A 114,678-nucleotide genomic window follows, 5' to 3' on the forward strand; every position below is an offset into this window, starting at 1 on the left:
GCGCCAGGCGGGCTGGGACGGTGCTGGCATCGGCCAGCCTGCCGATGATGATGAAAGCCACGGCCGCGTCGGTGATCGCGGGCTGGTTCCAGGCGATCGGACGCAGCCGCGCCTTGGCTTCTGCCGAGCGTACGGCAATGAAGCGCCAGTTCTGCAGGTGGAAGGAGGTTGGCGCGGACGTGCCGATACGCACCAGGTCGCGGATCTGGTCGTCGCTCAAGGTGGCGGTAGCGTCGTAGTACTTGGCGGCGCTGCGGCTCAGGATGGTTTCGATGACGGCGTTGGTTGGCAACGGCCGCGTGGACGAAGGGGACGATTGGGGTGCGGGAGTTCCGCTTTGCTGGGCCTGCGCAAAAATCTCGGCGATTGCGCCGCTAGCGGGTTCGTGAGCGGCGAGGTTGATGCAGTTCATTGGGTGGCTTCCTCATCGAGTGATTATGGAAGCCACTTTACAGGTAAGGGTGATATTTTCGAGACTGGATCGGCTCAATATGATGCGTGAAAGGATCAAGTTGCATGTGCCTGATCCCAGGCTACACGCCCTACTCGCTCGTGTGCGCCAGTCGCCGCCACTCCCCCGGCGTCATCCCCATCCTGTCGGCGAACACATGCCGGAATGCCGATACGGATTGATACCCAACGGCCTCGGCTACGGCCTCGGTGCTGATCGCTGGCTTCCTAAGCTCATTGGCGGCCAGGCTCATGCGAAGGTCCGTCAAGAAGTCGAGGGCGGCGCGACCTAACTTGTCCTGAAACTGCCGCATGAACGTGGCGCGTGACATGCCGCACAAATCGGCCAGATCGGGCAGTTTCCAGGGCCGTGCCGGATCAGCGAACATTGCCGCAATGACGGGAGCAAGACGCGGATGGCCGGCCAAGGCCGCGGTGGACGGAAGGGCCGCCTGAATATCCCCCAGGTGGCGTGACCTCACGCATCACCTACGAATTTTCCGCCGACGGCACGGGAACGCGTCTGACCTTCACGAAGGAAGGCCTGCTTGATCAGGAGGAAGCCGACAGCCACAAGCAGGGTTGGAGTGAGGCGCTCGACAAGCTCGGTGCGATCCTCGGTGAGCCGCAATGATCATCGTGTCTGGCCACATGCGGGTGAAGTCAGGTAAGCGCCAGCTTCTTGAAGGCGTCACACGCAGTAATGGAAGTGGCCCGCAAGGCGGCGAGCTGCCGCGACTTCATCGTCGCCGCCGATCCGATCGAGGACGACCGTGTCAATGTCGACGAGGTATGGGAAACCGTGAAGGCGATGCTCGCCTTCCGCGGCGACAGGCCAGATTCCGGCATGAATGATCTGATCGTGGAGGCAAACGTGGATCGTCACTCCGTGAAAAATCGCGGTCCAGCCTGGGCGGGGATCGAACAGAGAGGAGACTGTAATGATCAACAACAACAATGATCTGACGGCGGAGGTTCCCAATTCGCCCTACAGGCTTGAGGCAGCCTGGCAATGTCCCGTAGAGGGGGACGGACCCTCTGGGTATGAATGCACGCTGGAGCGTCGCTGATCATGGCGGCGCTCATTGTCTCGCGCCGTGCGCTGCTCAAGGGCGCGGTGGCGTCCCTCGCGTTTAGCGCGCTGCCCGCTCGGGCGCAGCAGACCGATCCATTCACGCCCTTCAGGTATCGCGCACCGGATGAGGCGCTCGCCGACCTGAAGCGACGGCTTGGCGCCGTGCGCTGGCCCGAAGCCGCGACCGAGCCCGGTTTTGCCCAAGGTCCATCTCTCAAGGAGCTGCAGAACCTCATCCGCCATTGGCGTGATCGCTACGATTGGCGCAAAACCGAGAGCCGCCTTAATGCCTGGCCGCAGTTCAAGACGGAGATCGACGGGCTCGGCATCCACGTCCTGCATGTGCGGTCGCCGCACGAGAACGCGCTGCCGATGATCCTCACCCACGGCTGGCCGAGTACGATCCTCCTGTTCCAGAAGGTTATCGAACCGCTGACCAATCCCACTGCGCACGGCGGAACCGCTGCGGAAGCCTTCCATGTCGTCGTCACGTCGCTGCCCGGCTTCGGCTTCTCCGACAAGCCGACGGAGCCCGGCTGGAACGCGGAACGCACAGCGCGGGCGTGGGCTGAGCTGATGCGCCGCCTCGGCTATGAGCGCTATGTCGCACAGGGTGGTGACTGGGGGGCTTTCGTCACCACCGCGCTCGCGCAGCAGAAGCCGAAGGGCCTCGAAGCAATTCATCTAAACTTCGCGCAGACCATTCCGGACAAGATCCCTGAGAAATTGGAGCCCGACCAGAAAAAAGCGGTCGAAGCATACACGAAATTCCGGGAGAGCGGCTTCGCCTACGGCATGCTGCAAGTGACCAAGCCGCAACTAGCCGGCTATCTGCTTGCCGACTCGCCCGTGGCGCAGGCCGCCTGGCTCTACGACATTTTCGACGGCGGCACCGGCGCAACAGGCAGGCCGGAAGATTTGATCCCTGTCGACGACATGCTCGACGAGATCACACTCTACTGGCTGACCAATTCGAGTGCATCGTCCGCCCGCTTCTACCGCGAGCGGCTGCGATCCTGAAAGGCCGCAACAATCCTGGCGTCGTCGACCTGCCGGTCGGAGTGAGCGTCTTCCCGCATGATTTGCCACCGGCAAGAAGCTGGGCGCCGCTCGTCTACCCGAACCTATTCTACTGGAACGAAGTCGACCGCGGCGGTCACTTCGCGCAATTCGAAGTGCCAGACTTATTTGTTGCCGAACTACGAAACTGCTTCAGTAAAGTCAGATGAGGAGACAGCCATGTCCGGACCGCTCGATGCCGTGAAGAAAGCCCTGCAAGCCTATGTAGACAAAGATCGCGAAGCCATCGAGGCCGTCATCGGCGATCCGTACAGCTTCACCAGTCCGCTCGATAATGCTCTGAGGCGCGAGACCTACTTCGCCCGCTGCTGGCCCAACAGCGAGACCTGCACCGGGGTGAAGTTCGTACAGGGCGCCGAGCAGGACAATTGGGCCTTCATCGTTTACGAGGGTAGTTCCGCTGGCAAGACCTTCCGCAATGCGGAACTGCACCGCGTGCAAAACGGCAGGATCGTCGAGACTCAGGTCTACTTCGGCTGGAATGTGCCGCATGAGGCAATGCTGGGTGGCTTCATCGAGAACAATGGCGAAGGTCACCCCTAAACAGGAGGCGAAGATGGCCGGCAAACGCGATGCGCGGCACCATGCGCAGGCGGTGTTTCTCGGCGATTGGAAATTGCCGAGGGCGCTTTGGGCCCCATTGTCCGGCCCATGAACCAGAGCACCGAGTAGAGCAGCACGCGCCGCAGGCGAGGGTGCTCACGATCTGTCGCCAGAAGTTCGCAACGAAGTCGTGGAAACATACGTCGGGTTCGAGGCGCGTTCCTTCCGGTTCGAATGGGGCCGACAGCGGACTATCCGGTCCCAGTGTGTGCCCAACGGATTGCCGCCATTCGGCAACCGACCTGCTCTCGGCCATCCTTCTGTGATCTCGTGAAGGACCCGAACAGGTCCGATTTTCCGAGCCACCATCTACGAGTCGGAAAACGAGATGGGGTAGCAGGTGCCTTCGGTTAGCGCACCAGCGGACTCTCCCAGACAAGCGTCAGCAACGCCTTGAGCTGGGTGAAACGCTTGGGGCCGAGTTCACCGCTCCACTCGCGCTCGATGTCGCGCAGTGTGGCGACGATCTTTGCGTAGGCAGCGTGTCCTCGTTGAGTAAAGCGGACAATGCGCGCGCCGCCTTCACCTGGCGCGTCGGTACGGACAATATAGCCGAAACCCTCAAGGCTCCCGAGCAATTGGTTCATGGCTTGCTTGCTGATGCCCGCCCGCTCGGCGAGCATGGCCGGGCGAGCCCCGTCCGGCCCGGGAAATTGCAGCACCGAGATATGTGGCAGGTGCAGGTCGTCGAAGCCGGCGGCGTTGAGCTCCTTAATGATCCGGCGATGGATCGCTTGGGCGGGAACGCGCAGAAGAGCGCCGATCAGCATATTCTCCGCATTGACAGGAAAACTTTGCGAAGGCGGCATCATTGACATTCCTGGTAAATGGCGTTTACTTAAAAGCAGTAAACTTAGTTTACTCGAGGAGAAGGTGCAATGCCACAGGCCGCCATGGACCCTCACGTCAATCCTGCTAATGAAACCATCGCCACCAAGGGACTCGCGGTTCGCTTTCTGCTGACCGGAGAGAATTCGAATGGCAGCGTCGCGGCTTTTGAACTCGATGTCCCGGGCGGGCAACCGCTGCCAGCCCCAGCCCACAGCCATGACGGTTACGAAGAGACGATCTACGGCGTCGACGGGGTGTTGACCTGGACGGTTGACGGCAAGGCGATCGAGGTCGGGCCCGGACAGGCGCTATGTATTCCGCGAGGTGCCGTTCATCGGTTCGATAATAACGGCAGCGGCGACGTGAAGGCGCTCTGCGTGATTACTCCGGCCGCAATCGGTCCGGAATATTTCCGCGAGACATTCGCGCTTCTTAACGCTGCGGCCGGTGGTCCGCCCGACCGGGCCAAGATGTCCGAGATTATGCGCCGCCATGGCCTCACCCCGGCAGTGCCGCCGCCGACATAGCGTTTGGCGGTTGCTGAGAAGGCGCAATTCTGCCGGGCCGCTTCTGGCGGAAACGGGGCCGCGAGCTGACCGTCAGCTTCTGGCTTTCGCAACGAAAATTGCCGACATTAAGTCTACTGGGACCATAACGGCGAATTGACCCGATCCTGACGACCAAGCGTTCGCGGCGAATGGCAATTTCGCTGGCAATAGGAGCCTTCACAGATTCCGCCGCCGATCAAAATTTCACGGAAAGATCCGCCCTGAACCCGTGGTCGCTGGTGCCGTGGCCGATCTGGCCGGAATAGGAGACGCCGAGCGAGGTCTTTTCCGAGAGGGCGAGATCAAGCCCGGCTTCGAGCACGAGCGCGTCCTCAGCGATCGGCGTCCCGGCGACGGTGAAGGCCTCACCGCCGGTGAAGGCAAAATCGGCGAGCGGCGTGACGTCGCCGAAGGCATGCCGCCAGCCGAGCATGCCGCGCGCCGTGGCCTTCATCCCACCAAGCCCGAACTCGGTCGAAGCACGCAGGCCGAGCGTGGTGAAGGTGGCGTCGGTGCTACCGCTGGCACTTGTGAGCGCGGCCGCCCCGCCATCCTCGGTAAAGCCGTAGCTATGCACGTTGACGTAGGCGAGATTGCCAAAAGGCTCCAAGGCGAAGGAGCTGCGGTCGATCCGATAGCCGAGCTCGCCGAAGACCTGAGCCGTGCCGGCGTCGTAGTCGGCGGTGAGACGGTCGGTGAAGCCGGGAAAATTGACGGAGCGCGCCGTCTCGATGGCGTGCCATGTGTAGGCCGCACCGGCCCGCAGGCCAAGCGCGCCCCACTGGCCGCCACCATAAACACCGAGATGGTAATTGTCGCTGTCGCCGGAGGACGCGCGATCATTGACATCGAACGAGCTGCGACTGTAACCGGCAAGCAGGCCCAGCCGCCAGTTTTCGGCGATCATTCCGTCTGCGCCGACAAGGAAGCCGCCGGTCGAACGGTCAAGCGAAGCGGCGTTGCCATCGCTGTCCCATGTCCCCCATGAACCGAAGGCCTGCCCCCACACCGCAAAGCGCTCCGTATCGGCCGCAGCGGGCGCTGCCCCTGGAGCACTATAGCGCGCGCTCTTGCCTTCTCGCACCAGCGCCTGTTCCTCAGGCGTCAGGGCGGAGCCATCCGGCCCATACGCCAGCACCGGCATGGAGGATCCTGCGCCATCCCCGAAGGCAGCCCGCACCCTGTTCGTTGCCGCCTCACGCACGAAGCGGCTGTCGTCCAGCATGGCGCCCTTTATCGAAGCGTGTATCTCACCAGAAAGCCGGTCGAGGGCATCCCGGGCCGTTTCCTCGTCGGGCGAGCCGACGATCGCGTCATAGATCGGATTGCCAGGCCCCTGGCTCTCGGCGCCATTGCCGACCGCACACTGGTTCGCAGAGATTGCGACATCGCAGAACGACGCGTCGTTGCGGGCAACGTCGAGATAGATGGCGGTTGGATCGTAGGCGAGCGAAAGGTCGACGAAAGGCGCGTTCTGGTCAAGTGTGCCATAGGTGCCGGTAACGCCGCCAGCGGCGGTCAGGATGGTGTAGCGGGTGCCGGGGTCGTAGCCGCCTGGCGCCTTCAGGGCAAAGACGGTGCCGCCCTCGATCCCGGCAGCACCGGTCACATCGATCAGGTCGGAACTGCCGTCCGGGTCGATTTCGGCTTCATAGGTGGACCCGGCAAGCTGGGTGTAGTCGCCGTCGACCGTAAGCGTCCCAATGGAGCTGCCTGGTGCGATGGTGCCCGCCACCGTTGTGGTTCCAACCGTGCCGTTACCTTGCAAACGGCCGTTCGCCAGAACATCGATCGTGCCACCGAGCGTTCCGTTGACCGTAAGCGTACCAGCATCGACGGTCGTGGCGCCGGCGAAGGCAGCGGAATTGCCGGTGACTTCCAGAAGGTCCGCACCCGTCTTCAGCAAGTCGCCGGCGCCCGAGATGCTGCCGGCGTAGGTTGCATTCGCACCTTGCTCAAACGTGAACGACGCGCCGGAGCCGATCGCGACATCGCCGCCGAAACGCTCGCCCGCGCTGACGAGGACGCCGGCATCGACGGACCAGTCGAGCGTACTCAGGCCGGCGAGAACCAGTGTGCCAGTGCCGTCCTTCACCATATTCCCCGAGCCGCCGATATCGCCGGCGAAAGTCGCGTTGCCATTCTGGTCGAACACCACCGCGCCGTCATTGCCGATATTGCCGCGGAACGATGCGGCATTGCCGACAAGTGTACCGGCCTCGATAAGCGTGTTCCCTTGGTAGCTGTTGGCGCCGGTGAGCTTCAGCGTGCCCGCGCCATCCTTGGTCAGGCTGCCGGAGCCGGAGATCGCACCGGTCACGGCGAGATTCGAATCGGTCTGGAAGATGCCGCCGCCAGCCTCAAGCGTGACGCTGCGTCCCGTTGCAAACGCCGCCGTATTCTGCAGTGTGCCACCGTCGAAGGCCAGCCCGCCCGAGGCGGCGCCGAGATTTGCGTCGGCTGAAACCTGCAGTGTGCCGTTCAGGATGGACGTGCCACCCGTGTAGCTGTTGGCACCGGACAGCGTCAGCGTGCCGGCGCCGGTCTTTATGAGGGAGCCGCCGCCTGCGATGACGCCGGCGGCCGTGAGGTCGGCCCCAGTCAAAAAGGTGCCGCCGCCTGCGTTCAGCGTGATGTTTCGCGCTGTCGTGAGGGCCGCCGTGTTCCGCAGCGTACCCCCGTCGAAGGTAAGCCCGCCCGATGGGGCGCCGAGATTGGTATCGGAGGAGATCGACAGCGTGCCCCGGTTGATGGTCCAGGGTGTCACCGTGCCTGTTACTCCCGTCAGCGTCCAAATGCTGGTGCCTGTCTTCGAGAACACGCCGAAGCCCTGGTACTGAGCGCCCACGCCGATCTGTGAGACGTCGAAGCTGGCATTCGCGCTGCCGCCCAATGCCAAGGTGTCGGCGCTGCTGAAGGCGACGACGTTGCCCGTGATCATCGAGCCGGCTTCAAGCGTCAGTGTGTTGGCACCGCCAGTAAAGACAATCGCGTTGGTCCCGGATGCGCCCGAGATCGAGCCCCTGTTGACAATCGTGAGATCGCTGCCGCTCACCCCGAAGCCGGCGGACCCAGCCGTACCGTCATTGGTGCCTCCGGTCCCGGCAACGCCGCCAGTACCTCCCGTGATTGTTCCGCTGTTGCTAATTGTTGCGCCACTTCCGGTGACGCCTATCCCGCCATTGCCGCCATTGCCACCCGTGGTGGGAACCGCATTGTCGTTGCCACCGCTGCCCCCATTGCCGCCGGTGATCGTCCCGAGGTTGGTGAATGTGGCTCCGGAGACAAGCGAAACGCCGGCGCCTCCATTGCCGCCATGACCGCCGAGCACCGGGATCGTTTGCGTCGAGCAGCAGCCGACGTTGTTTCCGCCGTTGCCGCCGTTGCCGCCGGAAATTGTGGAGCCGTTGGTAATTGTCGAGGCGCCCGCCGTGGAAAGTCCGATACCTCCATCGCCGCCGTTGGCGCCAAACGGATTTTGAGAAATTCCCCCGTTGCCACCGTGGCCAGCGGTGATTGAGGCGTCAACGCTGACAGACGCGCCATTTTCGACCACCACGCCATAGCCGCCGGCGCCGCCGCCTCCGCCTGCGCTACCAAGCCCGTTGCCGCCATTTCCGCCATTGCCACCAGCGATTGGGCTGGACACGCTGGAATTCGTCGTCACCATGTGGCCGTGCGCGCCACCGCCACCACCGCCGCCGTTAACGGTTAGAAAGGCGTCGGCATTCGCGCCGCTCACGCCGTTGCCGTTGTTGATCCCCAAGACGCCGCCGGTGCCGCCAGAAGCGCCATTTTGGCTGGTGCCACCGGTGCCGCCGGTCGTGCCACCACCACCGCCACCGCCGGCGCCCGTGTTCGTTTGGCCGTTCCCGCCATTCACGCCGGCAGTCGTGGCATTGCTCGCACCGCCAGGTCCACCCACGCTGTCCCCGTTGTTAAAGTTGCCACCACCCGTGCCGCCGCTTTGTGCCAGCGCTGGAGCCGAAAACGCCAGCGGGCCGACCAGCGTTGCGGTCAAGCAAACAAGCGCAGTGGAGCTTACAAGCGCGGTGCGCCAGGACAGGTTCCGAGGCATGAGCCCCTCCATGATGGCCGGCTTCGGCATTCCCGAGCCCGATGAGGCGGCCCCAAAGCCTGTCGTCCCCAAGACCCGGCGGAGGCGCGGAGGCGCGGAGGCGACCAAAAGTCGCCACCCGCGCCAGCCCGTCACCCGCGTTCGCGCACGTTAACTCAACCCAAGGCTGTCGTCCCGCAGAGGTGGCGAATGAGCTGTCTATGACGTGACAATGATGCCGCTTTTTCGGCGCCTGTTACCATAATACAACAATCTGCGCGGGTATCGTTGCAGGCCCGAATCTACGGGATAGGAGCCAGGGCGGGATGCGAACGAAATGGTGGCCGATGAACATTTATTACCGCTGTTCTTCGCGACGGATTACAGACACCCGATGCACAGTTTCCCCGCGGATCGCGACGCTCGCTGCGTCCCGCGCAAATGTGGGCGGTTGGCGCAATCTCGCCCGTGGCGTTGACACCAGTGATGTCCGCTTCTGGAGAACGGCAGGGGTCACCCGAATGACCGATTTGAGGGCGCATTGCTGCCGCATCCGCTACGAGGATGGGGAAGGACAAGCAGTGCGCTGGAATGGCGCCCAGACGCTCTGTTCACTTGCTATGCCTAGAAATGTGCATATAATGTGCGTATAAGAGAGGTCGGAGATTTGTCATGACCCACGCACAGCTCGCACAATCGAAAGTGGTTTCAGGTTTTGTCGACAGCCTGCAGGAGCCGCGCACGCCTTATATCTCGCCGAAGCGCCTGTCGCAGGCGCTGGGCGTGAAGGTGGCCAACCTGGCGCAGTTGACCGGCGTCCACCGCAACACGCTCCGTAACCCGTCATCGGAGCGACTGCAGGGTCGGATGCGCGAGATGGTGAAGGTGATTTCGGCCGCGACGGAACTCACCGGCGACGTCAAGAAGGCGATCTTTTGGTACCGCAATGAACCGATTGCCGACTATGGCCATCGCACGGCTGCCGAACTCGTCGCGGACGGCCAGGTCGAGGCGGTTCTGGCCTTTATCCGGGATCTCGAGAATGGAGCGCGTGGGTGAGGATCACCCGCGTCGGTCCAGACGAGATCTTCCATCGCTATCTGACACCCAAATGGGCATTCCTGCCCACGAGTGGCGCAGGAGCAGCGATCGACGGCGGGCGCTTCAATCGACCCGGCGTCGAAGCGCTTTACCTGCCCCGCGCGCCTCAGACGGCGTTGGAGGAATACAAGCAGGGCGCTACCATCACCCCGCCCGCCACCCTTGCCGCCTACAAGCTCACGCTTTCCGAGATCGCCGATCTTTCGCAGGGGTTCGACCCAAATGCCTGGGATAATGCCTGGAAGGAATGGGATTGTGCCTGGCGCCAGATCGCTCGCATCGACAGGAATATACCTTCATCGTGGAAGCTTGCGGACGTAGTCATTACGACGGGGCTTCGGGGTATCCTGTTTCCGTCGCTGCGCCACGCCGGTGGCACCAATCTGGTGATCTTTTCAGCCAACCTTGTCGAAGGCGACAAGGTCGCGGTCCATGATCCCGACCACCGGCTGCCGCACGATCAGTCATCGTGGCCCTGAGTTGTTAGCTGTCGTAAGCAACCGATTCCGATTGGTTCAGAGCGCCTCATCCTCAACGACGCCTGTCGTTGGCTCGCCCTCTTCGCCGTCGCCCTCCCCCCGGCCAAGACCGTTCGGTATATCCCCGGCCAGCAGCTTCTCCTTCGACAGTAGCCCTGCGCCCTCGAGCGCCTCGAAATCCGGCAGCTGGCGCAGCGTGTCGAGCCCGAACTGTGACAGGAAGTTTTTGGTCGTCACATAGGTGTACGGCGCGCCAGACTGCGGCGAGCGCGGCCCCGAGGCAATCAGCCCCTGCCCCGCAGCACGCCGATCAGGTCGCGCGACACCTCCTTGCCGAAGAAGGACGATAGCTCGCCACGGGTGATCGGCTGGAAGCACGAGTGGGCCGGCGCAAGCGCATCCGGCCCGGTGAAAAAGGTTTTGAGCGCGCGGTCTGCCTGGCGCTGGTTGAAGCGGCGGCCGATGCATGCCGGCTGGCTACCGAGCTGTCGCGCGCGCCGAAAAACTCTTGGCGGTGACGCCGAACTGCGCGCCAAGGGTGCCGGTGACGTGATTTTTTGCTCCTGAATGAAGATGCCGTCGCCGGATCGCTCGTGACAAAGAACCTGTCGCGCTTTGCGACGCGGCGCCTGTTCGAACGGCTGCAGCAACTCGATGTCGTGCGCGCTCTCTAGCCGCACCACCTTCCGGCTGCTTGGGCTCTAACGATGAGCGAGGCGGCCCGATCCGAACGCCCGCGAGGCAAGGGTGATGGCCAGCGAATGCTGGTCGACACCGAGCTTGAGCACCTGCCGCCGGAACTGCGCTGGCGTGAGTGGATTTGGACGATTAGCGTCGAGCGATGCGATTTTTATTTGATATTTTTAAATCTTACGTGCTCAGTTGACACGTTAGGGATTTCTAGCAGGCAAATCAGCTTCGGACGATCCGGGCCATATGAATTGGCCGCGAGGGGGCAATTCATGGGGCGTTTGCAGAATTCAGCTGATTGTGGGTCTCCGGCCCAAGGACGAGTATCATCCATTTCGGCCCAACTCGGAAAACTGTGCTCGCAGGCGAGCCTTCTTGCCCCACGATCCGCGCTCGGCGGCACCAGCCACGCCAGTCGGGCTGGCTCTGTCGTTGGCGCTGATAGCGCCCGCGTTCGCGGATGGCGGCAGGGGAGGCGGCACCGGAGGCAGCGGGGTAACGGGCGTGTCCGGTGGCGCGGATAGCGCGACCGGTGCCGGGGGCGACGGTAGCATCGGCATAAACGACGTGGGCATAGCGTCCGGCGGCGGCGGCGGCGCCGGCATGACGGGAGGAAGCGGTGGGGGTGGATACTTCTTTGGGTCGGTTGTCGCCGGCGGTGGCGGTGGCACCACGGCGGGCGCCAATGGCGTTGATGGTAGCAATGCCATCGACCCAGGCACCGCTGGCGGCGGCGGCGGTGGTGGTGCCCATGGCGTGGTCGTTTCGACCTCCCGCGCGCTTTCCAGCACCGGCGGAAACGGCGGAAACGGCGGAGATGGACCGCCCGGCCCCGGTGGGTCCGGCCCCGTGGGCGGTGGCGGTGGCGGCGGTGCAGGTGGCTACGGAGCGGTGGTCACCGGGAGCGGCCTGTCGCTGACCAGCAGCGGGACCGTAGCAGGAGGCAAGGGCGGCAATGGCGGCAACGGTGGCTCCGGCGGTGGCAGCCCTGGCGGCCCCATCGAGCTGAAAGCAAAATACCGTTCGAATGGGGGGCTTCAGGTTGCGGCAAATTAGGCAGAAAGGCCGCAATGAGGTCGAGAGCCGGAAATCTCGCGTCTTCACCTTAATCTCATCGATGTGCCCGTAAGCGTCTTATCCCAAGCCGAAGACTATGCCGAAGCCGCGGGATTTCCGATAAATTAAACTGTCGGGCTCGGCATAGCCGCGTTTATGCGGTCCTTGCCGCCCTTGCCGTGCTCGACACGTACCACTCCGCGACCGCTGTCGATGTCGCCGGCCTTCAGCCCGACGGTCTCCGAGGCACGCAGGCCGGCGGCGTAGGAGGGCCATCTACGATCGTGGCGCCGACAGGAGGCGGCCAGCAGCAGCGCGTCGCCGTCGCCCGCACCATCGTTCTGGAACCTCAAGTCCTGCTGTTCGACGAGCCGTTGTCGAACCTCGACGCCAAGCTGCGCCGGCGCGTGCGCGAAGAGATCCGCGATTTCCAGCAGGAGCTGAAGCTGACCGTGGCCTACGTCACCCACGACCAGGAGGACGCGCTGGCCGTCTCCGACCGCATCATCGTCATGAATGCAGGCAAGATCGCGCAGGACGGCACGCCGCGCCAACTCTACAACCAGCCGGACAACCGCTTCATCGCCGACTTCATGGGCGATGCCAACCTCATACCGGTGACCGTGGCCGACGGACGGCGAGCATGTCGAGGTCCAGGCGGGACCGGCGCGGCTGAAAGTTCGCCGCCGCGGCGGACAGCCTTGCCGGCACCGTGCTGAAATCGTCCTATCTCGGAAACCATATGGAATACCGCGTCGGCCTCGTTGATCCCGCCATGGAACTGTTTGTGTCATCGCCCGATACGACGAGGCCGATCGCCGACGGCAGCGCGGTTTCCGTAGTCGTCGAACCTGCCGACGCGGTGCTGATCGGCGGCGGCTGAGCATTCTCCCGATCGCCGGACCGCGATGCGTTTGCAGAGGCCGCCGCATCGATGCTTGACACGGCTAATGTTTCATTGAAGTATGACAATGCGCAGGGCAAATGAGCCCATGCAGCGCGAAAATTGCGTGACATATTGATGGCAAGAACGCCCACAGTGCCGACTGTTGGGCGTCTTTTTGCGTCGAGGGGGTCATGGCAAGAACGCAGTACCATATTGGCGTCCTGTTCTCGCAAAGCGGGCCTTACGGCGTGGTTTCGCGTTCCATGTTCAACGGCGCGATGCTCGCCTTCGATGAGATAAGGGCGTCTCCCGACTTTCCTTTCGACCTGGTGCCGATCGTGGCCGATCCGGCAGGTTCCTTCGGCCAGTACGCCGTTTCGAGCCAAGAGCTTCTCGGCCGGAACGGCGTGCGCCATGTCGTCGGCTGCTACACCTCGTCCAGCCGCAAGGACGTTATCCCCCTCTTCGAGAAATATGACGCGCTGCTCTGGTATCCCTCGCATTACGAGGGGTTCGAGAGTTCGTCCAACGTCGTCTACACGGGTGCGGCGCCCAACCAGCACATCATTCCGCTGATCGAGTTCCTGCTTACACATATGGGCCGGCGGGCATACTGCATCGGCTCCAACTATATCTGGGCCTGGGAGAACAACCGCATCCTGCGCGAGGGGCTGTCGGTAGCCGGTGGAACCGTCCTCGCCGAACGCTACCACGCGGTGGGCGACACAGATTTCTCCAAGACCATCGCCTCGATCCTCGACGCCAGGCCGGATTTCATCTTCAACACGCTGATCGGCACCAGCGCCTACCGCTTCTTCCAGGATTTCCGCGCCGCGTGCATTGAGCGCGGCATCGACCAGCCCGCCGAAATGCCTGCCGTCGGCTGCAGCCTTTCCGAACCCGAACTTGGCGAGATCGGCGACCGCGCGATGGATGGGCACATCAGCTCGAGCGTGTACTTTTCTTCCATAGACACGCCCGCCAACCGCCTTTTCATCGGCGCCTATCGTCGACGCTGGCAGGATGCCGCGCCATCGGCGGATGCCGAGGCTTCCTATGTCGCGGTGAAGATGCTCGCAGCCGCTATCGCCGCGGCCGGGTCGGACGACGTCCAAGCCGTGCGGCTCACGCTTCCCACGCTTTCGATAGACGCTCCTCAGGGAACGGTCAGCGTGGACGGCCCCACCAATCACGCCTTTCTGACACCACGCATCGGCCGATCCAAAGCCTCGGGCCAGTTCGAAATCCTTTGGCAGGCAAACCGTCCCGTCCAGCCCGATCCGTATCTCGTTCAGACCACCCCACGCTACGCGGTCCGCAACAGCGTTCCGAAGCTGAGGTCAATCAAATGAGCGAGCCGCGGGTCATCCAGAATTTCATCGGCTATCGCGCCACGATCGCCACGGAGCAGCCCGCGGCCATTGAACAGCTCCTGGATATGCTGGCGAAGCTTGGCATCTCTTCCGCCGCCGCCGAGATCAATGACTGCAAGATCCAGATCGATCCCAGCGACAAGGACGTGCTGTTCATCGATTCCGATCTCAACGTCACCGTCGAGACAGGAGCATCGGAGCCCAGCCGCTGCCTGCCCGTCATCGGCATCATCGGCGTCGAGGCGCCAAGCCGGCTGCGCTCGCTTATGCAACTTGGCGCGACGGCCACCCTGCGCAAGCCGGTCCATCGGGCGACCGTCTATTCGGCGCTGTTCGTCGGCATCAATGAGTTCCGCCGCCGGCGCTATCTCGCCGATCGTGTCGAGGAATACGAGCGGCGCCGGCTCCTGCGCAGGAGCCTGGTCAGGGCGGTGTTGATCGTCATGCAACGCACCGGCAGCGACCACGCTGCCGCCTACGATCATCTACGTCGTGAAAGCATGCGCTCGCGGCAAAGCATCGAGGAGTTCTGTGCATCGTTCGTCCAGGCACATGGTCCCGACTTGGATGAAGCCGAGCCGCCCATCGGGACAGGCTTACCCTACGCAAAAAAACTGTAACCGGAGGAGAAATCGATATGACTGCAAAGTGGTTACGGGCCGGGACGCTGGCATGCGCCATTGCCCTCTCGGGAGCGGCCTACGCCGCGGACCCGATCAAGATCGGCGTTCTCGAGGATCAGTCGGGCGACTTCGCCGCGGCGACCATCGGCAAGGTCCACGCCATCCAGCTCGCGACCGACGAGATCAACAAGGCGGGTGGCATTGCCGGGCGCCAGATCGAGCTGGTCATCTACGACACCCAGTCGGACAACAACAGATACCAGGAATTCATGCGCCGCGTACTGCAGCGCGACAAGGTCGATGTCGTCTTCGCGGGCTTCTCCTCGGCTTCGCGCGAAGCCTACCGCCCGATCGTCGACCAGCTTGACGGGTTGGCCTTCTACAACAACCAGTACGAAGGCGGCGTGTGCGACTCGCACATGATCGTGACCGGCGCCGTGCCGGAACAGCAGTTCTCGACTCTCATCCCCTGGATGATGGAGAAGTACGGCAAGCGCGTCTACACGATCGCGGCCGACTACAATTTCGGCCAGATCTCTGCCGAATGGGTCCGCAACATCGTCAAGGAGAATGGTGGCGAGATGGTCGGCGAGGAGTTCATCCCGCTCGGCGTCTCGCAGTTCTCGCAGACCATCCAGAACATCCAGAACGCGAAGCCTTCCTTCGTCGTGACGCTGCTGGTCGGAGCCGCGCAGGCGTCCTACTACGAACAGGCGTCATCGGCCAATCTCGGTCTGCCCATGGCGTCATCGGTCAACGTCGGCCAGGGTTACGAGCACAAGCGCTTCACCCCGCCGAGCCTCGCCAACATGTATGTGACGACGAACTACATCGAGGAAGTCGACACGCCGGCCAGCAAGGCTTTCCTGGAGAAGTTCCATGCGAAGTTCCCCAACGAGCCATACGTGAACCAGGAAGCCGCGAACTCCTACATCGCCATGAATCTCTACAAGGAGATGGTGGAGCGCGCGAACGGTTCGACCAAGCGTGACGATCTGCGCAAGGTGATCGCCCAGGGCGACGTCTGTTTCGACGGCCCGTCCGGCAAGGTCTGCCTCGATCCGAAGAGCCAGCACATGTCGCACACCATCTTTCTCGCCCATGTCAACAAGGACCACTCGATCGACTTCCCGAAAGTCTGGGAAGACATCAAGCCATACTGGCTGGGCGAAGCGGGTTGCGACCTGACGAAGTCGGACCCGATGGAACAGTACACGCCGTCCAATCCTCCGCCCAAGCAGTAGACCGACTTGCCGGGCGGGCGCATCGTCGTGCCCGCCCGGCGGCATGCCCGCCTGTTCGACCGGAGCCGCCCATGCAGTTCATGACAGCACTCGTATCGTCGGCCTACCAGTTCGGTGACGCCTTCGCTTTCCTCGTCTTGTCGGCCTGCGGGCTCGCTGTCATCTTCGGCATGATGGGCGTCATCAATCTCGCCCATGGCGAATTCATCATGTGCGGCGCCTATGTGACCGTCTTCGCGGTTCGCTGGGGCATACCGCTGCCCCTTGCGATCATCTGCGGCAGCCTGTTCGCGGGTCTGGTCGGCATCGTCATAGAACGGCTCATCGTGCGCAGGCTTTACGCCAGACCGCTCGATTCCATCCTCGCCACATGGGGCGTGAGCCTGATCGCTTCGCAGGGTACGCTCATCCTGTTCGGTCCGACCATGCGCGGCGTCGGCACGCCGCTCGGCAGCTTCACGGTGGGGAACCTGTCCTTCTCCTACTACCGGCTGGTTCTTATCGCGACCGCCCTGGCGGTTTTGCTGCTGCTCTATTTCATATTCAACAAGACCCGCTTCGGCGTGCTTGCGCGGGCGACCATCCAGGCGCCGCACATGGCCAGCGCGCTCGGCGTCGACACGAACCGCGTCTACGCCCTGACCTTCGGCATCGGCGCGGCGTTAGCCGGCCTGACCGGAGGCATCTACGCCCCCACCATGACGATGGTGCCGACGATGGGGACGACGTTCATCATGGAGGCCTTCGTGACGGTCGTGGTGGGCGGAGCCGACATCTTCATCGGAACCGCTCCGGCCGCGGCGCTACTCGCGGTCGTGAAGGCCTCATTGACGTCCTGGCAAGGCCAATTGGCCGGGCAGATCGGCCTTCTGCTGGCGGTCATCCTGGTCATCCGCCTGCTGCCCAAGGGCATCACCGGCTTGATCCTCAAGGACCGAGCGTAGGCAAGATGATGCTGTCACGGATTTTCAAACGCTTCGAGGGGCCGCAGACCATGGGCCGCGGGCCTGTGTTCTGGAGCCTGTTCGGGCTGGTTCTCGTCGCCGCCCTCGTCTATCCGCTGTCCGCCGACGGCTACGATGTCGGCAACAACATCTACTTCCTGAACTGGACGTTCATGGCGCTCGGCCTCAGCGTCATCTGGGGATATGGCGGCTCGCTGTCCTTCGGCCAGACCGCGTTCTTCGGCATCGCCGGCTACAGCTACGGCATCCTAACGGTCAACTTCGGCACCGCCTACGGTTTCGGCCTTGTTTCTGTCCTGCTCGCCGTCGCGATCGCGGCGCTGTTCGCGGCAATCCTGGGCTACTTCCTGTTCTTTGGTCGCATCAGCGGCATATTCCTCGGCATCGTGACCTTGTCGGTCACGCTCGCGCTCGAGCGCTTCATGGCGCAGACCGCCGGTCCGGAATGGAAAGTCGGATCGGCGCGGCTCAACGGCTTCAACGGCATGAGCGGCATGCCGCCGCTCACCCTGCCCTGGTTCGGCGGCGAACTGGTGCTCTTTCCCGACATCGGCCTCTACTACGTGGTTCTAGGCCTGGTCGTCGCCGTCTATCTCGGCCTGCGCGTGCTGGTCAATTCCAAGTTCGGCAACGTGCTGGTCGCCATCCGGGAAAATCCCGGACGCGCCGAAATGCTGGGCTACGACGTGCGCAGATACCAGCTTGCGGCCTTCATCCTCGGCGCTGCCCTCGCCGGGCTGAGCGGCGTGCTCTATACCAGTTGGGGCCAATACATCACGCCCTCCTCCATGGGCATCACCTCGGCGGCGCTGCCGATCATCTGGGTGGCGGTTGGCGGCCGGTCGGACCTCACGGCGACGCTCATCGGCACGCTCGTCGTCCTATCCGCCTTCCAGGCGTTGACGATCTACGGCAGCCAGTACGCGCTGGTGGTGATGGGCCTGTTGCTGGTCTGCACGGTCCTGCTGGCCCCCAAGGGCCTTGTCGCGAATGCAGGGCTGCTCCTGGCCTCCTTGTTTTCGCGCAAGGGCGGGAGCAAGTGACGATGGCGCTGCTCAGGACGGAAAAACTCAACAAACGCTTCGGCGGCCTTCATGTCACCGCCGACGTCAGCTTCTCGCTGGAGGCTGGCAAGATCCACTGCCTGATCGGGCCGAACGGCGCCGGCAAGAGCACCTTCTTCAAACTCCTTTTGGGAGAGCACCAGCCTTCGAGCGGGACGATCCTGTTCGACGGCGAGGACATCACGCACCTCAAGCCGTTCCAGCGCATCAACCGGGGCATGAGCGTGAAATTCCAGGTGCCGGGCATTTTCGGCGCGCTGAGCGCCCGCCAGAACCTCGAAATCGCCCTGCAGCACCGTGTCGGGCCAGCGACGCTCGACGAGGAAGTTGAGCGGCTGCTCGATTTCCTGCAATTGCGGCCGGTGGCGCTTCAGCTGGCGGGCAACCTCAGCCATGGCTTCAAGCAGTGGCTGGAGATCGGCATGGCCATCAGCCTCAAACCGAAGCTGCTGCTTCTGGACGAGCCAACCGCGGGGATGTCCCCCGAGGAAACCTTCATGACCGGCGAGATCGTCAAGCAGCTCAACGCCGAGGGCATGACGGTGCTTGCCGTCGAGCACGACATGGCGTTCGTTCGCCAAGTCGCCCAGCGGGTCTCCGTCCTTCATTTCGGGCGGCTGTTCGCCGAAGGCACGATCGACGAGATCGTCGCCGACGATCGGGTCGCGGCCATCTATCTGGGACAGAACCATGACTGAGGCCCTGCTCCAGATCAAAGGCCTTCGCGCCGGCTATGGCGGCAAGCCGGTCCTGCAGGGCATCGACCTCGAGATCGCCAAGGGCGAGATCGTGGCCGTCATAGGCCGCAACGGCGTCGGCAAATCGACCCTGATGAAGACCCTGATCGGGCTGGTCGACAGCATGGCGGGGACAATCCGGCTGGATTCGACCGAGCTGACGGGACTGACGCCATTCCGCAGGGCGCGGCTCGGGATAGGCTACGTCCCGCAAGGGCGAGACGTTTTCCCCCGCATGTCGGTTCGGGAAAACCTCCAGGTCGGGGTATCCATGAAGGGGCGCGTCGCGCCCGACATCTACGAGCACATCTACCAGCTCTTCCCCATCCTGAAGGAAAGATCGAAACAGCAAGCCGGCACCATGTCCGGCGGCCAGCAGCAGCAGCTCGCCATCGGACGCGTCCTCGTCGGATCGCCGCGACTTCTCCTGCTCGACGAGCCGTCCGAAGGCATCCAACCGTCGATCGTGCAGGACATGGGCCGCATCATCAAGCAACTAAACAGGAACAGCGGCATGACGATCATGTTCGTCGAGCAGAACCTCGACATGATCAAGGCCTTGGCCCAGCGCTGCTACGTGATCGACAAGGGCAGGATCGTCGCGCATGTGACGCCGCACGAACTCGAAGACCGCGACACCATCAGGAAATACCTGGCCGTCTAGGCCGGATCATAAGGAGAGAGACAAATGTCCTGGCTTGAAAACTCGATCATGGCTAGACGGGGCGTCGCCAAGGGAAAGGTCAAGACCGTCCACAACATGACGGAGGCCGACCAGGGCAAGTACCACTATGTCTACGGACCGTATGTGGAGCCGGTGCTGCGGGTCGATCCCGGCGCCGAGGTGTCGGTGGAGACCCATGACGCGTTCGAGGGCGTCATCAGGAAGGAAACGGACGTACCCAGCAAGCTTCTGAATTTCCCCTATCTCAATCCACAGAACGGACCGATCTTCGTCAACGGCGCGGAAAAGGGTGACTGCCTGGCCGTTTACATCAAGGAGGTCCGCCCCCGCGGGGAACAGCCATGCGGCACCACCTGCCTGATTACCGAATTCGGGGGGCTGGTGGGCACCGGCGATACGGCCGTGCTCAACGCACCCCTTCCCGAGCGGGTCAAGAAGCTGCATGTCGATGCCAAGAAGGGCGTGGTCTGGAACGACAAGATCACGATCCCCTACGAGCCCTTCATCGGCACGATCGGCACCTCCCCGGAGATCGAGGCGATCTCCTCTCTGCAGCCGGACTATTACGGCGGGAACATGGATCTGCCGGATGTCGCACCCGGCGCCGTCATCTACCTGCCGGTCAATGCGGCCGGCGGCCTGCTCTATCTCGGCGACTGCCACGCCAACCAGGGTGACGGCGAGCTTTGCGGCGTCGCCATCGAGCACCCGACCGTGACGACCGTGCAGATCGACCTCATCAAGGGCTGGAACTTCAAATGGGCCCGGCTCGAGAACGAGAAGTCGATCATGACGATCGGTTCCGGGCGTCCGATGGAGGACGCCGTCCGCATCGCCTATCGCGAACTGGTCCGCTGGATGGCCGCCGAATACGGCTTCACCGAGCTCGACGCCTATATGCTTCTGACACAGGTAGGCCGGGTCAGGCTGGGCAACATGGTGGACCCGAAATACACGCTGGGTGCCTCCATCCTGAAGCACTACCTGGCGTGACGATCTTTTCGAAGCCGGATCTTCGGTGCTGAACTGGCGCGGCCGGTTCATCGCCAATGTCGGTCATGTCCTGCGCACCGAAGGCAACAGAGTGCTATCGGCGTTCAGTCTGCGACCATCATTGCAAAGGATCCGAGAGCACGCCCTCGACAACAATTATATCGTTGATCGACGCGTCTTTCCGAAGGGCAATCGCCTTCCGGTATTCCAGGGATTCGTAGCAGGCGAGCGCGGTGTCGTAGTCCGGAAACTTACGGTCCCGCCCTGGCCTTCCACAACCTTCGAACGCCCTGCCCTTACAAGATATCTGCCGCCATACTTGCCGAACGGCTCGAGGACGTAGTCGAGATACTGCTTGTATTTTTCCGCGTCCTCGACATGCACGGATGCAGTCCAGTAGGCTTTCTGTTTCATCTGACTCTCTTCCGGCGACGACCGTTTCCCAGCGTAGACAACTCGGGATCAGCTTTCGGCACGTGTCCCGATCTCGGCCAGAATTTCGTCGGTCGTCACCACGTCGGCGAAGAGATGCCGCATGGAATCCAGCGAACTGTTGTGTTCCTCGTCGGTGTAGGTCGCGGTGGCGTCCGAAACGACGATCACCTTGTAGTTCTGCATCATGGCGTCGCGCGCGCTGCACTCGCAACAGATGTTGGTGGCGGTGCCGACGATCACCACGGTGTCGATCCCCCGCCCGGCCAGGAAATCCGGCAGCTCGGACGAGTTGGACCACTCGGCATGCGCCTGCGCATCGATCGTATTCAAGGTGAAGATGACTGGTGCGCCGGCGGCCCGGAAGGCCTGAGACAAGGCATTGATGTTCGGCGCGATTTCACGGGCCACGGGAATTTCGGCCGGCATGCCCGGCTCCATGTATCCGTTCTGCATGTCGATGAAGACCAGCGCGGTTCGTTGGGGATCGATCTTGTCGAAAACCCGGAACTTGCCGCGGCGGGACAATATCCGATTGCTTATCGATGGAGATTCCTGGCGCTTGTGCATGTCGATGTCTCCGGTCGTGGCGGCGCGCGAAAGGCTCTTGTTTTCGGTGCGGCTGATGTCAGGCAGCCGAAGTTTCTGGCCCGGGTCAGCGGTAAGCTTCGCCCCGGAACTTCAGCAGCAGCTCGTTGAACGGTTTCGGGCTGTCCAGCGAGGACAAGTGGCTTCCGCCGGCGATGATGCTGAGCATCTCCGCGGTCACGCGCGCCGCCGCCTGCGCCGTTGTCCAGAACCCGCTGGCAGGCAAGGCTGCCGAAGACCTTTTGGAGCTTGTCTCCTATGGCGCCGAACTCGGAGACCTGCTCGTGCGCGAGGCGGCGATGCTTCTTTCGAAACCCGTCGTCTCCTATGGCAAGGCCGCTATTGTCGGTCCTGGCGGAGACATCGAACATGCCGCAGCGATCCTCCATCCGCGCATGGGCAAGCCTATCCGGGCGTTCATTGGCGGCGGCAAGGCGCTGATCTCGTCGACACAGAAGGTCGCCACGGCGGGAAGTTCGATCGACGTGCCGCTCGGCCACAAGGACGAAGCCTGGTCATTCGACCACATCGACACAATGACGGTGGCGGTGCGCAGCGCGCCACGGGCGGACGAGATCGTGGTTGTCGTCGCCTTGTCGGATGGCGGCCGCCCCAGACCCAGGCTTAGCGACTAGGTCCAATCTACATTCAGGATTCTCAACGCGGCATTGTGCTGATTCATGGCGTTCCGAAGTCTGTGATTCGGAGCGCGATGAATGGCCAAGCGATACGAACTGACGAACGCGCAGTGGGAGCACATTGCCTCGCTGTTGCCGGGTAAAGCAGGCGATCCGGGCCGCACCGCCGCCGACAATCGCCTATTCGTCGACGGCGTTCTGTGGGTGCTGCGCTCCGGCGCCCACTGGCACGACCTGCCGGCGCGATACGGCAAATGGAAGAGCGTCCACACCCGCTTCTCGCTGGGCCAAGAAAGGTGTGTGGGAGCGCGTCTTCAAAGCCCTCGTCGATGATCCCAACAACCAATATCTCATGCTCGACACCACCCTGGTTCGTGCCCACCAGCAGGCAGCGAGCGGAAAAGGGGGGACGAGAACCAGGCTCTGGGGCGTTCCCAGGGAGGACTGACCACCAAGATCCACATGCTTGCCGATGCATTCGGCCGGCCGCTGCGCTTCATGCTCACCGGCGGGCAGGTGCACGACATCGTCACTGCCCCGATGCTTCTGGAAGGCATCCAGGGGACTGCCGTAGTCGCCGACAAAGCCTACGACAGCAACGGCTTGCGCCAGATCATCGCCGACGCCGGCATGCGCGCCATCATTCCCTCCAAGCGATCCCGCAAAGTGCAGATCCCGCACGACGCCGTCCTCTACAAAACGCGCAACCGCATCGAACGCTGCTTCAACAAGCTCAAGCACTTCAGACGCTTCGCAACGCGCTTCGATCGTCGCGTCCTGCACTTCCTTGCTTTCATCCACCTCGCCGCAGCCATGCTATGGATGCACTGAATGTCGATACAGCCTAGTTCTGGCAAGCGCCGCGCTGCGGCGTGCCGCGCGTTTGGCGCGGCGAAGACAGCCTGGCGTATTTGCGCAACCTCTATGAGGAGCGCTTCCCTGTTCCCCGTTCGATGAACCGGCCACGCCCGGGCTTGCCCAGGAACGACCCGCCATCTGCGAGGACCTCGCCGCGGCTGATCGTCATTTGCGGATATCCACGCACCGATATGCCGTCGTAGGAGCTGTAATCGATGTCGGAATGGAGCGTCTCGGCCGAGAACGTGAATTCCTTGTTCGGATCGAACACCACCACATCCGCGTCGTAGCCGGGCAGGAGCTGACCCTTTTTGGGGAGGCCGAAGATTTTCGCAGGGTTGGTGCAGCACACCTCGACCCACCTGTTGCGGCTGAGCCTGCCTGCGTTCACGCCGAAATGATGAATCAGCGCCAGACGGGCCTCGATACCCGATATCCCATGGGCGGGTTGGCCCGGGGGCCGCTTGCGCGGACCATGGTCGGTGGACACGATGTCGAGAGTGCCATCCGCGAGAGCCTGCCAAAGCGCATCTTGATGGCGCTTCTCCCGTATCGGCGGGCTGGTCTGGATGGAGAAACCGTTGGCCAGGGTTCGCTCATAGTCGTCGCTGGTGTAAACCAGATAGGCCACGCAGACCTCGCCATACACGCTCTGACCACGTGCTTTGGCGTGCCTGATCTCGCGCACGCCTTCCTCGCAGGTTTGGTGATAGAGGATCAGGCGGGCGCCGGTGTGCGCCGCGAAGGCTATCACGCGATGGACGGCCTCGCCTTCGGTCGCGGAAGGAAGTGCCGACAGATACCACTCCGTGCCGGTCTTGCCTTCCTTCGCCAGACGGGCCTTCAGCATCCTGATGATGTCGTCGTTTTCGGCGTGGACCACCGCGAGGCCGTCGCGTTCGGCGATGACTTCCATCGCGCTGAAGATGGTGGCGTCGTTCAGCCGGTAGCCGTCATAGGCCATGAACATCTTGATGGAGGTGACCCCGCGATCGAAGATGTCGTGCAATTCTCCAATTCGAGACGGGTCGGTGTCGCGTATCGTGAGGTTGAACGCATAGTCGATCACCGCCTCGCCTTCGGCCTCCTTTTGCCGGACATCCAATTCCTTGACGAGATTGACGCCGGAATAGGGCGACGCGAAATCGACGAATGTCGTCACGCCGCCGATCGCAGCGGCCCTGCTGCCGACCCCGAACGAATCCGCACCCGGCGTATAGAGCGGGGCGTAGCGCGGGTCGGTCAGATGCACATGCGCATCGATGGCTCCGGGAAGCACATAACGACCCCGCGCGTCGATTTCCCTCTGCCCGACCAACCCCTGCCCAATGGCAGCGATCTGTTCGCCGTTTATGCCCACATCGGCAAGAAACGTATCATTGGCGGTGATCACCGTGCCGTTTTTGACAACCAGATCGTAGCTCATGGAGTTTCCACCTTCAGCTTGGTGAGAATTCAGAGGGGCGCACCGCGTGATGCGACGCCGATAGGGGCACGGTCCCTGCCCTCCCAGAGATTTCGGGAGGGCGTGAACCGTCTTCCAGTCGACGGCGAGCCGGCGCTGTCTAGGCCTTCACGACTGCGTAATCCTTGGCGAAGATGAACTCCGACGGGTGCTTCTCGAAGCCCTTCACCTTCTTGTCCATCACGGTCTGCTGGTCGCGCCAGTAAGGCTGGATGATCGGGCTTTCGTCCTGCAGGATCAGCTCGATCTTCTCCATCACCTTGGAGCGCTCCTTCGGATCGAGGATGCCCTCGGCCTGGGTCAGCAGTTTGTCGAATTCGGCGTTGGAGAAATGCGACTCGTTCCATGCCACGTTCGAGCGGTAGGCCAACCCCAGCGTCATGATGCCGAGCGGCCGATGGCTCCATCCCGTGATGGAGAACGGAACCTTGGTCCATATGTCCCAATATTGGGCATTCGGCAGGGTCTTGATGTTGATCTTCACGCCGATGTCCTTGAACTGCTCGACCAGCGTCTGCGCCATGGCGACCTCATAGGCCGGTTCGGAGCGCGTGATCATGTCGTGCTCGAACCCATCCGGGAATCCGGCGTCGGCCAGAAGCTTCTTCGCTTTCTCGACGTCTCGATCGATCTTGGGCAACGGAGCATACTCCGGATGCGACGGGGCGACGTGGTGATCCTCCCCTTCCGCTCCACCGCCGAGCAGGGCCAATTGAATGATCTTGTTGCGATCCACGGCGAGCCTCATCGCCTGGCGCACGCGCTTGTCGGCGAACGGACCTTCCGGGTGCATGCGCGCGACCGTCGTCTGGGCCGACGGGACGCTGTAGACGGCAACATGCGGGAAACTCTTCATCGAGTTGATTTCGACGCGATCCGCAGTCGACAGGCCATCGACCTGTTTCGAGGCCATGGCGGCGATGCCGGCCCCGGCGCCGTCACCAAGATCGACGAAGGCGAACGTGTCGAGGTACGGGCCTCCGCCCCAATAGTCCGTCCTGGCCTTGAACTTGGCGTTCTTTCCGATGTTGTACTCGATGAGTTCGAACGGCCCGGTTCCGTTCGTGCCGACGCCGAACGCACCATTGTCGTTGGGATCGATGATCGGCATCGCGTAGTGGAAGAAATGTTCCGCCACCGCCACCTGGGGCGACTTGCAATTCAGCCTGACGGTATGATCGTCGACCTTCTCGATGGCATTGTCGGACCACAGGCGGCTCGACATCTTTGCGTTGCCCTTGTCGTCCTTCTCGCCGGTATCGTACTGTTCGACGAGGTAACCCGTCATCAGGCCCAGCATCGAAGAGCCGACCTTGGGATCGCAGACACGCTTGAGGTTCCATACGACGTCGTCGGCGGTGAAGTCCCTGCCGTCGTGCCATTTCACGCCCTTGCGAACATGCAGCGTCCAGGTTTTCAAGTCGTCGCTGACATCCCATTTCTCCAGAAGGTAAGGACGGGTGATGTTATCGCGATCGGTGAAGGTCAGAAATTCGCAAACTTGGCGGATGACGTTGGACTTCTCGTAGAAGTCGATGGTGTGGGGATCCTTGATCTCCTGGCAACGCATGCCGATCCGCAGATTTCCACCTTTCGGCATATCCTCGGCGCGAGCCTGGGACATAGGCTCGGGCAGCCCCGCCATGGCATAGGCGGCCGTCGCCGAAAGCCCAAGCAGCGTTGCCTTCCTGAGAAAGTCGCGGCGGCCGATCCGGCCGTCCTTCATCTGGTCGAGAAGCGTAGGAATATAGGGATGCGATGCTTTTTCCACGGTATTACCTCCCAGTTGCCGCAGGTCTAGATCATGCGATAACCCTTTGGCGCGCCACGATTTTCATAATCAGGCCCGCAGTCTCTTGCCATCGGGGTCGAAAGGCGGCCGGTCGAGCAACACGGCCTTATGCGGGTGGCCGAGGATCGCGACCGTGACCGCTTCGCCGGACTTGACGGAGCCCGCCTTCACGTAGCCAAGCGCCAGCGACATGCCGACATGGTAGCCATAGGCGCCGGACGTGACCTGGCCGACCGGCGTGCCGTCCGGCAGGAAGATCGGCTCGCCGCCCGTGGCATCGGCATCCTCCGCCTCGATCGAGATCATGATCAACTCGTCGCGCGCCGGCTTGGACGCCAGCGCAGCATAGGCGCCCCGATTGAGGAAATCGCCCTTGTCCATCTTGACCAGCCGGTCGAGCCTGACCTCCTGCGGCCAGTATTCGGGCGAATATTCGCGACCCCAACTGCCGTAGCCTTTCTCGACCCTGAGTGACATCAGCGCGCGCGAGCCGACCGGCCCGCCGCCTTCCTGCCGCGCGGCGTCGAGCAACGCGCTGTAAAGAGCAGTCTGGTCCTTCTCTTCGCAGTAGAGTTCCCAGCCGAGGTCTCCGGTGAAGGACACGCGCAATGCGATGACATCGACGCGTGCAACGGTGATGCGGCGCGATGCCATGAAGGGGAAGGATTCGGTCGTCAGATCGTCATTGGTAAGTCGCTGCAGCACCGCGCGCGACTTCGGTCCGGCAACATTAAAGCCGCACATCGCCTCGGTCAGCGAGCGGAACGTGGTGTCTGGAGGCAACGGCACCATCTTGAAGAAGCGCTGATGGTAGCGTTCGGCCATGCCGGAGCCGAAAATGCGATATTCGTCTTCGCCGAGCTTGGTCACCGTGAAGTCGCCGGCAATGCCGCCGCGCTTGCCGATCAGCGGCGTCAGGCAGGATTTGCCGACCTTGGCAGGGATCTTGTTGGCGAAGAGTGCGTTCAGCCAAGCCTCGGCACCCGGCCCCTTCACCTCGTATTTGGCGAAGTTGGAAACATCGATAACGCCGACGTGGTCGCGCAGCATGCGCGCCTCGCGGCCGACGGGATGCCACCAGTTCTGCCTGGTGAACCCTATCGTCTCTTCTCGAGGCTCGCCGTCGGTCGAGAACCACAGCGGATGCTCCCAGCCGAAATTCAGGCCGAAGACCGCGCCCTTATCCTTCTGCATGGCATAGGCCGGTCGCGTCCGCACCGGCCGCCCTGCCGCGCGCTCCTCATTCGGGAAATGGATCTTGAAACGGTGGCTGTACTGATCCTGCACCCGCGCCTTGACGAAGGCCTTGCTTGCCCAGTGGCCGAACCGGGCGAGATCCCAGCCGAACATGTCGAGCGTCGGCTCGCCCTCGATCATCCACTCTGCGGCGAGTTTGCCGAGTCCGCCGGATTGCGAGAATCCAGGGATGAGGCCGTTGCAGCAGAAATAGTTCCTCAACTCCGGAACGGGCCCGAACAGCGCCGCGCTATCCGGCGACCAGATCATCGGCCCGTTGATGACCTTCTTGATGCCCGCGGCGCCAACCGCCGGCACGCGTGCGATGGCGCGCATCATGTTTTCCTCGATGCGCTCCAGATCGTCGGGGAAGAGCTCATGGCCGAAATCCAGCGGCGTGCCGTCCTCCGCCCAGAATTTCATCGCCCGCTCATAGGCGCCGATCAGCAGGCCAAGGCCCTCCTGGCGGAGGTAGTATTCGCCGTCGCGGTCGGCGACCGAAGGCAGGCGCCTGCCCATATTGGCGATTTCCGGGATGGTCTCGGTCACGAAATACTGGTGCTCGGTGGGGATCAGCGGAAGTTCCAGCCCGGCCATGGCGGCGACCTCGCGTCCCCACAGGCCGGCGGCGTTGACCACCCATTGCGCGTGCACGTCGCCTTTGGTGGTGCGCACGATCCAGCTGCCGTCCGGCTGCTGCTCCGTTCCTGTCACAGGGGTAAAACGGTGGATCTCGGCGCCGCGCTGGCGCGCGCCGGCGGCATAGGCCATCGTGACGCCCGAAGGATCGACGTTGCCGCCCTCGGGTTCGTACATGATGCAGCGTATGCCATCGAAATCCACCAGCGGGTGCAGGCGCTCAGCCTCGGCCCGGTCGACCTGGTAGAAATTCATCTTGTAGCGGCGGGCCTTGGCCTCCTGCAGCCTGAGCTGATGTTCCCGCGCCTCGGTCTGGGCAAGGTAGAGCGATCCCGGCTGGAAGACGCCGCAGCCCTGCCCCGTCTCCTTCTCCAGCTCCTTGTAGAGCGCCATCGTGTAATGCTGCAGACGGCTGATGTTGGTGGAGTCGTGCAGGCCGTGGATGTTGGCCGCCGCGTGCCAAGTCGAGCCCGAGGTCAGTTCATCGCGCTCGAATAGCACGACATCGGTCCAGCCATGTTTCGCGAGATGATAAAGGATGGAGCATCCGATCAGACCGCCGCCGATCACAACAGCCTGGGCATGGGTCCGCATTTCACGTGTTCCTTTTGGCTCTAGGTCCGAGGGCAGGCAGATTTGCAATAGGCATGATGGTGACTGAGGGCTGGGCTCGGCTTACGCTCGCCGGCATGCCCTCACTTTTTCGAGTATCGGCAGTGTAGAAAGCCCGACAAATGGCTGTAAAGCCTGCCATTGGGCGCCAATCCCGGTTTCGGCTATGATTTTGGCCAAAAAAAACGAGGTCATAGCCACATTAATCTTCGTTTGTGGACAGGGGTGCCCGGTGTAGCTTCTAGTGGGGAAATGAGCAGCTGTATCAACGGCGCCACGAATGGGAGTCACCGCTATGGACATGCATCCGCGGCATGGGGACAGGCCGGTTTTCCGGCAAGCCTTTTCGCCGACCACGCATTGTCACCACGGGCCTTGGAGTTGCGCGTCCGCCAGCGAGTTCGGTTCCTTGCCGACCGAACGGCAGCGCCGAAACGCCCATCCAACCAGCGCATTGTGACAACTCGGAGGTCAAGATCTTGGATAAGGCTCCACACGCGTATATCCCGACACTCGTCGATCAGCTCAACGATGGCGCGATCAGCCGCAGGGACTTCCTGCGCAAGTCGACGCTGCTCGGTCTTTCGGCCGGAGCGGCCTATGCCATGGCCGGTCTCGTCGACCCGTCGACGCAGGCCCGCGCGCAGGATTTGCCGAAAGGCGGAAACCTGCGCATCGGCATGCGCTGCATGGAGATCAAGGACCCGCATCTGGCCGACTTCGCCGAGAAGTCGAACATCATTCGCCAGGTCTGCGAATATCTGACCTTCACCGACCGCAACAACATCACCCATCCCTATCTGCTCGAAAAGTGGGACGTCAGCGACGACCTGAAGACTTGGACGCTGCACATCCGCAAGGACGTGAAATGGCGCGACGGCAGAGCGCTGAACGCCGACGACGTGGTCTGGAACCTGAAGCGGGTCAGCGATCCGGCTGTCGGGTCCTCCGTGCTCGGCCTGTTCACCGGCTACCTGGTCGAGGAATACGACACCGGCGAAAAGGACGACAAGGGCAATCCCAAGAAATCGAGCCGGCTGTGGTCCGACAAGGCGATCGAGAAGGTCGACGACAGCACGGTGCGGCTCAACCTGTTCTCGCCGCAGATCGCGGTCGCCGAACACCTGTTCCACTATCCTATGTTCATTCTCGACCCGAAGGACAACGGCGCCTTCGGTCCGAGCGCCAATGGCACCGGAGCGTTCGAGATCGTCGAATACACGGTCGGCAAGGGCGCGAAATACAAGGCGCGAGCTGATTATTGGGGCGGCGCGCCGCATCTCGACACGTTCGAGTTCGTCGACCTCGGCGACAATCCGGGCGCCGGCATCGCGGCAATGGCCTCCAAGCAGGTTGACGGACTGTCGGAAGCCGACGCGGTCCAGATCAATTCGATGAAGGCTTTCCCCCACGTCGCGATCCATAAGGTCGAAACCACGCAGACCATCGTGTTGCGCATGCATCCCGACGTCGAGCAATTCAAGGACAAGCGCGTGCGCCAGGCCATGCGCTACGCGATCGATCGCGACAAGATCATCCAGACGGTCCTGCTCGGCGCCGGCACGTCGGCGGAAGACCACCACGTGGCGCCGTCGCATCCCGAGTACGCCGCGCTGCCGAAATGGCCGCGCGACATCGAGAAGGCAAAGAAGTTGATGGCCGACGCCGGCCAGGGCGATGGCTTCGAGATCGACGTCGTGACAAGGCCCGATCCGATCTGGGAACTGAACACGACACAGGCGATGGCCGAGCAGTTGAAGGACATCGGCATCAAAGCCAACATCAAGTCGCTGCCGAGCGCCCAGTATTGGGAAGTGTGGACCAGCGCGCCGTTCAGCCTGACGGCATGGGGGCATCGCCCGCTCGCCATCATGACGCTCGGCCTAGCCTACCGCACCAATGGAGCGTGGAACGAGTCGCATTTCTCCAATGCCGAGTTCGACAAGCTGCTCACCCAGGCCGAAGGCATCCTCGACCCGAAGGAGCGTTCCAAGGTGATGGAGAAGATCGAGCTGATCATGCAGGACGAAGGGCCGATCGTGCAGCCGTTCTGGCGCATCTTCTCGACCGTGATGGACAAGAAGGTGCAGGGTTTCGAACTCCATCCTTCGCAGTATATCTTCGCCAAGGACTACGCGGTCGTCGCCGCCTGACCAATTTGCCCGGCCGCCTTCGAGGCGACCGGTCATTCAACCCCGATTGCATCAGGAGCGGACATTCCGGCCGATGGCGAGATTCGTTGCGAGACGACTGGCGATGATGCTGCTCACCATGGTGGCGGCTTCGTTTCTTGTTTTTGCCGTCTGTGAATTCACGCCGGGCAGCGTCGCGCGTAAATCCCTCGGGCCTTTCGCGACCCAGGAACAGGTCGATTTCCTCACCAGGAAGCTGAAGGCGGATGATCCGCTGCTGGTGCGTTACGGCCGCTGGGCGGGCATACTGCTCGGCGTCATTCCGGACCCGCTTCAGGACCCCAGCACCGGGCTCAATTTCACGGACCCGCGAGGCGCCCAGTACTTCGGCAATTTCGGCTATTCGACGCTCAACAAGCTGCCCGTCAACGATGTGATCTGGGACCGGCTCGGCAATACGGCGATCCTGGCCGGACTGGCCTTCCTGTTGATCGTGCCCTTGTCGATTGTCTTCGGCATCCTGTCGGGCCTCAAGGAAGGCGGCGTGCTCGACCGGGCATTGTCGGTCATATGCATCACCTTCACCTCGATCCCCGAATTCGCTTCCGGGGTTTTCCTGGTTACCCTGTTCGTCATCCTGTGGCCGGTGCTGCCGGGCACCAGTCCGCTGGATTCCGACGGCGGCTGGTCCATTCCATCGCAACTCGTGCTGCCGGTCGCGGTGCTCGTCATCTACGACTTCGGCTATGTCGCGCGCATGATCCGAGTCTCGATGATCGGCGTGATGGAAAAACCTTTCATCCGCACCGCGGTGCTGAAGGGCATGAGCACGCGCCAAGTGGTGATGGGCCACGCCCTGCGCAACGCCATGATCACGCCTTTCACGGTGCTTCTGCTGCAGATCAACTTCCTCATCAGCGGCGTGGTGGTGACGGAACTCGTCTTCGCCTATCCCGGCTTCGGTCGGCTGCTGCTCGACGCCAGCCTGTTCGGCGACATCGCGACCATCGAAGCCGCCACGCTGATCACCGTCGCCATCGCGGTCACGACGCAGTTCCTTGGTGACCTCGGTTACATGCTGCTTGACCCACGCATAAGGTTGAAATGAACGCAGTGGCCGAACAGAGAGCGATGGACGGGACGGCTGCCAAGCCGACGGGCAGGACGCGCCTGAAATGGGCGCGGATGCTGCGCTCGCCGACCGCGATGATCGGATTATTCCTGGTGGGCTTCTGGGTACTGGCAGCGATCCTCGCGCCCGTCCTGCCGCTCTACTCGCCGACCGAACAGGACGTGATGGCGCTCGCCGACCCGACGCCTTCGGCCGCGCATTGGCTTGGCGTCGATATCCTCGGCCGCGATGAGCTGTCGCGGCTGATCTTCGGCGCACGCACCGTGCTGGTGGTGGCGCCGCTCTCCGTCGCCGTCGCCATGATAGTCGGCATCACGCTGGGAATGATCGCCGGTTATTACGGGGGCTGGATCGATGCCCTCATCAGTCGGCTGTCCGACATCATCCTCGCCTTCCCGGTGCTGGTCCTCTACGTCATACTGATCGCCAATATCGGCCCGTCCGTCTTCAACATCGTCATCGCCTCGACCGTCGCTTCGGCCCCGGGCATCGGGCGAATAACGCGAGGGCTGGTGCTCGGCCTGAAGGAGCAGGAATACATCGCTGCGGCTAGGCTGCGCGCCGAAAGCACGCTCTACATCATGCTGGTCGAGCTGCTGCCCAACTGCCGCGGCATGCTGATCGTCGATGCCTGCCTGCGCATCGGCTACACGATCATCACCATCGGCATCCTCGGCTTCCTCGGCCTCGGCCTGCCGCCGCCCAACCCCGATTGGGGCGGCATGGTCAAGGAAAGCACGACCGTGCTCAACGTCTGGCCGCTGATGTCGGTGCTGCCGTCGATTGCAATCGTCAGCCTGGTGCTCGGCTTCAACCTCCTGGCCGACGGCCTGCGGGAAGCCTGGAAGCCATGATTCCGACTGCTGACATATTGGCGCCAGCGCCGAAGGGGCAAGCCGCGGACGCCCCGCTGCTCGAGGTCCGAGACCTGCGCATCGAGTTTCGCGCCAAGGCGGAGACCGTCGTTGCCGTGCCAAGCTTGTCGTTCGAGGTCAGACCGGGCGAAAGTTATGGGCTGGTCGGCGAATCCGGCTGCGGCAAGAGCACGACCGCGATGGCCATCATGGGCTATCTCGGCGCCACCGGCCTGATCGCCGGCGGCAGCATCCGCTTCGAAGGCGAGGATCTGGTCGGCGCGCCGGCACACAGACTGCGCTCCATGCGCGGGCGGCGCATCGCCATGGTCTATCAGGATCCGATGAGCGCGCTCAATCCGGTCAAGACCATCGGCGCGCAGCTTGCCGAAGTGCCGATGCTCCATCTCGACGCCAGCCGAACCGACGCGCTCGACATGGCGGCAGCCATGCTGAAGGACGTGCGCCTGCCAGACGCCGGCGACATGCTGAAGCGGTATCCGCATCAGCTTTCCGGCGGCCAGCAGCAGCGGGTCGTGATCGCCATGGCGCTTCTGGGCAGGCCTTCGCTGCTGCTGCTCGACGAGCCGACCACCGGCCTCGACGTCACGGTGGAATCGGCGGTGATCGACCTGATTGGGGAGCTGCGCCAGCGCTACGGCACCAGCCTGCTGTTCATCTCGCACAATCTCGGCCTGATCGCCGAGAGCTGCGACCGCGTCGGCATCATGTATTCCGGCGAACTGGTCGAAGAAGCGCCGACAGGCGAGCTGTTCGGCCAACCGCGGCACCCCTACACGCAAGGGCTGATCGACTGCATTCCCGACATCGACCACGGCAAGCACAGCCGCACGCTGGCTGCCATTCCGGGTCACATCCCGCTGCCCTCGGAGCGGCCGCGCGGCTGCCTGTTCGGGCCGCGCTGCGCCGGTTTCAAGGCCGGCCTGTGCGACCAGCCCGGAATCATCCTCGAACCGGCGGGAGAGCACCATCTGGTGCGCTGCGTGCGCTGGCCTGAACTCGACCCCGGTCGCCGCGACCTGCCGACGCTGGCCGAAGAGAGAACGGCGCCGGAGGCCGCAATAGCCGTATCGGATGTCACCAAGCTCTACCACCTCAGCAACCACAGGACGCTGAAGGCCAACGAGCATGTATCTTTCGAGGCCGGCAAGGCCGAAATCGTCGCGCTGGTCGGCGAGTCCGGTTGCGGCAAGTCGACCCTTGCGCGCATCGTCACCGGCCTCGACCGCGCCACGTCGGGTGAAATCCGCATGGCCGGCGAAAACATCGCAAAGATCGAAGCAGCCTCTCGGCCTAAACAATTGCTGCAATCGATCCAGATGGTGTTCCAAAATCCGGATTCGACGCTGAATCCCTCGCACAGCGCCGGCTTCTCCATCCGCCGATCGTTGAAGAAATTCGGCATTCGCACGGGCAAGACAGCCATCGACCAGCGCATGCGCGAACTGCTCGAGATGGTGCGGCTTTCGCCGGACTTCGCGGCGCGTAAGCCAAGCCAGTTGTCGGGCGGACAGAAACAGCGCATCGCCATTGCCCGCGCCTTCGCTTCCGACCCGTCGCTGATCGTCGCCGACGAGCCGGTATCGGCGCTGGACGTCTCGGTGCAAGCGGCGGTGGTGACGCTGCTGCTCGATATCCAGCGGACCCGCCACGCGACGATGCTGTTCATCAGCCACGATCTGGCGCTGGTGCGCCATGTCGCCGACAAGGTCGTGGTCATGTACCTCGGCAAGGTGATGGAGAAAGGCACGGTCGATGAAATCTTCGGCGGCGCCACCCATCCCTACACCGAGGCACTGATTTCGGCGATCCGCAGCACGAAAGCGGAAGGCGCCGGGCGCAGGCGGATCACGCTGACCGGAGACACGCCTAGTCCCGTCAACGTTCCTGCCGGCTGCCGCTTTGCCAGCCGATGCCATCGCAAGGTGGGTCCTATTTGCGACAGCGAGCCGCCGCCGATCCGCACAATGTCCCCCACGCACGAGATCGCCTGCCATATTCCGAAGACGGATCTGGCCGCGCTCACCCTCATGGACGAGGCGCGTGGCCCTGAATGAGGACATGGTCGCTGGCCCGTCTCTGGCGTCAGGCGGAACGATCGCGCGCCATCCTGCCGATCATGGCGCTCATCTGCCTGGCCGGCATCGGCAGCTCCATGCTGACGACGGCCGTGTCACTGGCCTTGAGCGCGCCGGGCATCGCGCCCCGAAACGTGCAATTGGTGCTCACCGCCTACCCGCTCGGGTTCCTCGTCGGTTGTCTCATTGCTCGTCCACTGGTGTCGCGGGTAGGCCACGAGCGCGCCTTTTTCATCATAACCGTGATCGCGGCGATCGGCACATCAGGCTTCGTGTTCACCGATCTGCTGCCGGCATGGTTCTGCTTCCGCCTGCTCGGAGGGCTGGCCATGGCGGCCATGTTCGTCGTGTGCGAAAGCTGGATCAATCTTTATGCTGACCAGCACAATCGCGGCAGGCTGTTTTCCGTCTACATGATGACAACAGCGATCGCCGTGCTGCTCGGCCAGGTGCTTTTGGAGATCGTCGGGGCACACTCGCCCCATCTGTTCGGGGTCAGCGCGGCCACGGTATTAATGGCAGTGCTTGCACGCTTCGTCTCAAAGCCATGGCCTGCCCTGCCCGCTCCGCAGTATGAACCGTCCGTGCCGGACATCCCGGCGAAGGAAGAGCGTTACGGCGTCATCCAGTTGCTGCGGCTGGCGCCCGTTACGGTGGTCAGCGTCTTCCAGGCCGGCGTCACCAACATGAACGTTTTCGTTCTGACCCCGATCTATGGCGCCAAGATCGGGCTATCCGCCAGCGCGACCGTCGGCCTGGTGACGACCGTCAGCATCGCCGGGATGCTGGCGCAAACGCCAGTCGGATGGCTCTCGGACCGGTTCGACAGGCGTGTGATACTGCTCATCCAGGGCCTGCTTTCGGTGTCGCTCTGCGCATCAATCGCCTGGATCGGAACCAGGCCGCTGCCATTCCTCTTCCTGCTGTTCTTCCTCTATGGCGCCACGGCGCTGACCGTGTATCCGGTGGCGATCGCCTTCGCCAATTCGCGAACGCACAGCCGTCATATGGTTGCCGCTTCCGGCACGTTGCTGCTGCTCTATTCAATCAGCAATATCCTGACGCCCGGCCTGTCCGCGGCGCTCATGGAGCACACCGCCCCGCAGGCCATGCTGTTCGTGCTCGGCACCGGCGGCATTCTGGTGGCAATCGCGGCTTGCATCAACTTGCGGCAGCGCCCGGTGGGGATTGTGGTCGTGCAGCCCTCGGGAGGCGAGCCGTGACAGCCGCTGCATCCCCCCTGCCCGGCCGCCTGACCGGCAAGGTCATTCTGATCACCGGCGCCGCAAGCGGGATCGGCGCCGCGATCGCACGCCGATGCGTCGAGGAGAACGCTCGCGTCGCCTGCGCGGATCGCGACATGGCGGCAACGCAGGCGCTTGTCGCCAGTCTCGGATCGAACGCCTTGGCGGTCGGCTGCGACGTCACCGATCTGGATTCGGTCAAATCCGCGGTCGCCACTACAGGCCGGGCATTCGGTGGGCTGGACGGTCTGGTCCACAATGCCGCCGCCCCATCGACCGACGGCACGGTCGCCGATCTCGCGCTCGACAAATGGCGGCTGGAGCTGGACGTCAGCCTCACCGGCGCCTTCCTGGTCTCCAAATTCGCAGTGCCCCTGATGGCGGCCGGCGGCGGCGGCTCGATCGTCCTGATCGGCTCGCAATTCGCGCGCGTGGCCGTCGGCAAGGCGGTGGCCTATTGCGCGGCCAAGGCCGGCCTCATCCATCTCGCCAAGGCCATGGCCGTCGACCATGCCGGGCAACACATCCGCGTCAACAGCCTGTCGCCCGGCGCTGTCGCGACCGCGCGCCTGCTGCAACGCTGGCCGGACCTGAAGGCGGCCGACGAGGGTCTCGGGCCGGCGCATCTGCTCGGGCGCATTGCCCAACCTGAAGAGATCGCCGCCGCCTGCGCCTTCCTGCTTTCGTCCGATGCCTCATTCGTCACCGGCACGGACCTTCTCGTGGATGGCGGCTATGCCGTACGCTGAACCCCTTTCCGGTATTGGAGGTTGATCCGATGACCCTGCTCGTCACTGGCGGCACCGGCTTCGTCATGAGCGTCGTCGCCCGCGCCTGGCTCGACCGCGACCCGACCGCGCGGGCTGTGGTCCTGGACCGGTCTAATCTCGACGCGGCCGCCGAAAAGCATTTCGCGCCGGTGCGCGATAGGCTCACCGTCGTCAGCGCCGATATTCTCGACCCGAAGACATGGTCCGCCGCGCTGGACGGGCAGAACATCTCGGCCATCGTGCACGGTGCGACCATCACCCCGATCTCGCGCGGCAGCGCTTCGGAAGCCAAGCGGCAGCCTGAGGCCGAGGACCCGGCGCGCATCGTCGACGTCAATCTCATGGGCACGGTGCACATGCTGGACTGGGCGCGCACGCGGCCTGCCCTGAAGCGCTTCGTCTATGTCAGTTCCGGCTCCGTCTACCGGCACAACGGGCCGGACTGGAGCGGCGAGCCGCTGCCAGAGGACGGCTATGTCGCGCCGCTCACGCTCTACGGCATCTCCAAATTCGCCTCCGAAATGGTGGCCAATCGGTACGCCGACCTGTTCGGTCTGTCGGCGATCTCGGTGCGTCTCGCGTCCGTGTACGGGCCGATGGACCGCGCCACGGAGAGCCGGAATTTCCGCCATGTTCCAAACCGCGTCGCGCACATGGCATTGGCCGGCGAGACGATCAGGCCGAACAGCCTTGAACCGGTCGGTGACTACGTCACTTCCACCGATGTCGCCGCTGCCATTCTGGCGCTGATCGACGCGCCGCGCCTTAATTATCGCCACTACAATATCGGTTCCGGCGGCGGCCAGACGATCGGCGACATCATCGGGTGGACGCGCGAGCGGGTTCCAGGTTTGAAGGCCGAGGTCAGCGCCGGCGACGATGCCAATATCGTCCAGGACACGTCACTGAAAGGCGGCATGTGGGGGGCCTACGATATCGCCCGGATCATGCGCGACACCGGGTGGCGGCCGCGCCCCGGCAAGGAAGCCTTCCACGCCTATATGGATTGGATTTCCGCCAACGAGACGAATTGAGAGGGATTGCCATGGCGCCGAACGCTGCTTCACATCCGGCAAACGCCCAGCCGCGCGACTTCGTCGGCTATGGGGCGAACCCACCCTATGTGATCTGGCCGGGTGGCGCAAAGGTCGCGATCAACCTCGTGCTGAACTACGAGGAAGGCTCGGAATACAACTGGCTGGACGACGGCCGCAACGACAATTGGGGCGAGTACAACAACAACGGCACATCTCCGCACCGCGACCTCGGCACCGAGACGCATTTCGAATATGGCAGCCGGGTCGGCGTCTGGCGGCTCGCCCGGCTTTTCGACCGCTACAACGTGCCGATCACGGTTTCGGCCTGCGCGGTGGCGCTGGAGAAGAACCGCGCCGTCGCCGAATGGATGAATTCGCGCGGCCACGACCTGCTCGGGCATGGGCTGCGCTGGACCGACTATCCCGGCATGCCGCGCGAGGAAGAGGACCGGCAGTTGCACGAGGCGATCGCGCTCTACCAGAAGGTGCTTGGCCGCCGGCCGCTGGGCTGGAATTGCCGGTCGTTCCCGAGTGTCAACACACGTGACCTGCTGGTGCGAGAGGGCGGCTTTCTCTATCACTCCGACCCCTGCAACGACGAATTGCCCTATTTCGTCGACCATGGCGGCCAGCGCATCCTGGTCGTGCCCTATTCCAAGACGCTCAACGACAGCCGCTTCCTCATCGCGCCGGGCTATAGCAACCCGCGCGACTTCGCCGAGGATTGCCGCTCGGCGATCGACTACATGCTTTGGGAAGCCGACGAGACCGGCGGGCGCATGCTGAACATCTGCGTGCACGCGCGCTGGATGGGTCAGCCGAACCGGGCTGCGGGCCTGCGGGCGGTCATCGAGCATATACAGAAAACGCCTGGCGTTATCTTCATGCGCCGGGCCGACATCGCCCGCTACTGGATTGACAATCAGGACAGTTTTACCCGCAGACAGGGCCGCTAGCAGCGCGGAGACGTCATGTTTGATACGCTCATCACAGGCGCCACGATCATCAATGCCGATGGAGAAGCGCCCCGCAACGTCGCGATCCATGGCGGCAGGATCGCCGCCCTGGTCCAGCCCGGAGAATCCGCCGAGGCGCGCACCCTGATCGACGCCGCCGGCTGTTTCCTGTTGCCTGGGCTGATCGATGCGCATGCGCATCTCAGGGAACCGGGACTGACCCACAAGGAGGACTTTTCATCCGGCACGCATGCGGCCGCACTCGGCGGGGTGACGACCGTGCTCGACATGCCGACAGACGAGCCCTGGACGGCGACGGCGGATCAACTCGCCGACAAGATGGCGCTGACGACCGGAAAACTGAATGTCGATGTGGGTTTCCAGGCCGTGCTTACCAAGGATTTTGGCCTGATCGCCGCCGTGGCCGAAATGGCGCCGGTCTCGTTCGAGCTTTTCACCGCCGACGTCCCAAAGGATTTTCTGTTCCAGACGACGGATGCGGTGCTGCAAGCCCTGAAGGTGATGGTGCCTTTCGGCACGACAATCGGGGTGTCGCCCGGCGACCAATCGCTGCTCGAAGGCAGCATGGCACGTGACCATGACGGCCACATAGCGGCGTTCCTGAAGAGCAGGCCACCGGCGGCGGAGGCCAACGGCATTGCCCGCGCCGTACTGGCAGCGACCGAGACCGGCGCCCGTATCCATGTGCGTCAGATCAATTCGGCGCTCGGCGTCGAGACGTGGCACCGCCTGCGGGATCTGGCCGATGCCAGCGTCGAGACAACGCCACAAAGCCTGTTTTTCACGGCGCACGACTATGAGACCCAGGGAGCCGCGCTGAAGGGCTCGCCACCGTTGCGATCGTCGGAAGATGTCCGACGCCTGCGCGAGGCCGTTGCCTCTGGCATGATCGATGTCATCGGCACAGACCATGCGCCGCACAGCCCACGGGAAAAGGCCGCCGCCTATCCCGCATTCGCCGATATTCCAGGTGGCATGCCAGGTTTGCAGACGCTGCTGCCCGTGATGCTGAAGCTGGCAGACGAAGGCCTGATCGGCATCTCCGATATCGTGCGGATGTGCGCGGCCAACCCCGCCGACCGTTTCGGGCTGGGCAAGCGCAAAGGCCGGCTCGCCGTCGGGTTCGACGCCGATATCCTGCTTCTCGACCCCAAGCGGACTTTCACCGTGCGCAACGCGGACCAGAAATCCAAAGCGAATTATACACCGTTCGACGGCTGGAGCGTGTCGGCAACTTTGCGGCAGGTATTTCTTCGAGGCGTGGAAATCGTCCGCCACGGCATTTTGACCCGGCCGGGGCAAGGCCAAGTGGCGCGGCGGGAAGGCTAAGGCAGCGACATGGGTATTATGGAAGGCAAGGTAGCAATCGTCACCGGCGGGAGCTCCGGCATCGGCCGGGCCATCGCGCGGCGCTATGCGCAGGAAGGCGCGCGGGTCGTCGTGGCCGATGTGCGCGAAGAGCCTATCGAAGGCGGAGAGCCGACCGCTCAGGCCATCCAATCGGCAAGCGGCGAGGCGATCTTCCTGTCCGTCGACATTTCGGACAACGGCGCGGTCGAAGATATGACGCAGCAGGCAATCGGCCATTTCGGTCGGCTCGACGTGCTGGTCAACAATGCAGCCATCTACACCTCGACGACTTTGACCCAGACCACGCTAGAACAGTGGGCGAAGGTCATGGCGGTCAACGTCACCGGCTTCTTCTACTGTTCGAAGCACGCGGTATTGCAGATGCTCAGGCAGGAGCCGGTGAACGGCGTGCGCGGCCGCATCGTCAACATATCCTCGCAGCACGGCATGGTGGCTTGCCCCGGCGACTTCCCCTATTCGGTGAGCAAGGGGGCCATCGTCCAGATGACGCGCCAGATCGCTCTCGACCACGCCGAAGACCTGATCGTCTGCAACGCCGTGGCGCCCGGCAAGATCATCACCGGCAAGCCGGGCGTCGCCAACGATCCCGACGCCCTCGACTATTCGCGCCGCCGCACGCCATGGCCGCGGCTCGGCCAGCCGAACGACGTCGCCGGCGCAGCCCTGTTCCTCGCTAGCGACCTGTCCACTTACATGACCGGCGTCAATCTGATGGTCGACGGCGGCTGGATGGCGGGTTGACCGGCCATCCAGCCTGCATATCGCGAACCGATAAGTCGTGCTCGATAACGGCTACTTGTTCGGTATCTCGTAGACCTTGCCGTGCCATGGCGCAGCGTCGATCTGGTCCAAGGCCATGACGTAGAGTTCCTTCTCGTCCGGCCCGAATGCGAAGTTCGGCATCGACGGGGACGGCACCGACAGCGTGCGAAGAAGCTTGGCGTCCTTATCGACGACGATGATCTTGCCGGGTGCGTCGAGCGAGCGCGGGCTCTGGCCGATATACATCTCGCCGGCGTTGTCCATCTTGATGCCGTCCGGCCAGATATGCGGCTGGTCCGGGAACAGGTCGTCCAGCCGCAGGAAGACGCGCCTGTTGCTCAGGCTATGGTCGGCGGCGACATCGAATTCGATGATGCGGTTGTCTTCCGTTTCGACCAGATAGAGGATCTTGCCGTCGTTCGACATGACCAGGCCGTTGGCGTTGTGCAGGTCGTCGGCGACCTTCGCCACGCTGCCGTCCTTGCCGATGTAGTAGGCCGATGCGTCGATCGCAGCGCCGCCCTTGCCCGAGCCGGTGAAATAGATTCCGCCATCCTTGTCCGGCGCGAAGTCGTTGGGGCCGCTGAACGGCTTGCCGTCCTTGTCCTTGTCGTAGGCATCGAGGGTCTTGCCATCGGCCGAAATACGGCCGATCGAGTTGCTGTCGTAGCAGGTTACGACGAACTCGCCCTTGGCGGTCGGCAGGACCGCCGAGGGCCCGCAGCCGTCCATTTTCCAGAAGATTTCGTTCTTCTTGCCATCCCACACATCGACGGTGTTGCGCCCGTATTCGACGTAGAACAGCTTGTCCTGGTACCAGATCGGGCCTTCCGCGAACCAGGCGTCGTCGTTGATGACCTTGACGTCGGCGGCTTGCGCAGACGCCGTCAGGGCAAGAGCGACCGCGGTACCGAGCAGATGCAGTTTGGTCATGCCAGTCCACTCCTTCTGTTTGAAGTCGATCAGGGCTCCTGGTCGCCGATCTCAAGTCTCCGGCGCGCCACGTAGTCATCCAGTTCCTCACGGACCGCGGGGTCCAGGACGGGCTCTTCATATTCGGCCAGCGCCTGCTGCCAGAGCTGGGTCGCCCGTTCCAGTGCGTCATGGCCACCGGCTTCCTGCCAGGCGCCGTAGTTCTGCCAGTTCGACAGCATCGGTCGGTAGAAAGCGGTCTTGTAGCGCGCCATGGTGTGCTCGGAGCCGAAGAAATGGCCTCCGGTCGGCACCGACTTGATCGCCTCGAAGCCAAGGTCGTCCTCCTCGAAGGGCATCGGCCGCAGGAACTCCATCATGTTCTGCAGGATCTCGACATCGAGGATCAGCTTCTCGTAGGAGGCCGTCAGCCCGCCCTCGAGCCAGCCGGCGGCGTGATAGATCAGGTTCGCGCCGCCGAGCACCGCGCCCCAGGTCGCCATCTCGGTTTCGTAGGCGGCCTGCAGGTCGACGACGTTCGACGCATTCGCATTTGAGGTGCGGTACGGCAGATTGTAGCGGCGGGCCAACTGGCCGGCGACGACGTTGGCTTTGGCATTTTCGGGCGTGCCGAAGGCAGGCGCGCCGGAGCGCATGTCGACGTTCGAGGTGAAGGCGCCGTACATCACCGGCGTGCCGGGATTGATCAGTTGCGTCAGCGTCACGCCGAAGAGCGCTTCGGCATTCTGCTGCGCCAGGGCGGCGGCCAGCGTGACCGGGGTCATCGCGCCCATCAGCGTGAACGGCGTGATTGTCACCGGCTGGCCGTGCTCTGCCATGGCGATCAGCCCCTCCGCCATCGCCTCGTCGAACAGGCGCGGCGAATTCACGGAGATGATGGTTGTGACGCCCGGCGAAGACCTCATCTCCTCAACCGGAATGCCGCGCGTGATCGCCATCATGTTGATGCTGTCCATGGCGCGGCCACGTCCTATCGCGGAGGCGTGGAAGCCCAAATCGGAAAGCGTCAGGTTTGCGCGGTAGGTGTCGAGATGCCGGGAGTTTGCCGGCAATTCCATCGGCGCCACGACCTGGTTGCCGATGATGTGGATGGCATTGAAGTGGTGCGCGAGGCGGATGAAATTCTCGTAATCCGCGAGATTGCCTTGCCGCCGGCCGTTGATGCGATCGTGCACGTTGGGCGGGCCGGCAACGAGGCCGAACGCCAGCGAATTGCCACCGAGCCTGATCCTCTTCTCCGGATTGCGCGATGTGATCGTGAAGCTCGACGGCGCGCTCTTCAGCGCTTCGGTCACGATGCTCTCGTCGATGCGGATCGTGCTTTCCTCTCGGTCGACTATGGCTCCCGCGGCTTCGAAGATGCTCATCACCTTCTCGCCCGCCACCCGGATGCCGAGCTCGGAAAGTATCCGCATCGAGGTGCGATGCAGCTTGTCCATCTGCTCCTCGTCCAGCATCCGCATCGGCGCGTAAGGGTTCGTCACGCTCTGCCAGGGCAGTTGCGCGATGCCGCCGCCGCTGCGCCCCGCTGCTCTGGTGCGCCGTCCACCGCTTCGCCTGTCATGCGCTGTCATCGGCCTGTCCTCCTAGTAACCGCGTTTGGGATCGACGACATTGTTCAGCGGCTCGCCACGCCGGTAGCGGGCCAGATTGTCGGCGAACATGCGCACCGACTTCACATCCCAGCCGTCATAGACCGAAGAGCAATGCGGCGTGACGATCACGTTGTCGTAGCCCCATAGCGGGTGCGATTGCGGCAGCGGCTCTGTCGCAAAGACATCGAGCGCCGCGCCCTTGATCCGTCCGGCATCGAGCACCGCGAGAAGCGCCGCCTCGTCGACGACGAAGCCACGGGACACGTCGATCAGCACGACCGAAGGTTTCATCGCCGCGAAGGCTTCCTCGCCGACAAGGCCGCGGGTGCTGTCGAGCAGGGGCACGGCACACAGGATGAAATCGGCACGGCCCCAAAGTCTGGGCAGATCCGCTATGGCGTGCACTTCATCGATATTCTCAGTCGGCTTCGGATTCGCTCGCACCCCCAGCGTTGTCATGCCGAACGCCTTGGCACGGGCGGCAACCGCCTGCCCCGTCTTGCCGAGACCGAGGAGCAGCAGCGTCTTGCCCTGGATCGGCTCGACCTTGCCGCCGATCCAGTTGCCGGCCGCCTGTTCGCGTGCGAAGCCACGCAGGCCAAGCGAAAACGACAGCATCGCGCCAAAGACGTATTCCGCCATCATGTCGGCGGCAACGCCTGCCGAATTGGTGACCGTCACCCGCGCGGGATCCCACGGCCGCAGGTGATCAGTGCCGGAACCGCCAACAGAAACCCAGCGCACCGTCGGGTTCTCGACCACCGCCTTGCGTGGATAGAGTGAGCGCTGGCCAAACCTGATGCTGAAGATCACTTCGGCGCCGGTTTCCGAAATCAGGGCCGGAAGCGCCTCGTAACTTTCGCAGCCATGCACCGTGATGTCGGGATGCGTCTCGGCCAGCACGGCCAGCGGCCCGTCCAGCGAATCGGCACTGACGATGACGGTCGGGCGCGCCGACATCTCAGCCTCGCCTCGGGCCGGGAATGTGATCGGCAAGAGGCCCCAGCACATCCAGCAGGGCCTTGCCCTCCTGCACGGTTGCGTTCTCATGCGGCGCGCGCAGGTTGAGCCAGCGATGATCGCCGGAACGAACAGCGAGAGCCGCCTTCATGCCCTGGATCAGACCAGCATCCTGAACCGCCTTGCGAAACGCCTTGATGGCGATGTTGGCGGCCGTGACGTCTCGCCCCGCGCGCGCATTGTCGTAGAGCGCTCGGATCGCCTTCGCGTTGAGGTTGACCGAGGCTGATATGCAGCCCGCCGCGCCGGCATCCAGCCCCTGGGTGAGCTGGGCTTCGGAGCTTGGAAAAACCGAGATGTTCGGGACCGCGGCGATGATCGCGGCAGTGTTGTCCCAGTTTCCGCCGCTGTCCTTGTAGGCCACGACCGTGTCTGGAAAGGCTGCGTTGAGCCGGGCGGCCAGTGCCGGCGAGACCGGCACGCCGGAGTTCTGCGGGATGTGATAGAGGATCAGCTTCAGCTTCGGGTCGGCAACCCTGTCGATCAGTTCCGAATAGTAGCGCGCCTGTCCATTGTCGCCTGCCGCCGTGTAGAAGAACGAAGGCAGCACCATGACGCCGGCGCAGCCTACGTCCAGCGCATGTCTGCTAAGCTCGATCGTCTCGGGCAGCGCGGTCAGACCGGTTCCTGGCATCATCTTTTCCGCGGGGATACCAGCCTCGGCCAGCCACTCCAGCGCCTCCATGCGCTCGACCGGCGAGAGCGACAGCGCCTCGCCGGTCGTGCCGAAAGGCGAGAGATAATGCGCCCCTTGGGCGAGCACCCATTTCGCATGGCTTATCCACAGATCGCGGGCGATGCCGCCGTCTTTTTCGAAGGGCGTCAGGATCGGTGCAATGACACCTTGTACGCTGTTCATCAGTGGATCCCCCTGGTCATCGTATCGTCGGCGGCTAGCTTCGCCACCGTGGCAACTGTCCTGATGAAATACGCTGTCGATGCGATGTCGAAGAAGATGTCAAAGCCCCCCTCGCCCCGCACCAGCACAGCCTCGACATGCGCGACCCGCGTCTGCGCGATCGCGTCGGCGGCGAAACGGTCGGGCCGCAAATCCAGCGCGCAAAGCCGCGCCATCACAGGTTCCGTCAGCGGCCCCGAGAGCCGCATCCAGCTCCAGCCCTCCTCCCGCCAGGACCAGTAGCCGCGCGCGCCATCGGCGGCCTGCCAGGCGTCGGTCAATTTTGCGACTGCGTTGCCGACACCATCGTCAACCGCCAGAAAATCCTCGGCCCCCAGACGCAGCAGCCGGATGCCGCCCAGCGTGGCAACGCCATTGACGGGCGGTAGAGCCAGGCCCTGCGCTGCCAGCCAGCCGGCGCTGCCAGGCCCCTTGATGCCGAAACGCGGCCGGGCCGTCAGATCGCTCAATGTCAGCCGGCCCTTCGGCAAGGCGGATTCCGCTGCCGAGCCGTCCGGCGACAAGGGAAATGTGCGCGATCCGGGAACGGTCATCGCTACAGCTCCTGCCGAACGTTCTGCGGATCGAAGAAGGCATGCCCAACCACCGGTGCCTCGACCAGCTCACCGTCGCGGCATTTCACCGTAATCCTGCTGCCGGGTGCCGCATCGTCGATATGGACATAAGCCAGCGCGATGTGATGGCCGAGCGTCGGCGAGAAACCGAGCGAGGTGACCTGCCCCACCAAGTTGCCGCCGCGCAGCACGAGGCAGGATTCGCCCGGCACATTGCGCAATCCTTCAAAGGAAAGGCCGACCAGCCGGCGCGATTCTCCGAGATTGGCGCGCATCTCGATCGATCGCTTGCCGACGAAGAACGGCTTCTTCTTCGAAACCGCCCAGCCGAATCCGAGCTCATCGGGCGTGGTCAGCGCATCCGTGTCCTGGCCGATCAGGATATGTCCCTTCTCCAGCCGCATGATGCGCGAGGCCTCCAGCCCGTATGGGCGCAAACTATAGGGTTTGCCCGCCGCGACCAGCGCATCCCATAGCGCGACGGCGTAGCTCGACGGGCAATGCAGCTCGAAACTGACTTCTCCGGTGAAGCCGATGCGCATGCTGTGCACCGGAACGCCCGCCAGGCGACCCTGACGGCCATGTAGATAGGGAAAGGCGTCGCGCGCAAAATCGATGTCTCCCTCGAGCGCCTGCAACACGTCCCGCGCCTTGGGGCCTGTGACGTTGATGCCGGAAAACCCGGCCGTGACGTTGAGCACGTCGACCTTCAGTCGCCACTGCGCGTTCCAGAACAACATGTCGGCCTGCACCCGAGCGACCGCGCCGGTCGTCGCCGTCACGTAGAACTGGTCCTCCGCGAAGCGATAGGCGACGCCGTCGTCGATGACCGTGCCCATCTCGTTCAGCATCAGGCAGTAGCGGACGCGGCCGACCGGCTGATTGGCATGGGCCATGGTGTACATGCGATCGAGGAAGGCGCCGGCGTCCGGACCACGGATCTCCAGCTTGCCCAGCGTCGAGACGTCGAGCATGCCGACGCCGTCGCGAACGGCCGCGACCTCTTCGTGGATCAGGCGTTCGCTCCGGCTTTCCGGCCCGTAATAATAGGGTCGCCACCAGTTGCCGATCGGCTTCATGCGGGCTTCGAGCGCAAGATGCCGGGCATGCAGCGCGGTGCGACGCTCCAGCGGCTCATGATGACCTGCGAGCACGCCGAGCTTTTCCGGACCCGTCGGCGGCCGCGCCGTGGTCACGCCGACCTGGCCGACCTTGCGATCGGTGGCGTCGGCAACGATCCGCGCCGTGGCAAGGGCCGAATGCCTGCCCTGGCTCGGCCCCATGCCGACGGTGGAAAAGCGCTTCACGAGCTCGAGTTCGCGATAGCCTTCCTTTATCGCGTTCTGCAGATCCTTGACCTGCAAATCCTCGTCGAAATCGACGAAGTCGCGCCCTTTCTCGTGGCCAGTCAGCTTCTGCGCCCAGGCCACGGCTTCAGGTTCGAATTCACTGGAGGCATTGGGCAGATCGGAGTGTCCCAGCCCATGAAGCGCCTCGTGCGCTGCGCGACGGCCATCCGCCATGGCCGACGATAGTCCCGTCCTGCCGGCAACGGCGCCAGCCAGGTGGACGGCGCCGTCCGGCAGCGTCAGCGTCATGCGCGCGGTCGCTTCGTCGTAGCCGACCTTGGCGCCCGCATGACAGGGCACCTGCCACGCCGGCGCCGAGCCGGCGGCCATCACGACGAGGTCGCAGTCCATCCAGCGGCTTCCGACGCGGACCCGTCTGACATGCTTGTTGCCGCGGGTTCCGGCCGCTTCATCGATCTGGGCGCCCGTGATGATTTCCGCGCCCCTGGCCCGAAGCTCGCCAGCGCTGCTGCCTGCTCCCTGTCTCGGATCGACGACGGCCGCGAGTTCGACGCCTGCCTCGATCAAGTCGAACGCGGCATCATAGCCGTCGTCATTGCCTGCCAGCACGACGGCGCGGCGGCCGGGTTTCACCGCATAGTGCTGCATCAGCCTCTGCACGGCGCCGACGGTCATGATCCCCGGCAGGTCGTTGTTGCGGAACACCGCCGGCTGCTCGATGGCACCTGTTGCCAGGATCACCTCGTGAGCCCTGGTGCGGTAGAGCCGGTTGCCTTGGATCAGCGGCAGCCAGTTGTCCTCGTACCAGCCGTTGCAGACGGTGGCGGTCATGACGCGCAGATTGGCCAATCCCGCCGCGGCAGCCCTCAGGCTGGCGAGCACGCCCGGATCGCAGCGGCGATAGGTCAGTGAACCGCCGATTTCCGGGTTCTCGTCGCACTGGACAACGTCGGCGCCGGTTTGCGCGGCGGCGATCGCCGCCGCCAGGCCTGCCGGTCCGGCCCCAACGACCAGCAGGTCGCAGTGAAGATCGACCTTATCGAAGCTTAAATGCGGGGCGCGAGTATCGACGATCCCGAGCCCGGCCTTGCGCCGGATCATCGGCTCCCAGAAGCGAAGCCAGCTATCCTGCCTCGGCCCCATGAAGGTGCGATAGTAGAAGCCAACCGGCATGAACCGCCCAAGCCGATCCATGATGGCGTCGCGGTCATTTCGCAGCGAGCCGTTGACGTTCTGCGCCGTCACCGTCATGCCTTCCCAAATCGGCGTCAGGTCGGCGGGGACATTCGCCTCCGACGGAAGCTGCACCAAAGTGTTCGCTTCCGCGCCGGCCATGGTCATGATGCCGCGCGGTCGATGGTACTTAAATGAGCGGGAAAGCACCCACTGGTCCGAAGCGGCGAGCGCGCTTGCAATGCAATCGCCGGCAAAGCCCTCATAGGACTTGCCCTCGAAGGTAAAGCGCATCGGCTGCGTGCGATCAATGCGCGAGCCATAGGGTGCCGCAAGCCGGGTCATGCCTGATTGCCCTCGCCCGGCGCGTAGGTCCGGATGATCTCGTTGGTGACGACGTCGCGCTCCGCCAGGAAAAAGAAATTGCTCGGCACGTGCTGCCACCACTCGGTCACGACGCCCTTGCGATTGTCCGCGCGAAACAGATGTTTCGCCCAGTCGGCGTCGGCGGTCGCATCGGCATCGAGCGTCTGGCGCACCGGACCGAAAGACCGGAATTCGTCGATGTTGCGCAGGCCGTTCATGGGGCAATCAAGCTGCTTCATGGTCAATGGCTCGCCGCCGTCGCGCCCATTTCATTGAGCAGCCGGAAGGTCTCGAAGCGCTCCAGCGCGAAGGGCTTGAGCAGGTCTGGCGCCCGGCCCTTGGCGATGGTCTCGGCCATGCGTTTTCCGGCCACGGCCGTTGCCTTGAAGCCCCAGGTGCCCCATCCGCAGTCGAGCCAGAGATTGGCAAGCGGGCTGGCGCCCATGATCGGGCTGTAATCCGGCGTCATGTCGGTGATGCCCGCCCACTGCCGCAACAGCCGAACCCCTTGCAGGAAGGGGAAAAGATGCACGGCGCCCTCGGCCAGATGTTCCTTCATGCCCAGCGTCGAGCGAGTCGAATAGAGCTGGTACGGATCCGAACCACCGCCGATGACGACCTCGCCGCGCGAGGACTGCACAAGATAGGTGTGCAGCGATACCGACGAGACCAGCGTGTGCAGCCACGGCTTCAGCGGCTGCGTCACCATCGCCTGCAAAGGATAGCAGCGGATCGGCAGCTCCACCCCAGCCATCATCGCGACGTCGTAGTTCATGCCGCCAGCGGCGATGAGCACCGCGCCGCATGCGAGGCGCCCGCGGTTTGTCATCACCGCCCGGACATTGCCACTCTCGACCTCAAAGCCCTGGACCTCGGTGCGCTGGTGAATCTCCACACCGCGGCGCGAGGCCTGCGCCGCGTAGCCCCAGGCGACCGCGTCGTGGCGCGCTGTTCCGCCGTCGGCGTGCCACAGGCCGCCAAGAATCTCGAGCGCGTTGCCGCGATCCATATTCAGTTCCGGCACCAGCTTTTCGACTTCCTTTGCGTCGATGACTTCGGTGCGGGTTCCCATGTGCTTGCCCATCTCGGCGCGCAGATCGAAGGCGCGCAGCGTGGCCTCCGTATGGGCAAGCGTGAGCTGGCCGCGCTGCGAGAACATGACGTTGAAGTCGAGCTCCTGCGACATCGTCTCGAACAGCGAAACGCCTTCCTTGTAAAAGGCGATGCCTTCCTGGGTGATGTAGTTGGAGCGGATCGTCGTGGTGTTGCGCGCCGTGTTTCCGCCAGCCAGATAGCCCTTCTCGAGCACCGCGATGTCGGTGATGCCATGATATTTCGACAAATAGTGCGCGCACGCCAGGCCATGCCCGCCGCCGCCGACGATCACCACGTCATAGGACGGCTTGAGCTCGGGCGTCCGGGGAATGTCGCCGGTCACCGGATAATCGCGGCTGAACCCGTATTTGAGGAGCCTAAGCGGCATGGCCACCCAGACCGCCTGGAGGTTCGTAGATGAGCGCCGACAGGTCCGAGAACCGGCTTTCCGTGCCGGTCAGGCCGAGTATAGCATCGCGGATCGCGGCCGCCCTGGCTTCGCCCAGAACCGGCGCCGAGAACTCCATGTATTTGGCGACGATATCAGCCTCGCTGATGGGCGCTTCAGGACCGCCGCGTGCGTGGACGTCACCGGAATCCAGCAAGCGTCCGTCTGTCGTCTCGATCTGCACGTCAGCCCAGCGCCCTTCCGGGAAACGAGCGCTGTGCCTCGCCGATTCGCTGACCTCGACGCGCCCCAGCATCTCCCCAACCGCGCCGTCGCGCAGCCCCTGGCCCGAAATATGCTCCACCGCTATCCGACCGTACAGGATCATCGTGGCCACGGCGAAGGCCAAGCTGTATTGCGCCTTGGAAGTTGTGTCGGGCATGCCGTCGAACAACGTCGCCGCGTAGTGGAAGCTGTTGACGTTGACCCTGCCTATATCCTGCGGCCGCAGGCCATGCTGCAGGCATAGCGCCCGGGTCGCGTCGATCGCGGCGTGAGCCCAGCGGCAGATGGGATAGGGTTTGACGTATTGTAGCGGCATCTGCCAGAAATCGCCGAGATCGGCCCAATATCGGGCCACTTCCGGCGCCTCGACAGTGATGGCCGGAGCGCCGGAGAATCCGGCTTGCGCGAGTACCGCGGCCGACAGGCCGACCTGTGCGCCCATGCCGGAGCCGTCGTGCAGCATGGTCGGCGTCGCGATCTCACGCATCATCTGGCTGCGCGGCCCATGATATTCGGCAATGCCGAAGGCGTCGCGCAACTGGGTGTCGTTCAGCCGCAGCAGGCGGGCCGCGACAGCAGCGACGCCAAGGGAATTCCAGGCGCCCGAGGTGTGATAATCCGAAACAGTCGCGTGCAACGCGATGCCGGCGCGGCCCGCGACTTCGTAGCCGACCACGATCGCGGCGAGCGCTTCGATCCCGCTCAAATCTGGCTTCTCCTCTGCCAGCGCAAGCAGTGCTGGGATGACCGCAACCCCGATATGGCCCTTGGTTGGCGGATAGCCATCATGGCCGTCGAGATTGTCGGTCTGGGTCGCGGCGGCGAAGGCAGCACCCGCGATGCTGACCCGCCTGCCATCGAAGATCATCCTTGCGGCGTGCCGGTCCGTTCCGCAACCGTAGAGCAAAACGGCGGCATCCCGCGCAATGCGGCCGGCCTGCATCGGCCCGGCAGCTATGGCGATGCCCATCGTATCGAGGAACTGGAGTGAGGCCGCCTTCAGGACATCGGCTGGAAAGAAATTCTCCGCGGAGCGCAGCACGAACTCCGCGACACGCCCGAACACGGTGCAAGCAGGCTCGCCCCGTTCCAACCGCAGGTCCATGATGCCCACCTCTCGCCAACCGCGCGCTTCCAGATAACTACGAATAATTTGGTCTCGCGGGCCGATCACGTGATTAGTTTGGCGCCATGGTACAAAAAAAACGAGGGCAAGCGATTGCGAAACCCGTTCGCGACGGTCTAGTTTTCGGCTCGATCAGGAGCGATGCCATGAAGCCACCTCCGCCATTGAACTACATCCGCTCGTTCGAATGCTCGGCGCGACACCTGAGCTTCACCCTCGCCGCCAGCGAGCTTGGCTACACACAGGCAGCCGTCAGCAACCATGTCCGGGGGCTGGAGCATTATCTCGGCCGCCAGCTCTTCGTGCGCTATCCGCGCAGCCTGAAACTGACGGAGATGGGCGAAGCCTTCCTGCCCACCCTGCGCCAGGCGCTCGACCAGATCGACCACGCCACGGAGGCGATCGTCGCCTCGTCACGCAACCGGACTGTCGTCATCTCCTGCCCGATGAGCCTTGCCGAAAACTGGCTGGCCGGATGTATGGGCGCGTTCCGCCAGGTCCATCCCGAGATCGAGGTCGTTCTGCACGGCACGATCTGGGAGGACCTCAGCGAGCAGATCGCCGACATCACCATCTCGACCCGCCGCTTCGACGACTTGCCGCCGGGCGCCGTGCAACTGTGGAGCGACCAGCTTGCCATCCTTTGCGCGCCAAGCCTGCTGTCCGGCCCCAAGGCGCTGAAGGCGCCGAGCGATATACTCGGCGTCGACTGGATCTTCGTGCATGGACGCCAGGAATACTGGCAGTGCATGGGCGACGCGCTGCAGATCGACATTTCCGACTATGAGAAAGGCATCACCACGAATGCCTCCAACATCGCGCTGGAACTCGCGGCGATGGGCGCGGGCTGCGTCGCTACGCAATATTCGCTCGCCAGAACCTACATAGCTCGCGGTCTCTTGATCGAGCCCTTCCCGGTGCGCGCCGGCAGCCCGTGGACATACTACCTTTCGGAAAGCCAGCTCTCCAAAGGCAACGTCGTCAAGATCGTCAGAAACTGGACCCTGGAACAGGCCGCCCTGCATATGCGGGAGCGAGTTGTGTAAGGGAGTATAATGGGTCGGGCAATGCATCGGCCACCCACCCGCGACCCACACTCATAAACCCGTGAAATGCCAAATAATTCCGGACATCACACCGAATTCCACACTGCCAATTATGCGACTTTTTGAGTACGGAGCGTGAACATGGCTTGGCGTCGGCTATGGCGCTACTGTGTGCGAACGCAGCCGCCCGCGCCAGCTTCGTAAGGCCTGCCTGCCGAGAAGTTCGAGGAATCCTGTGCTGAGGTTCGGATTCAGTCAGATTTTCAGTATCCGCCCTTGATAGGAATGGTGACCAAAGTTTGAATACAAATTTTGGTCAGTACGAGCTACCAATTTGCTACTGACCAATTTTTGTATATAATCTTCGGTCAGGAACGGAAATATGCCAGACCCGACATCGGACACGCTCGACCGCATTCATGACCGGATCGCCCAAGCGGCGCCCGCCGGCGTGTGGTCACGGGCCGACTTTCTCGACATCGGCACGCCGAACGCCGTCGAGAAGGCGCTGCAGCGGCTGACCCGGCGCGGCGATATCCGCCGACCCTATCGCGGTCTCTATGACAAGCCCAGCGTCAGCAAGCTGACCGGCAAGATGGTGTTTCCGCCTCGCGCCTCGTTCGTCGACGCCATTGCCCGGCGCGACAAGCTGCGCGTACTCGTCGACGGAATGACCGCCGCGAACGATCTCGGCCTGACGACGGCGGTTCCGGCGCGCTCGACGATCCATGCCGACACTTATCCCAGGATAATCGAGATCGAAGCGAACGCTGGTGATCCAAAGGGGACGATGCCGGTCATCTACAAGCTCGACTTCAAGCGCATCTCTGCCAAGACGGCGTTCTGGGCGGGGCGGCCGGCGATGCGGGTTGTTCAGGCGCTGGCGTGGTTTCGGGACGAGCGATCGAGCCTCGAGGCAGCCGTCAACGGCATCGTCCGCTACCTGTCACGCAATCCCGATCGAGACAGGATCGCCGAGGATCTGCGCGAAAATATTCATGGGGTCCCCGCTTGGATGTATCCGCTGGTCGAGACCATCACGCGCCGAATCGCCGAGGATCAAACCGCAAGCGCGCCGGCATCGGAACCGGCGAAAGGCGATCATGCAGCAGACGTTCATTGAGATCCTGCGCTCAAGCGTCGACGAACGCCGCGCGCTCTTCGAGGCGGCCGCAGCCCATTTGGGTACCCAGGCGGGCAATGTCGAAAAGGATCTCTACGTCTGCTGGGTGCTCGACTTCCTGTTCAACCGTCGCAGCGACGATCCGATCGGGCTCTATTTCAAGGGCGGCACCAGCCTGAGCAAGGCGTATGGGCTGATCCGACGCTTCTCCGAGGACATCGACATCGGCATCTACAAGGCCGATCTACATGTCCCGCTTGAGGGCGATATCGCCGCGCTCCCCTCGGTCAACCAGCAGCAGAAGGCGCTGGCCGAGAAGGTCGACGAGGCGGCGCGGCAGTACATCTCCGGGCCTCTCCAGGAGAGGCTCACAAAGGAGATCGCTTCTGTCGAGGAAGTGGCCGAGCGGCCGGGACATTTTTCGCTCGGCTTCGGGTTTGACCTTTACCGGAACAAGGATGCGCTCGACATTCTCGTGGTAGGCTACACGAGCGTGTTCGAGTCTGCGGGCAGCTACGTCCAGGCCGCCGTCCGCATCGAGGGCGGCGCGCGTCCCGATCCCGAGCCGACTGAGGCGCGGGAAATCACGCCCTACATCGCTTCGGAGATGCCGGAACCGGCGAACCTCACCGTTCGGGACGTGACCACCGTCAAGCCGGAGCGCACCTTCTGGGAGAAGGTCCTGATCCTGCATGCCATGACGGAGATGACGGAGAAGCGTCGGCAGGACGCCAATCCCGAACGACCCGTGCCCGACCTCAACCGGTACTCGCGTCACTACTACGACGTCCATCAGATATGGACACATCCCGACTACGGTCTCGCAACGGCATCGCTGCGCGAACTCGCCGAAGCCTGCCGACAGCACAAGGAGCTTATGTTCCGCGCACCCGATCATCGCTACGACCGCGCGGTGCCCGGCAGCTATCGCCTGGTTCCGACGGAAGACATGCGCGCCAAGCTCGCCGCGGACTACGACCGGATGTCGGCGATGATCTTCGGAACACCGCCCGCTTTTACCGACGTCATGGCGAGCATCGAGGCGCTTGATAACTACCTCAACGCCCGATCTGCGGAACCATCCAACAGGCTAATACTGAACTTACCTGAGGGTGGCCCGAAACAATGAGCACCAAAGTCATCATGTCCGTATCGGCTGGGCGGCGGCTCGGGCATGCCCAGGCCTGGCTTCGTGAGCGGGGAAAGGACGAAGAGGTTTTGATCGTCGGCGCCACGCTCGCTGCGGCGGGTGAACTCGCTCGCAATGCTGCGCGAACGAATGGTGTGGCATTCGGTTGGCATCGCCATAGCTGGGCGCAGTTCGTTCGCGCCCTGCCGGGCCTTTGCTCGCTCGGCATGAACTTGTTCCGATCACTCGAGTCTCAGTGGATGCGGTGGTCACCGGCTTGATTCATCGCCTTCGGGGGGAGGGCAAACTTGGTGTCTACTAATCCGTCGCGGGCACTCCCGGCTTTCACAGCTCCATCGTCGACATGCTCAGCGAGCTCCGCCTCGTCGGCGTTAACTCCGATGCTGTTTCAACGACCGCACCAGACCTTGCTCCGATCGTTGGAGCCTACGAGGCTGAGCTCACTGAAAAGAGATATTGCGATCTCGCGCGATTGCTCGCACTCGCAGACGAAGCACTGCAAAAGCGCCTGCATCGTTTCGCAGGGATGCCCATTGCCCTGCTCGACGTTCCTCTGAGGAACAGGGGGGAGCTTCAGCTGATCAGTACGATCGCCAGCGCCGCGCCTGCGATGTTGGTCACAATACCGGCCAGCGACACTGAAAGCGCGGCCAAGCTACGCGATAGCTTGGGCGTACCTTACGACGACCTGGACGGCACGCCTGCGCAGGGGGAGAAGGCCTCAACTATTGTCAGGGCAGCTCCATATCGTCCGAACGAGCAGCGAGTGATCCGGGAATATCCCCCGCGAGCAGCTTTTCCTTCGACAGCAGCCCGGCGTCCTCGAGTGCCTCAAAATCCGGCAGGTTGCGTAGCGTGTCGAGGCCGAACTCGAGCAGGAATTCTTTGGTCGTGACATAGGTATAGGGCGCGCCTGGCGTCGGGCTGCGCGGGCCGGAAGCGATTAGGCCGGCGCCGCGCAGATGGCCGATCAGGTCGCGCGAAATCTCTTTCCCAAAAAACGACGACAGTTCTCCGCGCGTGATCGGCTGGAAATAGGCGATGCACATCAGCACCAGCACGTCCGACTGCGTGAGGTCCACGGCACGCCGACCACCGCCGACGGCTGTGCCAAAAGCACTGCGGATGGCATCGGCATAGGCCGGCCGCGTCAGGTGCTTCCAGCCGCCGGCGACGGCCACCAGATCGTAAGGGCGGCCACGCAGTTCTTCGCGAATGTCATCGATCAGCAGATCGATACTGCAGCTCTTGCCGACGACCCGGGCAAGCACCTCGCGCGTGACCGGTTCGCTCGCGGCGAAGATGGTCGCCTCGACACGGTGCATCCATTCGCGCCAGCGCGCCTCTGGCGGCAGATGATCTAGCTCCCGATCAAACAAATGGCCATTTGGCCGGCTGTCGTCTCCCGGTCCTCGCTTTCGTCGCCAAGTCGCACTCTCAGCCATGATTGTCAGAGTCCGTAGATACGGAAGGTCGGACGACCGGACAGTTCGCGCACCGCGCTGAGTTCGACCAAGCGGTCGAACAGCCGGCGCAGGCCGCGGTCGCTCATGCCAGCGATCTGTTCCGAAGCGACGACCGCGTCGTCGGACAACAGCCTTTCAATGACGAGGTCCGACGCTCGGGCGCGCAACTTCGGCGCGACCGCAAGCAGCCGGTCCGCGCGGCGCCCGAGTTCGGCGGACAAATCGATCGCGCGCAGTGCCGCACGTGCCTGTGCCGCTAGCAGACTTTTCGCAAGGTTGGCTTCATCTTCGGTGCCCGCCGCCGCAGTAGTTATAGAGCGGCGGGAGCGGCCTGGACTTGATGAGCCCAAGGCCACCTCCGCGCCCAGCAATGGCATCGCATGTGCCCAGCCCAACCGCTGCGCCAGCAGCCGGTCGACGAGCCAGCATCCGAAAGTGCGGCCGAAGCCATGTCGTTCGGCGGCCAGGAACGCGCCGGTCACCATGCCGACCATTCCGATGCTGGCGGAAAGCTGTCGAACCTCGTCTGCCAGGTCGCTGATCACCTCGTCGTCATGGGCGTGACCGAGATCTTCCAGCACTGCAGCGAGGTTTTTCTCCGTCAGAGGATCCTCGGCGGGACGGGCAGCCAGCCAACGCCAGGCCAACAGCATTCGGCCAGCGGGGCCGACGTCGTCTCCGGGCCGTGTGAGCAGAACGGCATCGCGCAGGGCCGCTTCATCCTCGACGCGGCCGGCCTGCTTTGCCGTTACCGCGGCCGCCGAAAGCGCCAGCCGCTGCCGCCAGGCGCCGGCCCATCGGTTCTGCTGGCGGACCACCGCATCGAGCGCGCCGATGGCGGCGCCTGCGGTGAGCGCGACCTCTTCAACATCTTTTCCCGCAAGGCTTTGCGCATCCGGGACGGCGCGGCGCAGCCAATGCGGCACGGCGGATACCGGGGCGGCAGTGATGCCGCTGGAGAGAGCGCTGGTGTGACGCAGGAGGGATTTGGGCCGCAGAATCATGGTTGGCAGGATGAATCGTGGCGGCGCTTTCTGCAAGCCTAAAAGCGTAGAAGCGCCGCGCCTGTCGTGGACAACAAACGAACGATAATGTTGCATTATCGCTCGTTTCGCAAAGCCGCTCAGAGATGGCCTCTCTGACCCCTTTTTTCACGGCAGACGGGCTCGTTTAGGCGTCAGATCGACGAGAAATCGCGTTCATTGAGAACGCGCATTTGTTCATTGCCAAACATTTTCTGGTGCGGCTGCTATCGCATCATGTCGCCAAGGGCAGCCTGCAGCGATGGCGATCGTTTCAATGTGGCCGCAATCCTGTCCCGCCAGCGCTTGCCGCGCGCCAGAGCGTCCTCGAGAGCCTCACGCAGGTCGTCCGGCCGATCGGTTGCGAGCACATCGACCAGGAATTCCGCCTGCAACCGGTCCTTAATGGATTTTAAGCTGTCCGGCCCATCGCGGCGGCGATCGGCAACGATGACCTTATGGATTGCGAAGCGTTCCGGTCGCGGAATTTGCACGAGCACGCCGTCGCGATAGGTAACGGCTGCCAGCATTGGCTCTGCCAGGAGATAGTTGAGATGATGCAAGGATTGGGCATGGACGCCAAGCGCCGGCAGTGGACGCAGTCCCTCCTCCTCGGCAAAAGACGGCGTCAGGAATTCGACGAGCGTCTCGTTGCGCGTTTGCTTCCAGCGCCAGGTCTTGCCGGGGTCCAGCGTCGGCGCCGGTTCGAATGAGAAATCCTTGAGAACCCGTTCAAGCGGCGCCGACACACTGTCCTTCAGGGCGATCGAGAGTCGCTCGAAGCTGGCGATATCGACGTCGTTCGTTTGAGCAGTCTGGTCAAGGGTGAAGCGAACGCCGAGCTCGCCCTCGTAGAGGCGGAAGGCCTGAGTTCCCACGACCGTCCCGCCGAGGCGGAAAACTCCGGCGGAAGCAAATGCATGCAGAAGGCTGCCGGTTGCTGCATCGACGCCAAGGAACCCTTCCGCACGTAGCAAGCGGACCCGCCGCGCGCGATTGCGTCGGCGATCGTCGCGGTCGTCGCGCAGCGCTTGGATGCGTTGCATCCGAAGGCGAAGTTCCTCGCTATCTTCCCCGATATAGGTCTTTTTGACGTCCGAACCGACGCGGTAGGTGTCGTACCAGTAGACGCGGCCGTTGCGGTCGATCCGCGTCGGCGTTCCGCGGATCTCGGCCACGACCTCGTCGCGCAGGGACGATAGCAGATCGTGGTAGGCCGAATGAGCGAGCGGTGAATGGCGTGTTATCATGATGCTCAACGAAATGGGTTATTGTTGAGCATACCGCATGTTCAACAAAAATGAAAGCTGTTGAACATCATCACCCCCCGCGATCTGTTTTTTCTGATTTTAGGGCATATTTTGGCGGTCGAAGATGACGTTCCAGCTAACCGTCCCTGACATGATATGTTGCGAATCGTAGTTGAGGATCCGCAATTGCCCGAACAAGATGACCTGCCTGATATCGTGGAGATCGTCCACGCGATGGCGCAAGATACCGCTGACGGGGCAAATGCGCGGTTGACGGCCGTCAGGAATGATCCCTCCCCTGCCCTATCGGAGTCAAATCTTGTGGACCGGCAGCGCTTACCCGGCCACCTCGAGCACCTCGCCGTTCGCGCGCGCGATTATGTCGAAGCCGCGAGTTCGGCCAACACGCGGCGCGCCTATGCGTCCGACTGGAAGCATTTTTCCAGCTGGTGCCGCCGACAAGGCGTCGAAATGTTTCCACCTGATCCGCAGGTGGTCGGCCTCTACATCACGGCTCAAGCCTCCGGCACGGCGACCGGGGACAAGAAGCCGAGCTCGGTGGCGACTATCGAGCGCCGGCTATCCTCGCTGACGTGGAATTTTGCCCAGCGCGGCCAGCCATTAGACAGAAAAGACCGGCATATCGCGACGGTGCTGGCCGGCATTCGCAACAGCCACGCAAAACCGCCTCTACAGAAGGAAGCCATTCTCCCGGAGGATCTTATTGCCATGCTGGAGACGCTCGACCGCGGCACGTTGCGTGGCCTGCGCGATCGCGCAATGCTGCTTGTCGGCTTCGCTGGCGGGCTCCGCCGTTCCGAGATCGTGGGCCTGGATGTCGGCCGCGACCAGACCGGGGACGGCCGCGGCTGGTTGGACGTCCTCGACAAAGGCATGCTGGTGATCTTGCGGGGGAAAACAGGCTGGCGCGAGGTGGAAGTCGGGCGCGGCTCGTCCGATGCCACCTGCCCGGTGGTGGCGTTGGAGACCTGGCTCAAGCTGGCGCGCATCGCACACGGTCCTATCTTTCGGCGCGTCACCTGCCAGGGCAAGGCAGTCGGCGCCGATCGGCTCAACGACCAGGAGGTAGCCCGGGTCGTTAAGCGGACGGCATTGGCGGCCGGTGTGCGGGGCGATCTGCCGGAGGGCGAACGGCCAAGGCTGTTTGCCGGCCATTCGCTACGCGCCGGTCTCGCCTCCTCGGCAGAGGTCGACGAGCGCCATGTGCAAAAGCAGCTCGGCCATGCTTCGGCAGAAATGACCCGCAAGTACCAGCGCCGCCGCGATCGGTTCCGAGTCAACCTAACCAAGGCATCAGGCCTCTAGGCAACCTCGAAAGAGGCGCTTCCCTCCCCTAGGGAACCAGTTCGGGATCAAGCGACGCAAGATGCTCCCCTCCCCTGCCGACTTAGGATCCGAACAGGTGCTGATCCCAATAGACTGGCTGGTGCACGCTTCGACGAACCCGGTATTGACCGCCTCCCACACCGGCAGCGAAGTCCAACCGATTATCGATCCCAGCCCTTCTTTTTCATACTGAGCAGCAAAGCTTCACTGATTTCGGCGCTATTGGAACCACCATCGACCGACTCACTGCCTTCTCCGACGTCGCTCCAGGACGATTTCGCGGGACCAGTACCGGCCTGTGCATCAAGCCTCGCCCGCAGCAGCGCCATGATCATCGGCCACACCGAAAACTGGCCACCACGAGCGCGCTCCGTCAGGTTTCTGAGATAGCCGCCCAAACTGTTGATCTGGTCGGTCCGCTGCAGGATTGCGGCAACGGTGATGGCGGCCTTCTCCGGCCCCATCACCCCGACCGCTTCCTGCCACGCACTTGGGCTGATCCCCATATGGGGCCGGGCGAGCTCGGCCGCCGCCACAAAGTCTCGCCAGGTCCGAATTTGGCCGCCGCGGGCCATGGTCAGAAGTTCCGGGCAGGCATCCAGCACCATCGCCAAGGGCATGTCCCGCTTGGGCAGGCTGCGCACATTGTCGTGTGGCGCGCCGCTGCTGCTCGCTTCTTTTTTGTTTCCAAAGCTGGTTTCAGTTTCATCGTTAGATATAAAATCTGGATTTGAATTCTGTATGTGGCGCTCAGAATGGGACTCATTGGCGTTCGAATCTTGTGATTTTACGAATGTTTCCAACAGCTGATGCACCTGAGCCCACAGGTCTTCCAGCTCATCGGCGATCGACTCCAGCACCTGGCGCGACGCCGTCCGCGGCAATCGCCCGACAATCGTTTCAAATTGCCTTTGGAACCGCCGCCAATCGGCCGGGACGTCCTCGTTGAGCCCGGCTTCGATCATCTTGACGATGTCGCGCCGACAGATGGTAAGACGCTCCTTGACCAGCCGGTAGGCTTTCCGTTCGGCCTGGACGGCGCCAGCCAATTGCTTGAACTCCTGCGCGCGCGCCACGATCGGCGACAGGTCGAAGCCGTAGGCCTGTTCGATCTGGCCGCCCTCTCCCTTGCGGGCGAAGCGTTTGCCGTTCGGACTGTCGCGCCTGATCACCAGGCCGCAAGTCACCAGGACCGACAAGTGTCGCCTGAGCGTCGCCGGCGACATGCCGTTGGCGCGATGGATAAGTTGCTCGTTGGAGGGGAATACGACCAGTCCGCCCTCCCCTGAAAGCTCGTCGTCACGGTGAAATGACAACAGCGCATTGAGGATCGCCAAGGCGCGATCGGTCGCGCCTATGGCGGACCTGGCCTCTCTGATGTCTCGAAACACCTGCCATTTGGGCACCGTGGTATTTCGATCTATTGCTTTTGCAGCCGCTTGGCTGGCGATCAGGCCAAGCGTCATCGGCCGCCGCCCAAACGGCGTCGTCGAAATATGCGTTACCATTTTCCCTCTGCCTCTAATCAGGCAAAAGAAATCTGCTCGCCAAAACGACGCCCAGGACACTTGACAGTGATTCGCGGATTTGCGATTCTCAGCTTGCGACAGACTTGAGAAGGGCTTCCGTGACGGTGACGTTCGGGGGCCTTTTTCTTTTGCGGTTTAGTCTCCTGTTGTCTTCCCAGATTGTGCCTCTCGGAACGCCTCGAAGAGCACCTCGAGCCTGCCGGCGATGAAGGTTCCGAAGGCCGAAGCCTCCCTGGACTTCAGGGCGAGCGTGAATACCTTGCCGTCATCGGTGATCTTTGCCTTCACGGAATTGTCTTTTGGCGCCCAGGCGCTCGCCTGTGCTCGCGGCGGCGTCGATCTTGCGGCCTTGCCGTTTGCGGCCAGCACCTCGAAAAGCTGATTGAAACGGGCATCGCTGCTGGCCTGGAGAAACTCGCCCGATTGGATATGGTCATGGGCTTTGGCGGTATTGGCTGGATGCTCCATAAGCTTGGCCAGCTGCCACCACCGATCACGGCCAATCCCCTTGGCCGCGCCGACCGCCAGGATGATGGGTTCGGCGATGTTGCTGGACACAGAACGCATCTTGGAGAACGTCGTATCGTCGAGCGCCAATGCCGACTTGACGATATCGGGGGAATATCCCTTCTCGAGCATGCGCTCACCGAAAAGCGTCCGTTCGATGAACGACAGGTTAGCTCTGGCGGCGTTTTCCTGTCCTTGGGCTACAACGTGCTCCTCGTCGCCCATTTGCTTGACAACGGCGCGCACAGGCCTGCCCAGCTCACGGGCGACCCTGACCCTTCGATGCCCGAAAACCGTTTGGTAGCGCCCAGGGAACGAGGGATGCGGCCTGACCAGGATTGGAGAATCTTGCCCGCGTTCGCGGATGGCACGCACCAGTTCGGCAAATTCTTGCTCATCGTCCCCGATGCGGTCCGCCACGAACGAATTGTCGACCAGCTCAGGATCCAGATCCACGACCGAGCTTTTCGACAGCTCCTCGAACGATTGCATGATGGAACGCGATGCGCCGCGAACCGCGTAGCCCGACACGTCCCTGGCTTGCTCGACGGAGGCGGAGGAGCCCATCACACTGCCGAATATGTCTTTACGTGCCATTCAACCGTTTCCGAAATCGGCTAGGAGCCTGATTTTGTGGACAAAACCACCCGTTTTTACTGCAGTAAAAATCATCGACATCAGCTTCTGCCCCACGCACGATGGATCAGGGACGCGATCTCGGAGTTGACGCCATCGAGCGACTCCATCGCCCGATCGTAGGTGGTGCGGGTGAAGGCCGATTTCTCCACCTCGTAGAGCGTCTGTTTGGTCAGCCCAGCGTCCGATATGGCCGTCGACTTGAGCATCGGATGCTCAAGGATCTGGCCAGCCAGCATCGACTGCATGAAGCCGACCATCTGCGCTTGGGGAATGTCCGTGGGCTCATAACGCGTGATCAAGTAGCGGAACCAGTCGAGCTGTATCTGCGCGCCCGCCCCTTTGATGGTTTTCAAGATCCCGCCCAGCATCAGCAAGAACTGGCTCATGGACATGAGATCGAGCATCTGGGGGTGCACGGTGATCAGCACGGATGTCGCAGCCGACATGGCGGTCAAGGTGAGATAGCCGAGCTGCGGCGGACAGTCGACGACGACGACGTCGTAACGGTCGTCCACCTCGCCCAGAGCCTTGGCGATGCGCAGGAAGAACTGACGCCCGGCATTGGACGTTTTGTCCTGCATGGCCAAGGGCGTGTCGTACTCATATTCCTGAAGCTCAAGATTGGCCGGGACAATGTCCAGGCCCGGGAAATTCGTGGGCACGATGACGTCGGCTATCGACCTGCGTTCCTCATCATAGCGGATTGCCTCATAAAGCGAGAGATTCCGATCAAGCTCCGGCTGGAAGCCATGCAGCGCCGACAGGGAGGCCTGCGGATCAAGATCGACGGCAAGGACGCGGTGGCCGGTAAGTGCAAGATGCTGGGCGAGGTGGGCCGCGGTCGTGGTCTTGCCGCTACCACCTTTGAAATTGACGACTGCGATGACCTGCAGCTTGTCTCCCGGCTTGCGATGGGGGACGTATTTCTTGACTTCGGTTCTGCCGTGCTGGTCGAGAAAATGACGAAGCTCCAGCATCTGCCCGGCCGTATAGCTGCGTCGGCCCGAAACCGCCTGGTCAGGCATCGGGCCCTTGCCTTCGAGATGAAGCCGTTTCAGATTGTTCTGCGAGACGCCGAGATAGTGGGCGACCTCAGCCATGGAGAACGTGCGCAGGGTTTTCGCCGCATTGGGAGGGAACTTCTCCATGCGAAGCTGATTGAGCCGGCGCGATATCTCCGCCCCATGTTCGAGGATCTTGTCGTCAAACTCGAAGCTGGGCAGCCGCATTGCGATGTTCATACTTCTGGAAACCTGAATTGGCGCTTTTTGCCGTGAAACGACCCGCCAACCGCCATTAAGCTCCGATTCGGCAGCCCCCGGCAAGAAGTTTTGGCTTAACAAGAAGTTAACGCCACCGCGAACGCCATCCGGTCAAAACGCTCGGCCGAAAGCCTAGATGATTGTTTCCGTTGCGATTTGTGCACGAATTTACTGCAGTAAATTCCGCCGGCAATAAAGGACGATCTCATGCGGATCGGAACGGCTGACACGCCGTCCACGACGTTGCAAGCCGCCGCCTGGATTACCGGAGCCAATTGCGCTCCTCCATTCTCGGCGATCTCCTCGTTGATTCACGGGATGTGCGTGAAGGCATCGGCCGACGCGTCTTGACGAGGCGTCAACGTCAAGAGGCGGGGAGGGCCAGACACTGCGGTTGCACCGGCTGGCGCAAGCTGGCCTGCGTCCGTCGATTGGATTCACCTGCTCCGCTCGCTACCGGACCCGCACAGACGGCCAGGCACCGAGGAGCGCACATTCGCGGGGCGTCGGTGTTGAGGGAACCAAAAGCACCGTCGAGCGTTGCAGCCAGCCTTGTTGTGGCTCGCAACGCCGGGGGGACCGGAAGGTTGGGGATGAAGCGCTTCCACAAGCCAGTGATAATTCAGCTCGGGCGCATTGATCGGGATCGGGTGGTGATCACCGTCGCCGATGCGGCCGGGCTGCTCCTGAGAGAATGGCCTGCGCCACAATCGGCCAAACGCCTCAGGGCGATGGAGGTTTGCCTCGAGGTGATCAACGGTCGCAAGCCGCCGAGAATGGCACGAGATGCGTTCATCGCGGCTGCCAAGGACGCCCAAGTCTTTCTCGGCGAAACCGATCAGGCCATGGCTTGAGAGTCACTGTGGAAAGCTAGATCAAGGCCACAGATGAAGTCGCGCGCTGGCCAAAAGTTGGCAAGCCGCAGAACGAGGGGAGGGGAGGTTCACCTCTGTCCCATTCGGGCGGCGCGCTAACGACCGGACCTTGAAATCGTCGAGTTGGACGCCGCAAAGCTGGCTACCGGCTCAACGCTATCGTGCGGGATGCCGACCATAATGACCTAGTCGGGCAGAAGCCTGCGCGGATCGCCGTTCGGATCAGCGGCGCGCCATTGACCACGCAACGAGGCGGTTTGGATTGCCCCTGATGACACGTTGATGGAAGTCGCTCGCAGCGCAGATGGATGACAATTTTCCAGAGCGCGCACTCCGGATAGAGACTTGTCGTTGGCCGCCTCACCCTCCCATAAGGTGGCGCAGGCCGACGATTGGCAGGTAGACGGTCCAGACCAGGCAGACCGCAATTGCTATGCGGCTGTATCGCCGGCATGGCCTATGCCAGCGGCCACAGGGCCGGAAGGATTTCGCAATTGAAAGATATCGTGGCCGCGTACAACAGACGCATGGCGATCGACGACGATAACAACCGCCTTGGGCACATCGACCTGTGCCAGGAAATCGGCGGACAAAGTGAAGAATGCGAACGGCTCGGCCGCAATTAGCTCCGACCCAGCCTGTGCAAAGTGGCACACCGACATAGGGTGATGGCTGTGCTCGACAGTCAGCAAATTATTTGCTCAATATTGCCACGCGGGGATGTGGCCGATGCGAGAATTGCCCAACAATGTCGATGCCGATGTGGTTATTGAGATTGGCCGATATTTGGATGACCACGGACGGGGAACTGCGGTATCGATGTCCCTGGCGTCATCGCCTATCCGACGGCGGGTCAAAACCAGTATGAACCGTCTCGAACTTGAACAGTTGATCATGGAGAGCGCCGCCGCGCGACAGATGGCGATGCTGCTCGATACCGCCGAACAGTGACGATCTGCTGGTCCATGCCTAAAAGAGCCGACTGATGGCAATCGCTGCGATCCGAAAACGGCACGACGTGGTGGACGCCACCCGCGACCTTCATGGCCGGAGGTTCGCACGGCGTTTACCAGCTCGGCTGATATAGCCATTGTGAACAAAATAAGAACACATTCTCCTGCCGGCGCCGCGCGGTTTGACGCGTCCACCGTTCAGCCGCAGCCAGGTCGTTGAGTGCTCGATTTCGCATACCGGCGACAAACCCTCGCCGATCGCGGTGCCGACTTCATCCTCGGCGCACGCTGACGACCGGCCCCGAGCCTTACGTCGCTGGCGACTTGCGGTCGGGCGCAGGTCCTAAGCGTCGAGCACAACCATCATGCCCCGCACCTCGGCCATTTCGAGCAGCAGATCCTGGAGACTGTCGTCCGTCGTCGCCGCGCCGATTTGGGCATGTAGCTCTTCGATGCTTTCCTTCATCGAGATGACAGGGGCGCCGGTTTTTTCGGACAGCAGCCGACCGATTGCAGCGCGGATCAGGGTATTCTGGTCAGGCATGATCCCCTTAGATGCTTGGAGAGGTCTACACTTTTCCAGTATCTAGGCTTTTTGCCCAATTTGCGAGCTTTAGCTTACGGTGCAAGTGGCTTTGCGCCGTCGGCCTATCAATTGCGCATGGCCTCGCAGTGATTGCTGACCTTTCCACGGGCCTCGATCCTAGCCACAGCAAACAGTGATGCAGAACTGATGAGCCCAGCGATAAAGGTGACGAGGGCAGAACGATGCCTTCACGCGACCTTGTTGACCCGTGAGCAACCGGGTGGTCCTCCTCGGCAGGAAATGGCCCGACCGAAGCGATCAACAAACGCCAGCGATTTTTTTGTTCTCCTGTCGGCTAGGTTGAAACGTCTGGCTTCTCTTCGCGTTCGGCTCCAAAGGAGGCGCATATGGCCGAGGACGATGGGAAGAAGAGGCCGGCAGCCAGGCCCGAGCTCGAGATTTTGGTCCGGCGATTGGCGCAGGAAACGGCTATTTCCGAAGCTGACGCTCGCCGGTTGATCGAACTGATCGGCAGCGACTGGAACTCATTGGTGCGTGAGGCTCGCTTCCTCAAATCCGGGCAGTGACTTCAAACCCGTCGCCACGAGGGTCCCATGCGGCCAAGGCTGACGGACCGAGATCGCTGCCACCGTGGCGAGGGACGGGCGGGCTTTTTCTTGTGCGGTTCCCTTAGATCTGATTAGCTGGCTTAGCAATGCTGAGGGAATGACAGCATGCCGATCTATCAGAAAGCTGAAGATGCCGGTGTGTTCGACCCGTCCGAAGTCGCGTTGCTGGGACGCGTCTTCGACAGGCTGAATATTGCGCGGCAGTCTCCACAGCAACGTGAAGCACTGGCGAGCCGGATTGTGGCGAACTACATGGCCGGATTGAGAGACGAGGAAGAACTGGTGGAGGCGTCCAGACTGCCGCTGGGACGCTAAGTCAGACGAGTTCGGCTATGGTGCTCATCGGAGCAGGCGCCTGACGAGGTTGGGCTCGGCGCCATTGTACCGTTCGCGGCCGGCACCGAGATCACGATCGGGGCAGGGGACCCACGTGGGCTCGAAGCACCCCGTTCGGCATGGCAATCTCGCAGCAGCGTGTGCGTCCTGTTCATAAAGCTCGCAGCCCCTTGACATCGTGTCTCGTTGAAAGGGGAGGGCGGGCATTCTCGAAATGGCGCAGGCCAAATCCGACACCGCGATCGTGGGGCGCAGCCGCACGTGGCCTTGAATTGCCCCAGCCATGACTCGATGACCGTAAGCTCACCCAGGCCGCAGCGGCTCGGCGTCACGATCTGGCCCTCGACGGCCGAAAGGAGAAAGCAATTGACCAGCCCCCTGAAGCAGATTTGGATATCGGAAAAGAGCCATCCTTCCATACTGGCTGCCACAGGATGACGGCCCGGAAAACGCGCTTGCTGGCCCGGCACGCCGTCAGATGCGGTTGACTATAGAAGGGCAGGCGGCCTAACCCGCCATCCGAAACGGCAAAGTGTGGCGCGAAAGGATGCGTTCGAGTTCGGCTTCGTCCTCGATGCCGGCCTGAAACAGTGCCATCAACTCACATGCTGCCTCATGGGCCATGGCGGAGTCCAGGCTGCACTGTCTCTCCGAGCAATACCGGATAAGAACCAGCTGCAGCATTGCGAGATCGTTTGGGTAAATGGCGATGTCTGATGGATGCATCTGTATCCTGTAGTCCTCTGCAGGCCAATGCGGTCATTCAGCAGCTCGAGGGAGCCGCTGACGACCTTCCATCGCACCCTGCGCTGGCTTCGTCATTTAACAATGATATACCCGCCCTGGATCTGCCGTCGCCAGCGCTGCGCGGGATCGCGTCCACTTCAAGAGCCGGGCACACCTTCGAAAGGTGAAGGGAAACAACTTGAATAGCTGACGCCTGGAAGGGCGAAGCAGATCTGCGCCAGCACAGGTCTCGATTTAAAGACAAGGCGTGTTCCGCGGGGAGCCGGCCGACGCAGCGCTTGGAAGCGTCAGCATCCGCGTCGGCCGTGACGAACCTCAGGTCCGCCGCAAAGCCACAGGACCAGCATTCATCGCAGTCGGCAACCACGTGAATGCGCAAGTTCACGAGACAGTAGCCCGGATGCCCCCTGTGTAATTCGGAAAATGGCACTCGTGAGTAATGGTCACGAGAACGCAAACTGGTGCGATAGTTCAGAAAATGGAAGCTTGTAGCGCTGGCACCGCGTCAGGCCATCATGTGAGCCTGATGCGCATCCATCGCTCCCATGTTCGGCTTCCAAGCTTGGCTTTTCACCTCGCAAAGGAGACGGCGCCTGGCTCCAGATGCTGGATGTTGACCACAAGACTCAAGAAGAACCATGCGGCCCCAAATGGCTAGTGTATCACATTGCAACTTTGCGATGGACCGGGCCAGGTCCGCCACGCCCGTCATGGCCCTCGTCACGAGCGCCCCAGGCTAATGGGGGCTCGCTTGCCCGCGCCTGGGGGCCGGGACACCAAGTGCTTCACGTGCTCCGCAGCCCAGTTCACCGGCGCTCCGGACGTAATGTTGGTCGTGAGGAGGCGCTTCGACTGGAAGACTGTCGCCCGCAACCGCTGAGCCGGAACTCCGCGCACACGCCGGTCATCCTCCACGCGGCAGGAACTATCAAGTGCGCTGCTGGTTTGGTTCCCGTGCCGAGGTAATCGGCGTAGCCACCTCCAAAGGAGAGCCCAATGACACGACTTGGCAGAACCACAGCATTCGCCGCGGCTTTCGCCATGCTGACCTCATCTGCTTTCGCTCAATCAACGAATGCTCCCGCGCCCCCAGCACCAGCGCAGGATCACTCCCCCGGAGCGAGCGGACAGAATCAAGACGCCATGCGTGAAATGATGCGCCAGATGATGGGGGAAATGCTCCAAGAGAAAATGGTGAAGGACCAAGATCATGAGAATTTACGACGCGACGAGGACCGCGACTATCGAAACGACGAGATGGGTCCACATGACGAGATGGGTCCACATGAAAAGCGGCGGATGAAGGAAGGCCGCAAAGCCGGTATGATGCACGGCGCAAGGATGCGCATCATGTTTGCGATTGTTGACACCGATGGCGACGGTGCGCTTTCGCACACGGAAGTCCAGGATTTTGTCGGGCGAATATTCAACGCCATCGACGAGAACGGCGACGATGACGTCGACATGCAGGAACTCAGGTCCTTTTTCCAGCGAGCGGGAGATCAGGACCAAAACTAAAGCCGCTGTCGGTTGTGAAGGGGTTCCAAAGTGCGGATCAGAGCGTGCCCGCGACCCTGTGAACGTCGGTCACAAGACGTTTCCAAGAGCGATGCCCTCGGGCAGACCTCGGTCCAAAGGTGGGCTTACCAGGCTGGCGACCTAGGTTTTCGGCTACCGGCTTCCGGCGCGGCTCATTGAGCCGCCGGCAAATGAGCGAGGACGGCGTCTGAGATCGTTCGCGCAAGCGTTATCCCTGCGTTGGAATATTAGCCTCCTTGATGACCTGCTGCCAAGAATCGACTTCGTTTTTAAAGAACTTGCTGAATTCGTCCGGACTGCTTCCGACCGTCTCCGTATCCTGGGCAGTGAACCAAGCCTTCACCGTCGGATCAGCAAGAGCTTTCGCAACTTCCAGGTGCAGCTTGTCGGCAATGTCATTTGACAGCCCTTTGGGGCCACCGAGCCCGGACCACGAATAGATGGCCATGTTGGGCAAACCGGCTTCCGCCATCGTGGGGACGTCAGGCATGGAGGGGACGCGATCCTTTTCCGCCGTCACCGCAAGTGGCAGGAATTGTCCGCTTTTTACATAGGACTTGGTGGTGGCGACTGCGGTCATCAGCAGTTGCACGTCATTTCGCAACGCTGCCGCCATCATCGTGCTACCACCATCGTAGGGGATGTGCTTGATGTCGACTTTCGCGGCCGCCTTGAATCGCTCGAAGTAGCACTGAATCGAGCCCCCGACCCCGCTTGATCCGTAGTTTAGCTTGCCCGGATTGGCATGCGCGTAATCGATCAGGTCCTTCAACGTCTTGATGTTCAATGACGGATTGACGACCAGAACCGTAGGCACCCGCGAAATCTGGGTGATCGGCGTGAAATCGGACAGGCTGTCGTAGGGAAGCGACCTGTACATATTGGCAGTGATCGCCATGCCGGTGTCCATGATCAGTCCGGTGTAACCGTCGGGTTTCGATTGCGCCACAAACTCGTTGCCCACGATCCCCCCCGCACCCGTGTGGTTCTCAACGACGAACGGCGTTCCGAGTTGCTGGGTCAGTTGCTTGGCTACCACGCGTCCGATGATATCTGTTCCACTTCCAGCTCCCGTCGAAACGACCAGATGAACCGGAGCGTCAGGATACTCCGACGCGAAGCTGGGGCGTGCGACCAGCGAACTGGCGACCGCGGCAGAGGCAAGCAAGAATGTCCTGCGGTCAAGACCAACTGACCCGCCGAGACCGCCCGAATTGTCCCCGATGAATTTCGACCGGTTTTTCAATTCCAACTCCCCATCAGCTTTGGTTTTTCGGCAATCCCCGATGCCCTGTGAGCCGATTGCCGGCGGGAGACGTTGCATGACAACAAGGCATTGCGTCCAGGACGATAATGTCGACACTACCACTCCATGTCAAGGCCACGAAGGCGTCTTGATGTGCCGGAAAACTGCCAAACGGCGCTATATTACCTGAAGTGGTAATCGATCTTCCGCCTTGACCGAGGCGGTAATTGTCGACACTATCTGGGTATTCACGCTCGTGGCGAAAGCGCCACGATTGAGAGTCCAGGTGATAAATGCGTGGAGCGATGACGCCGAATCCAACTAACGGTGACGGAAAAGCGCCGGTCTTCCAGGAGCCGGCGGCGAGCCATGCGGGGCTTCTTTCCCGAATCCAGTCACGACAGGGCCTCTACGGCGGCGGATTGATCGTGCTGATCGGCATCTTCGCCTTATCGCATGGACTTTCCTATCACGTCGGGTCGCTCACGGAGATGGGTCCAGGATTCTTTCCCGCGGCACTCGGAGCCATCCTCGTCGTCACGGGGATCACCATAGCAATGATCGAGCGGCCGAGCGCCGTGGAGTCTGCCAAAACCTCCGAGATTGCGCATGCGCCGGATTGGCGAGGATGCATCTGCATATCCCTCGCGATAGTGGCCTTCGTCTTGCTTGGCCGGCATGGCGGACTGTTGCCGGCGACGTTCGCGATCGTGTTCATCTCAGCGCTCGGCGATCGCGCCAACACCATTGTTTCTGCGTTTCTGCTCGCCTCGTTCATGACGTGCGTCTGTGTGGTGATATTTTGGTGGGCGCTGCAATTGCAGTTGCCTCTGTTCCAGTGGGGCTGACCGGCAATGCAGCAATCCTTGTCGGATCTGTGGTACGGCTTCACCGTCGCGCTGCAGCCAGCCAACTTGATGTGGTCGCTCTTCGGCGTTCTCGCGGGCAATTTGGTCGGCGTGCTCCCCGGCATGGGGGCATTGTCGGCCATTGCCATACTGCTGCCTCTTACCTACGCCTTGGGTCCTGTTCCTGCCCTACTGATGCTCGCAGGCATCTTCTATGGATCGCAATATGGCGGCGCGATCGGTGCCATATTGCTCAACATGCCATCGCACCCTCCGCATGCCGTCACCTGTCTGGACGGGTATCCCATGACGCTGAAAGGCAAGGGGGGGACAGCGCTTGGGCTGACGATGCTCGCCTCGTTCTTTGCCGCATCCTTCGGTATCGTCGTAATGATATTCGCCTCGCCGCTGCTCGTGCGGATGGCTTTTAAATTCGGTCCGGCGGAGGAATTCGCCATCATGTTCTTCGGGCTTGTCGCTGGTGCCACAATGTCGCGAGGTTCGCCTCTCAAGGGCATAGCGATGACGGCGATGGGGTTGCTGATCGGCACTATCGGAACCGATCCCAACAGCGGCGTTGCCCGTTTCACGTTCGGTTTCGACGAATTGCGCGACAAGGTCGAACTGGTCGCATTGGCGATGGGCCTGTTTGGAGTGGCCGATTTCTTCAAGAACGTAAACCACATCCAGCATGTCGGCACGCAGGCCGCAGTGCGGTTCAAAGACATGCGCCCGTCACTCAAGGAATTGAAGCAGGCATTCTTTCCGATGGTCAGAGGCACCTTGATCGGGACATTGTTTGGCGCCATGCCCGGCACCGGCCCGACCATAACCACTTTCGTCGCCTATGCGTTCGAACGCAGGGTTTCCAGGACGCCCGAGCGCTTCGGCCATGGAGCGCTCGAGGGCGTCGCCGCTCCCGAGGCCGCCGCCCATTCCAAGACACAGATTGATTTCATTCCGACCCTGAGCCTGGGCATTCCCGGCGACGTGGTGATGGCTTTGCTTCTGGGTGCGCTGCTCATCCAGGGCATACAGCCCGGACCTCAGTTGATCACCGAGCATGCCGATCTGTTCTGGGGTCTGGTGGCGAGCTTCTGGATCGGAAATGTCATCTTGCTCATACTCAACGTGCCACTGATCGGTATTTGGGTGAAACTGCTTCAGGTGCCTTACCGCCTGATGTTCCCCTCGGCGCTGCTTTTCATTGCTGTTGGAGTATTCAGCACCAACAACAGCCTTTTCAGTGTCGGCGAGGTGCTCATCTTCGGCTTCATGGGCCTCCTGTTCATGATCTTCGATTTTCCGCTGGCGCCGATCATCCTGGGCTGCGTGCTGGGCCCGCTCGTAGAGACAAATTTCCGCACGACACTGCTGTTGTCGCGCGGAGACCTGAGCGTATTCTTAACGAGGCCAATCAGTGCCTCGTTTCTGGCGGCCGCGGTGGTCCTGGTCGGATTACAGCTGTACTTCGGCATGCGCACCGCGCTGAAGAGGCAATTGGCCAACTAGACGCCTTGCCGCATGCTCCTGCGTTTGGCCGGCAAAAAGGGCCTTGAGTGGCATTGCGCCTTCGGCCAGCATCTGAACAGACTAGCCGGTATGGAACGTTCCCTGAGACAAATAAATCCTTTCGATCACGGCAAGGCCGCTGATATGGTTCGAGCGGATCAGTGCCGCCGCCAGATTCGAATCTCGGTTCTCATACGCCCGATAGAGACGTTCATGATCGTCGGAAGATTGATGTAGCCGGCCGGGCTGTGACAGGCCGATACGCCTCAACCGCAACGTTCTGAGCAACAGCGAATCAATGATCTTTTTGACGGTGCGGTTGCTGGCAAGCTCGGTATTTCGTTCGTGAAAGTCGACATTGGCCCAAAAAAAGGCGTTCACATCGCCAACCTTGCTTGATGCTTCCATCGCCTCGAGCATGGGCTTCAATGTCCTTATGTCCTCAAGCGGCGTTTCGCGCGCGATGTCACCGGCGATAAGCTCCAGCAGATTGGCGCGAACACGATAGATATCGCGTATTTCCTTGATCGTGAGATCCGCAACGCGCGGCCTACGCCGCGGCGGCATCTCGACCAGACCCTCCTTCTCCAGAAGCATGAGGGCCTCACGGATCGGCGTGCGGCTGGTCTTATAACGTCGGGCAAGTTCCACCGAGTTGAGATCGGTGCCGGGCTGTCTGATGTCTTCCACAACCTCGGCAGCCACCTCACAAGCGATCCTGGAAACCAGCGAGGGCCGATCATGTTGTTCGGCGACAAGGCGCCAAGCGATTTTTTCTGCCCGCTGGCGGGATTCCGCCTTCGATAGGAAAGCGCCTTCCGGGTTTATTGAAAAGCCAGCCAGTGCTTCATTGTCTAGACCGCTTCTTACCGACAAGCCATTTCCTTAAGATGTTTGCGCCTCTGCGGATCAGTATATGTTTTCGGCAGCAAAAGGAAAGCTGGCGTCGCTCCCCTGTTCTTGGCCGCTCGTCACCGCCGCCCCCTCGGATCGCCATTCCGTGAGCGATCAGTGAGTGCCAATGGCGTGGCGAAGCTCCACACCTGAGGAATGTCGCATCGGAGCGGCGACATGTTCCAATTTGAAGATCCGCCTCTAGCGACCAATGGTGTGCCAGCGCGGCGACTTGTCCTTGTCAATCAGCGCGGCCCTCACCCCCTCCTCGAAGTCTGGATGCCGGGCCGAAACGGCGGCCAGTTCGAGCTCGTTCTGCAGACATTCAGCCAGGCCCTTTCCGGGTCTTCTCAAGCTTTGGAAGGCCCATTTGAGAGAGGCTGGCGACCGGCCAGCCAGGGTCTGCCTGGTCCGCTTTGCCCACTCGCTCTGGTCTTCGTCGAGACGGGCAAAGATTGCCTCCAGACTGTCGGATCCAAAACATCTGCGTATCTGCGTCTCTTGCGCCGCAAGAGAAAAGGCAGGCACGGGAAAATCAACCGTCGCCAGCCTCTCGGGTCCGATCGTGACGATCTCGGAAACGACGGTCTTGAAACGGCTGTGCGGCACAAAATGACTTGCCAGACCCAATCTGACGGCATCGGCTCCTGTTATTCTTGCACCGGTCAACCCGAGATAGATACCCAGAGGATGGGGAAGCCGCGGCAGGAACCATGTTGCACCGGCATCGGGAAAAAAGCCTATCAGGGTTTCCGGCATGGAAAACGAGGCTGTTTCTGTGACCAGCGAATACCGGGCGTGTACAGCCAGCCCCATGCCGCCGCCAAAGCAGATGCCGTCGACCAGCGCAATGCAGGGTTTGGGATATTCGGCAAGCATGAGGTCGATGGCGTATTCCTGCGCGAAATAGCGGTCTATCTCCGCATATTCCCTCGCCACGGCATGGCGCCACATTCCCCGTACATCGGCGCCCGCCGAAAATGCCTTGTCGCCGGCTCCGTCGATGACAACCCACTTGACCGCCGGATCATCACGCCATGCGGCCAGTTGAGCGCCGAGCGCGCCCACCATCGCCGGACTGAGCGCGTTGAGCGAGGCAGGTTCATTCAGTGTAATCCGCCCTGCCTGGCCTTGCCTTGCCGACTGTATCGACGCGTTATTCCTGCCATTCATATGTCGGCCCTTCCGGCGAACAGCGACCCACCACCTTCATCCCACGAAATTGAATAAGTGTCGACTTCTTGTCATTCCGACATTTCGGCACCTGACCTGCACCTGCGTCGAAAAATTATACGGACGGCAAATTGTTGGCGCCGGAATTGAGACCCAGGAGGCGCCGTGATGCGTCACGAAATCCGGCGTTCGGCCGCCAAGAAATGGATGGAAGCGAAAGAGACAGGTAGATTGCTAACGCGGTACGTCTGCTAAAGTCGACAGTTGATGATACCGCAGGATCCCTACACTTATCCCAAGGGCCTTCCGTCCGATTTCCGTCTCGTTCAATGAGCCGGATCCACTGCTTTCGCCTGAGATGACCCGGGGTCGTCCCACCGGGCTGCTTGTAGTCGCATTCAGCCCAAGATCTATGTCTTGGTCACAAACTGAGAGTCGACACTAGGAGACGTTTTCGATCCCATGATGGCGGTATCGGCTGCTTTCCTTGACAAAGCGTCGACAGTAAGTGAGTTTGAGCCTTCCAGGGAGGAACAACCATGAAATTTCTCTGCATCTCCGCCGCAGCGTCGGCCATGTTGCTGACCACTATATCGGCGGCATCCGCCGATCAGTTGGACACAATCAAATCAGCCGGCAAGATCGTTTGCGGCCTCACCGTCGTGCAGCCTTTTGCCTACAATGACTCCAAAACTCGCGAGATGGTTGGATTCGAAGTCGACCTGTGCAAGATCCTCGCCGGGGATTTGAAGGTAAAAATGGAATACAAGGTGGTCTCCGCAGACACGCGGGTTCCGGAACTTGTTCAAGGCCGAGTGGATGTTCTAGACGCACTGATGAGCTACACCAAAGAACGCGCGAAAATCATTGACTTCAGTAACGAGTATATTGAAGATGGATTCTATTTTATCGTACATAAGGATTCTTCGATAACGAAGGTCGAAGAATTGTCGGACAAGCGTATTTCGGTTGCCAAAGGCTCCCTCTACCAGGTTGCGGCCGAACGCAAATTTCCTGACGCCGATGTCATTGCGTTCGATGACGGACCTCTGGCTTTCCTGGCAATGCAGCAAGGTAAGGTGGATGCCACTGTGCAGCGCTCGGCTGCCGCCGTCGGCCTGCAGTTACGCTCCGCTACCGGCAGCCCTGAGATCCGGCTTCTCGATCCGCCGCTGTTGGTCCAGGGCTCCGGCTTCGGCGTGCGCAAGGGAGAGGACCGGTTCCGTGATTATTTGAACGGATTCCTTGATCGGCTCGAATCGTCCGGGCAGGCCCAGCAATTGTGGGACAAGTGGCTGGGCAAGGATTCGGACTACAAGCTGACGCGCAACTACAAGGTCGGCAAACCTCTGACCGAATGATGTTTGAAACCTGCTCGACTTTTGATCCGCGCGTCGCCCGACCGCCCGGCGCGGATCATCATCTTCCTGGTTATCGAAGATCATTATCAAGGTAGCCGGCATGGGTTATCACATAGACTACAGCATCCTGCGTGATGATTACTATTTGCGGCGACTGATCGGCGGGCTTGAGACGACGCTCATCCTTTTCATCGTCTGCCTGTTCGCGTCGTTGTTAATCGGCATCATCCTGGCGGGTATAAGGTCGGCCCCCATCAAACCGGGGCAGGTCGCCGTCGCCGCCTTCGTCGAATATCAGCGAAACGTACCGTTGCTCGTCCATCTCCTCGTCTGGTATTTCGGCGTCGCTTCGATATTGCCGAACGCTGTCGGAGACTTTGCCAACAGACATGGGGCCGAATTCACATTCGCCGCGATCGCGCTCAGCCTATATGGAGGCGCTTTCATATCGGAAGATTTGCGCAGCGGCTTGCGGGCCATTCCAAAGACGCAATATGAAAGCGCGCGTTCCATCGGGCTCTCCTTTGCCGAGACGCTGTGGCTCGTAATTCTGCCGCAGGCCGTGCGGCATGCATTTCCCCCGATCGTCAACCAAGTCCTCTCCCTTTACAAGAACACGAGCGTGGCCGCGGTGATCGGCGTTGCCGAGCTGATGTACCGTTCGCGCGAGATCGCCACCGAGACATTCAGGGTCTTCGAGATATTCTCGATCGCGACCGTGGTTTATTTCATAGGCTCGGTCGTTCTTATTGGCGGCGGCCATGCCTGCAATCGTTGGCTCCAAATTCCCGGCAGTGCCAGCCGATGATCGAACTTCTGCGCGATGACGGGCTTTACATGCTGATTGGGGAGTACCCCCAAGGCCCACTCGGCGGCCTCGTGCTCACCTTGATCTTGTCCATCCTCAGCATGGCGCTGGTTTTTCCATTGGCCGTCCTGCTCGCGCTCGCCAGGACCAGCGGGATTCGGATGCTGGCGTGGCCGATTTCCACTTATGTCAACTTCGTCCGTTGCATCCCCCAGCTTCTCTTCGTTTTCTGGATTTATTTGTTCGTGCCGGTTCTGATCGGTTTCCCCCTGACCGGGTTCACGACGCTTGTCGCCTCGATAGCAATCTATCAATCGGCATATCTGTCGGAAGTGATCCGCGCCGGCATCCTTGCCATTGCAAAGGGGCAAATCGAATCCGCCCATGCGCTGGGGCTTCGCTGGTTCCCGATCACCTTCAAGATCGTCCTCCCTCAGGTTCTGTTCAATGTCAGTCCCGGGATCCTTAACGTACTCACGATCGTGGTGAAGGAGACGTCGCTCGGCTACATGGTAGGCGTGAGTGAACTCAGCCTGACGGCGAGCCACGTCAACAGCTTGACCTTGACAAAACCGCTCGAGGTTTTTGCGATACTCGCCTTTGCATATTTTGCGATCTGCTACGGTATCGGGCTGGCCGTGCGCTGCCTCGAGACGCGTGTCGAGGTGCAGCCGCTAACTCCCAACAAAGTCATCGTGCCCAGGATTTCGGCCGGCAATTGATATTGTCGGGAATTCGCGAGAACACGTCCTCGACCGCGAGCAACGGGCGAGGCGTGGCGATGGCCGACAGACTGGTCTAAAGCGCGGCGCGTCCGTCAGGAGCGAGTTTATACGCGATCGGGATTGGCCGAGGCATGACTGGCCAGGCCGCCGCAGTCCAGGCGCCTTGCAGGACCACTACGGCCCCGGCCTTAAGCGGAGGACCAAGAAGGCTTTTTCCGGCGTGGAATGAGAGGATGATCGATCAACATCGAAGCCGCTCGCCCATGCTCGATCGGCTCGCCGCAAATTGGCCTCCCCACACCCTCTCACCGGCCGGTGAACGACGGCTTACGCCTTTCGAGAAATGCCGAGATAGCTTCCTTGTAGTCCGGGCCGTCCACCAGCGTTTCACTTAGCCTGTGCGCCGCGGCGCGACCCTCATCCCAGCCCGCCCTGTCCATCAGGTTTGCACTTTTCTTGATCGCTCGTACGGCTGCAGCACTCTTTGCCGCGATAGCTTCCGCGATTTCAAAAGCCTTCGAAAGCACGCCCTCCTTCGGCACGACGTAATTGACAAATCCGACGTCATGCAGCTCCTTGGCACTGACCTTGCGGCCCGTCAGGATCATTTCCCGGATGAAGGGAACGGGCAGATGCAACCGCAAAAGGTAGGCGCCGGCGCCACCGGTCAGGCTCCGGTCGACCTCAGGCATTGAAAAGAACGCTGTATCCGCCGCGACGATAATGTCGCAAAAGCTCGCAATGACCATTCCTCCGCCCGGCGCCGGCATGCTGACCGCCGCGATCGTGGGGCAGGAAAGATTGTAGAAGCGATCCGTGACGCTCTCGACATAGGCGTGTCGGTCGCGGCGCGTTTCGGAATTCAGTGTGAGGAACTCGTTCAGGTCACCACCGCCGATCCATGCCCTTGCCTCGGCCTTGCAAGCCAGGACCACCGCGCGGATCTCCTCCGTGGCTTCGATATGGTCGATCACTCTGTCCAAGCTTTCATAGACTTCGCGCGACATCGCGTTGACCGGGGGTCTGTCGATCGTGACGAGGGCCACGCCATTTCGGAGCTCGATATGAAAAAACTCAATGGCAGGAGAGGTAACCATCCGTGATTTGTCCTTTGTGGTTCGACGTCGACAAGTACGCTCGGATGTCGGGCGATACACTTCCGGCGAAAATTTCAGAAGGCGCGACAGCCGGCGCGATCCAAACCGACTGGCGCGAGGGGAACAGACATCTCCGTGCATTCGAGGAGAAGCGCGGCGATGTCTGATAAAGAGCCCTTTTCAAGGGGGCCGGCCCGCCGCGGACCGCCCTTGGTGCCGACAGTCGTCAACGCCTACTGGGGCTTTGGCTCGGACTTGGAATCAAAGCGCTTGGCCCATTCCTCGAGAATCCGCTGGCGATTGTCGATCGACCACTCCACGCTGTAGTCGGCTGCTTTCGACGCACCGTTGGGGATCGAATTTTTCGGCCCATTGTTGAGATCGTCCATTCCAACGGCCCCGTAGTACTTGTTGAAGAGTGCGTGGGCTTCCTTGCTCGCACCCCAGTCGATCAGCACTTTCGCGGCATCGGGCTTCTTGCTGCCCTTGACCATGGCGGTGGACTCGATGTCCCATGCGGTCTCGTTGTCGGGAACGAGAAGGGCCAGCGGCGCACCCTTGGTCTTCAGGAAGGGTCCGGTAAGATCGGTGGAGAGACCGATCACATATTCTCCCGTCGCAGCGTATTTGCAGGGCGTGGAACTGGAGTTGGTGTAGACCGACACGTTCTCGTGCAGTTTGGACAGGAAGTCCCAGGCCTTTTCCTCGCCCATCTTCTGGATCCAGCTGTGAACATAACCGTAGCCGGTATTGCTCATGGTCGGATTGGGCATGGCGATCTGCCCCTTGTAGATGGGCTTGGCAAGATCGGTCCAGCTCTTGGGTTCGGGAATGCCCCTCTTCGCCGCCTCGACCGTGTTGAAGCAGATGACGTTCAGGTACATCTCCAGCCCGGTCCAAAGCGGCGGGTTTTGCTTGTCTCTGAACTTCGGCTGAAGCTTCATGTAGTCCTTGGGCGCGTACGGCTCGATCAAACCATCGCGGGCAAGACCTACAATGTCGGTTACCGGCACGCCGAAAATGACATCGGCGCGCGGATTGTCGCGCTCGGCGAGCAACCGCGCATGGATCACTCCTCCCGCGTCGCGAATCCAGTTAACGTCGATATCCGGGTGAGCCGCTTCGAAGGCATTCTCATATGGCGTCAGCACTTCCTTCTGTAGCGTCGTATAGACCGTAAGCGCTGTCTTGGCCTGCGCGATGGCAGAAGAAGACAAGAACGCGGCCGCCAGACTCAAGGACCATGCCGCAAGGCCCCAACGTTTTCTTTCCATTGTTTCCTCCGTTTTTATGCTTCAGTTATCCCGCAAGAAGCGGTTTTTTCCGGTTCGATCGTCCTCTTCCTACGGATGAATCCGTTCAACGTATCGTACCGGCCTCCACGAGTTCGGCGCGCCGCTCGGCGGACAGGCCAAGCAGCGTTCCGAACACATAGTCATTGTCCGCCCCCAGAGCGGGAGTGGGTTTGAAATCCCCTCGCCATAGATCTTCCGTCAGCCAGGGGAGGGTGCCCATTTCGATATGGCCGCCGATCTCGCGAAACATTGCGCGCTCCCACATATGCCGGTCCTTGATCAATTGACCCATGTTGCGCGACCGCGCCGCCGGAACGGCGTTGTCCTGCAATGCGACCTCCGCCGCCGATGCCGCTTGCGATTTGAGCCACGTCGCGACGAGCAAGTTCAGTTCTTCCTTCGCGGCGTAACGCGAGGCATCGTCCGCGAGATACCGGTCCGGCGGCGGGGCCATGTCGCCCATCGCCCGGCACAGCCCATGCCATTCCGGCCCGTTTCGCACCGAGAGAGCGATCCACTCGTCCGCTCCCGCGCAGCGAAAGCAGCCGGAAGGCGCCGCGCCCGTTTCCGTGACGCTGCGGCGTTCGGGAACAGCCTTTCCCAGCGCTGCGTGAAGCAACGCCTCCGGCAGCAGCGAAACGGTCGCCTCGAGCATCGAAAGATCCACGTAGGCGCCCTGTCCGGTGCGGCGCCAGTGGTGGATCGCCGCCAGGATGGACATCGTTTCCCAAAGCGCTGTGATGGGATCGGTCCATGCCGGCAAAATGCCCATCGCCTCCAGTGTCGGATTGGGCTTGCCGATCATACCGACCCGGCCGCTATAGCCCTGCAGCAGCGACCCGTAAGCGAGAAGATCCCGCTCTGGCCCGGTCCGGCCCATGCCGGACGCCGAGACGAAGATGATATCGGGCTTCACCTTGCGCAATTCATCGTAGGAAAGTCCGTATTTGACGAGGACGCGGGAGGAGAAATTCTCCACCACCACATTGCTTGACGCGACCAGGTCTCGAACGGTGTCCTGTCCTTCCGGCGTCGTGATGTTCAGCGTGCAGCTTCGCTTGTTGTTGTTGATGACCGAGAACATGCCGTCCCGCACCGAGAACTCCGGGCGTGTCGACGATTCGATCTTGATGACCTCGGCGCCCATCGCACCGAGCATCTTCGTCGCCATCGGTCCGGCCATCACCCAACTGAAATCGACGATCCGTATTCCATTCAAATTCTGCTTTTTCATTGAACTTCTCCGCCGGCCAGATCCTTGCTGGCGATGGAACCTCGGGAGCCTGTTCGGCCGCCTTGCCCACCCGAATCCAACTGCATGGGATCGCCGCCGCCTTTCCGCGCCGGCGCCATGACGCTGCGGCCCCTGGCAAGTTCTTCTCCTTGCTGCGTGACGAAGCGGAAGGGCAGACCCGCCACGGGAATCGTTTCGCCGCTTTCGAATCGCAATTGCGAATAGAAGCCGCGGTCGCGTAGCTGGACGTTCTCGATGAGGTCGCGCGGCGTGCTCACCGGAAAGCAGGCGACGCGGGCGTATTGCGCTGCCGCGACGACGTCCTTGCTGAGCTGTGTCGTCGACCAAGCCGCCATCTTCCTCTGGATTTCCGCCGCGTTGTTGGTGCGGATGACCCGATCGCCGCACAGGCTGGCATCGGTTGTCCAAGCAGGATTTCCCATCACCTCGCACCAGCGGGGCCACTGATGGTCCTCGCGTGGCGAAACCATCACGCTGCCGTCCGCGCAGGGCAGATACCAGACCAGGCCGCCGGCGATCGTCAGGCCCTTCGCCGGATCGCGCTGCCTCTGGCCTACATCGGCGCCGGAACGCCAGTCCGCGAAAGGTTCCACCAGAAGATAGACGAGCGCATCCTCCTGCGACATGTCGATGACAGGTCCGGGGCGGGCGGCACCCGCCGCCTCGATCGCCCAGATGGAGGAGATGGCGACCATGAGGCCAGTCGCCAGGTCCGCTTCCCAGTCGGCGCAGCCCACAGGCGGGGTCGCTTCCGGGTCGGTGACCGGACTTGCCTGATGGAAGGCGAAGCCGCTGGCATGTTGCAGCACGAAGGAAGACATGTGCCGGCTGGCACCGGACCCACGCAGGCCGTGCGGCGAAACGGCTACGGTCACTGGCCGTCCGGCGAATTCCTTCAGAGCGGACCCGGCGCTTTCGGAGCTCCCGAGGTGAGAGCCTTCGGCAACAACGAGATCGGCCTTGCGCACCAGTTCTTCCTGCAATGCCTGTCCTTCAGCATTGTTCGTGTCGAGCGCGACGATGCGCTTGCCGTGATTGAGATAGGCGAACAACGCGCTTTCTCCGCCCGCGGTGAGAGGCTGCGCATTCCGCAGCGGATCTCCGTCGGGCGGCTCGATTTTGATCACTTCCGCGCCGAGATCGGCCAAGAGGCGGGCCCCGAACGCCAGCGCGGCGGCGGAACCGACTTCAACGACTCTGATGCCTGCAAGCGGGCCTTCGAAAGATGGAATGAAACGGTTCATGAAAAAGTCATCGTCCAGGTTCGAGAATGAGTTTGCTGACCGTGTCAGGGTTTGGCCATGGATTGATCAGGTTGCGGCGCGGGACGTGTTTCGCCACTGCTGCTGCCTGCGCAGTAGAAGCTTGGTGGCCACCACCTGCACGAGCTTTACGGCGATCGACGTATAAACGATCATCATCGCCATGGCGCTCGCCGCACCGTCGTCGCCGGTGTCGTTCAGCGCGAGAACCGCGATCGCCGCGACCTTGGTCGTCGAAGCATAGATGAAGATGACGCCCGCGACAGTCGTCATGGCATTGACGAAGTAGAAGGTCGCCATGTCGATGATCGCAGGTGTCGCCACGGGGATGGTCACCCGCAGCATCGTCTTCCAGAACGGCACGCCAAGCGCCCGCGAGGCCGCCTCGAACTCGGCGTCGATCTGCTTCAGAGCGGTAAGCGCCATCAGATGTGGAACCGTGTAGTAGTGACCAATGGTGCACATCACCATGATGGTCATGGTTCCATAGAGAATGCTGAGCGGATTCGATGGCGCGTTGAAGAAGAACGTGTAGCCCAGCCCAAGCACGATACCGGGAACGGCAAGCGGCATCATGGCGATCATGTGGTAGACCGCCATCAGTTTGGAACGCGTATGATGCTTCTCGCTGAGATAGGCTCCGAGGAAGGTCAGCAGCGTTCCGAAGATCGCCGTGAGGCAGGCCATCTCGACGCTGTTCCAATAACTGGACCAGCCACCCGGATCGAAGGCGCCGAAGTCGAAATTGGCGAGCGTCAGCGAAAGGTCGTATGGCCACAGCCTGACGAAGGACGCAAAGATCGCCGTACCGATGATGATCACGATCGGCAAGGAAAGGACGAGCACCACGCAGAACATGATGCGGTCGAAGACAGGCGAGGGCTTCGGCTGAAGCATCACGGCTTGCGATGTCAACTGGGACACCTGCCGTCGATACATCAGTCGCTCCACGGCGAATGTCAGGACTGGCGGCAGGAGAAGGATGACCCCGATGACCGCGCCCATCTGGAAGTTCTGCTGGCCTATGATCTGCCGATAGACGTCGACGGCCAGCATATTGAACTTTCCGCCAATGACCTTGGCGATTCCGAAATCGACGATCCCAGTGGTGAATACCACGAAGCAGGCATTGAGCAGGCCGTAGCGGGCACCGGGGAAGGTGATCGTCCAGAAAATGCGCCAGCGCGAGGTGTTGAGCGTCTCTGCCGCTTCGTAGAGGCGGGCATCGGCGGTGCCGAGCGCAGTCGTCATGATCAGGATGACGAACGGAAAGCAGTGGAAGACCTGAGCGATGATTATACCGACCGGACCATAGATGGAATGGCCAAACATCAAAGATTTAAGATAGCCTTGATTGCCGAAAATATAGACCAGCGCGATTGCCGGAAGTAGGGAAGGGGCCAGGATAGGCAGCAGGCCGATACCCTTGAACAGGCCTTTTTGCCAGGTACAGCTGCGCGTCAGCGCATAGGCGTAAACAAAGCCGAGCGGAACCACGAACAGGACGGTCATCGACGCGACCCAGACACTGTTCAGCACGGACTGCCGAAGGACGGGGTCCTTCGCATAGCTGATGAAATTGTCGAACCAGATGAAATTTCCGGCCGAATCCTCGAAGCTCTGGGATAGCAGCGCGTAGAGCGGCAGCACGATCATCAACAGGGCGACCAGCAGTATGCTGCCCAGCGCGATCAGCCGGACGCTGTTCTCTCCGTCGAAATGCAAGCGCGGAGTCGAGGCCGAGTGGATGGCGACACCCGTCATTGCGCGCCGCCCTTCGGCTGGTTCGGCGAACCGGTGGCGGGGTAAATGCAAAGCTCTTGCAATGGAAGCACCGCACGGACCGTCTGTCCGACCGTCAGCGGCGTGTGAGCCATTTCCCTGCTCGTGCAGTCAACCGACATTGCCGCTCCGCCGAGGTCGGACACGATGAGCGTCACGCGCCAGAAAGAGCCGAGGAATTCCAGGTTCGTCACCGTCGCGGACAAGCCCCCCCGCTCGCCGGCGTCGCGGTCGCATGCCACCAGCCGGACATGCTCGGGACGGATGCAGGCGACCACCTGCCCCTGGTTTTCCCGCGTGTCGTACTGGTCAGGCACCGCCATATCGACGCTGCCGATCGACAGACGCTTCCCGGCCACGCCGCCTTGCAGGACATTCATCTTGCCGACGAAATCCGCGACGAACAAGGTTCGCGGCGCGTGGTAGATGTCCATCGGCGTGCCGATTTGCTCGACCTCACCTTCGTTCATAGCCACGATGCGGTCGGCCATGCTCAAGGCTTCTTCCTGGTCGTGCGTGACCATGATCGTGGTCAGACCGAGCCTTTTTTGCAGGTCCCGGATCTGCTGGCGAAGATGCACGCGCACCTTGGCGTCGAGCGCGCTGAGCGGCTCGTCGAGAAGAAGGAGCCGCGGCGACGGGGCGATTGCACGCGCCAGCGCAACGCGCTGCTGTTGGCCACCCGACAATTGCGCCGGATATTTCTTTTCCGAACCGCGCAAGTCGATCAGATCGAGGAGCTCGGCTAGTTTGGAATCGATTTCAGACGATTTCATCCGGCTGTTGCGCAATCCGTAGATGATGTTCTTACGAACATTCAAATTGGGAAACAGCGCATAGGACTGGAACAGAATACCGCAATGGCGCTGCGCGGGCGGCAGATGCGAAATGTCTTCGCCCATGCTGCTGATGGTGCCGGCGCTCTGCCGCTCGAGACCCGCGATGACGCGCAGCAATGTCGACTTGCCGCAACCGGACGGACCGAGGAAGCAGACGAACTCCCCGGCTTTGACGTCCAGGGAGATATTGCGCAGCGCCGAGAACGAACCGAAACGCTTGTCCAGGCCGCGAATGCTCAGGAATGGCGGCGATCCATCGTCTAAATCCTGAGTATACGACTGTGGGGCCAAGGGCCGGGCGCCAATTGTGTTCAGCATGGAGTTACCTTCGGCGATCGTGAGACGACGCTTCGATCCTGAGAGCGGGCTTTCGGACGGACGGGCTATCTGTCGGACGGACTGTGTCCCTCATGGATGACGGCCCGAGGATTTCTCACCTGGTAAGGCCCTGCGCGCTGGGTCACGACTACTCCTCCCTCGCGCCGTCAGTCACGGCGTCGTTTTTCTTGCGGACGGATCCGATTGCCTGACGATAATCGGACGAAACCGGTAGTGCAAGAAAATAATGAAACGGTTCATCACAATTTCCAGAGCATGCGTGTCCCGGAGCGGGCGGCGGATGAACGGGTGGGAATCCCTCCTAGCTCTTCGAACCGGCGCCGTTTGGAAACGGCGCGCAGGAGCCCCGGATCAGGAATTCGTGCGGAACGACGATCCGCCTCCGTTCGCCCTGACGGCCCTCAGACAATTGCGTGACGAGTAGGTCGGCGGCACATCGGCCGGTTGCGATCCAGTCATATTGTATCGCGGTCACGGGTGGTTCGATCAGTGCCGCCAGTTCGGTATCACCGAGAGTCACGATCGATAGGTCTCTCGGTATCTGGAGGTTGAGCAGGCGCACGGCCTCGATGACGCCGGCAAGATGGCCGCCGCTGCACACGATCGCGCTGGCCGGCGAGCGGCTTGTGAGGGTGGAATAGGCCGCGTCTCGTCCGTATGGATGCTGACGGCCCTCTGAATAGATCAGGTCCTGAGGACCTTCCAGGCCTAGGTCCGTGAACGCGGTGCGAAAACCGCGCATACGCTCGCGCCCCGAATAGGTTACGGCGGGCACGGTGATCAGGCAGATGCGCCTGTGACCGAGCCCCAACAGGTAGCGGGTCGCCCGATAGGTGCCTTCGAACTGATTGGTCAGCACGCAGTCGACGTCGACGTCCATTTCCCGTTCCAGCAGGACCAGCGGAACCGAGAGATTTTGCAGTTGGTGGCGCGTTTCCGCATCGGTGTCATTCGCCACCATCGCAATGAACCCATCGACCTGGCGCCGCTTGAATTGTTCGAGGATCTGTCTTTCCCTCTCGCGATCGGAGTGCGTGTTGGCGAGAAAAAGCGTGTAGCCCGAGCGCAGCAAAACGGGCTCGAGACCGGTCACGGCCGCAGCCGTGAGCGGGTTTTGAATGTCCGGCAGCATGACGCCGATGACGCGGCTCTGGCGCGAACGCAAGGTCTGGGCGACAGGATTGGGCTTGTAGCCTAATTGCTTGATCACCTGCTCGACACGAAGGCGCAGGGCCGGATCCAGATTCACCGCGCCGTTGAGAACCCGCGAGACCGTACCCAACGAGACGCCGGCGTTTTTGGCGACGTGCCGGATCGTAACGCTGCTAGATGCTTTTTCTCGCTTGTTCAACATTTCACCCGGGATTCAAGGGATGGAGCGGTGCCACACTAGAGCTTGCAGGCCCGTTGGAACAGAGGTCGGGCACATGTCCGAGCGGGGCGAAGTCAGGATCGGGCGGCCCTCGGTGCCGAACGGCATCCGATTTCCGGCGAAGAAGGACCTATGCCAGGTCAAGGCACGACTCACGCCGAATGAACTCATAAGGAACGATGAACCGGCTGGCTTCGGACCTGTCGCCGTTCAGCCGGTCGACGACACGCCGCGCCGCCACACGGCCGGTTTCGGCCCAGTCATAGCGGATCGCCGTGATGCCGGGCCTCATCAGCCCCGCGAGCTCGGTATCCCCCAGCGAGATCAATGACAGATCGTCCGGAATGACGAGGTTGAGCTGGCGCGACGCCTCCAGCACACCGGCCAGCATGCCACCGCTGACGATCAAGGCGGATGGGCGGTCACGCGCGGAAAGAATGGAGTAGGAAGCGTCAAGCGCATAGCCGCGGGTATAGCCCTGCATGCGGATCAGTTCGTTGCGAATGGGAATCGCGGCATCAGCCAAAGCGTTTTCATATCCCTGGAGACGGTAACGTCCCGACATGTTGTTTGAAGGAACCGTGACCAACGCGATATCGCGATGCCCCAAGCTGAGCAGATAGCGCGTGGCGCGATACGTGCCGGCGATCTGATCCGTCCGAACCGAATCAAATTCGGAACCGACTTCACGTTCGAGCAGCACGAGCGGCATGGAAAGCTCACGCAGCTGCGCGATCGCCGCCGGATCGTCGTCCCGATCCAGGATCGCTATGATGCCATCGACCCTGCGCCGGGAGAATTCCTTGAGGATTTTTTCCTCGCGGAGGCGATCATAACGGGAGTTCGCGAGAAACTGGGTATAGCCCAGCCGGGTCAATTCCTCCTCGATACCGACGATCGCCTCGGACGACAGCGGGTTCTGCAAATTCGGCACGACTACACCGATTACCCCCGTCTTGTTGGAGCGCATGCCCTGCGCGAGGCTGTCCGGTCTAAAATTGAGCTCGGCGGCGGCCTCCAATACGCGCCGTTGCAAGGTAGGGCGCACATTGCTGGCCTTGTTTAAAACGCGCGAAACGGTGGCGATGGATACGCTCGCCTTTTGCGCCACATCGCTGATCGTCGCGCGCTTCAACACGGCCCTCATCGCTTCCATGTCTTTCATGCGTATATAGCTGCCGTTCTATCGCAATCGATATTTTACCTGCCTGGACAGGCGCTCGACCCGCCAGGCGGGAAAATAGCCGGTCGACCTATAGCGGATCGGAGCAGTAACAGACAGCCGGCGATGTCGCATGACGATCCTGGCTCCAGCGCGCGCGGGTCGAACATGTCGTCAAAAAACGTTTACGCGGATCCAAACCTCTTTTCAGCCCCGGCCAATTTTGCGGTTGCCGTTGGCATCTTGATCAGTGCCGCCTTGACCGGCAATTTTCGCTTATCTAAGGTACGTTGAAACGTTTTACCAAGGAGCGGCCCCAAGCCTGTCGGGCGCTCCGCCGCAACGCGGAGGTATCCCACATGGGCGAACATGTCGTTGTTACCGAAGTTGGCCCTCGCGACGGCCTGCAGATGGCGCAATCCATCATGCCTACACAAGCTAAGATCAAGTGGATAACCGCGATGGCCGGAGCCGGTATCAGCGAGATCGAGGTGGGTAGCTTCGTGCCGGCGACGGTGGTCCCGCAGATGGCCGACACGGCAGAGATCGTCGCGGCCAGCCTGGCGATCCCGGCTCTGCGCGTCATCGCCCTGGTTCCTAACCTGAAAGGTGCCCAGCGAGCTTACGAAAGCGGCGCTCACGCCGTCGTCGTGCCGGTCTCGGTGAGCGAAGCACATAGCCGCGCCAACATCAGGAAGGGCAGCCGGGACCAGGTTGATGAGGTGCGACAGATCGTCGACTGGGTCCGCACGCAGATCCGGCCGATGAAGGTGGACGCGGGCTGCGCAACGGCGTTCGGTTGTTCAATCGACGGAAATATACCGGAAAGCCGAGTGCTGGAGATCGCCACGGCGCTGGCTGAAGCCGGCGTCGACGGAATCGCGCTGGCCGATACGGTCGGTTACGGAAATCCAGCACAGGTACGTTCGCTGGTTCGCGCGGTCCGCTCGGCGGTGGGGGCCAAGCTTGAGCGCCTGCATCTTCACGACACGATGGGGCTTGGCATCGCCAATGCGCTGGCAGGGCTGGATGAAGGAATCCGCTGCTTCGATTCGGCACTCGGCGGACTGGGCGGCTGCCCCTTCGCCCCTGGCGCATCAGGTAATATCGTGACCGAGGATCTTGTCTTCATGCTGGAGAGCATGGGCTTCAGCACCGGGATTGATCTCGACGGGCTGCTGGAGGCGCGCGCGTATCTTCGTCGCGGGATTCCCGACGAAGCATTGCTGGGCAATGTCGCACTCGCCGGCATCCCGAATACCTATCGGCGGGCGGCCTGACCAGGCGCTCGACCCAAAGAGCATCAGATTGGGCGGTCTTGGGCTACCTTTTCGTCACGATGGAACAGCGGCCGAAGTTGTCGCATACCCGCGATCAACGCAATTGGACGCCGACTATCGCTCCACGGCAATCGGCATTTCTTGTCCTCGGCTAAGCTAGTGTATTCGTTCTTATTGGGTGCGGCGCGCTCTTGACCGGGGCTGCACCTTGCCTTTCATCACTCGAGGATCGCTGGACAGAACGGATAAGGCACTTTTGGACCGTTCTTTCGTGGCAGGACCACCACCGCCGTGCCCGGCGAACCATCCTTACCGTTCTGATCCTTCAACCCGATTTCGAGTTCGACGACGCCATAGGCGCCCTGTTCGCGCTTTCCGGTCACTCGTCCCCAGGCAGTCAGCGTGTCTCCGGGAACGTTCATCCCCCGATACTGGAAGTTCATCTTCCAAAGCCAACCGTCCTCACCGACCCAGTCAACCAACAATTGAGCCAGGACATGCTGCTTCCAGGAGCCGTTTACCAGCACGTCAGGCAAATTGTCGTGCTCGGTCGCATAGCGCCAGTCGTAGTGAATTTTATGCCAGTTCTCCATCGCCGCCGACCATCGCATGATATGGGCGGTCGTCATCGGCCCTTTGACCAGGTGCGGAATTTCGTCCCCAACGGACAGTGCGTCGTAATGGATGGGCTCTGCCACCTTCTACCTCATTATCATGGTGTTGATTGATTTCAGCAGCGGGCGATGATCTGCCGTGGCGTATTCATCCTCGATCACGACCATGACCATCGAGCCTGCCTTGCCCTCCTTCTGGAACACGTCGCGATAGGCGCTGCGACAAATGATGCGCTCGCCCACCTTGGGATAGCTATAGAATTCGTACTCGTAGCCTCCGTTCAGAATTCCGGAAAGGGCGAGGGGGATCTTGGGCAAGCCGGGCCGCATGGAGCGTGACAGGCCATCGAAATCGGGGTCGCCGGCGGCGGCCAACGTATCGTGAGCCTCGTCCGGCGGGCGACGAAAGGCATGAACCACGAAGGCCGGGGGTGCGACCGGCACACCATAGCGTGTGCGACTCGCGTGGTCCGCGTCCCAGAAGCGTCGATTGCCGTCCATCAGCGCCTGAAAGAAGCGTCGCACCTCGCTCGGCTCGACAGGGTGACACGCTTCGATCCAAGAGGATTGCGCGCCAACGACGGCACGAACTTCATCTGTAATAAGGTTGATCGCCATTTTCCTCCCCAGGTCGCATCGCATTCCCGCCCGTTCGCCCTTTTTATCAGCGTTCCCGAGACTGTCAATGAAACGTTATTTCAATGTTTTGATTCATCATCATCGAATGCGAACCCTTGGATTCTTGGACTGCATGAGGGGGAAATGGCGTCGGATGAGGGGGTCAATCTATAATGGCCGGAATCGTTTTCGCGCCGCGTGAAACGGCCCGTTCGGCATCCTCATGCGATCGTCGCGGGAGGTCGCCGAGGGCGGCACAGGAAGGCGCCGGCCAGCGCCAGCACCGAGAATGCGAAAAACGCGATCGAGAAGCTGGTGAAGAGCGCCAGGATTCCGAACAGCGGCGGGCCTAGAACGATGCCGAAATAGGAGAACAGCAGCGATCCGCTGGCGGCAAAACCGGCACGGTCGACGGGCACTGCCTGGATGAGGCAGGTCAGGAAAACACCGTTCCAGCCGCTGGTCGTGGCCCCCAACACGAAAACCACCATGCCTACGAGCCAGTCGGACGCCGAGGGCCAAAGCATGCCGGCCAGCATGCACATCACCGACATGCCGACGCCTACCCCCGCAAGCACGGCACGCAGGGCCGCAAGGCGGTCGGCCAGGAACCCCCACCCGATCCGGCCGATAATGGCGCCTGTCTGGTTGATGCCTAGAAATAGGCCGGCGACGACGAGATTGCGGCCAAGGCTGGTCATCAGGAACACCACGAGGAGGGAACTGACCGTCAGCTGCATCGCGCCGTAGATCATGGAGCCAAAGGACAACCTCAGCAAATCGTCGTCTTGGAGCAGATATCGAAGCGGCGCCAAAAGGCCCAGACGACCCAGTGGCCTGGGCGGCGGCACTTCGGCACGCACGACATTAAGCGCAAATCCAGCAACGAGCCCAACGAGGGTCACTACGACCCCGATCATCAGCATAGCTGCAGGTAGATGGAACCATAGCACGAGCGGTGGCACGACGAGGCCTGCCAACACCCCGCCGATGGGCACGGAAGTCTGCCTCACGGACATGAAAAGGGTTAGATTGGCTATTGGCCCCTGGCTGGCTATCGCCTGCGTGCTCGAGGGCGTGAGCGGCCCGTAACACAGGCCCATGAACGCCACTGCTGTTACGATGGCGGGCAGGGAAGCGAAGCCGAAGAGGATCAATGCGAACCCGCCGGCAAAGATGCAGACGAAACTCAGGCGAAGCGGTCCGATCAGCGGAATGAGAACGCCGGAGCAGAGCGTGCCGAGAGCGATAAAGATGTAGTTCAGAGTCGTGTAAAATCCCGCCGCCTCCACCGGCAGATTAACCGCCCTGGTGACCTGGTCCGCAACGACAGGTGGCGTGAGCACCACCATCGACATAATGGCTTGCGGAAACATTGTTACAAACAGGAGACTCGATGAGCCATTCTTCGGCATCGGCTCGGCTTTCACGACGGAGGCGGCCGCTCTGTTGCCGACGCAACGAGAGCGCCCCGACCGTTCGGTAGACAGGACGTCGCTGATTAATCGTTTTATGGAAAAGCCATCATATCTCGCTTGAGTCAACTCCAAATATCTGTAATAGGCCATGTTTTCGGCAATGAAACGTTTTTTGGAGCAAGAGGTAAATGACCGCAAGCGAACCGTTGCTGCAGGAACAGATCGGCCACGTGCGGATGCTGACGCTCAACCGTCCGGACGCAGGCAACGCTCTTGACCTGCAGATGCTAACCAGTCTGACCGCCCTGATCCGTGAACTGACCATCGATCCTGGTGACACTCGTTGCGCGGTGATAACGGGGGCCGGCCAGAGAATCTTCTGCGGCGGCGGCGACATGAAGGAGCGGCGCATGATGGCGCCGGCAGCGGCGCGCCGGCATCGCGGGTTAATGGAACAGTTGATCCGCGATCTCCAGGAATGTCCGGTGCCCTTCATCGCCGCCGTCAACGGCGCCGCCGTCGGAGCCGGATGCGAGCTGGTTGCCGCAGTGGACTTCGCCTATGCGGCGGAAACCGCTCGGTTTTCTCTGCCCGAGGTCAAGCTCGGTATCGTCCCAGGCGGCGGCGCGACGCAGACCTTGCCTCGCGCCTGCGGTCTACGCCGCGCAAAGGAGCTTATCTTGACGGGCAAAATGTTCTCGGCCGCCGAGGCCCTGCAGTGGGGCTTGGTCAATAAGCTGCTGCCGCCGCAGGATCTTGTACCTGCGGCGCTCGAAACCGCGCGCCTCATCAGCGCCAACGCGCCGATGGCGGTGCGCGAATCCAAGAAGGCGATCGGAGTTGCGATGGACGTCGACCTTGCGACGGGGCTGCGCTTCGAGCTCCAGGCGCACCATCGTACCGCCGTCACTCGCGATCGCGCGGAAGGATTGCTGTCGATTGCCGAAAAGCGGACTCCGATATTCCGCGGCGAATGATGTGGATCCGGCGCCGGAAATTTCGCATTCGGCGCTCAGGCGCTTTCGACGTCGTCCTTAATTTTGCGACACAACCATTGGCAAGCCGTCTCCGCAAAACACTCCGGACTTTGAAACGGCACGAAGTGTGCCGTATGTTCGGCGATCACGAGTTCGCTTTGCGGTAAGAGCGCGTGGACAGCACGGGCATTGTCGAGCGGAAGCAGGACATCGTGGCGGCCTGCCATGAGCAGAGCCGGGCAACGGATGGTTTTCAGGAATTCGGTCGCATCGGAATTCGCCGCACCGAGGGTCGATAGCGCATAGGCTCGCGCATTCTGTGCCTCAAACTTACAATAGTAGCGCTCGTATCGTGCGTCCTTCGGCTGGTTGAAGAAGGCGCGTTCCACGGCGGCGGGCAATATGGCCGTCATGCCGTGCCGGGCGACGACCGCGGCGCGCTCGGTCAGCATAAGCCGAGCCTGCGGCGAACTGCTCGGGGTCGGGTTGGCGAGAATGAGGGCCGCGGTCGACGAGGGATAGCTGCCGGCATAGGCGGCGGCGATCATGGAACCGACCGCGCAACCGATGGGGACGACATTCCTGACACCGATATCGAGACGCAGCGCTTCGAGGTCCGCTGCATGGTCCACGAGCGACGGCGGCGCTCCTGTCCCGAATGATTTGCCGCTGGATCTAAGATCGCAGGCGACCGTGGTGAAGCGGTCGCCAATCTTTTCCACGAAGTCGTCCCAGAAACTGAGTTCGGCCCCCAGAGGATGGATCAGAAGCAGTGCCAGACTACGGCCTTCACCCTTGACCAGGTGGTTGAGAATTTCACTCATCGACTGCCGAGCCTGCCTTCTAGAATTTAGGGGAGCGGGCGGTCTGCCCGCCCGCTCAGTCGGTCTCGCTTTCGATCGGGACCAAGATACGGCCATTGTCGATGCGCATCACGCCGTCGACGTAGAGCGTCGGCTCGAGAATGACACCGTCCATGTGTATCTTCGACATGATGGAGCCGCCGACATCGACATTGGTGCCGAGGCCGAAATGCAAAGTCCCCATGATGTTCTTGTCTTCGCGCTGGATGCCGCGGATGACGGCCTTGGCGTTGACGCCGACCGAGGCTTCGGCCGGGCACATATAGGCGTTTTCGTCACCATAGGTGGTTAGGAAGTCCCTGAGGGTGCGCGCATCTGCGCCGCCTTCGATCTCGGTGACGCGACCATCCTTGACCGTCAGCTCTATCGGGCTGCTGAGACGTCCGAGATGATGCATCGTCAAGTCGATGACAAGCTTGCCGTTGCCAGTACCCTCGGTGGGAGCGACATTGAACTCACCGGTCGGGTAGAGGTAATAATAGAGCTTGCCGGCCGGGCGGTTCTCGTCCTTTTGGAAATTGATGATCTTGTAGGGATCGAAGCTGTCGGTCGGCAGCGGCGGGATCCAGATTTTGTTCTCGACGCTGTAGCTGAAATCAGTGCCGTATTTGGAGGTGACGCGGCAGATCTTGGCATTCTCGCCGAAGACACGCTTGCCCACATAGTGCTTGCGCACCGCGATCTGCTTCATGTCGTCGGTGACCGCGCCCGACTGGAACCATTCCAGCTGCATGCCGCCATCGAGGCAGATGGATGGAATACCGGCTTCCATCGAACGCAGGCTCGCGGCGCAATGGAGCATGCCGGTCGAGGAGACGAGGATGTTGACGTCGGACTTCATCATGGCTTCGCAAACGGCGGCCGGCGGGTCGTAGTAGTCGGCTGGCCGGCGGCTGAAGAGCGCAAGCGTTGCATCCGCACCGAGATCCGACAGGATCGTCATGATCGCCTGCCAGACGCGGGTGTCATGCTCGGTGTCGGAAAGCACCAGAACGCGCTGACCCTGCTTGATGTTGCGGACAAGCGGACGGCGCAGATATTCCAGGGTTCCGGTGATGAGACCGCTTGATGCAACCGGCATTGGTCGTACTCCTTGGCAAGATCGAGAATTCGCGTAGTGTCGACATATTTCCCCCACTGTCAAGCGAGATCGATCCGCGTTTACGACAAGCGTGTTGAATTTCCTTTATTAAACATCGTTTTATGACGCATCCCAAAAGCGCGGGCCTTGCCGTTGGATTAAGCTGTCGACGCTCGGACGACCGAAGAGTCGACAGAACTGACGCTGACGCAAGCGCTGCGTGTGCGGTGGATTGACAGATATCGGTATCGGCAAAAGGCTAGGCCACTGCCCCACCTATGGCTTCCCCGCAGAAAAAACGCTTGATCGCGGCAGCGAACAGATGCGGACATTCGACCTGCATCATATGCGGTGCGTCAGGCAACACGAGGAGCCGGGCATTGGGAATGCGCCGCGCGATCTCGTTGAGCGCAGCCGGCGGCGAAGCCGCATCGAGTGCGCCGGCGATGCAAAGAGTCTGCAGCCGGATTTCGCTCAGGCGTGGCGCGGTATCGATATGACTGATCGCCTGCCATGCGCTGTTCCAAGCCTGCGGATCGGTCTCCAGCAACCGGTCGCGGATCGCATCTGCGCCGTTACCGGCAATGAAACCAGGCGTGAACCAGCGCTCCAGCGTTTCCGTGACCTGGGAGGCCATGCCCTGTTCGATCGCCGCGCGGCCGCGGGCCGAGAGCGCGATCCTGCCGGCGTCCGGCAGGGTGCAGGGACAGCCCGCAAGAACAAGCCTGCCCACGCTCGCGGGATAGGCAAGTGCAAAGGCCTGCGCAACCATACCGCCAAAGGAGAGGCCAACGACCCCGGTCGGCGCGAAATCGAGTTCCGTGACGAGATCGTACACATCGACGGCATAGTCGGCCAGTTCCATCGCGGGGTCGACCGGCGCCGAGGCGCCGTGCCCTCGCAGGTCGACCCGCAGCAGTCGGAATTCGGAGGAGAGCCGTTGCGCCACCGCGTCCCATGAGGTCAGGTCGATGCCCACGGGATGCAGCAGCAGTATCCTGGCGCCATCGTTCGCGCCTTCCAAGACATAATTGAGCTTCACGACAGTCTCCCCTGGTTGCCGTCAGGTGCTGTAATTGGTGAAATTGGCCGTTCCAGAGCGGGCGCGCCAGTCGGTCACCACGTTGACGATCGCCGTCTGGCCGCGTTCGACGGCCTGGGCGGCGCGTTCGAGCGCGGGCCGGATGTCATCCGGCTCCTCGACGAACTCGCCATGGCAGCCGAATGCTTCTCCCATCAGGTCGAAGCGGGTGTAGCCGAGATTGCGGCCGGGCTTCTTCTGGTCGGGATCCGCAGTCCAGCCGCCGTTCAGACTGATGACGATCAGCAGCGGCAGCTTGTGGCGCACCGCCGTGTCGATTTCCATAGCATTGAGCCCGAACGATCCGTCGCCATGCAGTACCAGGACTTTGCTGTCCGGGCTTGCCGCCTTGGCGCCGACACCGAAGGGCAGGCCCACGCCCATAGTTCCGAAGGGGCCAGAATTCAGGCGATGGCCCGGCATGAAGCTCGGGATGGACTGGCGACCGTAGTTGAGGATCTCCTGGCCGTCGACGCAAAGGATCGTGTCGCGATCGATGAAGTCGCGGATTTCCTTGCAGAGGCGCAAAGGATGAATCGGCATCTGGTCGGTGGCGAGCGAGGCCTCGTGCTTCGGCAACTTGGACTTTTCGGTAGCGGCGAGCGTGGCGCGCCATTCGGCATAGCTGGCGGCGATGTTGCCGCCGATCGTGGCGCTCAGTTGATCGAGCGCCGTGCGTGCATCGGCGACGATGCCGAGATCGAGCCGCAGCGAGCTGTCGATTTCGACCGGATCGATATCAATGCGCACAAGCTTGGCGTCGGCCGAGAAGCGTGGCGGCTCGGCATAGGAGATGACGTAGTTCAGCCGGGTTGCGACGACGATGACGAGATCGGCTTCCTTGAAGGCCTGAGAGCGGGCCTGGGCGAAGAAGAACGGGTGGTCCTCAGGAATGACGCCCCGTCCCTGCGGCGTGGTGTAGAAGGGGATGCCCGACATGTCGACGAAGCGATGCAGGGCTTCGGAGGCCTTGGACCACAGGATGCCGCTGCCGGTGACGAGAACCGGGCGCTTGGCTTCGCGGATCATCTTTGCGAGTTTTTCGATGCCGGCCGCATCGGCGCCCGGACGGAGCGTTTCCAACTGGGGTGCCGGGCGGAAGATGCCTTGTTCCTCGACGTCGGCATAAAGCACGTCGCCAGGCAGATCGAGATAGACAGGACCGGGCTTACCTGAGCGCGCCATGCGGAAGGCGCGGGCGACATATTCGGGGATGCGCCGCGCGTCGTAGACGCGCTCGGCGAACTTGGTCACCGGCTTCATGATTTCGAGCTGGTCGATTTCCTGAAACGCGCCCCTGGAATATTGGCCGACCGGGGCCGCGCCGCCGAAGGCCACGACCGGTGCACAATCGACCAGCGCATGCGCAAGTCCGGTGGTGAGATTGATGGTGCCGGGACCGGACGCCGCGATGCAGAAGGCCGGCTTCGAGCGCACGCGCGCATAGGCGTTGGCCATCATGGCCGCCGCCTGCTCGTGGCGGACGTCGATCATCCTTATGCCCTGGGCAATGCATGAATTGATGGCATCGTTGGATGGGCCGCCCATGATGAAGAAGCCGGTGTCCACGCCTTCGGCCGCGACCGCCTCGCCGAATAGCCGATATCCCTTGATCGTCATTCCATTTCTTTCCGTCGATAGCCGGGCACGTCTGTCGCCGGCCGCGTTCGAAGTCGCGCTGGGGTCAACATCGGCCTTATGATGTCAGGACGTATCCGGCCGTCGGGTCAGATCGCCCTGTCTGCCTTCAATGCCGTGAGCTGTTCCTGGTCATAGCCAAGGAGGCCGCCATAAACCTCGGCATTGTCCGCACCAAGCAAGGGGGCCGCCGTCGGGGTCTGCGGCGAATCCGACATCCGCACCGGGCAGCCCGGCATAGTGAACTCGCCGCGATCGGCATGCGGAAGCGTCACGAAGGTCCCCCGCTTGCGCAGGACCGGGTCGCTGTAGAGTTCCATTGTATCGAAGATAGCACTGGCCGGCACGCCGGCTTCGCCGAGGATCCGCATGCATTCGTATTTGTCGCGCTGCAACGACCATTCGGTGATGAAGGCATTGATTTCTTCGGAATGATCGAAGCGCAGCTGCGGCGATGCATAGCGGGGATCCGCCGCGAGATGTTCCTTGCCCATGACCCGAAGCAGGCTCTCCCATTGATGGTTGCCGGCGCGGCTCGAATAGATAAGGCAATAGTCGTTTGGTCCGCCGCCCTTGCAAGGAAAGACCTCACATGGCGCACTGGCACCCATTATGTGGGCGTTGCCGCGACGAGGCACGGCGCGACCGAAGATCGCCTGCGCAGCATAGAGGATTCGACCAAAGTTGATCACCACTTCCTGCATGTTGATGAGGATGCTCTGGCCCTTGCCGGAGCGTTCGCGCTGATGCAGCGCGGCCAGAATACCGACCGAGCAATGCAGGCCCGCGCCAGTATCGCCGACGTTGACACCCGGCGTCAGCGGCCGCCCATCAGCATCGCCTGTCACCGACAGGCTACCGCCGGCCGCCTGGGCTATGTTGTCGAAGGAGAGAAGGTTGGCGTAGGGGCCCTCGACATCAAAACCCTTGATCTGGGCATAGACGATGCGAGGATTGATCTTCTTCACCTCCTCGTAGCTGAAACCCAGCCTTTCGATCACGCCCGGGCCGAAATTCTCGATGAAGACATCGGCCGTTTCGATAAGGGAGCGAAGGATAGCCTTGCCGCGCTCGTCCTTCAGATTGCAGGTGACGCTGCGTTTGTTGGCATTCAGCAGCATGAAATAGACGGAGTCGACATTCGGATCGTCGGTGGAGGCGCGGCGGCCCTGCTCACCCTTGACGGGCGGCTCGACCTTGATCACTTCGGCACCCAACCATCCGAGCATCTGCGTGCAGGACGGGCCCGCCTCGAACTGCGTCAGATCTATTATCCTTATATCGGAAAGGGCCTGGCCATCCCTCGACGTCTTCGTCCCATCCGTTTTGGCATTCACGTCAATGTTCAACATCGTCCCAACCAAGTCCCTGCTCTGCTGGGCGCCGTCCTGCGGACGAACCCATCGCGATGCCGCGCCTCATTTCTCAGACGCTAACGTGGATCGCACTAAATGTCGACAGTTTTCTGCGGTTTGCCTGTCAAAATGGGCCACATAGCAGCCAATCTGGCTCAAAGCGTCGACAGATGTCGTGAGGTGGCCTTATCCGCCGAGACTATAAGGCGCGTAGATGTTGACCATGTCGACGTTGGCAGCGAACTGGCCCAGTTCACGAAGGTCGATTTGCTGAGGCGGCGGCGGGGTCATTTCAACCAGGCAGAAATAGTCCGTGCCTCTGGCTTCGTCGGCCCGGAAGACCCGCAAGCCCCGCGTTTCCGGCCTGCCCTCGAACGTGGCGCGAAGTGCGGCAACAATCTGGTCCTCCTTTTCGGGGCCGACGGCGCGCATCCGCAACAGCACGGCGCGCGACGAACGTTGGGTAACGGCGTCGCCCGGATAGACCTGCTTGCCGACAATGCGGTAGACCTGCACGCGGCTGGTGACGCGTTTAGTCCACGGGCTGAAATTCTGGCCGGACACGGCCTGATATTCCGGCGTATCCAAAGTCTCGACAGAATCGAGATCGTAGATCGCCATATAGCGGGGATAGCCCGACAGATTCACATAACGCAGCGCAGACTTGAATCCCGGAAGTGCGGCGCGTTCAGGCACATGTTCGGTGTCGTACCAGGCCGTGAACTCTTCCTCGAGCGTCGACGGCGGCTGCATCAACACCAGCAGCAGCCCATTCCCCTTCTTGGCCATTCGATCTCCCTTCCCTCCAATCATTGTCAGACGCCACCGATGCGATAGGCATCGTCGACGAGGCTCATCACGTTGGCCATGTCGCCGAGATCTGCGACCGGCCGGACGCCGTTGCGCACCTGCTCAATGACGTCGGCGACGAAAAGCGGGTAGAGCGGCATATTCGTGGTCGAACCATCGATCGTCTCGCGTCGGCCCTTCAGGTCAGAAATCTCGATGACGCCAGGGCCATTGGTCCTGAAGTAATGCGCTTCGGTCCTGGCCGAGAAATGCATATCGAACACGCCGCCGGGCGCCGGATAGAGATAGGCGGCCTCGACCCGACAGAGTCGGTCTCTGTTTAGCAGTGTCAGGTTCGCGTAGTCATCGACATCGCCTTCGCCCTGCAGATTCGCCAGCCGGGCATTGGCGCAGCAGACATTGTCGACGGAGGTCAGGTGCTGGAAGAGATCTATGAAATGTACGCCGAGATTAAGTAGCACGCCGCCGCCGGATTGCTTACGATCGAAGACCCAGCTGCAGCCCGCCTCATGATAGCGCGAGGGCAGGCCGGCGACGAACTTGAAATCGGCATAAAGCAGCTTTTCGCCCGAGGCTCGTTGCCGAATTGCCGACACGAAGCCCGATGACCGGAAGACGAGCGGCACGGCGTTGAACACCCCGGCGGCGCTTGCGCTGATGGCGAGGTTGCGCACCTCGGCTTCGTTGAGCCCCGCCGGCTTTTCAACGACGAAAGGGATTTCCGCGGCGATGAGGGACGCGACTTCCGTCGCCATGTCGGAATGCCGGCCGAGCACGAAAGCAAGATCCGGCTTCTTTCCGGCATGCAGCTCGCCGGGTCGCGTCGCATAAGCGCAGGCCAGCTGCTCGCCAAAGCGACGGGCCACCGCGATATCGGGATCGGAAACACCTGAAATTTCCACACCCGGCTGCTCCAGCAAGGGCGCCAAGTAGAGTGGCGTATGCCAGTGGCCGACGCCAATCAGCAGGATTTTCATTGCAAGCGAACCTCGATGAACAAGTGTCGACTTTACGGCGTGAAAGCGCCGTTATCAACCCTGACCAATCCCTGGCCTATAAATCTAGGATCGCCCTGTTATTGGCCAATTTCGGCTGACAAGAAGAGTGCAATTCCGTCATCCTTGTGAAAGTTTGGGTCCGGCCGACAACATAAAAGTCGACACTTTCGATGTCTTATTCTAGGAACAGGGGAGCGGGAACACGCTTTCTTCGGCGAACGGGTCGACGTTGCGGCAAGGGCCTGGTCCGAGATCCCGCGAGCAGGACGTGGAAGGTTAGCCGCTCGGCACCAGGCACGTTGCGCGCATCTCGATGGCTGCGAGAGGGGAACGTGGCCTTCCCCTATCTCGATGCGTTCGACGAGGACGAGACGGGCGTGGCAGACTTGAAGGTGCGCTGCCGTCGCGAAGGTCTAGGCGACATGGCCGTGAAGCAACGGCGCGAAGCTCTCTTGCAGGACTTCCATGCGCCGATCCGGGGAGCGCCGCACAATCTATGCCCGTGTTGCGGAATACTTGCTTGACGTTCTGCGCAAGCGGACCAGAAGGGCACAAGTCGTCACGCAGGCCACGTCCCAAGAGGTCCGCGCGGGGTTGGGGCTGTTCCAATTCGGCGAGGCGCCTGCGAGGCGGCGAGGCGGGAATGGGGTCGATTCCGTTCAGTGCTCAAGCGCCGAAATCGTCCGACCTCGAGGTCCCAGGGCGTTCGTGTCGCGATCCATGTTACCCGAAACCTCCCGGATACGTTCGAGGTCTTGCTTTGGCGCGGCCATCACATTGACGCGCGACCCGTTCGCTGCAAAGATATTAAACACTTGTTTACCAAGCGTCGGTCAGCGCTGGCGATCGGAGGGGGCGTGGAATCGTTTCTGGGTGCGAACCGCCTCAATTGGGATGATCGGGCCGAACTGCATTCGACGGACAAGACCGGCAGCTACCAGATCGAGAATGTGCTAGCAGGCGGATCCAATCTCTATGAGCTGGAAACGCGCGAGGTTGGCAATATTGCCGGCAAGGATATCATCCATCTGCAGTGTCACATTGGGCTCGACACGATCAGCTTGAAAAATCTTGGCGCGCGCAGCGTGACCGGCCTCGACTTTTCACCGACAGCCATCGCGGCCGCGCGGGATTTCGCTGCCAAGGCAGGCGCGGATGTGCGCTTCGTGGAAGCGCCACTGTTCGAGGCGGTCGAAGCGCTTGGCCGGACCTTTGACGTCGCTTACGTCACCTGGGGTTCGGTAAACTGGCTGGACGACGTCGGTCGATGGGCGCGAGTGGTTGCCGATCTCCTGCGACCCGGCGGCCGGCTCTATATGGCTGAGGGTCATCCCTTGATGTTCCAGTGTGATCGCAAGGCCGCGGCGCTGGAATTGAAGCACGACTGGCGAACCCCAATAGCTCAGCCGCTCGCCTGGAACGAAGAACTTACCTATACCGGCGACGACCGACGCTTGAAGCACCCCAGATACTACGAGTGGATCCATCCGATTAGTGACGTGGTGAACGCCCTGGTTTCAGCTGGGCTCACACTCGATTTTCTGAATGAGCATGACATGGTCTCGTGGCAGCACTTTTCATTTGCCGTAAGGGCCGGCAAGGATATGTATGGCTTGCCAGAGAACTTTCCAAAGATCCCGATGGCCTATTCCATCGGCGCGACCAAGCGCAGTGTCGGCACGATCCCATATCTTGCTGCGCCTAAAGCGATGTGACGGCACCGGTCCGACTTAACCGCTTGTCGTCACCTGTGCTCATGATCCGTGCCGAGCTCAGGGTCCTTGCAGGGACGTTTGCTGGCTAAGCGTAGCGCCTCTTCCGAGCACCGGCTCGTCGGAGCTTTGCATGTCCATCCGCCTCGATAGGGTGAACGGCCCACTTTGAGCGTCGCCGTCTGCTCATCTCGTGTATGGGCCAGCGTCGTGGGACGCGGTCTCCAATGGATCGGCAGCAGCCTTGTTTAGCTGCGGGTTACCCTTTGTGCGGCGTTTTTTTCGTTCATTGCGGTCACGCCAACAAAGGTGGCGACGCTGGTCGACGAATCCTCTTCGATATCAGCGTCGTAAGGAGCGTGAAATTGTCGACCGGAGCCCATGCCAGCCCGCGATGAGATCAGCATGGGGAAGTGCAAAGTTTTCAGGGCTGTGAAGTTCAAAATTAATTAATGAAAGCTAATGTTCCTGCACGGGTCGATATGAAAGCCTGAGCAACATAGGGAGTTTCACGCCAGTGGCTCTTTTCGGCGCTAGGTTGGCCGGGATGAAGGATGCCGTTTTTTCTTCGGTGAATATTCCGGCCGCCGTGGCAGTTTTGGTCATTGCCTTCAGCGCAGCGTATGCGGACCATCAAAACAAGATCGTCTCGGACCAAGTGGCCCGCGCGGACGTGCTGGCCAAGGTCAATCTGATCCGCGCCAAGCTGGAAGGAAACATCAACGGAAACCTTCAACTTGTGCATGGACTGGTCGCGACGATCGTGACTGAACCCTATATGGGACAACAGCGCTTTGCGTCCCTCGCCAGTAACCTGTTCGGCGAAAATTCGCAATTGAACAATATTGCCGGCGCGCCCGATCTGGTCGTCTCCTTGATGTACCCGCTGAAAGGCAACGAGAAAGCGATGGGGCTCGATTACCGCAAGGATGACTGGCAGCGCAAGGCCGCGCTCAGGGCGCGCGACGAGCGCAAGTTGATTCTTGCCGGTCCTGTCGACCTGAAGCAGGGAGGCCAAGGCTTCATCGGCCGTTTTCCTGTATTCGTGGCGAGTGCGGGCAACAGTGAAAGGTTTTGGGGCATCATATCCGCCGTCGTCGACGTGCAGCGTCTGTATAAGGCGAGCGGCCTGCTCGACGACAATTTGGGAATCGATATCGCGCTCATCGGTAAAGATGCGCTTGGCCCAGGCGGAGTTCAATTCTTCGGCTCCGAGGACGTCCGCAAAGACAATCCAGTGACGGCCGAAGTTCTGCTACCGTCCGGTTCGTGGCAGATCGCAGCCATCCCCAAGAACGGCTGGCCCTCGACGCCCAGCAACGCCTGGTTCTTGCGCGCCATTATGGCGGCGGCCGGGGCTTTGGTCGTGATCCCATTCCTGGTAGCGGGTCGGCTGATCGGCGAGAGGCAGCGCAATTACGCCGAACTGCATCGCTTGTCGAGACGACTGGAACTTGCCTTGGAGGCGTCAGCGATCGGCGTTTGGGAACACGATCTCGCGACCAACGACCTGTCATGGGACGATCGTGTCAACGAAATATACGGCAGACCCAGCGATGGGGGTCCTCGCGGCTATTCGGATTGGGCGGGCGCGATTCACCCCCTGGATCTGGCCCGCGCCAACGCAGATTTCGACAGTGCCGTCGCCAGCCGCGGAACATACTCGTCGGAGTACCGGATTATTTGTCCGGATGGTGAAATTCGTTATGTCCGGTCCAGGGCCACCACGTACGAGGCGCCAAACGAGACGCCCAAGATGATTGGCGCGGAATGGGACGTGACGGCCGACGTCCTGTTAAACAGCGACCTGGTTCGCGCACGACAGCTGTCTGAGTCGAAAAATGCAGAACTTGAGGCGACCAAGGCGCGCATAGAGCATATTGCGCTCCACGATTCCCTGACCGGTTTGGCCAACCGTCGTTACCTCGACCAAGTGCTGAAAGAGTACACAGCAAACGCCAGGCGCGACCGCGCGCATGTGAGCCTGCTTCACATAGACCTCGACCGCTTCAAGCACATCAACGATACGCTTGGCCACGCGGCGGGCGACGCGATGCTGGTTCACGCGTCTACAGTGCTGCGATCCACGGTGGAAGAGGGGGGATTTGTCGCTCGAATCGGCGGCGACGAATTCGTGGTCCTGTGCACCGTGCAGGATATCAAGAAATTGGCACTGCTGGCTGAAAACATCATCAGCCAGATGAGCGAACCCGTCTATTACCACGGCCACCGCTGCCGTTTTGGCGCTAGCGTGGGGATTGCGGTCGACAACGAAAATGACATCGAAGCCAAGCACCTGTTGGTGAATGCCGACATTGCGCTTTACCAGGCAAAGACGCGTGGGCGCAATCGATACGAATTCTTCACCGAGGCGATGCAAAGCGAAATCGTCGACACAAAGCGGATTGCCGACGAAATTCTCGGCGGCCTTGAGCGCAACGAGTTCGTAGCTTTCTACCAGCCCCAGTTTAGCGCAAAAACCCTCGAGATTGTCGGCGTCGAGGCGCTCGCACGTTGGAGACACCCAAAGCAAGGCATTCTAGCGCCTGATGTCTTCCTGAGAGTTGCTGATGAGTTGAATGTCGTCTCCATGATCGATCGGGCGATACTCAATCAGTCACTTTCCGATTTTGCGGAGTGGTCGACCGCGAACCTCGATGTGCCGCGCGTTTCGGTCAATGTTTCCGGGCGACGTCTTCAGGATGAAGACCTTATAAAGAGCTTAAGAGAGCTAAACATCAAGCCGAGAACGATTTCGTTCGAACTTGTCGAGTCTATTTTCCTCGATGGCAGCGATGATTTGATCACTTGGAATGTCAATCAACTAAAAGAACTCGGAATCGATATAGAAATAGATGATTTCGGGACCGGTTATGCTTCGATAGTCAGCCTGCTCAAGCTACACCCTCGCCGATTGAAGATAGATCGGCAGTTGATCATCCCAATTGTCAAATCGCCGCAACGAAGGCAGATCGTTTCGTCGATCATTGAAATCGGCAAGTCCTTGGGTATCGAGATTATTGCAGAAGGTGTCGAGACGATGGAGCACGCACGGATACTCGAAGGTCTGGGATGCGACATACTGCAAGGCTATGCTTTCGGCCATGCGTTGGATTCGGAGGGACTAAAGCGCTTTGTTCAATCTCGGCGCCTGCGCGCTGTCAGCTAAGTGTCAGAGCCGGTGCTCGACTGACCGATTGGCGGGGGGTGCACGAACCCACCGGCCGGAACTCCATTCAACTGACGAAAAGCTCGGCTATCGCTCGCGAGAAGGACTGTCTCGCTAAGGCGCAGGAGGAGGGGCCTTGGGGCAACCAAGGTTTGACAATTGTGCACATGGAGAGGGCTCATCGCCGTCGCCGCCATAACGCTCCACAAGTTTTGCGAATCCGTGGCGAAGGCAAAAAGGACCACCAGGATAATCGCTATTCGAACGGCCATATGGGACTATAGCAGGGATCCCATATAGTCGATGCAGTTCAGCTAGCATCACTGCCCTACTGACGGACGCACGATAGATCACCCTGGGTGCAACCATCAGGGCTTAGCCTATCCCCGGAATAGGACTAGGGAGGCCGTTTTTCCAAATCGCGAGCCTTACGAATGGACGTGATGAGCTCGCCGACATGGTCTGCCGGCCCGACCGATGCTTCGTGCGGCCCCCGAGCGAGCGAGCCCCCAACCGCTTATCATAAATGCGCGTCAGCAGTTCGCAGGCCATTTGGCGCGCTGCCGAGTACGGCCAACAAGGGAACAGCCTCCCAATCTCGCAGGCGCGTTGTTGAGATCATCCCACACCATCCATCTACCCGATGGCTCGAGACGACAGTGGAACCTGGCCTTGACCTGACCTTTCATGGTCCCACAACGGGAGACAGGTGCCCTTGGTTCGAGCTTGGGTCGGCACGCGGTTAACGCCGCGCGGGCTTTATCCGTCCTGCCCTGTGCGGGGACCGCCACCCCGGGGGAGTAGTGGACAGTCGATTGTGCGGCCAAGCACGGCGGCAGATTTCCTGCGTTAGTTGTTGATCATTTAGAAGCCCAGACGTTGCGCGCCCAAAATTTCCGCAATAGGAAAGGATGGAACCATCCAGGGAATACAGGCTAGGGAATACAGGAGTGAGAATTGGATAAGATCGAGAGCGGCGAGCTCATCAGTTTGACTGCCGACGTCGTGGCCGCTTATGTTCAAAACAATCCACTGCCGATAACGGGCTTGCCCGATTTGATCACCAGCGTGCATGCGGCGCTGTCGAAGCTGAAGCAGCCGGCGGTCGCACCTAAGCCCGAACTCATTCCCGCCGTAAATCCAAAGAAGTCCGTGTTTCCCGACTACATCATTAGTCTGGAAAACGGCCGAAAATTCAAGTCGATGAGACGTCACCTCGGCCTGCTTGGCATGACCCCCGAGGCATACAGAGCCAAATGGGGCTTGGCCAAAGATTATCCGATGGTGGCGCCAAGCTATGCCGCGCAACGGTCAGCCTTGGCGAAAGCGAGCGGCCTTGGCCGCAAGGCGGCCCTTCCGTCAAAAGCGGAGAGAGCGAAGCGCAAGGCAAGGGCATAGCCGGCCGGGGCGCTTGAGCTTCGTCAGTCTCGACGACCCTCAGCTGCCCGCCGCGCGGTGAGCTGATCAATCTGATCAGCCGAACCCTTGGACTGCACGGGCAGCGAGGCGGTGTGACCTGCGTGTGGCCGAGCCACGCCCCGGACCCGATAAGTTGCTCGCACTCGGCCTAGTCTTGAAGGCTATGTCGCCGCCGAGGCGATGTAACTTGCCGCCTGATGTTGAACGGGGTCGAGTCCAGACCTTTCACGCTCGCGGCCGTTCGCAGGTGTTCGGCGAAACAGCCTCCAGCCAAAAGCGAGCTCGCCGGCGCAGCGACCACGATGGATGTCGATCCGCGATCAAGCTGCTTCCCAAGATTGGGCATCGCGCCCTCATTTAAGGTGATTGGCGCTCTCGATCCTACCTTGATCTGGCGAGTGACGGTCCTGCTCACTCCTGGCACAGTGAGACTTGATCACGGTAGGAAACAACCAGTGAAATTCTTGCAACCTCAATCACCCCATCGTCAAGCAGAGCCTCCTGCTTCGACGACCGTCGAGAACCCTGCCTTGCGGGTCGGCACGGGCCGGGCAAGCGCCCATCACGGCGAACTGCTGCAGGGCGTTTTTGAAGACGAACATGGCCGTCTCCACCGAGGCCTTCTCACGTTGCCCTATGCCCGACAACAGGCGGTGGCGACCTTTTGGCCAAGGCAGCAGCCCGGTATCGGCACGCGTCCGGCCGGCCGCTCCAAGTCTGCCCGCGCTGCGCATCTTACGCTTCAGCACCTGGGCATTTCAGGTATAGGTGGCGACCTGACCATTGAAAGCACCATCCCCATCGGTCACGGATACGGTTCGTCAACCGCAGATGTCATCGCCACGATACGCGCTGTTGCTGCCTCGGCAGGCGCGACCTTGCAGCATGCGTCAGTGGCAAGGCTGGCTGTTGCGGCCGAAGGCGCCAGTGACGCAATCGCCTACGGCGAGTGGGCATTGCTGTTTGCACACCGCGAGGGCGCGGTCCTGGAACATTTCGGCAGGGAATTTCCACCGCTTGAGGTGCTCGGTTTCCGACATATGAGGGGACAGCCCGTCGACACTCTGCGGCATCCGCGGGCGCGATATGACAGCGGCGAGATTGAGCTGTTTCGCGTGCTAAGAGGGCTGGCTTGCCGCTCAATCCGGCAGCAGGATCCTCGACTTCTCGGCCGGGTGGCGACGCTGAGCGCCAAGATCAATCAAAGGCGCCTTCGCAAGCCCAGCTTCGACGCTTTGACAGCGCTGGCAAACGAACACGGCGCGTTCGGGATTCAGGTAGCCCATAGCGGGACCTTGATCGGAATTCTGATGGATGCCGATGAAGTCATGAGGGGAAACCGAGTTGCCGCATTGAAGAAGAGCCTGGCAGGCGCAGGCTTCGGAGATTTCACGCGCTTCGCGATCGGAACCGACGGAGCCCGGAACCCATGACCGGGGCAGCAGACTACCTTCGTGCCTTTGAAGCACCCCGTTTTGCCAAACTCGCACCAGGTCTCACCGCTGCCTGCTTCCCGCTCATGAAGCTGATGCCGGCCCGTTTCATGGTCGATCGGGCATTCGCGTCCGGCCGCCTCGAGACAGGTGGGCACATAGTCGAGACAACATCGGGCACATTCGGCCTGGCGATGGCCATGCTCGCCGCCGTTGGTCGCTATGAGCTGACACTCATTACCGCGTCTAGCCTGATTGATCTCAAGCTCTCCCGGCGCCTGGAGCGGCTTGGCGCCAAGGTCTTGAGCGTGGACGATCCAAAGGGAGACGGTAATCAGCCAGGTCGGCTGGAGCGGCTGCAAACGATCGTCGAGAGCAACCCGGATATATATTGGCCGCGGCAGTATGACAGCCCCGAGAACCCCCTTGCCTATGCACGCCTGGCAGAGATGATCGTGAGGAACTTTGGACGTGTTGATTGTCTGGTGGGCTGCGTCGGGACAGGGGGTTCACTTTGCGGCACTGGCGGCTTCCTGCGCGAGCTCTTCCCGCATCTGAGAATTGTTGCTGTCGACACGCATAGGAGCATGCTGTTCGGTCAACCCGTGGGGCGGCGCATGCTGCGAGGTCTTGGCAACAGTGTGCTACCCGCAAACGTCCGCCACGACATGATTGACGAGGTCCATTGGGTGGGCGCCCTGCCTGCCTACGCCATGGCTCACGAACTCTTTCGCGACCACGGCATATTCATGGGACCGACCAGCGGCGCGGCTGCGCTCGTTGCCCGCTGGGTCACGCGGCAAATGCCCGACATGGCCACCGTCGTGATCATGCCTGACGAGGGTCATCGCCATTCCGACACCGTCTACAATGACGAATGGCTTAGCAAGATCGAGGGATGGCCGATGGCCATTCCCTCTGAGCCGGTTGAGATCGATCGAATTGGCCCGGCCCCGGAAACGGATTGGACGCGGTTTCCATGGAGACGGCGAACGCTCAATGAAGTGCTGGCCGCGTTCTGCCAAGGCTGAGGGGTCTGTCTGAATGCGCCTCGTCAAACCAGTCTGCTGGCGATCCCTTTGGAGGGAATGAGCGGCATCAAAGGCACAAAAGTCGATACGCGGCACCATTGTCGAGCGGTTCGAAGCATGCCGACGAGTGGAACCGCCCGTATGTTTGCCGCCTGCGATGTGCTTCACAGGGGATGCATGACGCGCCTCAGAAAATCGCGGGTGCGCTCTTGCGTTGGATTGCGCAACAATTCCTCTGCCGGCCCACGCTCGACAATTCGGCCACTATCCAGGAAAAGCACGCTGTCGGAGACCTCGCGCGCGAACTGGATCTCGTGCGTGACGATGAGCATTGTCATGCGCTCCTCGGCGAGAGCGCGCATGACGTGGAGAACTTCACCCACGGTTTCGGGATCCAGAGCGGAGGTGGGTTCGTCAAACAGGATTGCTTCGGGCCGCATGCCGAGCGCGCGGGCAATCGCCACGCGCTGTTGCTGCCCGCCGGAGAGCATGGCGGGATAGGCATCCATCTTGTCTTCCAAGCCAACACGGGCCAGCAGCGCCATTGCCCGCTCCCGAACATCGTGTCTGTTTTCCCTGAGCACGTAGAGAGGGCCCTCCATGACATTTTCCAGCGCGGTGCGATTGGGAAATAGGTTGAACTTCTGGAACACCATCGAGACGCGGGCGCAAATGCCGTGAATGAGCTTGGAACTGGCATCGACCAGGGTACCTCCGACACGAATCTGGCCACGCTGGTAGGTCTCGAGCCCATTGACACACCGAAGCAGCGTCGACTTACCGGAGCCAGAAGGACCGATCAGGCAGACAACCTCTCCTTTGCGGACCTCGGCATCGATCCCCTTCAGAACCGTGTGACGCCCAAAGGATTTTTCTACGTTTTCGAACGTGATCATCGGCCGACGCTCACAGACTTTTCCAGCCGACCCATCATAAAATTCAAGGGCACGGTGAGGCTAAGGTAGAGCAACGCCACTAAGGTGAAGACGGTCATATTGTCGAACGTCGAATAGGCGAGCATCTTCCCCTGCATGGTAAGGTCAGCGACCGAGATCACCGACACCAGCGAGGAGTCTTTCAGGAGCACGACGATGTTGTTCGCATAGGGAGGCAAGGTGATTCTGAGAGCCTGCGGCAAAACCACACGACGCATCATCATTGGCCGCCTCATTCCGATTGATTTCGCGGCTTCGACCTGGCCGTGATCGACGGCTTCGATCCCTGACCTGAATGTCTCGCCGAGATAGCAGGAATGGGTGAGCGCCAGTCCAATGACGCCTGCTTGAAAGGCCGTCAGTTCGATGCCGATTTCTGGGGCGACGAAATAGATGTAAAACAGCGTAACAAGCAGCGGAATGCCACGCACGAACTCGACCACCGTGCGAGCCGGTAGCGACAGCCAGCGGACATTCGATGTTCGCAGCAGTGCCCAGATGAGACCCAAGCCAGTCGCCAGGCACAATGCCAGCGTGGTGACGAGCATAGTCGTTGTCAGGCCACGGGCAAGAAATGGCAGGTATTCTGCTGAGCGGGTGACGAAATCAATCATGTTCACACTCCTCTTCCGGCCAATGGTTCGTCGGCGCCAGGCAAGAAGCAACCTTCATTGAGACCTGCTGCGGCCCTTTGCATGCTGTCGCCCGTCAGAGGCCGTACTTTGCAAAAATCTTTTTAAGCTGCCCATCTCGCTGCAGCTTGGCTATGGTGGCATCAACCATTTCCAGCAGCCGAGGATTGGTCTTGGCGACAGCAAGCGCTATCTGGCCCATTTTCATAGGCACATACCCTTCGACGAGCCGCACGCCGAGACCCCGATTCTGAGAAAGCTGGTAGGCGACGATCGGTCTGTCTCCAAAACCGGCCTTTAGCCTTCCAAGCTTCACGTCACGAATAATGTCGGCGATGGACTCGTAGAGCTTAACCTCGCCGAAAAGGCCGAGGCCCTGCAGAGCCTCCGCGAAGGTCGAGCCGACAGGCGCGCCGACGGTCTCGCCCTTGAGGTCGTCGAGCTTGTAGTCCTTGGGATCGGCAGCCGCGACGAACATGGCCTCGCCGTAAGCATAAACCGGGCTGCTGAAGTTGATTACGTCCTTACGCTTGTCGGTAATGAACATACTGGCCGAAATCAGATCGATGCGTCTGGTCGTCAGGGATGGAATGAGCGCGGGAAACGCAATGACTTGAAATTCGGTTTCCGTGCCGATTGCCTCGGCAATAGCGGCGGCCAGATCCACCATTGCGCCGGCCGGCTTCTGCGTGGCTGGGTCGACGAACGTAAAGGGCACTCCTGTTGGGGTGATGCCGACCTTGATTGTCTCGGTCGCCATCGTCTGAGTTGCTGTCAGTGCAAACATGATGGCGGCCACGCCGCCGGCTATAATCTTCCAGAGCATCGAAACCTCCCTGATGTGTAAAAGTTGATGCGGCCTGGCCCGTCATCGTGCCTGGTACTTACCGAGTGCCTGCGCCGGCGCCCCCGGTCAAAACGGAGCAAGGTCCGGCGATGACACCGCCCGACGAATGCAATTCATCCTGCGTCTTTGCCGACCGTCCGATCTTGCATATTCTTTCGCAGATGCTGCCAGGCATCATCAACGGACTGGAATGACTGCGGAGCCGACACCGACGCTGTTGAACGGTCGAGATCCTTGAGACCGCTCGCCGTAGTGATGGCCACGACACGGTCCGACGCGCCAATGACGCCGCGCCGCCTCAAGGAGCCGATTGCTGCAAGCGGCGTCACTGAGGCCAATTCGGCGAATATTCCCTCGCAAGCCGCAAGTTGCTCTTGCATCTCGATCAGACCGTCATTGTCGATCGCCACCGCGGTGCCACGCGATTGGCGAAGCGCCTGGAGCGCCTGGAAGGTGCTGCGGGTGGTTCCGATGGAGATCGCAAGCGTATCGAAGGCCGAAGGAGCGTCAATGATGGCATCTCTGTCGCTGTCCAACGTCCTCGTCAGGGAGCCGTGGACTTCGGCTGCCACCAGCCTGGGCAGGCGTTCGATCACTCCTCGCTCAAAAAGGTCTTTGAAGCCTAGCCAGATACCGGCCAACGCATCGCCATAGCACACAGGCAATGCGCACCAGTCCGGTGCTGCGCCCTCCATCTGCTCGCAGATTTCATAGGCCAGCGTCTTGTAGCCTTCGAGCCCAACCGGGTGGCTCCCGACAACCGGTGCATGAAATGGCGAGGTGACGTACCAATCGAACTGATCGACGGCACTGGCAAGAAATGGCCAGCGCAACGATTTGTCGGCCATCGGCACCACGGTCGCGCCATATTTGCGGACCTGCGTCAACATCGCGCCGGCAGTACCGGCGAAGGTAACGACAACGCACTTCAACCCGGCCCGAGCGGCATAGGCGGCGAGCGAGGCGCCGGCATTGCCCGAAGAAGCCGTTGCTACCACGCGCGCGCCCGTCAAGCGCGCCATCGACACAGCGACCGTTGAGAACCGGTCCTTATGGGACCAGGTCGGGTTGGCGCCCTCATCCTTGATCAATAGACGCGGAACACCCAGCCGCTCACCCAGGGTTTCAGCGGGCAGAAGGGGCGTCAAGCCCTCGCCCAACGATATCGCGTCGTTTTCTCGGCAGGGAAGCCTGTCTGCATAGCGCCAGAGCGAGGGCGGTGATGTCCGGGAAAGCCGATCCACGGCGACACCATTTCCAGCCGGTGCATAAATCACCTCAAGATTAGCTGGTGCATCCGCGCGGCAATGCGGACAGCCGCGGGAATCGATCTTGAGGTCCGCCGGAAAGGCTGCGCGACAGCGGATGCAGGTATAACCGGCAACCTTGCTCATTGCGCCACCATCATCAGTTCTCCGGAGGTGGTCATGAGCCGTTCAGCGCCGCGCTCGCGAACGACCAGCATGTCTTCGACCTGGAGCCCCCACCGGCCTATTTCGTAGTAGGGCGTCTCCACGCACAGGACCATGCCCTCTTCGAGCGTCTCAGGACTGCTGGCGGAAAGAATGGGAGCATCATAGCCATCGAGCCCGATGCCGTGACCGACGTGATCACGTTTGTAGTGCGCAATACCCTCGCGGCGAACGACGTTCATCACCTCCTCGAACAGCATTGCGGCTCGCAGCCCGGGGCGTATCACCTCGCAGGCACGTTCGACACCGCGCAACAACGCCCTGTGCAGCCTTGATGCCTCCGCCGGGGGTTCCCCGAGACAGGCGATGCGGGCAATGTCGGCGCGATAATGTTGAAACCGTCCGCCAACGTCGAAGCGTATGATTTCGCCAGGGCGCAATTTACGCGCTGAGGGCTGGACGTTCATGAGCGCGCTGCGTTCGCCAAAACCGATGCA

103 protein-coding genes and 5 pseudogenes (2 of these 108 running past the window's edge) are annotated in these 114,678 nt (G+C 61.5%); 54 read left to right on the forward strand and 54 right to left on the reverse strand.

The features are described 5' to 3' along the window. Together LB551_RS18460 and LB551_RS18465 are read right to left on the reverse strand one after the other, a co-directional pair. A protein-coding gene (locus LB551_RS18460) for a nitroreductase family protein (protein ID WP_224660043.1) crosses the window boundary here: on the reverse strand, positions 1-412 show its 5' portion. The gene continues 329 nt to the left of window position 1, outside the view; 412 of the gene's 741 nt are visible here — the first part of the coding sequence; it begins with the start codon at positions 410-412; the stop codon falls past the left edge of the window. 130 nt (positions 413-542) lie between these two features. Further along, positions 543-881, reverse strand: a pseudogene (locus LB551_RS18465) (helix-turn-helix domain-containing protein); the annotation flags it as partial. A gap of 41 nt (positions 882-922) precedes the next feature. Here LB551_RS18465 and LB551_RS18470 point away from each other — a divergent pair. The 4 genes from LB551_RS18470 to LB551_RS18485 all read left to right on the forward strand — a co-directional run bounded on the left by LB551_RS18470 (position 923) and on the right by LB551_RS18485 (position 3,148). Further along, positions 923-1,084 carry an SRPBCC domain-containing protein gene (locus LB551_RS18470; RefSeq protein ID WP_140551896.1) on the forward strand — a complete coding sequence of 54 codons (162 nt, stop codon included), beginning with the start codon at positions 923-925 and terminating at the stop codon, positions 1,082-1,084. 69 nt (positions 1,085-1,153) lie between these two features. Further along, positions 1,154-1,411 (forward strand): antibiotic biosynthesis monooxygenase, encoded by a 258-nt coding sequence (locus LB551_RS18475; protein ID WP_140551895.1) that lies wholly within the window; start codon positions 1,154-1,156, stop codon positions 1,409-1,411. 111 nt (positions 1,412-1,522) lie between these two features. Next, positions 1,523-2,545, forward strand: a complete 1,023-nt coding sequence (locus tag LB551_RS18480; protein ID WP_224660044.1) for an epoxide hydrolase family protein — start codon at positions 1,523-1,525, stop codon at positions 2,543-2,545. A 219-nt stretch (positions 2,546-2,764) separates the two neighbouring features. Then, positions 2,765-3,148 (forward strand): nuclear transport factor 2 family protein, encoded by a 384-nt coding sequence (locus LB551_RS18485; protein WP_140551894.1) that lies wholly within the window; start codon positions 2,765-2,767, stop codon positions 3,146-3,148. A gap of 410 nt (positions 3,149-3,558) precedes the next feature. On the opposite strand, the gene LB551_RS18490 is transcribed toward LB551_RS18485, so the two are convergent. Next, positions 3,559-4,020 carry a MarR family winged helix-turn-helix transcriptional regulator gene (locus tag LB551_RS18490; protein ID WP_224626897.1) on the reverse strand — a complete coding sequence of 154 codons (462 nt, stop codon included), beginning with the start codon at positions 4,018-4,020 and terminating at the stop codon, positions 3,559-3,561. A gap of 66 nt (positions 4,021-4,086) precedes the next feature. Here LB551_RS18490 and LB551_RS18495 point away from each other — a divergent pair, with 66 nt between their 5' ends. Continuing rightward, on the forward strand, positions 4,087-4,566 hold the full coding sequence (locus LB551_RS18495) for a cupin domain-containing protein (RefSeq protein WP_224660045.1): 480 nt from the start codon (positions 4,087-4,089) through the stop codon (positions 4,564-4,566). A 217-nt stretch (positions 4,567-4,783) separates the two neighbouring features. Here the strand turns inward: LB551_RS18495 and LB551_RS18500 are convergent, their stop codons facing one another. Further along, complete coding sequence (locus LB551_RS18500; RefSeq protein WP_224660046.1) at positions 4,784-8,512, reverse strand: autotransporter domain-containing protein; 3,729 nt, start codon at positions 8,510-8,512, stop codon at positions 4,784-4,786. An 804-nt stretch (positions 8,513-9,316) separates the two neighbouring features. Between LB551_RS18500 and LB551_RS18505 the strand changes: the two genes are divergently transcribed. Both LB551_RS18505 and LB551_RS18510 read left to right on the forward strand, forming a co-directional pair. Continuing rightward, positions 9,317-9,703, forward strand: coding sequence for a hypothetical protein (locus LB551_RS18505; protein WP_095204923.1), 387 nt, complete (start codon positions 9,317-9,319; stop codon positions 9,701-9,703). Then, complete coding sequence (locus LB551_RS18510; RefSeq protein ID WP_224660047.1) at positions 9,700-10,224, forward strand: RES family NAD+ phosphorylase; 525 nt, start codon at positions 9,700-9,702, stop codon at positions 10,222-10,224. The genes LB551_RS18505 and LB551_RS18510 overlap by 4 nt, the downstream gene beginning before the upstream one ends. A gap of 36 nt (positions 10,225-10,260) precedes the next feature. On the opposite strand, the pseudogene scpB (LB551_RS18515) reads toward LB551_RS18510, so the two are convergent. After that, positions 10,261-10,598: pseudogene (scpB, locus tag LB551_RS18515) on the reverse strand (SMC-Scp complex subunit ScpB); the annotation flags it as partial. A 6-nt stretch (positions 10,599-10,604) separates the two neighbouring features. On the opposite strand from scpB (LB551_RS18515), the pseudogene LB551_RS30115 reads away from it, so the two are divergent. From LB551_RS30115 to LB551_RS18575, 11 genes and pseudogenes are all read left to right on the forward strand, one after another. Next, positions 10,605-10,898, forward strand: a pseudogene (locus LB551_RS30115) (DUF1403 family protein). A gap of 391 nt (positions 10,899-11,289) precedes the next feature. Beyond that, the gene (locus LB551_RS18525; RefSeq protein WP_224660048.1) at positions 11,290-11,970 is read left to right on the forward strand and encodes a hypothetical protein; all 681 of its coding nucleotides are present in this window, start codon (positions 11,290-11,292) and stop codon (positions 11,968-11,970) included. Between the two features lie 203 nt (positions 11,971-12,173). Further along, positions 12,174-12,853, forward strand: a pseudogene (locus LB551_RS18535) (ABC transporter ATP-binding protein); the annotation flags it as partial. 194 nt (positions 12,854-13,047) lie between these two features. Beyond that, on the forward strand, positions 13,048-14,208 hold the full coding sequence (locus tag LB551_RS18540) for a transporter substrate-binding domain-containing protein (protein ID WP_140551888.1): 1,161 nt from the start codon (positions 13,048-13,050) through the stop codon (positions 14,206-14,208). Further along, entirely contained in the window at positions 14,205-14,849 is a 645-nt protein-coding gene (locus tag LB551_RS18545) for an ANTAR domain-containing response regulator (RefSeq protein WP_140551887.1), read from the forward strand. Before LB551_RS18540 ends, LB551_RS18545 begins: the two co-directional genes overlap by 4 nt. Positions 14,850-14,866: 17 nt before the next feature. Further along, a complete protein-coding gene (locus LB551_RS18550) occupies positions 14,867-16,096 on the forward strand; it encodes an urea ABC transporter substrate-binding protein (RefSeq protein WP_224660049.1) in 1,230 nt (409 codons plus the stop codon). A gap of 80 nt (positions 16,097-16,176) precedes the next feature. Then, complete coding sequence (locus LB551_RS18555) at positions 16,177-17,040, forward strand: ABC transporter permease subunit (RefSeq protein WP_140551984.1); 864 nt, start codon at positions 16,177-16,179, stop codon at positions 17,038-17,040. An 8-nt stretch (positions 17,041-17,048) separates the two neighbouring features. Beyond that, a complete protein-coding gene (locus LB551_RS18560; RefSeq protein ID WP_411910498.1) occupies positions 17,049-18,104 on the forward strand; it encodes a branched-chain amino acid ABC transporter permease in 1,056 nt (351 codons plus the stop codon). A gap of 2 nt (positions 18,105-18,106) precedes the next feature. Continuing rightward, on the forward strand, positions 18,107-18,823 hold the full coding sequence (locus LB551_RS18565) for an ABC transporter ATP-binding protein (protein ID WP_140551884.1): 717 nt from the start codon (positions 18,107-18,109) through the stop codon (positions 18,821-18,823). Continuing rightward, complete coding sequence (gene urtE / locus LB551_RS18570) at positions 18,816-19,526, forward strand: urea ABC transporter ATP-binding subunit UrtE (RefSeq protein WP_224660050.1); 711 nt, start codon at positions 18,816-18,818, stop codon at positions 19,524-19,526. The genes LB551_RS18565 and urtE overlap by 8 nt, the downstream gene beginning before the upstream one ends. A 24-nt stretch (positions 19,527-19,550) precedes the next feature. Beyond that, positions 19,551-20,540 (forward strand): acetamidase/formamidase family protein, encoded by a 990-nt coding sequence (locus tag LB551_RS18575; RefSeq protein WP_140551882.1) that lies wholly within the window; start codon positions 19,551-19,553, stop codon positions 20,538-20,540. A 118-nt stretch (positions 20,541-20,658) separates the two neighbouring features. Here LB551_RS18575 and LB551_RS30120 read toward each other — a convergent pair whose 3' ends face one another. The 3 genes and pseudogenes from LB551_RS30120 to LB551_RS18585 form a co-directional block, all read right to left on the reverse strand. Next, a complete protein-coding gene (locus tag LB551_RS30120; RefSeq protein ID WP_411910501.1) occupies positions 20,659-20,847 on the reverse strand; it encodes a DUF1330 domain-containing protein in 189 nt (62 codons plus the stop codon). Further along, a pseudogene (locus tag LB551_RS30125) lies at positions 20,817-20,954 on the reverse strand (DUF1330 domain-containing protein); the annotation flags it as partial. The gene LB551_RS30120 and the pseudogene LB551_RS30125, both read right to left, overlap by 31 nt. A 48-nt stretch (positions 20,955-21,002) precedes the next feature. After that, complete coding sequence (locus LB551_RS18585; RefSeq protein ID WP_140551881.1) at positions 21,003-21,542, reverse strand: isochorismatase family cysteine hydrolase; 540 nt, start codon at positions 21,540-21,542, stop codon at positions 21,003-21,005. A 125-nt stretch (positions 21,543-21,667) separates the two neighbouring features. On the opposite strand from LB551_RS18585, the gene LB551_RS18590 reads away from it, so the two are divergent. The 3 genes from LB551_RS18590 (at position 21,668) to LB551_RS29950 (ending at position 23,029) form a co-directional block, all read left to right on the forward strand. Beyond that, on the forward strand, positions 21,668-22,195 hold the full coding sequence (locus tag LB551_RS18590) for an amino acid synthesis family protein (RefSeq protein WP_140551880.1): 528 nt from the start codon (positions 21,668-21,670) through the stop codon (positions 22,193-22,195). An 81-nt stretch (positions 22,196-22,276) separates the two neighbouring features. Then, the gene (locus LB551_RS29945) at positions 22,277-22,531 is read left to right on the forward strand and encodes a transposase (protein WP_263493258.1); all 255 of its coding nucleotides are present in this window, start codon (positions 22,277-22,279) and stop codon (positions 22,529-22,531) included. A 12-nt stretch (positions 22,532-22,543) separates the two neighbouring features. Further along, on the forward strand, positions 22,544-23,029 hold the full coding sequence (locus tag LB551_RS29950; RefSeq protein ID WP_281408265.1) for an IS5 family transposase: 486 nt from the start codon (positions 22,544-22,546) through the stop codon (positions 23,027-23,029). Positions 23,030-23,120: 91 nt separating this feature from the next. Here the strand turns inward: LB551_RS29950 and hydA are convergent, their stop codons facing one another. The 3 genes from hydA to LB551_RS18610 form a co-directional block, all read right to left on the reverse strand. Beyond that, on the reverse strand, positions 23,121-24,482 hold the full coding sequence (hydA, locus tag LB551_RS18600) for a dihydropyrimidinase (RefSeq protein ID WP_224660051.1): 1,362 nt from the start codon (positions 24,480-24,482) through the stop codon (positions 23,121-23,123). A gap of 139 nt (positions 24,483-24,621) precedes the next feature. Beyond that, a complete protein-coding gene (locus LB551_RS18605; protein WP_224660052.1) occupies positions 24,622-26,292 on the reverse strand; it encodes an ABC transporter substrate-binding protein in 1,671 nt (556 codons plus the stop codon). A gap of 69 nt (positions 26,293-26,361) precedes the next feature. After that, the gene (locus LB551_RS18610) at positions 26,362-28,782 is read right to left on the reverse strand and encodes an FAD-dependent oxidoreductase (RefSeq protein ID WP_140551877.1); all 2,421 of its coding nucleotides are present in this window, start codon (positions 28,780-28,782) and stop codon (positions 26,362-26,364) included. Between the two features lie 497 nt (positions 28,783-29,279). Between LB551_RS18610 and LB551_RS18615 the strand changes: the two genes are divergently transcribed. The 10 genes from LB551_RS18615 to LB551_RS18660 all read left to right on the forward strand — a co-directional run bounded on the left by LB551_RS18615 (position 29,280) and on the right by LB551_RS18660 (position 41,157). Then, positions 29,280-30,953, forward strand: coding sequence for an ABC transporter substrate-binding protein (locus LB551_RS18615; protein WP_224660053.1), 1,674 nt, complete (start codon positions 29,280-29,282; stop codon positions 30,951-30,953). A 73-nt stretch (positions 30,954-31,026) separates the two neighbouring features. Continuing rightward, complete coding sequence (locus LB551_RS18620; protein WP_140551875.1) at positions 31,027-32,040, forward strand: ABC transporter permease; 1,014 nt, start codon at positions 31,027-31,029, stop codon at positions 32,038-32,040. Further along, positions 32,037-32,918: an ABC transporter permease gene (locus LB551_RS18625; protein ID WP_224626857.1), complete on the forward strand. Its 882-nt coding sequence runs from the start codon at positions 32,037-32,039 to the stop codon at positions 32,916-32,918. Before LB551_RS18620 ends, LB551_RS18625 begins: the two co-directional genes overlap by 4 nt. Beyond that, a complete protein-coding gene (locus LB551_RS18630; RefSeq protein ID WP_224660054.1) occupies positions 32,915-34,996 on the forward strand; it encodes an ABC transporter ATP-binding protein in 2,082 nt (693 codons plus the stop codon). Before LB551_RS18625 ends, LB551_RS18630 begins: the two co-directional genes overlap by 4 nt. Then, positions 34,993-36,240, forward strand: coding sequence for an MFS transporter (locus LB551_RS18635; protein ID WP_140551873.1), 1,248 nt, complete (start codon positions 34,993-34,995; stop codon positions 36,238-36,240). The genes LB551_RS18630 and LB551_RS18635 overlap by 4 nt, the downstream gene beginning before the upstream one ends. Then, positions 36,237-37,010, forward strand: a complete 774-nt coding sequence (locus LB551_RS18640; RefSeq protein ID WP_140551872.1) for an SDR family NAD(P)-dependent oxidoreductase — start codon at positions 36,237-36,239, stop codon at positions 37,008-37,010. The genes LB551_RS18635 and LB551_RS18640 overlap by 4 nt, the downstream gene beginning before the upstream one ends. Before the next feature lie 29 nt (positions 37,011-37,039). After that, the gene (locus tag LB551_RS18645) at positions 37,040-38,065 is read left to right on the forward strand and encodes an NAD-dependent epimerase/dehydratase family protein (RefSeq protein ID WP_140551871.1); all 1,026 of its coding nucleotides are present in this window, start codon (positions 37,040-37,042) and stop codon (positions 38,063-38,065) included. Between the two features lie 11 nt (positions 38,066-38,076). Further along, entirely contained in the window at positions 38,077-39,024 is a 948-nt protein-coding gene (locus LB551_RS18650; protein WP_140551870.1) for a polysaccharide deacetylase family protein, read from the forward strand. 15 nt (positions 39,025-39,039) lie between these two features. Continuing rightward, complete coding sequence (locus tag LB551_RS18655; RefSeq protein ID WP_140551869.1) at positions 39,040-40,374, forward strand: dihydroorotase; 1,335 nt, start codon at positions 39,040-39,042, stop codon at positions 40,372-40,374. A gap of 9 nt (positions 40,375-40,383) precedes the next feature. Continuing rightward, positions 40,384-41,157 carry an SDR family NAD(P)-dependent oxidoreductase gene (locus LB551_RS18660; RefSeq protein ID WP_140551868.1) on the forward strand — a complete coding sequence of 258 codons (774 nt, stop codon included), beginning with the start codon at positions 40,384-40,386 and terminating at the stop codon, positions 41,155-41,157. Between the two features lie 51 nt (positions 41,158-41,208). Here LB551_RS18660 and LB551_RS18665 read toward each other — a convergent pair whose 3' ends face one another. From LB551_RS18665 to LB551_RS18705, 9 genes are read right to left on the reverse strand one after another with little or no spacing between them, the layout of a single operon-like run. Beyond that, positions 41,209-42,111 carry an SMP-30/gluconolactonase/LRE family protein gene (locus tag LB551_RS18665; protein WP_224660055.1) on the reverse strand — a complete coding sequence of 301 codons (903 nt, stop codon included), beginning with the start codon at positions 42,109-42,111 and terminating at the stop codon, positions 41,209-41,211. Positions 42,112-42,140: 29 nt separating this feature from the next. Further along, positions 42,141-43,685, reverse strand: a complete 1,545-nt coding sequence (locus LB551_RS18670) for a trimethylamine methyltransferase family protein (protein WP_140551866.1) — start codon at positions 43,683-43,685, stop codon at positions 42,141-42,143. A gap of 12 nt (positions 43,686-43,697) precedes the next feature. Next, positions 43,698-44,666 (reverse strand): D-2-hydroxyacid dehydrogenase, encoded by a 969-nt coding sequence (locus LB551_RS18675; RefSeq protein ID WP_224660056.1) that lies wholly within the window; start codon positions 44,664-44,666, stop codon positions 43,698-43,700. Between the two features lies 1 nt (position 44,667). Beyond that, entirely contained in the window at positions 44,668-45,585 is a 918-nt protein-coding gene (locus LB551_RS18680) for a dihydrodipicolinate synthase family protein (protein ID WP_224660057.1), read from the reverse strand. Continuing rightward, positions 45,585-46,178, reverse strand: coding sequence for a hypothetical protein (locus LB551_RS18685; RefSeq protein ID WP_140551863.1), 594 nt, complete (start codon positions 46,176-46,178; stop codon positions 45,585-45,587). The genes LB551_RS18680 and LB551_RS18685 overlap by 1 nt, the downstream gene beginning before the upstream one ends. Before the next feature lie 2 nt (positions 46,179-46,180). After that, a complete protein-coding gene (locus tag LB551_RS18690) occupies positions 46,181-49,027 on the reverse strand; it encodes a 2Fe-2S iron-sulfur cluster-binding protein (protein ID WP_224660058.1) in 2,847 nt (948 codons plus the stop codon). Continuing rightward, entirely contained in the window at positions 49,024-49,266 is a 243-nt protein-coding gene (locus tag LB551_RS18695) for a sarcosine oxidase subunit delta (protein ID WP_263495919.1), read from the reverse strand. Before LB551_RS18695 ends, LB551_RS18690 begins: the two co-directional genes overlap by 4 nt. 23 nt (positions 49,267-49,289) lie before the next feature. After that, positions 49,290-50,531 (reverse strand): FAD-dependent oxidoreductase, encoded by a 1,242-nt coding sequence (locus tag LB551_RS18700; RefSeq protein ID WP_140551860.1) that lies wholly within the window; start codon positions 50,529-50,531, stop codon positions 49,290-49,292. Next, entirely contained in the window at positions 50,521-51,921 is a 1,401-nt protein-coding gene (locus LB551_RS18705; protein ID WP_224660059.1) for an MmgE/PrpD family protein, read from the reverse strand. Before LB551_RS18705 ends, LB551_RS18700 begins: the two co-directional genes overlap by 11 nt. A 167-nt stretch (positions 51,922-52,088) precedes the next feature. On the opposite strand from LB551_RS18705, the gene LB551_RS18710 reads away from it, so the two are divergent. The 4 genes from LB551_RS18710 (at position 52,089) to LB551_RS18725 (ending at position 55,521) form a co-directional block, all read left to right on the forward strand. Then, positions 52,089-52,988 (forward strand): LysR substrate-binding domain-containing protein, encoded by a 900-nt coding sequence (locus LB551_RS18710; protein WP_224660060.1) that lies wholly within the window; start codon positions 52,089-52,091, stop codon positions 52,986-52,988. Positions 52,989-53,370: 382 nt separating this feature from the next. Then, entirely contained in the window at positions 53,371-54,111 is a 741-nt protein-coding gene (locus LB551_RS18715; RefSeq protein WP_224660061.1) for a DUF6088 family protein, read from the forward strand. Further along, positions 54,092-55,240, forward strand: a complete 1,149-nt coding sequence (locus LB551_RS18720) for a nucleotidyl transferase AbiEii/AbiGii toxin family protein (RefSeq protein ID WP_140551856.1) — start codon at positions 54,092-54,094, stop codon at positions 55,238-55,240. Before LB551_RS18715 ends, LB551_RS18720 begins: the two co-directional genes overlap by 20 nt. Then, the gene (locus tag LB551_RS18725) at positions 55,237-55,521 is read left to right on the forward strand and encodes a hypothetical protein (protein ID WP_140551855.1); all 285 of its coding nucleotides are present in this window, start codon (positions 55,237-55,239) and stop codon (positions 55,519-55,521) included. The genes LB551_RS18720 and LB551_RS18725 overlap by 4 nt, the downstream gene beginning before the upstream one ends. Before the next feature lie 471 nt (positions 55,522-55,992). On the opposite strand, the gene scpB (LB551_RS18730) is transcribed toward LB551_RS18725, so the two are convergent. The 3 genes from scpB (LB551_RS18730) to LB551_RS18740 all read right to left on the reverse strand — a co-directional run bounded on the left by scpB (LB551_RS18730) (position 55,993) and on the right by LB551_RS18740 (position 58,927). Then, complete coding sequence (gene scpB / locus LB551_RS18730) at positions 55,993-56,706, reverse strand: SMC-Scp complex subunit ScpB (RefSeq protein WP_181172530.1); 714 nt, start codon at positions 56,704-56,706, stop codon at positions 55,993-55,995. Positions 56,707-56,711: 5 nt separating this feature from the next. Beyond that, positions 56,712-57,731 carry a DUF1403 family protein gene (locus LB551_RS18735; RefSeq protein ID WP_140551982.1) on the reverse strand — a complete coding sequence of 340 codons (1,020 nt, stop codon included), beginning with the start codon at positions 57,729-57,731 and terminating at the stop codon, positions 56,712-56,714. 245 nt (positions 57,732-57,976) lie between these two features. Further along, positions 57,977-58,927, reverse strand: coding sequence for a GSU2403 family nucleotidyltransferase fold protein (locus tag LB551_RS18740; protein ID WP_224660062.1), 951 nt, complete (start codon positions 58,925-58,927; stop codon positions 57,977-57,979). A 228-nt stretch (positions 58,928-59,155) separates the two neighbouring features. On the opposite strand from LB551_RS18740, the gene LB551_RS18745 reads away from it, so the two are divergent. Then, positions 59,156-60,325 (forward strand): site-specific integrase, encoded by a 1,170-nt coding sequence (locus tag LB551_RS18745; protein ID WP_411970952.1) that lies wholly within the window; start codon positions 59,156-59,158, stop codon positions 60,323-60,325. Positions 60,326-60,507: 182 nt separating this feature from the next. Here LB551_RS18745 and repC read toward each other — a convergent pair whose 3' ends face one another. The 3 genes from repC to repA form a co-directional block, all read right to left on the reverse strand. Then, on the reverse strand, positions 60,508-61,854 hold the full coding sequence (repC, locus tag LB551_RS18750) for a plasmid replication protein RepC (RefSeq protein WP_224660063.1): 1,347 nt from the start codon (positions 61,852-61,854) through the stop codon (positions 60,508-60,510). A gap of 156 nt (positions 61,855-62,010) precedes the next feature. Then, entirely contained in the window at positions 62,011-62,979 is a 969-nt protein-coding gene (gene repB / locus LB551_RS18755; RefSeq protein WP_224660064.1) for a plasmid partitioning protein RepB, read from the reverse strand. A gap of 80 nt (positions 62,980-63,059) precedes the next feature. Next, positions 63,060-64,262 carry a plasmid partitioning protein RepA gene (gene repA / locus LB551_RS18760; RefSeq protein ID WP_224660122.1) on the reverse strand — a complete coding sequence of 401 codons (1,203 nt, stop codon included), beginning with the start codon at positions 64,260-64,262 and terminating at the stop codon, positions 63,060-63,062. Between the two features lie 614 nt (positions 64,263-64,876). Here repA and LB551_RS18765 point away from each other — a divergent pair. The 3 genes from LB551_RS18765 to LB551_RS18775 all read left to right on the forward strand — a co-directional run bounded on the left by LB551_RS18765 (position 64,877) and on the right by LB551_RS18775 (position 66,109). Further along, positions 64,877-65,137: a DUF982 domain-containing protein gene (locus LB551_RS18765; RefSeq protein ID WP_224660065.1), complete on the forward strand. Its 261-nt coding sequence runs from the start codon at positions 64,877-64,879 to the stop codon at positions 65,135-65,137. Between the two features lie 473 nt (positions 65,138-65,610). Further along, complete coding sequence (locus tag LB551_RS18770) at positions 65,611-65,784, forward strand: hypothetical protein (RefSeq protein ID WP_224660066.1); 174 nt, start codon at positions 65,611-65,613, stop codon at positions 65,782-65,784. A 103-nt stretch (positions 65,785-65,887) separates the two neighbouring features. Next, a complete protein-coding gene (locus tag LB551_RS18775) occupies positions 65,888-66,109 on the forward strand; it encodes a hypothetical protein (protein WP_224660067.1) in 222 nt (73 codons plus the stop codon). Between the two features lie 345 nt (positions 66,110-66,454). On the opposite strand, the gene LB551_RS18780 is transcribed toward LB551_RS18775, so the two are convergent. Then, positions 66,455-66,655 (reverse strand): hypothetical protein, encoded by a 201-nt coding sequence (locus tag LB551_RS18780; RefSeq protein ID WP_224660068.1) that lies wholly within the window; start codon positions 66,653-66,655, stop codon positions 66,455-66,457. 389 nt (positions 66,656-67,044) lie between these two features. Between LB551_RS18780 and LB551_RS18785 the strand changes: the two genes are divergently transcribed. Continuing rightward, positions 67,045-67,224 (forward strand): hypothetical protein, encoded by a 180-nt coding sequence (locus tag LB551_RS18785; RefSeq protein ID WP_140551845.1) that lies wholly within the window; start codon positions 67,045-67,047, stop codon positions 67,222-67,224. Positions 67,225-67,371: 147 nt separating this feature from the next. Further along, entirely contained in the window at positions 67,372-67,581 is a 210-nt protein-coding gene (locus tag LB551_RS18790) for a hypothetical protein (RefSeq protein ID WP_224660069.1), read from the forward strand. 528 nt (positions 67,582-68,109) lie between these two features. On the opposite strand, the gene LB551_RS18795 is transcribed toward LB551_RS18790, so the two are convergent. Continuing rightward, the gene (locus tag LB551_RS18795; RefSeq protein ID WP_140551844.1) at positions 68,110-68,328 is read right to left on the reverse strand and encodes a hypothetical protein; all 219 of its coding nucleotides are present in this window, start codon (positions 68,326-68,328) and stop codon (positions 68,110-68,112) included. A 1,017-nt stretch (positions 68,329-69,345) separates the two neighbouring features. Between LB551_RS18795 and LB551_RS18800 the strand changes: the two genes are divergently transcribed. After that, positions 69,346-69,867 carry an EF-hand domain-containing protein gene (locus tag LB551_RS18800; RefSeq protein WP_224660070.1) on the forward strand — a complete coding sequence of 174 codons (522 nt, stop codon included), beginning with the start codon at positions 69,346-69,348 and terminating at the stop codon, positions 69,865-69,867. Positions 69,868-70,096: 229 nt separating this feature from the next. Here the strand turns inward: LB551_RS18800 and LB551_RS18805 are convergent, their stop codons facing one another. After that, positions 70,097-71,134 (reverse strand): Bug family tripartite tricarboxylate transporter substrate binding protein, encoded by a 1,038-nt coding sequence (locus LB551_RS18805; RefSeq protein ID WP_224660071.1) that lies wholly within the window; start codon positions 71,132-71,134, stop codon positions 70,097-70,099. A 305-nt stretch (positions 71,135-71,439) separates the two neighbouring features. Here LB551_RS18805 and LB551_RS18810 point away from each other — a divergent pair, with 305 nt between their 5' ends. Both LB551_RS18810 and LB551_RS18815 read left to right on the forward strand, forming a co-directional pair. Beyond that, positions 71,440-71,982 carry a tripartite tricarboxylate transporter TctB family protein gene (locus LB551_RS18810; protein WP_224660072.1) on the forward strand — a complete coding sequence of 181 codons (543 nt, stop codon included), beginning with the start codon at positions 71,440-71,442 and terminating at the stop codon, positions 71,980-71,982. A gap of 6 nt (positions 71,983-71,988) precedes the next feature. Beyond that, positions 71,989-73,494 (forward strand): tripartite tricarboxylate transporter permease, encoded by a 1,506-nt coding sequence (locus LB551_RS18815; protein WP_224660073.1) that lies wholly within the window; start codon positions 71,989-71,991, stop codon positions 73,492-73,494. Between the two features lie 81 nt (positions 73,495-73,575). Here the strand turns inward: LB551_RS18815 and LB551_RS18820 are convergent, their stop codons facing one another. Both LB551_RS18820 and LB551_RS18825 read right to left on the reverse strand, forming a co-directional pair. Further along, positions 73,576-74,370, reverse strand: a complete 795-nt coding sequence (locus tag LB551_RS18820; protein ID WP_224660074.1) for a GntR family transcriptional regulator — start codon at positions 74,368-74,370, stop codon at positions 73,576-73,578. 219 nt (positions 74,371-74,589) lie between these two features. Then, the gene (locus LB551_RS18825) at positions 74,590-75,561 is read right to left on the reverse strand and encodes an enoyl-CoA hydratase/isomerase family protein (RefSeq protein ID WP_224660075.1); all 972 of its coding nucleotides are present in this window, start codon (positions 75,559-75,561) and stop codon (positions 74,590-74,592) included. Between the two features lie 539 nt (positions 75,562-76,100). On the opposite strand from LB551_RS18825, the gene LB551_RS18830 reads away from it, so the two are divergent. The 3 genes from LB551_RS18830 to LB551_RS18840 all read left to right on the forward strand — a co-directional run bounded on the left by LB551_RS18830 (position 76,101) and on the right by LB551_RS18840 (position 78,452). After that, positions 76,101-76,922, forward strand: coding sequence for a transporter substrate-binding domain-containing protein (locus tag LB551_RS18830; protein ID WP_224660076.1), 822 nt, complete (start codon positions 76,101-76,103; stop codon positions 76,920-76,922). Positions 76,923-77,022: 100 nt separating this feature from the next. Then, entirely contained in the window at positions 77,023-77,730 is a 708-nt protein-coding gene (locus LB551_RS18835) for an amino acid ABC transporter permease (protein WP_224660077.1), read from the forward strand. Beyond that, entirely contained in the window at positions 77,727-78,452 is a 726-nt protein-coding gene (locus LB551_RS18840; protein ID WP_224660078.1) for an amino acid ABC transporter permease, read from the forward strand. The genes LB551_RS18835 and LB551_RS18840 overlap by 4 nt, the downstream gene beginning before the upstream one ends. Positions 78,453-78,760: 308 nt before the next feature. On the opposite strand, the gene LB551_RS18845 is transcribed toward LB551_RS18840, so the two are convergent. From LB551_RS18845 to LB551_RS18880, 8 genes are all read right to left on the reverse strand, one after another. Further along, entirely contained in the window at positions 78,761-79,552 is a 792-nt protein-coding gene (locus LB551_RS18845; protein WP_224660079.1) for an enoyl-CoA hydratase/isomerase family protein, read from the reverse strand. Positions 79,553-79,785: 233 nt separating this feature from the next. Continuing rightward, positions 79,786-80,826 carry an extracellular solute-binding protein gene (locus LB551_RS18850; RefSeq protein WP_224660080.1) on the reverse strand — a complete coding sequence of 347 codons (1,041 nt, stop codon included), beginning with the start codon at positions 80,824-80,826 and terminating at the stop codon, positions 79,786-79,788. An 85-nt stretch (positions 80,827-80,911) separates the two neighbouring features. Next, positions 80,912-82,081, reverse strand: coding sequence for a CaiB/BaiF CoA transferase family protein (locus LB551_RS18855; RefSeq protein WP_224660081.1), 1,170 nt, complete (start codon positions 82,079-82,081; stop codon positions 80,912-80,914). Continuing rightward, positions 82,078-83,346, reverse strand: a complete 1,269-nt coding sequence (locus LB551_RS18860; RefSeq protein ID WP_224660082.1) for a CoA transferase — start codon at positions 83,344-83,346, stop codon at positions 82,078-82,080. Before LB551_RS18860 ends, LB551_RS18855 begins: the two co-directional genes overlap by 4 nt. A gap of 66 nt (positions 83,347-83,412) precedes the next feature. Beyond that, positions 83,413-85,128 (reverse strand): putative 2-aminoethylphosphonate ABC transporter permease subunit, encoded by a 1,716-nt coding sequence (locus LB551_RS18865; protein WP_224660083.1) that lies wholly within the window; start codon positions 85,126-85,128, stop codon positions 83,413-83,415. Next, positions 85,125-86,303 carry a putative 2-aminoethylphosphonate ABC transporter ATP-binding protein gene (locus LB551_RS18870; RefSeq protein WP_224660084.1) on the reverse strand — a complete coding sequence of 393 codons (1,179 nt, stop codon included), beginning with the start codon at positions 86,301-86,303 and terminating at the stop codon, positions 85,125-85,127. The genes LB551_RS18865 and LB551_RS18870 overlap by 4 nt, the downstream gene beginning before the upstream one ends. 322 nt (positions 86,304-86,625) lie before the next feature. Continuing rightward, a complete protein-coding gene (locus tag LB551_RS18875; protein ID WP_224660085.1) occupies positions 86,626-87,675 on the reverse strand; it encodes a LacI family DNA-binding transcriptional regulator in 1,050 nt (349 codons plus the stop codon). A 151-nt stretch (positions 87,676-87,826) separates the two neighbouring features. After that, entirely contained in the window at positions 87,827-88,834 is a 1,008-nt protein-coding gene (locus LB551_RS18880) for a LacI family DNA-binding transcriptional regulator (RefSeq protein ID WP_411970953.1), read from the reverse strand. Positions 88,835-89,217: 383 nt separating this feature from the next. Between LB551_RS18880 and LB551_RS18885 the strand changes: the two genes are divergently transcribed. Then, the gene (locus LB551_RS18885) at positions 89,218-90,138 is read left to right on the forward strand and encodes a hydroxymethylglutaryl-CoA lyase (RefSeq protein ID WP_224660087.1); all 921 of its coding nucleotides are present in this window, start codon (positions 89,218-89,220) and stop codon (positions 90,136-90,138) included. 218 nt (positions 90,139-90,356) lie between these two features. Here the strand turns inward: LB551_RS18885 and LB551_RS18890 are convergent, their stop codons facing one another. From LB551_RS18890 to LB551_RS18900, 3 genes are all read right to left on the reverse strand, one after another. Continuing rightward, positions 90,357-90,836, reverse strand: coding sequence for a MaoC family dehydratase N-terminal domain-containing protein (locus tag LB551_RS18890; RefSeq protein ID WP_224660088.1), 480 nt, complete (start codon positions 90,834-90,836; stop codon positions 90,357-90,359). A 3-nt stretch (positions 90,837-90,839) separates the two neighbouring features. Next, a complete protein-coding gene (locus LB551_RS18895; RefSeq protein WP_224660089.1) occupies positions 90,840-91,370 on the reverse strand; it encodes a MaoC family dehydratase N-terminal domain-containing protein in 531 nt (176 codons plus the stop codon). A gap of 221 nt (positions 91,371-91,591) precedes the next feature. Beyond that, positions 91,592-92,785 carry an MFS transporter gene (locus tag LB551_RS18900; protein WP_224660090.1) on the reverse strand — a complete coding sequence of 398 codons (1,194 nt, stop codon included), beginning with the start codon at positions 92,783-92,785 and terminating at the stop codon, positions 91,592-91,594. 191 nt (positions 92,786-92,976) lie between these two features. Between LB551_RS18900 and LB551_RS18905 the strand changes: the two genes are divergently transcribed. Next, entirely contained in the window at positions 92,977-93,765 is a 789-nt protein-coding gene (locus LB551_RS18905; RefSeq protein WP_224660091.1) for an enoyl-CoA hydratase-related protein, read from the forward strand. Between the two features lie 35 nt (positions 93,766-93,800). Here the strand turns inward: LB551_RS18905 and LB551_RS18910 are convergent, their stop codons facing one another. The 7 genes from LB551_RS18910 to LB551_RS18940 form a co-directional block, all read right to left on the reverse strand. Continuing rightward, a complete protein-coding gene (locus LB551_RS18910; RefSeq protein ID WP_224660092.1) occupies positions 93,801-94,589 on the reverse strand; it encodes an alpha/beta fold hydrolase in 789 nt (262 codons plus the stop codon). Positions 94,590-94,644: 55 nt separating this feature from the next. Beyond that, complete coding sequence (locus tag LB551_RS18915; protein ID WP_224660093.1) at positions 94,645-95,709, reverse strand: aminopeptidase; 1,065 nt, start codon at positions 95,707-95,709, stop codon at positions 94,645-94,647. Between the two features lie 259 nt (positions 95,710-95,968). Further along, the gene (locus LB551_RS18920; protein ID WP_224660094.1) at positions 95,969-96,733 is read right to left on the reverse strand and encodes an alpha/beta fold hydrolase; all 765 of its coding nucleotides are present in this window, start codon (positions 96,731-96,733) and stop codon (positions 95,969-95,971) included. 39 nt (positions 96,734-96,772) lie between these two features. Next, entirely contained in the window at positions 96,773-98,410 is a 1,638-nt protein-coding gene (locus LB551_RS18925) for a thiamine pyrophosphate-binding protein (RefSeq protein ID WP_224660095.1), read from the reverse strand. A gap of 107 nt (positions 98,411-98,517) precedes the next feature. After that, positions 98,518-99,780 (reverse strand): CaiB/BaiF CoA transferase family protein, encoded by a 1,263-nt coding sequence (locus LB551_RS18930; protein ID WP_224660096.1) that lies wholly within the window; start codon positions 99,778-99,780, stop codon positions 98,518-98,520. 189 nt (positions 99,781-99,969) lie between these two features. After that, entirely contained in the window at positions 99,970-100,572 is a 603-nt protein-coding gene (locus LB551_RS18935; protein ID WP_224660097.1) for a DUF4286 family protein, read from the reverse strand. 26 nt (positions 100,573-100,598) lie between these two features. Beyond that, the gene (locus LB551_RS18940; RefSeq protein WP_224660098.1) at positions 100,599-101,570 is read right to left on the reverse strand and encodes a Gfo/Idh/MocA family protein; all 972 of its coding nucleotides are present in this window, start codon (positions 101,568-101,570) and stop codon (positions 100,599-100,601) included. Between the two features lie 878 nt (positions 101,571-102,448). Here LB551_RS18940 and LB551_RS18945 point away from each other — a divergent pair. The 5 genes from LB551_RS18945 to LB551_RS18965 all read left to right on the forward strand — a co-directional run bounded on the left by LB551_RS18945 (position 102,449) and on the right by LB551_RS18965 (position 110,355). Continuing rightward, the gene (locus LB551_RS18945) at positions 102,449-103,306 is read left to right on the forward strand and encodes a class I SAM-dependent methyltransferase (RefSeq protein ID WP_224660099.1); all 858 of its coding nucleotides are present in this window, start codon (positions 102,449-102,451) and stop codon (positions 103,304-103,306) included. A 544-nt stretch (positions 103,307-103,850) separates the two neighbouring features. Beyond that, positions 103,851-106,472, forward strand: a complete 2,622-nt coding sequence (locus LB551_RS18950; protein ID WP_224660100.1) for an EAL domain-containing protein — start codon at positions 103,851-103,853, stop codon at positions 106,470-106,472. 957 nt (positions 106,473-107,429) lie between these two features. Next, the gene (locus LB551_RS18955) at positions 107,430-107,870 is read left to right on the forward strand and encodes a MucR family transcriptional regulator (RefSeq protein ID WP_224660101.1); all 441 of its coding nucleotides are present in this window, start codon (positions 107,430-107,432) and stop codon (positions 107,868-107,870) included. A 476-nt stretch (positions 107,871-108,346) separates the two neighbouring features. Beyond that, positions 108,347-109,324: a kinase gene (locus LB551_RS18960; RefSeq protein ID WP_224660102.1), complete on the forward strand. Its 978-nt coding sequence runs from the start codon at positions 108,347-108,349 to the stop codon at positions 109,322-109,324. Further along, on the forward strand, positions 109,321-110,355 hold the full coding sequence (locus LB551_RS18965; protein ID WP_224660103.1) for a PLP-dependent cysteine synthase family protein: 1,035 nt from the start codon (positions 109,321-109,323) through the stop codon (positions 110,353-110,355). Before LB551_RS18960 ends, LB551_RS18965 begins: the two co-directional genes overlap by 4 nt. A gap of 164 nt (positions 110,356-110,519) precedes the next feature. Here the strand turns inward: LB551_RS18965 and LB551_RS18970 are convergent, their stop codons facing one another. From LB551_RS18970 to LB551_RS18990, 5 genes are all read right to left on the reverse strand, one after another. Continuing rightward, positions 110,520-111,251 (reverse strand): amino acid ABC transporter ATP-binding protein, encoded by a 732-nt coding sequence (locus LB551_RS18970; RefSeq protein WP_140551799.1) that lies wholly within the window; start codon positions 111,249-111,251, stop codon positions 110,520-110,522. After that, positions 111,248-111,904, reverse strand: a complete 657-nt coding sequence (locus LB551_RS18975) for an amino acid ABC transporter permease (protein WP_224660104.1) — start codon at positions 111,902-111,904, stop codon at positions 111,248-111,250. The genes LB551_RS18970 and LB551_RS18975 overlap by 4 nt, the downstream gene beginning before the upstream one ends. A gap of 94 nt (positions 111,905-111,998) precedes the next feature. Continuing rightward, positions 111,999-112,748 carry an ABC transporter substrate-binding protein gene (locus LB551_RS18980; protein WP_224660105.1) on the reverse strand — a complete coding sequence of 250 codons (750 nt, stop codon included), beginning with the start codon at positions 112,746-112,748 and terminating at the stop codon, positions 111,999-112,001. Positions 112,749-112,882: 134 nt separating this feature from the next. Next, positions 112,883-114,163: a threonine synthase gene (locus LB551_RS18985; protein ID WP_224660106.1), complete on the reverse strand. Its 1,281-nt coding sequence runs from the start codon at positions 114,161-114,163 to the stop codon at positions 112,883-112,885. Next, positions 114,160-114,678, reverse strand: partial view of a M24 family metallopeptidase gene (locus tag LB551_RS18990; RefSeq protein WP_224660107.1) — the 3' end only. The gene runs 672 nt beyond the window's last position; only the last 519 of its 1,191 coding nucleotides appear in the window; its start codon lies beyond the right edge, outside the window; the stop codon is at positions 114,160-114,162. Before LB551_RS18990 ends, LB551_RS18985 begins: the two co-directional genes overlap by 4 nt.

Origin of the sequence: Mesorhizobium sp. BR1-1-2, from assembly GCF_020165435.1 — a bacterium.
In the GTDB taxonomy this organism is placed as follows: Bacteria; Pseudomonadota; Alphaproteobacteria; order Rhizobiales; family Rhizobiaceae; genus Mesorhizobium.

What these genes read in the sequence shown, in the direction of transcription:
- LB551_RS18490 (WP_224626897.1), bottom strand. Translation starts at nt 4,020, where the DNA reads ATGATGCCGCCTTCGCAAAGTTTTCCTGTCAATGCGGAGAATATGCTG.
- LB551_RS18480 (WP_224660044.1), top strand. Translation starts at nt 1,523, where the DNA reads ATGGCGGCGCTCATTGTCTCGCGCCGTGCGCTGCTCAAGGGCGCGGTG.
- LB551_RS18810 (WP_224660072.1), top strand. Translation starts at nt 71,440, where the DNA reads ATGACGCCGAATCCAACTAACGGTGACGGAAAAGCGCCGGTCTTCCAG.
- LB551_RS18800 (WP_224660070.1), top strand. Translation starts at nt 69,346, where the DNA reads ATGACACGACTTGGCAGAACCACAGCATTCGCCGCGGCTTTCGCCATG.
- LB551_RS18575 (WP_140551882.1), top strand. Translation starts at nt 19,551, where the DNA reads ATGTCCTGGCTTGAAAACTCGATCATGGCTAGACGGGGCGTCGCCAAG.
- LB551_RS18710 (WP_224660060.1), top strand. Translation starts at nt 52,089, where the DNA reads ATGAAGCCACCTCCGCCATTGAACTACATCCGCTCGTTCGAATGCTCG.
- LB551_RS18625 (WP_224626857.1), top strand. Translation starts at nt 32,037, where the DNA reads ATGAACGCAGTGGCCGAACAGAGAGCGATGGACGGGACGGCTGCCAAG.
- LB551_RS18475 (WP_140551895.1), top strand. Translation starts at nt 1,154, where the DNA reads ATGGAAGTGGCCCGCAAGGCGGCGAGCTGCCGCGACTTCATCGTCGCC.
- LB551_RS18765 (WP_224660065.1), top strand. Translation starts at nt 64,877, where the DNA reads ATGAAGCGCTTCCACAAGCCAGTGATAATTCAGCTCGGGCGCATTGAT.
- LB551_RS18550 (WP_224660049.1), top strand. Translation starts at nt 14,867, where the DNA reads ATGACTGCAAAGTGGTTACGGGCCGGGACGCTGGCATGCGCCATTGCC.
- LB551_RS18825 (WP_224660075.1), bottom strand. Translation starts at nt 75,561, where the DNA reads ATGAATGGCAGGAATAACGCGTCGATACAGTCGGCAAGGCAAGGCCAG.
- LB551_RS18495 (WP_224660045.1), top strand. Translation starts at nt 4,087, where the DNA reads ATGCCACAGGCCGCCATGGACCCTCACGTCAATCCTGCTAATGAAACC.
- LB551_RS18940 (WP_224660098.1), bottom strand. Translation starts at nt 101,570, where the DNA reads ATGAAAATCCTGCTGATTGGCGTCGGCCACTGGCATACGCCACTCTAC.
- LB551_RS18565 (WP_140551884.1), top strand. Translation starts at nt 18,107, where the DNA reads ATGGCGCTGCTCAGGACGGAAAAACTCAACAAACGCTTCGGCGGCCTT.
- LB551_RS18815 (WP_224660073.1), top strand. Translation starts at nt 71,989, where the DNA reads ATGCAGCAATCCTTGTCGGATCTGTGGTACGGCTTCACCGTCGCGCTG.
- LB551_RS18970 (WP_140551799.1), bottom strand. Translation starts at nt 111,251, where the DNA reads ATGATCACGTTCGAAAACGTAGAAAAATCCTTTGGGCGTCACACGGTT.
- LB551_RS18925 (WP_224660095.1), bottom strand. Translation starts at nt 98,410, where the DNA reads ATGACGATCAAGGGATATCGGCTATTCGGCGAGGCGGTCGCGGCCGAA.
- LB551_RS18690 (WP_224660058.1), bottom strand. Translation starts at nt 49,027, where the DNA reads ATGACCCGGCTTGCGGCACCCTATGGCTCGCGCATTGATCGCACGCAG.
- scpB (WP_181172530.1), bottom strand. Translation starts at nt 56,706, where the DNA reads ATGGCTGAGAGTGCGACTTGGCGACGAAAGCGAGGACCGGGAGACGAC.
- LB551_RS18545 (WP_140551887.1), top strand. Translation starts at nt 14,205, where the DNA reads ATGAGCGAGCCGCGGGTCATCCAGAATTTCATCGGCTATCGCGCCACG.
- LB551_RS18860 (WP_224660082.1), bottom strand. Translation starts at nt 83,346, where the DNA reads ATGAACCGTTTCATTCCATCTTTCGAAGGCCCGCTTGCAGGCATCAGA.
- LB551_RS18645 (WP_140551871.1), top strand. Translation starts at nt 37,040, where the DNA reads ATGACCCTGCTCGTCACTGGCGGCACCGGCTTCGTCATGAGCGTCGTC.
- LB551_RS18685 (WP_140551863.1), bottom strand. Translation starts at nt 46,178, where the DNA reads ATGACCGTTCCCGGATCGCGCACATTTCCCTTGTCGCCGGACGGCTCG.
- LB551_RS18885 (WP_224660087.1), top strand. Translation starts at nt 89,218, where the DNA reads ATGGGCGAACATGTCGTTGTTACCGAAGTTGGCCCTCGCGACGGCCTG.
- LB551_RS18705 (WP_224660059.1), bottom strand. Translation starts at nt 51,921, where the DNA reads ATGGACCTGCGGTTGGAACGGGGCGAGCCTGCTTGCACCGTGTTCGGG.
- LB551_RS18670 (WP_140551866.1), bottom strand. Translation starts at nt 43,685, where the DNA reads ATGACAGCGCATGACAGGCGAAGCGGTGGACGGCGCACCAGAGCAGCG.
- LB551_RS18965 (WP_224660103.1), top strand. Translation starts at nt 109,321, where the DNA reads ATGACCGGGGCAGCAGACTACCTTCGTGCCTTTGAAGCACCCCGTTTT.
- LB551_RS18660 (WP_140551868.1), top strand. Translation starts at nt 40,384, where the DNA reads ATGGGTATTATGGAAGGCAAGGTAGCAATCGTCACCGGCGGGAGCTCC.
- LB551_RS18770 (WP_224660066.1), top strand. Translation starts at nt 65,611, where the DNA reads ATGGCCTATGCCAGCGGCCACAGGGCCGGAAGGATTTCGCAATTGAAA.
- LB551_RS18950 (WP_224660100.1), top strand. Translation starts at nt 103,851, where the DNA reads ATGAAGGATGCCGTTTTTTCTTCGGTGAATATTCCGGCCGCCGTGGCA.
- LB551_RS18620 (WP_140551875.1), top strand. Translation starts at nt 31,027, where the DNA reads ATGGCGAGATTCGTTGCGAGACGACTGGCGATGATGCTGCTCACCATG.
- LB551_RS18635 (WP_140551873.1), top strand. Translation starts at nt 34,993, where the DNA reads ATGAGGACATGGTCGCTGGCCCGTCTCTGGCGTCAGGCGGAACGATCG.
- LB551_RS18505 (WP_095204923.1), top strand. Translation starts at nt 9,317, where the DNA reads ATGACCCACGCACAGCTCGCACAATCGAAAGTGGTTTCAGGTTTTGTC.
- LB551_RS18895 (WP_224660089.1), bottom strand. Translation starts at nt 91,370, where the DNA reads ATGGCGATCAACCTTATTACAGATGAAGTTCGTGCCGTCGTTGGCGCG.
- LB551_RS18930 (WP_224660096.1), bottom strand. Translation starts at nt 99,780, where the DNA reads ATGTTGAACATTGACGTGAATGCCAAAACGGATGGGACGAAGACGTCG.
- LB551_RS18780 (WP_224660068.1), bottom strand. Translation starts at nt 66,655, where the DNA reads ATGCCTGACCAGAATACCCTGATCCGCGCTGCAATCGGTCGGCTGCTG.
- LB551_RS18680 (WP_224660057.1), bottom strand. Translation starts at nt 45,585, where the DNA reads ATGAACAGCGTACAAGGTGTCATTGCACCGATCCTGACGCCCTTCGAA.
- LB551_RS18850 (WP_224660080.1), bottom strand. Translation starts at nt 80,826, where the DNA reads ATGGAAAGAAAACGTTGGGGCCTTGCGGCATGGTCCTTGAGTCTGGCG.
- LB551_RS18845 (WP_224660079.1), bottom strand. Translation starts at nt 79,552, where the DNA reads ATGGTTACCTCTCCTGCCATTGAGTTTTTTCATATCGAGCTCCGAAAT.
- LB551_RS18585 (WP_140551881.1), bottom strand. Translation starts at nt 21,542, where the DNA reads ATGCACAAGCGCCAGGAATCTCCATCGATAAGCAATCGGATATTGTCC.
- LB551_RS18775 (WP_224660067.1), top strand. Translation starts at nt 65,888, where the DNA reads ATGCGAGAATTGCCCAACAATGTCGATGCCGATGTGGTTATTGAGATT.
- LB551_RS18835 (WP_224660077.1), top strand. Translation starts at nt 77,023, where the DNA reads ATGGGTTATCACATAGACTACAGCATCCTGCGTGATGATTACTATTTG.
- LB551_RS18745 (WP_411970952.1), top strand. Translation starts at nt 59,156, where the DNA reads ATGTTGCGAATCGTAGTTGAGGATCCGCAATTGCCCGAACAAGATGAC.
- LB551_RS18700 (WP_140551860.1), bottom strand. Translation starts at nt 50,531, where the DNA reads ATGCCGCTTAGGCTCCTCAAATACGGGTTCAGCCGCGATTATCCGGTG.
- LB551_RS18865 (WP_224660083.1), bottom strand. Translation starts at nt 85,128, where the DNA reads ATGACGGGTGTCGCCATCCACTCGGCCTCGACTCCGCGCTTGCATTTC.
- LB551_RS18985 (WP_224660106.1), bottom strand. Translation starts at nt 114,163, where the DNA reads ATGAGCAAGGTTGCCGGTTATACCTGCATCCGCTGTCGCGCAGCCTTT.
- LB551_RS18610 (WP_140551877.1), bottom strand. Translation starts at nt 28,782, where the DNA reads ATGCGGACCCATGCCCAGGCTGTTGTGATCGGCGGCGGTCTGATCGGA.
- LB551_RS18785 (WP_140551845.1), top strand. Translation starts at nt 67,045, where the DNA reads ATGGCCGAGGACGATGGGAAGAAGAGGCCGGCAGCCAGGCCCGAGCTC.
- LB551_RS18975 (WP_224660104.1), bottom strand. Translation starts at nt 111,904, where the DNA reads ATGATTGATTTCGTCACCCGCTCAGCAGAATACCTGCCATTTCTTGCC.
- LB551_RS18715 (WP_224660061.1), top strand. Translation starts at nt 53,371, where the DNA reads ATGCCAGACCCGACATCGGACACGCTCGACCGCATTCATGACCGGATC.
- LB551_RS18855 (WP_224660081.1), bottom strand. Translation starts at nt 82,081, where the DNA reads ATGAAAAAGCAGAATTTGAATGGAATACGGATCGTCGATTTCAGTTGG.
- LB551_RS18675 (WP_224660056.1), bottom strand. Translation starts at nt 44,666, where the DNA reads ATGTCGGCGCGCCCGACCGTCATCGTCAGTGCCGATTCGCTGGACGGG.
- LB551_RS18725 (WP_140551855.1), top strand. Translation starts at nt 55,237, where the DNA reads ATGAGCACCAAAGTCATCATGTCCGTATCGGCTGGGCGGCGGCTCGGG.
- LB551_RS18910 (WP_224660092.1), bottom strand. Translation starts at nt 94,589, where the DNA reads ATGAGTGAAATTCTCAACCACCTGGTCAAGGGTGAAGGCCGTAGTCTG.
- LB551_RS18900 (WP_224660090.1), bottom strand. Translation starts at nt 92,785, where the DNA reads ATGCCGAAGAATGGCTCATCGAGTCTCCTGTTTGTAACAATGTTTCCG.
- LB551_RS18555 (WP_140551984.1), top strand. Translation starts at nt 16,177, where the DNA reads ATGACAGCACTCGTATCGTCGGCCTACCAGTTCGGTGACGCCTTCGCT.
- repC (WP_224660063.1), bottom strand. Translation starts at nt 61,854, where the DNA reads ATGGTAACGCATATTTCGACGACGCCGTTTGGGCGGCGGCCGATGACG.
- LB551_RS18735 (WP_140551982.1), bottom strand. Translation starts at nt 57,731, where the DNA reads ATGATTCTGCGGCCCAAATCCCTCCTGCGTCACACCAGCGCTCTCTCC.
- LB551_RS18980 (WP_224660105.1), bottom strand. Translation starts at nt 112,748, where the DNA reads ATGCTCTGGAAGATTATAGCCGGCGGCGTGGCCGCCATCATGTTTGCA.
- LB551_RS18655 (WP_140551869.1), top strand. Translation starts at nt 39,040, where the DNA reads ATGTTTGATACGCTCATCACAGGCGCCACGATCATCAATGCCGATGGA.
- repA (WP_224660122.1), bottom strand. Translation starts at nt 64,262, where the DNA reads ATGAACATCGCAATGCGGCTGCCCAGCTTCGAGTTTGACGACAAGATC.
- LB551_RS18560 (WP_411910498.1), top strand. Translation starts at nt 17,049, where the DNA reads ATGCTGTCACGGATTTTCAAACGCTTCGAGGGGCCGCAGACCATGGGC.
- LB551_RS18795 (WP_140551844.1), bottom strand. Translation starts at nt 68,328, where the DNA reads ATGCATCCATCAGACATCGCCATTTACCCAAACGATCTCGCAATGCTG.
- LB551_RS29945 (WP_263493258.1), top strand. Translation starts at nt 22,277, where the DNA reads ATGGCCAAGCGATACGAACTGACGAACGCGCAGTGGGAGCACATTGCC.
- repB (WP_224660064.1), bottom strand. Translation starts at nt 62,979, where the DNA reads ATGGCACGTAAAGACATATTCGGCAGTGTGATGGGCTCCTCCGCCTCC.
- LB551_RS18870 (WP_224660084.1), bottom strand. Translation starts at nt 86,303, where the DNA reads ATGCTGAACACAATTGGCGCCCGGCCCTTGGCCCCACAGTCGTATACT.
- LB551_RS18540 (WP_140551888.1), top strand. Translation starts at nt 13,048, where the DNA reads ATGGCAAGAACGCAGTACCATATTGGCGTCCTGTTCTCGCAAAGCGGG.
- LB551_RS18790 (WP_224660069.1), top strand. Translation starts at nt 67,372, where the DNA reads ATGCCGATCTATCAGAAAGCTGAAGATGCCGGTGTGTTCGACCCGTCC.
- LB551_RS18720 (WP_140551856.1), top strand. Translation starts at nt 54,092, where the DNA reads ATGCAGCAGACGTTCATTGAGATCCTGCGCTCAAGCGTCGACGAACGC.
- LB551_RS18650 (WP_140551870.1), top strand. Translation starts at nt 38,077, where the DNA reads ATGGCGCCGAACGCTGCTTCACATCCGGCAAACGCCCAGCCGCGCGAC.
- LB551_RS18935 (WP_224660097.1), bottom strand. Translation starts at nt 100,572, where the DNA reads ATGGCCAAGAAGGGGAATGGGCTGCTGCTGGTGTTGATGCAGCCGCCG.
- LB551_RS18630 (WP_224660054.1), top strand. Translation starts at nt 32,915, where the DNA reads ATGATTCCGACTGCTGACATATTGGCGCCAGCGCCGAAGGGGCAAGCC.
- LB551_RS18915 (WP_224660093.1), bottom strand. Translation starts at nt 95,709, where the DNA reads ATGCCGGTTGCATCAAGCGGTCTCATCACCGGAACCCTGGAATATCTG.
- LB551_RS18485 (WP_140551894.1), top strand. Translation starts at nt 2,765, where the DNA reads ATGTCCGGACCGCTCGATGCCGTGAAGAAAGCCCTGCAAGCCTATGTA.
- hydA (WP_224660051.1), bottom strand. Translation starts at nt 24,482, where the DNA reads ATGAGCTACGATCTGGTTGTCAAAAACGGCACGGTGATCACCGCCAAT.
- LB551_RS18905 (WP_224660091.1), top strand. Translation starts at nt 92,977, where the DNA reads ATGACCGCAAGCGAACCGTTGCTGCAGGAACAGATCGGCCACGTGCGG.
- urtE (WP_224660050.1), top strand. Translation starts at nt 18,816, where the DNA reads ATGACTGAGGCCCTGCTCCAGATCAAAGGCCTTCGCGCCGGCTATGGC.
- LB551_RS18695 (WP_263495919.1), bottom strand. Translation starts at nt 49,266, where the DNA reads ATGAACGGCCTGCGCAACATCGACGAATTCCGGTCTTTCGGTCCGGTG.
- LB551_RS18830 (WP_224660076.1), top strand. Translation starts at nt 76,101, where the DNA reads ATGAAATTTCTCTGCATCTCCGCCGCAGCGTCGGCCATGTTGCTGACC.
- LB551_RS18840 (WP_224660078.1), top strand. Translation starts at nt 77,727, where the DNA reads ATGATCGAACTTCTGCGCGATGACGGGCTTTACATGCTGATTGGGGAG.
- LB551_RS18665 (WP_224660055.1), bottom strand. Translation starts at nt 42,111, where the DNA reads ATGACCAAACTGCATCTGCTCGGTACCGCGGTCGCTCTTGCCCTGACG.